61 protein-coding genes, 2 tRNA genes, 1 other RNA gene, 3 pseudogenes and 1 riboswitch are annotated in these 85,743 nt (G+C 47.9%); of the genes and pseudogenes, 44 read left to right on the plus strand and 23 right to left on the minus strand.

The window, feature by feature from the left end; all coding sequences use genetic code 11:
* Window positions 1-779 precede the first annotated feature (779 nt).
* The 5 genes from B5D40_RS03065 to leuA2 form a co-directional block, all read right to left on the minus strand.
* Window positions 780-1,457, minus strand: coding sequence for a class I SAM-dependent methyltransferase (locus B5D40_RS03065; RefSeq protein ID WP_078775725.1), 678 nt, complete (start codon window positions 1,455-1,457; stop codon window positions 780-782).
* Between the two features lie 178 nt (window positions 1,458-1,635).
* Window positions 1,636-3,747, minus strand: a complete 2,112-nt coding sequence (locus B5D40_RS03070) for a glutamine synthetase III family protein (protein ID WP_078775726.1) — start codon at window positions 3,745-3,747, stop codon at window positions 1,636-1,638.
* Between the two features lie 235 nt (window positions 3,748-3,982).
* On the minus strand, window positions 3,983-4,675 hold the full coding sequence (locus B5D40_RS03075) for an SIMPL domain-containing protein (protein ID WP_078775727.1): 693 nt from the start codon (window positions 4,673-4,675) through the stop codon (window positions 3,983-3,985).
* Window positions 4,676-5,209, minus strand: coding sequence for a hypoxanthine phosphoribosyltransferase (gene hpt / locus B5D40_RS03080; protein WP_078775728.1), 534 nt, complete (start codon window positions 5,207-5,209; stop codon window positions 4,676-4,678).
* A 10-nt stretch (window positions 5,210-5,219) separates the two neighbouring features.
* Window positions 5,220-6,779 (minus strand): 2-isopropylmalate synthase LeuA2, encoded by a 1,560-nt coding sequence (leuA2, locus tag B5D40_RS03085; protein ID WP_078775729.1) that lies wholly within the window; start codon window positions 6,777-6,779, stop codon window positions 5,220-5,222.
* A gap of 228 nt (window positions 6,780-7,007) precedes the next feature.
* Window positions 7,008-7,116, plus strand: a riboswitch (TPP riboswitch).
* On the opposite strand from leuA2, the gene B5D40_RS03090 reads away from it, so the two are divergent.
* The 13 genes from B5D40_RS03090 (at window position 7,105) to B5D40_RS03150 (ending at window position 21,203) form a co-directional block, all read left to right on the plus strand.
* Window positions 7,105-8,682, plus strand: a complete 1,578-nt coding sequence (locus tag B5D40_RS03090; protein ID WP_078775776.1) for a thiamine-phosphate synthase family protein — start codon at window positions 7,105-7,107, stop codon at window positions 8,680-8,682. Its footprint overlaps the riboswitch before it by 12 nt.
* Window positions 8,683-8,696: 14 nt before the next feature.
* Window positions 8,697-9,335, plus strand: a complete 639-nt coding sequence (thiE, locus tag B5D40_RS03095) for a thiamine phosphate synthase (protein WP_073303392.1) — start codon at window positions 8,697-8,699, stop codon at window positions 9,333-9,335.
* Between the two features lie 169 nt (window positions 9,336-9,504).
* Window positions 9,505-9,786, plus strand: a complete 282-nt coding sequence (gene groES / locus B5D40_RS03100) for a co-chaperone GroES (RefSeq protein ID WP_073303394.1) — start codon at window positions 9,505-9,507, stop codon at window positions 9,784-9,786.
* Between the two features lie 31 nt (window positions 9,787-9,817).
* Window positions 9,818-11,449 (plus strand): chaperonin GroEL, encoded by a 1,632-nt coding sequence (gene groL / locus B5D40_RS03105; RefSeq protein ID WP_073303396.1) that lies wholly within the window; start codon window positions 9,818-9,820, stop codon window positions 11,447-11,449.
* 184 nt (window positions 11,450-11,633) lie between these two features.
* Window positions 11,634-12,287 (plus strand): nucleotide exchange factor GrpE, encoded by a 654-nt coding sequence (gene grpE / locus B5D40_RS03110; RefSeq protein WP_073303398.1) that lies wholly within the window; start codon window positions 11,634-11,636, stop codon window positions 12,285-12,287.
* A 104-nt stretch (window positions 12,288-12,391) separates the two neighbouring features.
* Window positions 12,392-14,311, plus strand: a complete 1,920-nt coding sequence (gene dnaK, locus B5D40_RS03115) for a molecular chaperone DnaK (RefSeq protein WP_078775730.1) — start codon at window positions 12,392-12,394, stop codon at window positions 14,309-14,311.
* Window positions 14,312-14,459: 148 nt separating this feature from the next.
* Window positions 14,460-15,596 (plus strand): molecular chaperone DnaJ, encoded by a 1,137-nt coding sequence (gene dnaJ / locus B5D40_RS03120; protein ID WP_078775731.1) that lies wholly within the window; start codon window positions 14,460-14,462, stop codon window positions 15,594-15,596.
* A gap of 65 nt (window positions 15,597-15,661) precedes the next feature.
* A complete protein-coding gene (locus tag B5D40_RS03125; protein WP_078775732.1) occupies window positions 15,662-16,363 on the plus strand; it encodes a peptidase-C39 like family protein in 702 nt (233 codons plus the stop codon).
* Window positions 16,360-17,868 carry a RimK family protein gene (locus B5D40_RS03130; protein ID WP_078775733.1) on the plus strand — a complete coding sequence of 503 codons (1,509 nt, stop codon included), beginning with the start codon at window positions 16,360-16,362 and terminating at the stop codon, window positions 17,866-17,868. Before B5D40_RS03125 ends, B5D40_RS03130 begins: the two co-directional genes overlap by 4 nt.
* Before the next feature lie 9 nt (window positions 17,869-17,877).
* The gene (locus B5D40_RS03135; RefSeq protein ID WP_078775734.1) at window positions 17,878-19,110 is read left to right on the plus strand and encodes a glutamate-cysteine ligase family protein; all 1,233 of its coding nucleotides are present in this window, start codon (window positions 17,878-17,880) and stop codon (window positions 19,108-19,110) included.
* Window positions 19,103-19,807, plus strand: a complete 705-nt coding sequence (locus B5D40_RS03140; RefSeq protein ID WP_073303409.1) for an N-formylglutamate amidohydrolase — start codon at window positions 19,103-19,105, stop codon at window positions 19,805-19,807. Before B5D40_RS03135 ends, B5D40_RS03140 begins: the two co-directional genes overlap by 8 nt.
* Window positions 19,808-19,812: 5 nt before the next feature.
* Window positions 19,813-20,478: a hypothetical protein gene (locus B5D40_RS03145; RefSeq protein WP_073303411.1), complete on the plus strand. Its 666-nt coding sequence runs from the start codon at window positions 19,813-19,815 to the stop codon at window positions 20,476-20,478.
* Window positions 20,479-20,495: 17 nt separating this feature from the next.
* The gene (locus B5D40_RS03150; protein ID WP_143394317.1) at window positions 20,496-21,203 is read left to right on the plus strand and encodes a hypothetical protein; all 708 of its coding nucleotides are present in this window, start codon (window positions 20,496-20,498) and stop codon (window positions 21,201-21,203) included.
* A gap of 52 nt (window positions 21,204-21,255) precedes the next feature.
* Here B5D40_RS03150 and B5D40_RS03155 read toward each other — a convergent pair whose 3' ends face one another.
* The gene (locus B5D40_RS03155) at window positions 21,256-23,802 is read right to left on the minus strand and encodes an ATP-dependent Clp protease ATP-binding subunit (protein WP_078775736.1); all 2,547 of its coding nucleotides are present in this window, start codon (window positions 23,800-23,802) and stop codon (window positions 21,256-21,258) included.
* A gap of 273 nt (window positions 23,803-24,075) precedes the next feature.
* On the opposite strand from B5D40_RS03155, the gene B5D40_RS03160 reads away from it, so the two are divergent.
* Window positions 24,076-25,074: a class II fructose-bisphosphate aldolase gene (locus tag B5D40_RS03160; RefSeq protein ID WP_073303418.1), complete on the plus strand. Its 999-nt coding sequence runs from the start codon at window positions 24,076-24,078 to the stop codon at window positions 25,072-25,074.
* A gap of 665 nt (window positions 25,075-25,739) precedes the next feature.
* On the opposite strand, the gene B5D40_RS03170 is transcribed toward B5D40_RS03160, so the two are convergent.
* On the minus strand, window positions 25,740-27,689 hold the full coding sequence (locus tag B5D40_RS03170) for an EAL domain-containing protein (RefSeq protein ID WP_078775738.1): 1,950 nt from the start codon (window positions 27,687-27,689) through the stop codon (window positions 25,740-25,742).
* Between the two features lie 141 nt (window positions 27,690-27,830).
* Here B5D40_RS03170 and mqnE point away from each other — a divergent pair, with 141 nt between their 5' ends.
* Window positions 27,831-28,868 carry an aminofutalosine synthase MqnE gene (gene mqnE / locus B5D40_RS03175; RefSeq protein ID WP_073305106.1) on the plus strand — a complete coding sequence of 346 codons (1,038 nt, stop codon included), beginning with the start codon at window positions 27,831-27,833 and terminating at the stop codon, window positions 28,866-28,868.
* A gap of 119 nt (window positions 28,869-28,987) precedes the next feature.
* Here mqnE and B5D40_RS03180 read toward each other — a convergent pair.
* Window positions 28,988-29,060: transfer RNA gene (locus B5D40_RS03180), tRNA-Lys, on the minus strand.
* Between the two features lie 46 nt (window positions 29,061-29,106).
* On the opposite strand from B5D40_RS03180, the gene B5D40_RS03185 reads away from it, so the two are divergent.
* Together B5D40_RS03185 and B5D40_RS03190 are read left to right on the plus strand one after the other, a co-directional pair.
* On the plus strand, window positions 29,107-30,117 hold the full coding sequence (locus B5D40_RS03185) for a PorV/PorQ family protein (RefSeq protein WP_078775739.1): 1,011 nt from the start codon (window positions 29,107-29,109) through the stop codon (window positions 30,115-30,117).
* On the plus strand, window positions 30,117-30,848 hold the full coding sequence (locus tag B5D40_RS03190; protein ID WP_078775740.1) for a glycosyltransferase family 2 protein: 732 nt from the start codon (window positions 30,117-30,119) through the stop codon (window positions 30,846-30,848). The genes B5D40_RS03185 and B5D40_RS03190 overlap by 1 nt, the downstream gene beginning before the upstream one ends.
* A gap of 1,087 nt (window positions 30,849-31,935) precedes the next feature.
* Here the strand turns inward: B5D40_RS03190 and B5D40_RS03195 are convergent.
* The 5 genes from B5D40_RS03195 to B5D40_RS03215 form a co-directional block, all read right to left on the minus strand.
* Window positions 31,936-32,277 (minus strand): hypothetical protein, encoded by a 342-nt coding sequence (locus tag B5D40_RS03195; RefSeq protein ID WP_143394318.1) that lies wholly within the window; start codon window positions 32,275-32,277, stop codon window positions 31,936-31,938.
* A gap of 148 nt (window positions 32,278-32,425) precedes the next feature.
* Window positions 32,426-33,571 carry a glycosyltransferase gene (locus tag B5D40_RS03200; protein ID WP_078775742.1) on the minus strand — a complete coding sequence of 382 codons (1,146 nt, stop codon included), beginning with the start codon at window positions 33,569-33,571 and terminating at the stop codon, window positions 32,426-32,428.
* Between the two features lie 92 nt (window positions 33,572-33,663).
* A complete protein-coding gene (locus B5D40_RS03205) occupies window positions 33,664-34,599 on the minus strand; it encodes a glycosyltransferase family 2 protein (RefSeq protein ID WP_143394319.1) in 936 nt (311 codons plus the stop codon).
* Window positions 34,596-35,546 (minus strand): glycosyltransferase, encoded by a 951-nt coding sequence (locus B5D40_RS03210; RefSeq protein ID WP_078775744.1) that lies wholly within the window; start codon window positions 35,544-35,546, stop codon window positions 34,596-34,598. The genes B5D40_RS03205 and B5D40_RS03210 overlap by 4 nt, the downstream gene beginning before the upstream one ends.
* Window positions 35,547-35,548: 2 nt before the next feature.
* On the minus strand, window positions 35,549-36,670 hold the full coding sequence (locus B5D40_RS03215) for a glycosyltransferase (protein ID WP_078775745.1): 1,122 nt from the start codon (window positions 36,668-36,670) through the stop codon (window positions 35,549-35,551).
* Between the two features lie 174 nt (window positions 36,671-36,844).
* Here B5D40_RS03215 and B5D40_RS03220 point away from each other — a divergent pair, with 174 nt between their 5' ends.
* From B5D40_RS03220 to B5D40_RS03255, 8 genes are all read left to right on the plus strand, one after another.
* Window positions 36,845-38,254: a capsule assembly Wzi family protein gene (locus tag B5D40_RS03220; RefSeq protein ID WP_233134212.1), complete on the plus strand. Its 1,410-nt coding sequence runs from the start codon at window positions 36,845-36,847 to the stop codon at window positions 38,252-38,254.
* A 145-nt stretch (window positions 38,255-38,399) separates the two neighbouring features.
* Window positions 38,400-39,665 carry a glutamate-5-semialdehyde dehydrogenase gene (locus B5D40_RS03225; protein WP_078775747.1) on the plus strand — a complete coding sequence of 422 codons (1,266 nt, stop codon included), beginning with the start codon at window positions 38,400-38,402 and terminating at the stop codon, window positions 39,663-39,665.
* Window positions 39,666-39,672: 7 nt separating this feature from the next.
* Complete coding sequence (gene hisI / locus B5D40_RS03230; protein ID WP_073305087.1) at window positions 39,673-40,023, plus strand: phosphoribosyl-AMP cyclohydrolase; 351 nt, start codon at window positions 39,673-39,675, stop codon at window positions 40,021-40,023.
* A gap of 66 nt (window positions 40,024-40,089) precedes the next feature.
* Window positions 40,090-41,238, plus strand: coding sequence for a tRNA lysidine(34) synthetase TilS (gene tilS, locus B5D40_RS03235; protein WP_158222057.1), 1,149 nt, complete (start codon window positions 40,090-40,092; stop codon window positions 41,236-41,238).
* A gap of 102 nt (window positions 41,239-41,340) precedes the next feature.
* A complete protein-coding gene (ftsH, locus tag B5D40_RS03240; protein ID WP_233126350.1) occupies window positions 41,341-43,431 on the plus strand; it encodes an ATP-dependent zinc metalloprotease FtsH in 2,091 nt (696 codons plus the stop codon).
* A 1-nt stretch (window position 43,432) separates the two neighbouring features.
* A complete protein-coding gene (gene folP / locus B5D40_RS03245) occupies window positions 43,433-44,320 on the plus strand; it encodes a dihydropteroate synthase (protein WP_078775749.1) in 888 nt (295 codons plus the stop codon).
* Window positions 44,307-45,113, plus strand: coding sequence for a diadenylate cyclase CdaA (gene cdaA, locus B5D40_RS03250; RefSeq protein WP_073305084.1), 807 nt, complete (start codon window positions 44,307-44,309; stop codon window positions 45,111-45,113). Before folP ends, cdaA begins: the two co-directional genes overlap by 14 nt.
* A 36-nt stretch (window positions 45,114-45,149) precedes the next feature.
* Window positions 45,150-46,361, plus strand: a complete 1,212-nt coding sequence (locus B5D40_RS03255) for a formylglycine-generating enzyme family protein (RefSeq protein ID WP_078775750.1) — start codon at window positions 45,150-45,152, stop codon at window positions 46,359-46,361.
* 5 nt (window positions 46,362-46,366) lie between these two features.
* Here B5D40_RS03255 and B5D40_RS03260 read toward each other — a convergent pair whose 3' ends face one another.
* A complete protein-coding gene (locus B5D40_RS03260; RefSeq protein ID WP_143394320.1) occupies window positions 46,367-46,783 on the minus strand; it encodes a hypothetical protein in 417 nt (138 codons plus the stop codon).
* Between the two features lie 53 nt (window positions 46,784-46,836).
* On the opposite strand from B5D40_RS03260, the gene B5D40_RS03265 reads away from it, so the two are divergent.
* A complete protein-coding gene (locus B5D40_RS03265) occupies window positions 46,837-47,199 on the plus strand; it encodes a hypothetical protein (RefSeq protein WP_078775752.1) in 363 nt (120 codons plus the stop codon).
* Here the strand turns inward: B5D40_RS03265 and B5D40_RS03270 are convergent, their stop codons facing one another.
* From B5D40_RS03270 to B5D40_RS03280, 3 genes are read right to left on the minus strand one after another with little or no spacing between them, the layout of a single operon-like run.
* Window positions 47,200-47,484, minus strand: a complete 285-nt coding sequence (locus tag B5D40_RS03270) for a hypothetical protein (RefSeq protein ID WP_073305076.1) — start codon at window positions 47,482-47,484, stop codon at window positions 47,200-47,202.
* 7 nt (window positions 47,485-47,491) lie between these two features.
* Window positions 47,492-49,243 carry a BamA/TamA family outer membrane protein gene (locus B5D40_RS03275; protein WP_078775753.1) on the minus strand — a complete coding sequence of 584 codons (1,752 nt, stop codon included), beginning with the start codon at window positions 49,241-49,243 and terminating at the stop codon, window positions 47,492-47,494.
* On the minus strand, window positions 49,240-51,564 hold the full coding sequence (locus B5D40_RS03280; protein WP_078775754.1) for a DUF748 domain-containing protein: 2,325 nt from the start codon (window positions 51,562-51,564) through the stop codon (window positions 49,240-49,242). Before B5D40_RS03280 ends, B5D40_RS03275 begins: the two co-directional genes overlap by 4 nt.
* A gap of 305 nt (window positions 51,565-51,869) precedes the next feature.
* Between B5D40_RS03280 and rnpB the strand changes: the two genes are divergently transcribed.
* Window positions 51,870-52,251: RNase P RNA component class A (gene rnpB / locus B5D40_RS03285), an RNA gene on the plus strand.
* Window positions 52,252-52,505: 254 nt separating this feature from the next.
* Entirely contained in the window at window positions 52,506-53,147 is a 642-nt protein-coding gene (rdgB, locus tag B5D40_RS03290; protein WP_078775755.1) for an RdgB/HAM1 family non-canonical purine NTP pyrophosphatase, read from the plus strand.
* A gap of 1 nt (window position 53,148) precedes the next feature.
* Here rdgB and B5D40_RS03295 read toward each other — a convergent pair whose 3' ends face one another.
* A complete protein-coding gene (locus B5D40_RS03295; RefSeq protein ID WP_078775756.1) occupies window positions 53,149-54,405 on the minus strand; it encodes a DUF763 domain-containing protein in 1,257 nt (418 codons plus the stop codon).
* Between the two features lie 6 nt (window positions 54,406-54,411).
* Window positions 54,412-55,245 carry a hypothetical protein gene (locus tag B5D40_RS03300; protein ID WP_078775757.1) on the minus strand — a complete coding sequence of 278 codons (834 nt, stop codon included), beginning with the start codon at window positions 55,243-55,245 and terminating at the stop codon, window positions 54,412-54,414.
* Window positions 55,246-55,550: 305 nt separating this feature from the next.
* Here B5D40_RS03300 and ligA point away from each other — a divergent pair, with 305 nt between their 5' ends.
* Together ligA and B5D40_RS03310 are read left to right on the plus strand one after the other, a co-directional pair.
* The gene (gene ligA / locus B5D40_RS03305; protein WP_233134213.1) at window positions 55,551-57,542 is read left to right on the plus strand and encodes an NAD-dependent DNA ligase LigA; all 1,992 of its coding nucleotides are present in this window, start codon (window positions 55,551-55,553) and stop codon (window positions 57,540-57,542) included.
* Window positions 57,539-59,236 (plus strand): M3 family oligoendopeptidase, encoded by a 1,698-nt coding sequence (locus B5D40_RS03310; RefSeq protein WP_078775759.1) that lies wholly within the window; start codon window positions 57,539-57,541, stop codon window positions 59,234-59,236. The genes ligA and B5D40_RS03310 overlap by 4 nt, the downstream gene beginning before the upstream one ends.
* Before the next feature lie 7 nt (window positions 59,237-59,243).
* On the opposite strand, the gene B5D40_RS03315 is transcribed toward B5D40_RS03310, so the two are convergent.
* Window positions 59,244-60,617, minus strand: a complete 1,374-nt coding sequence (locus B5D40_RS03315) for an ATP-binding protein (protein WP_078775760.1) — start codon at window positions 60,615-60,617, stop codon at window positions 59,244-59,246.
* A gap of 223 nt (window positions 60,618-60,840) precedes the next feature.
* Between B5D40_RS03315 and B5D40_RS03320 the strand changes: the two genes are divergently transcribed.
* The 6 genes and pseudogenes from B5D40_RS03320 to tnpA all read left to right on the plus strand — a co-directional run.
* Window positions 60,841-60,925: transfer RNA gene (locus B5D40_RS03320), tRNA-Ser, on the plus strand.
* Between the two features lie 22 nt (window positions 60,926-60,947).
* Window positions 60,948-61,259 (plus strand): hypothetical protein, encoded by a 312-nt coding sequence (locus tag B5D40_RS03325; protein WP_078775761.1) that lies wholly within the window; start codon window positions 60,948-60,950, stop codon window positions 61,257-61,259.
* Between the two features lie 62 nt (window positions 61,260-61,321).
* Entirely contained in the window at window positions 61,322-62,797 is a 1,476-nt protein-coding gene (trpF, locus tag B5D40_RS03330; RefSeq protein ID WP_078775762.1) for a bifunctional indole-3-glycerol phosphate synthase/phosphoribosylanthranilate isomerase, read from the plus strand.
* A 287-nt stretch (window positions 62,798-63,084) separates the two neighbouring features.
* The gene (locus B5D40_RS03335) at window positions 63,085-63,783 is read left to right on the plus strand and encodes an FISUMP domain-containing protein (protein ID WP_078775763.1); all 699 of its coding nucleotides are present in this window, start codon (window positions 63,085-63,087) and stop codon (window positions 63,781-63,783) included.
* A 12-nt stretch (window positions 63,784-63,795) separates the two neighbouring features.
* Window positions 63,796-64,056 carry a thiamine pyrophosphate-dependent enzyme gene (locus B5D40_RS03340; RefSeq protein WP_078775764.1) on the plus strand — a complete coding sequence of 87 codons (261 nt, stop codon included), beginning with the start codon at window positions 63,796-63,798 and terminating at the stop codon, window positions 64,054-64,056.
* Window positions 64,057-64,312: 256 nt separating this feature from the next.
* Window positions 64,313-64,769, plus strand: a pseudogene (gene tnpA, locus B5D40_RS03345) (IS200/IS605 family transposase); the annotation flags it as partial.
* A gap of 168 nt (window positions 64,770-64,937) precedes the next feature.
* Here the strand turns inward: tnpA and B5D40_RS03350 are convergent.
* Both B5D40_RS03350 and B5D40_RS03355 read right to left on the minus strand, forming a co-directional pair.
* Window positions 64,938-66,584, minus strand: coding sequence for a fibrobacter succinogenes major paralogous domain-containing protein (locus tag B5D40_RS03350; protein ID WP_078775766.1), 1,647 nt, complete (start codon window positions 66,582-66,584; stop codon window positions 64,938-64,940).
* 21 nt (window positions 66,585-66,605) lie between these two features.
* Window positions 66,606-67,412 (minus strand): hypothetical protein, encoded by an 807-nt coding sequence (locus B5D40_RS03355; RefSeq protein ID WP_078775767.1) that lies wholly within the window; start codon window positions 67,410-67,412, stop codon window positions 66,606-66,608.
* 291 nt (window positions 67,413-67,703) lie between these two features.
* Here B5D40_RS03355 and B5D40_RS03360 point away from each other — a divergent pair, with 291 nt between their 5' ends.
* The 8 genes and pseudogenes from B5D40_RS03360 to B5D40_RS16430 all read left to right on the plus strand — a co-directional run.
* Window positions 67,704-69,059: an ATP-binding protein gene (locus tag B5D40_RS03360; protein WP_095849630.1), complete on the plus strand. Its 1,356-nt coding sequence runs from the start codon at window positions 67,704-67,706 to the stop codon at window positions 69,057-69,059.
* A 232-nt stretch (window positions 69,060-69,291) separates the two neighbouring features.
* Window positions 69,292-69,819 (plus strand): annotated as a pseudogene (locus tag B5D40_RS03365) (pyruvate:ferredoxin (flavodoxin) oxidoreductase); the annotation flags it as partial.
* A 243-nt stretch (window positions 69,820-70,062) separates the two neighbouring features.
* Window positions 70,063-70,428 carry a thiamine pyrophosphate-dependent enzyme gene (locus tag B5D40_RS15195; protein WP_234978150.1) on the plus strand — a complete coding sequence of 122 codons (366 nt, stop codon included), beginning with the start codon at window positions 70,063-70,065 and terminating at the stop codon, window positions 70,426-70,428.
* A 983-nt stretch (window positions 70,429-71,411) separates the two neighbouring features.
* On the plus strand, window positions 71,412-72,191 hold the full coding sequence (locus B5D40_RS03375) for a DUF6261 family protein (RefSeq protein ID WP_078775770.1): 780 nt from the start codon (window positions 71,412-71,414) through the stop codon (window positions 72,189-72,191).
* A 241-nt stretch (window positions 72,192-72,432) separates the two neighbouring features.
* The gene (locus B5D40_RS03380; RefSeq protein WP_143394321.1) at window positions 72,433-82,305 is read left to right on the plus strand and encodes a Tc toxin subunit A-related protein; all 9,873 of its coding nucleotides are present in this window, start codon (window positions 72,433-72,435) and stop codon (window positions 82,303-82,305) included.
* A 9-nt stretch (window positions 82,306-82,314) separates the two neighbouring features.
* Window positions 82,315-83,052: a hypothetical protein gene (locus B5D40_RS15200; RefSeq protein WP_143394322.1), complete on the plus strand. Its 738-nt coding sequence runs from the start codon at window positions 82,315-82,317 to the stop codon at window positions 83,050-83,052.
* 32 nt (window positions 83,053-83,084) lie between these two features.
* A complete protein-coding gene (locus tag B5D40_RS03390; RefSeq protein WP_078775773.1) occupies window positions 83,085-84,599 on the plus strand; it encodes a glycosyltransferase in 1,515 nt (504 codons plus the stop codon).
* Window positions 84,600-84,796: 197 nt separating this feature from the next.
* Window positions 84,797-85,323 (plus strand): annotated as a pseudogene (locus tag B5D40_RS16430) (hypothetical protein); the annotation flags it as partial.
* Between the two features lie 130 nt (window positions 85,324-85,453).
* On the opposite strand, the gene B5D40_RS03405 reads toward B5D40_RS16430, so the two are convergent.
* On the minus strand, window positions 85,454-85,743 hold a 290-nt coding region (locus B5D40_RS03405; RefSeq protein WP_144319673.1), incomplete at its 5' end, for an integrase core domain-containing protein.

An 85,743-nucleotide genomic window follows, 5' to 3' on the forward strand; every position in this document is an offset into this window, starting at 1 on the left:
GAGCCTTCGCAAAAGCGTGCAAGGCGAATGTTGCGCCACAAGCTTGCTTGCAGGCATCATCTTCGAGGAGACTAGTAGTATTCGTCATTGCGTACCCACCAAGGAGAAAATCAGTCATATTTGAAAGCGACCGTCACCCCGAACCCCGGAGGGGTTATACGACACTTGTCAATTTATTAACTTAATGGAGTTATCCTCTATGTGGATATACGACACTTGGTAACTTTGTTACCTTAGTGGAGTTATACTCGAAGTGTAGAAGCAATCCTTTCCCGCTGACAAGATTGCCACGTCGCTACGCTCCTCGCAATGACGAGGTGCCAGCAAGAATTGCCACGGCGGCGCATCCCTGAAACTAGGAATCTCCGATTCCGTAGTTGAAGTATCCCTGCAAGGGACAATTCGCCTAAAGGAAGCAGAGCTTCCAAGGCTCATGGGGCCTTGCACAATTCGCCTAAGGGAACAAGTTCCCAAGGCTCATGGGTAAGCGAGCACCTCGCAGTCTGCGAGAAGAAATTCCCCTTGTGAAAAGAAGTTCTTGTTTTAAAGAAGAGTTTACTTTGTGAAAAAAAGTCCCGTCTGAAAAAGAGTTCACCTTGTGAAAAAGAAATTCCCGCTAGAATAAATGACCAGCCTTCGTCACGACGAGAAGAACGCAAAGCGGCTGGAAAGCTCTTCTCCCAACTTTCCACTTCCCTCTAACCACTAATCACTAGTCGCTAACCATGGTTCGACAAGCTCATCAACCGGTCCCTGAGCCTGCCGAAGGGTGCTAATCTCTAACTTTTTTCCGCGCGGATGACGCCGAATTTCCCTTGAAAATAAATGCAGTCCACGATTTGAAATCCACTCTCTTTTATCCAGTTGATTTCCTGCGAAACGGAACATTCCCTGTCGAGTTTTTTCCGTTCCATCCAGCGGCAAAATTCTTTTTCGGACAAGCCGGAAGCCCGGATTTGCTCCGTCCAATATTTATCCGTCTTTCTGTGGATTGCATCGTTTTCCGAGGAAAACTGGTCGTAATTTACAAAGACGCCTCCCGATGGAAGGGAGTCAAAAATCATTTTGAAAAGCGACTTTTTTTGAGCGTGTTCCAAATGGTGAATGGATAAAGCGGAAATGACCAAGTCGGGCGAACCCGATGGCAATTTTTCCGAGTAATCCGCAATTTCGTATTTCACATTCGGCATTCCGGCAAAACGTTTTTTCGCCACATCCATCATCTCTTCGGCAAGATCAACTAGGACATACGACGATGTGGGAAAATGCGACATCCAAAAAGATGGTAAAATTCCCGTTCCGCTTCCCAAGTCAAAAATCAACGAAGGATTTTTATCCAAGGATTTCGCCACGAAGTCGGTGGATGCGATGTAATAATCGTCAAAACACGGGATGAATTTTCTGCGGTTTTCGTCGTATTCTTTGGCGATTAGATTAAACTGTTCCCGAATGTTCATTTAAAACCCATACAATGGCATTTTGAATTCGTGTAAAATATATTCTTTGTGCATTATGCCGTCAATTCGCAGCATGCATCGGTCGATTACAGGGGCCTTTTTTGCCGCTATACTTATCGCTTGGATACACAAAAACGCCCCGCAGATCGCGGGGCGTTCCTATGCTCTTTAGAAAAGGCTATCCAATAAAGAACATTTCTCCGTAGCCCGGAACCGGCCACTGGGATTCGGGAACAATCCGTTCCAGAGCATCCACGTGCTTGCGCACGCTCAGCATCCCTTCCAGTTCTTTCGCCGTATCCGCATTGTCAATAGCGGCTTCCAACTTTTCGATTTCCGCCGTGAGAGCTTCTACTTCATCGGCAGCATTCTTTGCCAATTTGGAAACTCCCGAGTGCGCAAATTCCGAAAGAGAGGACGCCGATTCCGCAAGTTCCACAGCGTAGGAAATGCTTTCCGGAAGGAACATCGTCTTCGCCATCTGACAAGCGCAATTCGCTTCGAGAGCGACAACGGCTTCGTATTTTTCCTTTTCTATGACGTAACGGCTTTCCAGTTCCACTTCGGAAAGAACGCCGTAGTCCTTATACAACTTGACCACCTTCGGATCGCGATACGCTTCAATCGCGTCAAGCGTCGTCTTCAGGTTCGGAAGGCCTCGGCGGGCCGCTTCGGCTTTCCATTCTTCACTGTAACCGTTTCCGTCAAAGAGAACCCGCTTGTGTTCCTTGATTTCCTTTTGCAAGACGGATTGCAGGGCAGCATTAAATTCCGTACCCTTCGCCGTCAGGGATTCAATCTGGTTCATCACATCGTCCAAGGCCCAAGCGACAATCGCGTTCAATGCCGTATTCGCCGTGGAGCAGCTCTGTTCACTGCCAACGGCGCGGAATTCAAACTTGTTGCCGGTAAAAGCAAATGGACTTGTGCGGTTGCGATCGGTCGCGTCCTGCGGCAGTTTCGGGAGAGTGGAAACGCCGATTTCGATTTCCCCGCCCTTTTTAGAAGACGAAGGCGTACCTTTTTCCAGCTGGTTGATGATGTCGGTCAGCTGATCGCCGAGGAAGATGGAAATAATCGCCGGAGGCGCTTCGTTCGCGCCGAGACGGTGATCGTTGCCGGCGCTTGCCACACTGGCCCGGAGAAGCGGAGCGAAAGTATCGACGCCCTTGATGATCGAAACGAGAACCATAAGGAACTTCGCGTTTTCGTGCGGAGTCTTGCCCGGAGAAAGCCAGTTCTTGCCGTCGGGCCCCGTAATGGACCAGTTGTTGTGCTTGCCGGAACCATTCACGCCATCGAAAGGCTTTTCGTGAGTCAGGCAGACCATGCCATAGCGTTCCGCCACATTCTGCAGCACTTCCATCGTCAGCATATTGTGGTCCGAGGACAAATTCTGCTCTTCAAAAACCGGAGCCAATTCGAACTGCGCCGGGCTGACTTCATTGTGGCGAGTCTTGGCGGGAACGCCGAGCTTCCAGAGTTCGCGATCGACTTCCGCCATAAACGAAAGGACGCGATTCTTGATTTTACCAAAATAGTGGTCTTCCAACTGCTGGTGGCGAGCTGGGCGAACGCCAAAAAGCGTGCGACCGGTCTGAATCAAATCCGGACGCTTGCTGTAAACTTCGGCATCGACCAGAAAATATTCCTGTTCCGGTCCGAGAGTGGCGAACGGGCGTTCCGAGCCTTCAATGCCAAAAAGCTTCGCCACGCGATGAATCTGCTTGACCAAAGCCGTCTGCGAGCGAAGAAGGGGCGTCTTCTTGTCAAGCGCTTCGCCATGATAGCCATAAAAGACGGTGGGAATGCAGAGAACGGCAACGCCGTCATTGTTCTTCTTGATAAAAGCGGGAGACGTCGGATCCCAAGCCGTATAGCCGCGAGCTTCAAATGTGGCGCGAAGTCCTCCCGACGGGAAGCTGGACGCATCCGGTTCGCCCTGAGTCAATTCCTTGCCCGAAAAGGAAGCGACAACGCCGCCCTCGCCATCGGGATTGAAAAAGGCATCGTGCTTTTCCGCAGTCGTGCCGGTCAGCGGCTGGAACCAATGCGTAAAATGCGTAGCACCATGATCCATCGCCCAGGTCTTCATGCCTGCCGCCACTTCATCCGCAATAGACGGATCGAGGGCGGAACCGTTCTTCATCGTGGCGAGAAGGCTTTCGTAGGTCTTGTGTGAAAGATACTTCCCCATCGTTTTCGCACTGAAGACGAGGCTGCCGAATTCATCTTGAATACTCACTGTGTACTCCTTATGGTTGTTTGCCCGTTCTTTTGCAAGAACCATGCCAATTCATCAAATAGGCAAAATTTCAAAAATTTCACAAAAACAAGCAAACAAACCACACTTTTTTGTCTTTTTTGTAGATAGAATATAGCAAATCTGTCGCGTTCTTTTTGAAATTCTCCAAAATTCCCCAAGCTGGCTCGATAAACAAAGCTCCCGGTTTCTAAAAAATTGTCCAAGAGCTTTACAAAATTGCAACAAATCGTTTTCGCTCGCAAGTCTTCCTTGTCAAACGTCAATCTAAAGCGAAGTCGATTCTCGTTACAACACGGACTTTTTTTATCGTAGGAGTGTTGTCGTCCCTATCCTCTATGGAAAAAACGCCTTGAGACGCTTCTCGGATGTTGCCGATTTTGCTCTGCGAATCCTTGGCGAAATTCTCCGCCGCTTGGCGCGCGTTCCGGGTAGCCTCCCCTATCATTTCCGGCTTGATGTCATTTAAACCGGTAAATTCATAACGGGCAAATCCCGAATTGACAAGAATCTCTTTCCCTGCAAGGACGGCAACTTCCATTTGAAGGTTCCGCACCAGTTCCACTTTTGACGATGCGACGGTAATCGTCGAGGTCATGGTGTAGCGAAATTCGGGACGTTTGCTCTGATCCCGATAGCGGTCCGCATAGGCATCTTCAATGCTTTGGGCGTCAACCGTAATATCTTCCCGGGGAAGCCCCTTTTCCATAAAGAATTGGACGATGATGGAATCCTTTTCCCGTACTTTGTGGTAAAGAGGGACAATTTCATTGCCCAGTTCCGAAAAACTGACCGACCAGAAGACCTTGTCGGCAGGAACTTCCCGCTCCGCCAAGCCGCGCACCGTCACGGAACGATCTTTATTTATCATTCGACAAAAACCGTTATAGGCAAGGATTCCCGAAAAAATCACCGCCACCGCAAGAATCAGGGTTTCTTTAATTCGACTATGCATTTACTTCTCCTTTTTTGAGTTTTCACCATCGCACAAACAGGCAATCTCCGGAAGCGCACGATATTTTCCGGCGTAATCCAGACCGTATCCGACCACAAACCGGTTTTCGATGGTAAAACCAGCGTAGTCCACGGCGAAACCGACTTCTCGACGGCTGGGCTTGTCCAGCAGGGCGCACGTCCGCACCGAAGCCGCTCCGCGGCGGGAAATTTCTTCCGCCAAATTTTTCAGGGTATGTCCCGTGTCGAAAATATCATCGACCAGCAAAACGTTTTTGCCCGCAATGTCCAAGTCTTCCAATCCGTTTACCGAAAAAGAAGAGTGTTCCGTCCCATTGCCATAACTGCTCGCCCGCACAAACTGAATCCGCAAATTCGCAAGACGCATCGCCCGAGCCAGATCCGCGACAAAAATAAAGGAACCGGTCAAAACGCCGACAAGCACTTCGACCTTTTCCTTTTCGAAAATTTCCTGCGCCAGTTCCGTGACTCGCGCCTGCAAGACTTCGCAGGAAATCAAGGTTTTCAACCGCATCGCGTTCCCATTATTTATACAGCAAATTCACGCCGCAAAAAATCGCGCGCATATTCGCCTTGAGAGTATCGCTAGAAACACCGCGGCCTTCCACTTCCCTGTCCCCGACTTTCAGCACAATACGGCTGAGCCCGCGACCCGCCCACAGCTTGTCCTGTTCAGGAACGACCAGCTGACGATATTTGACAAGTTCCACCGGCATTCCGATTTCCCGCATCAGCATCATGGCCGCCTCAATAGGACCTTCCGCCATCACGGACTTGACCAGTGCTTCGCCATCTTTTTTGAGGCGGAAAATAAAGCGGTTTTCGTCCGGAATCACTTCGATGTTGTTGAAAATCAGACGACCGTTCACATTGACCATCCGTTCGCGGAAAATGTCAAGAACGCGATCCGCCGGAAGTTCGCCTTCCTTTTCGCTGACGACCTTCAAGACTGGCTGCAAAGCCGCAGCCTCGGCGAGAGAAAGTTTATAACCGAATTTAGTGATAATCTCGTACACGGCAGTCCGACCGCTCTGACTGGTAAAGCTCAACGAATCATTCTGCGTTCTGCCGATCATGGAATAATCGATAGGACGGTAAGCACCCTTCTTCATTCCTTTCGTCTTGCTTGCGCCATCCTGATGGATACCGCTACGATGAACTATAGCTTCCGCGCCAATCAACGGAGCCCGACTGTAGATGCCGATTCCGGACCATTGCGAAATGAGAATCGCCGTTTCATAAATCCGTTCGAGATGAATGTCCACAGGCGTTCCCGAATTGGCCAGAGCGACCGCCACTTCATAAAAATTGGTATTACCACAGCGCTCGCCCAGTCCATTCAATGCGACTTCCAGCTGGGTCGCTCCCGCGTAGAAGCTTTCGACCGTCGCCGCCGTCGCCATGCCCAAATCATTATGACAATGTACGGAAATCGTCACGTCTTTCGGCAAGGCTTCGCAGACTTGCTTGACCTGATTGACATACAAAAACGGACGATAGCGTTCCACCGTATTAGGCAAATTGATTGTCGTCGCCCCGGCGTCCACGACGGCTTTCAATTCATCGATCACAAAATCCATATTTTCAAGACAATCCCCAAAATGCTCCACGCTGAATTCGACATCGCCCTTGTCGCCCACCAGAGACTTGGCGAGTTTCACGCAAGAGACCGCGCGCTCTTTCACCTGTTCCGGAGTCATGTGCAACACATATTCCATAGAAAGCGGGCTTCCCGCCAAAAAGATGTGGATTCTGGGATGCGGAGCGTATTGGATGGCTTCCCAGCACCGCTGAATATCGCTGGGGATGCAACGTGCCAAGCCGGAAACCACAATTTTCTGCGCCTCTTCATTCCCTTCTTTCGCCATTTGCGCTGTCAGCATCGCAAGTTCCTTGCACGATTCAAAGTCCATTTCGGAAGATGCCGGAAATCCGACTTCGGCACCTTGGACGCCGAGTTTCAAAAGCTGCAAATACACGTCCTTTTTCTGGGCGTTGTTCCAGGGATTCGGAAGGGCCTGGTTGCCATCGCGCAGAGTCACGTCATAAATAAAAGGTTTTCTTTGATTTTGTTTCGATTCCATTTTGTTCTCCTTGCCCTTCGCATTGACGAAAGCATGGCGTATTTTTATTCAAAAATAACAAAGCCCGCGTCAATGAGAAGCAGGCTGTCGTGTAAACAGATATGTAAAAAGCTCGCTTCAGTTAGAGCGTCCCAATAGAAGGCTAGAAAGTTGAAGTCGATTGCTTTTACAATTTTGCATGCCGCTAATATATAAAAATTCATCCATAATGGCAACACTTTTTTTATAATTGTGTTCTCGGGGAGCTGGAACCATCCGGCTGAGAGGAAGGTAGCATCCTTCGACCCAAACACCTGATCTGGATAATGCCAGCGTAGGAGACATCATGATCGGAAAAGTAAACGACGATTTTTTCACCCAATCCATTCTTTCCAAAACCGGCGCCAAAAACGCCAAAGTGCTCATCGGCCCCGCCATGGGCGTGGATTCGGCAATCCTTAAAGTGCCAAACGGCTATATGGCGATAGCGGAAGACCCTATATTCCCGTCGCTCCGGATGACGCCCAAGGATTTCGCCTACGTCACGGTCCACATCGGGGCAAGCGACGTCGCCGTCATGGGAATCAAGCCGCAACTGATGACGTATTCCCTACTTCTGCCGCCGGATACGGACCAAAAGTACATCGCCGAATTGATTTCGGAAATCAGCGCGGAAGCCACCCGACTGGGCATTTCCATTGTGGGCGGACACACGGGATATTACGGAGCGGTAACGTGCCCCACCATCGGCGGAATCACCGTCTGGGGAATCGGTAAAAAATTCGTCTCGCCGCGCGGTGCCAAAAAAGGCGACGACTTGATTATCACTAAAGGAATCGCCATCGAAGCCGCCGCCCTGCTCGGTTTTGAACTCGGCGAAGCGCTTCGGGGAAAACTTGCCGAGCGCGAAATCCGGAAAGCCGCCAAGCGCATTCGTGAAATTTCCGTTGTCAAAGACGCGGAGATTTCCTCGAAATTCAAAGGCGTCCACGCCATGCACGATGCGACGGAAGGCGGAGTCAAGCGCGGAATCTGGGAAGTCGCCGAAGCCAGCGGACTCGGAGTCGTCATCGATGCGGACAATTACAAAATCCCGGCGGACATTCAAAAAATCTGCGCCATATTCGGCCTGAATCCTTGGGAAATCATCAGCGAAGGCACCCTGGTCATCGCCGCAGATCCCAAAGATACGACAAAATTGCAAAGGGCTCTCGCCAAAGAAGGCATCCCCAGTGCCCGCATCGGCAAATTCACCGCCAAAAAATGCGGGAGAAAATTCATTTGGAACGGCAAATCCGAAGACTTCGTTCCCCCATCCAAGGATTTTTTCTGGGACGTTTTTTTCCACACCAATGAGATTCTTTCCCAAGGCGACCTTCGGAACGGACTTTCCGAAAACGACAGGCTGTGCAGAAACTTGAACGCCACCATCGAATCTTTAAAAGCGGCGAACATCTACAAAATGCTTCCCGAAATTGGAACCAATATCGGCTACACCGTCCACGGAAATACCAACGAAGACGTCTGCGCGATTCCCGGTCGCCTTTTCCGGGTGGACAACGAAACCTGTTCCGTGCGCGAAGCCAAAATGGGAATCAGCCAATACATGGCGGGCACGCTTCTTGCCATTCGGAAAAAATTTCCCCAGGCCCAGTGCGTCGCCAACTTCCGCAGCAACGAAAAAATTCTGGCCGCCGTCAAAAGCAGCAAATTCCACACCGTCGCCATGCCCACTCCAAAGGATTACTGGCAACGCGGAAACGACTACGACCGCGATCTAGAAAGCGTTCTGAACCAGACCGACAAAATGCCGGACGTCATCACCATTCCCGACCGGATCAATCTGGAAAAATTGATTCTTGTGGTCGGCTCCTCCTTGGAAGACTTTGAAAAGAAAGTTCTGCAAATCCACAATCGCATTTAAACGGAGACGCTAAAATGAAAAAATCCAACTATCTAAAATTATATCTGGTGACCGATTCCGGGCTGGCACTCGGCAGATCCGTCGAAAGCGTCGTCCATGAAGCGGTGCGCGGAGGCGTAACCGTAGTCCAACTGCGAGAAAAAGAAGCGTCCTCTCGGGATTTTTACAACACGGCGCTTCGGGTCAAGGAAATTCTGCGAGGCACGGGCATTCCCCTCATCATCAATGACAGGCTGGATATCCTCTTGGCGGTCGATGCCGACGGCCTGCATATCGGGCAAAGCGACCTCCCTTACGAAGTCGCCCGTAGAATTCTGGGCCCGGATAAAATTATCGGACTTTCCTGCGACAACGACGAACAGCTTTTGAAAGCCAATCAATACGAAGATCTTGACTATGTGGCAGTGCAGGCCTACGGAACCCAGACAAAAGCCGAAGCCGACCACCCGCTTGGTCCCGAAGGCGTTCTCCGTTCCAAACAGCTGACCCGACATCCCCTAGTTGCCATCGGAGGCATCCACTTGGAAAACGCCGCAGCCATCAGCGCAGCCTATGCCGACGGTATCGCCGTCGTTTCCGAAATCATGAGCGCGGCTGATCCACAGAAAGCGGCAGCGAATTTGCTCCAAGAATTCGAAAAAGGACGAAAATAAAAAACGCTTTCCAACTTTCTTCACCGCTCAACCGTTTCAAAATGAAACGTTCGATGAAACGAATCGCCTTTTTACTTTCATTTTGCGCCGTTTTTAATGGAAAATCAAATTGGCACGATTCTTGCATACTTCCGAGCGGTTGAAAATTCAACAACGAGGTAACAACTTTATGATTAAGCCACTTGCAGACAGAGTTCTCATTGAACCGGCCCCGGCCGAAGAAAAGACCGTCAGCGGTCTCTATATTCCGGACAACGCCAAAGAAAAGCCCATGCAGGGCAAGGTGATTGCGGTTGGCCCCGGCAAAAAGGACGAAAACGGAAAATCCATTCCGATGGAAATCAAGGTCGGCGACCAAGTTCTTTACGGCAAATACAGCGGAACGGAAGTTTCCGTCGAAGGCAAGGATTATCTGATTGTCCGTGAAAGCGATGTATTCGCGATTCTTTAACAGGTAACAAGTTTATTTAGGAGAAGACAAAATGGCAAAGCAACTGAAATTTGATGTCGCAGCCCGCGAAAGTTTGATGAAAGGCGTTGACCAGCTCGCCAATGCGGTCAAGGTCACTCTCGGTCCCAAAGGACGCAACGTGATGATTGGCAAATCCTACGGCGCACCGACCGTCACTAAGGACGGCGTTTCTGTCGCCAAGGAAGTCGAACTTTCCGACACATACGAAAATCTCGGAGCCCAGATGGCGAAAGAAGTCGCGAGCAAGACCAGCGACACCGCCGGCGACGGTACGACAACCGCAACGGTTCTCGCCCAGGCAATTACCCGCGAAGGGCTTAAGAATGTTGCCGCCGGCGCCAATCCGATGGACATCAAGCGCGGCATGGATGCGGCCGTAGCCGCCGTCATCGAAAAACTCGACAAGATGGCCGTCAAAATCAACGGCAAGGAACACATCGCTCAAGTAGCGACCATTTCGGCAAATAACGATTCCGAAATCGGAGACTTGCTCGCTGACGCCATGGAAAAAGTCGGCAAAGACGGCGTGATTACTTTGGAAGAGTCCAAGACCGCCGAAACGACCCTCGAAGTTGTCGAAGGAATGCAGTTTGACCGCGGCTACCTCTCCCCGTATTTTGCGACCAACACGGATACGATGGAAGTCAATCTGGAAAACCCGTTCATCCTTCTTTATGACAAGAAAATTTCTTCGATGAAGGACCTTCTCCCGATTCTGGAACAGGTCGCCAAGCAGGGCAAATCCCTTTTGATCGTCGCCGAAGATGTCGATGGCGAAGCTCTCGCCACTCTCGTCGTGAACAAGATTCGCGGAACGCTAAAAGTCGCCGCCGTTAAGGCTCCGGGCTTTGGCGATCGCCGCAAGTCCATGCTTCAGGATATCGCGATTCTCACCGGCGGTGCCCTCGTTTCCGAAGAAACCGGCGCCAAGCTGGAAGACGCCCCGATTTCCGTTCTCGGTCGCGCCAAGTCCGTAACGATTACCAAGGACAATACGACCATCGTCGAAGGCGCAGGCGATGCCGCCAATATCAAGGCGCGCGTAAACCAGATTAAGAAGCAGATCGAGACGACCACAAGCGATTACGACAGAGAAAAACTGCAAGAACGCTTGGCAAAACTGGCTGGCGGCGTAGCCGTCATCAAGGTCGGCGCTGCTACCGAAGTCGAAATGAAAGAAAAGAAAGACCGTGTCGATGACGCCATGCACGCGACCCGTGCCGCTGTGGAAGAAGGCATTGTTCCGGGCGGTGGCGTGGCTCTCATCCGTGCGGCCAATGCTATTGACGCACTCAAGTTCGACAATGCGGACGAACAGACCGGTGCGAAGATCATCCGTCGGGCGATTGAAGAACCGCTCCGCCAGATTGTCAAGAACGCGGGTCTCGAAGATTCCGTGATTGTGAACAAGGTGAAGGAAGGCAAGGATGGCTTTGGCTATAACGCCAAGACCGACGCTTACGAAGACCTGATTCAGGCCGGCGTCATCGATCCGACAAAGGTGACGAAGACCGCACTCAAGAATGCAGCTTCCATCGCTTCGATGCTTCTTTCTACCGACTGTGTCATCGCCGAAAAGAAAGAAGACAAACCGGCTCCGATGCCGCAGGGCATGGGTGGCGGAATGGGCGGCATGATGTAATCCTTACGGATTCTGTCCGATTCTAGACAAGGCGTCGCTCAAGCGACGCCTTGTCGTTTTTAAATGTTTCAAAATAGAACGAATTTTTCGGGAAACGACGTTTTTTCAGCACAAATAGCATTGGCATACATTTTGCTTTTACTTATACACATTCATACAAAACGCACCATTAAAAAGGCAAATCATGTCCGAAGAAAACAAAACACAAGACCCTCAAAACGACGACATTATGAAAGAGGCCGAAGAAATTCTTTCTTCCGAACCCCAAGACGAAGTTTCCCAAACGACGCCCGAACCATCTGCTGCGGAATCCACAGCAGAAACTTCTCCAGAACAACCTGCGGAAGAAAAGGCTCCCGAATCTCAAGCGGAAGCCGAAATCGAAAGCCTAAAATCCCAGCTGAACGAAAGTAAAGATCGTTATGTGCGTTTAATGGCGGAATTTGACAATTATCGCCGCAGGACGGCCAAAGAACAGCTCGACATCATTGAAACGGCAAATGCCAAGCTCCTTGAAAAGCTCTCCGAAGTCCTCGACAATTTCGAACGGGCGTCCCATCCGGATAACAACAAGCAGAAAGACTACGATTCCTTTGCCAAAGGAATCCAGATGATTCACGACCAGTTTGCAAAAATCCTTTCCGATGCAGGACTAGAACAGCTTGATCCTGTTGGAGAGCCTTTTGACCCGAACATTCATGAAGCCCTGATGAACCAGCCGTCCGATACCGTGCCCGAATCCCATGTCGTGCAGGTTTTTCAAAAAGGCTACCGGCTGAAAAACAAGCTGCTCAAAACAGCCAAAGTCATCGTTTCTTCCGGCCCCGTTTCAAAATGAAACATTTTCAAACGAGTATGGCGAAAATGAATGAATTTCAACACTTTGAAAAAATGGCACAATTTTTGCTTTAATAGGCGCAGAAAATTAAAGGAGTATCTACAATGAGTAAGATTATCGGTATTGACCTCGGAACGACCAACAGCTGCGTTTCTGTCATGGAAGGCGGCAAGCCGGTCGTCATCGCCAATGCGGAAGGATTCCGCACCACCCCGTCCATTGTCGCTTTCGGCAAAAACGGCGAGCACCTGGTTGGCCACGTGGCAAAACGCCAAGCTATCACCAATCCGGAAAACACAGTCTATTCCATCAAACGCTTTATGGGTCGCCATGCAGGCGAATGCAGCGAAGCCGAAAAACACATGCCCTACAAACTCGTCGGTTCGGGCAACGATCTGGTTCGCGTGAAAATCGGCGACAAGGAATTCGCTCCGCCAGAAATTTCCGCGATGGTTCTTCAGGCGATGAAGAAAACCGCCGAAGACTACTTGGGACAGCCGGTAACGCAGGCGGTTATCACGGTTCCCGCCTACTTTAGCGATTCGCAGCGCCAAGCGACGAAAGATGCCGGAAAAATTGCCGGCCTAGACGTTCTCCGTATTGTGAACGAACCGACAGCTGCCGCGCTCGCCTATGGACTGGATTCTAAAAAGAGCGAAAAGGTCGCCGTGTATGACTTGGGCGGCGGAACTTTCGATATTTCCATCTTGGAAATCGACGACGGGATGTTCAGCGTGAAAGCGACAAACGGCGACACGATGCTCGGCGGCGACAACTTTGACGAAGTGATTATCGACTGGATCAACGAAGAGTTCAAAAAGGAAAATCCTGGCATTGATTTAAAGAAAGACAAGATGGCTCTGCAACGTTTGAAAGACGCCGCGGAAAAAGCCAAGATCGACCTGTCCGCAACGACTTCGACCAATATCAACTTGCCGTTTATCACTGCGGACGCAACCGGCCCGAAGCACTTGGACTTGACCCTTACCCGCGCCAAATTCGACCAGATTACGGCTGACCTTGTAGAACGCACCATCGGTCCCTGCCGGAAATGCCTTGAAGATTCCGGTTTCAAGCTCTCCGACATCGACGAAGTGATTCTGGTCGGCGGATCGACGCGTATTCCGGCTGTGCAGGCCAAAGTCAAGGAATTCTTTGGCAAGGATCCGAACAAGACCGTAAACCCGGACGAAGTCGTCGCCATCGGCGCAGCCGTTCAGGGAGCCGTCCTTTCGGGCGATTCTTCGGTCAAAGACGTTTTGCTCCTTGACGTCACCCCGCTTTCCCTGGGCATTGAAACCCTCGGCGGCGTGATGACCAAACTCATCGAACGCAACACCACGATTCCGACCAAAAAGAGCCAGGTTTTTTCGACGGCAGAAGACAACCAGTCCGCTGTAACCATTCACGTGCTTCAAGGCGAACGTACCTATGCCCGCGACAACCGCACCCTCGGACACTTCGACTTGACAGGCATCAGCCCCAAGCCGCGTGGAGTGCCCCAAATCGAAGTCACATTCGATATCGATGCGAACGGCATTGTCCACGTTTCTGCAAAGGATAAGGAAACCGGAAAGGAACAATCCATCAAGATTACCTCTTCCAGCGGACTTTCCGAAGAAGATATTGAACGCATGAAGAAAGACGCCGAAGCCAATGCCGAAAAGGACAAGGCCGACCGCGAAAAAGAAGACGCCAAGAACAAGGCCGAACAGATCGTCTATCAGGCGGAAAAACAGCTCAAGGAAGTCGGCGATAAAATTCCTGCCGACACCAAGAGCCAGCTTGAAGCCGCGATTCAAGAAATCAAGGACAAAAAGGACAACGGTTCCAAGGCCGAAATCGATGCCGCAGTCGAAAAGCTGCAAAACATGCTCGGTTCCATGGCGGGAGCAGCACAAGGAGCTCCGAATGCGGGAGCCAGTGCATCTTCCGCTCCGAACAGCGGCGCTCAGGCGGGTAAAAAAGACGACGGTCCTATTGACGCCGACTACACCGTTGTCGATGACGACAAGAAGAACTAATGTTTTTCATGACGTAAAAAACTAGAGGATTTTTCCTTCTTCGGGAGGGAAAATCCTTTTTTACTCATTTCCATTTGTTTATATCACATTATTAATGTGATTTTCAAAATATTCATATTCCAAAGGCAAAAAAGAAGAGAGTTCCAATATGGCCGAGAAACGAGATTACTACGAAGTCCTAGGCGTTGCTAAGAACGCCAGTGCTGACGAAATCAAGCACGCATACAAAAAACTCGCCATCAAATACCATCCGGACAAAAATCCGGGAGATAAAGAAGCGGAAGAAAAATTCAAAGAGGCTGCCGAAGCCTACGAAGTTCTTTCCGATTCAAAAAAACGCGCCCAATACGATCAGTTCGGACACGCCATGCCAGGTGCCGGCGGCGCTGGAGGATTCGGCGGTTTCGGCGGCTTTGAAGACATCTTCAGTCAGTTCGGCGATATTTTTGGTGGCGGATTCGGCGGATTCCGTTCCTCTCGAAGCGGCGGCAGGCAAGGTCCTCCACGCGGTCAGGATTTGCAAATCAAAATTGCGCTCTCTTACAAAGAAATTCTTTCCGGAGCCACTAAAAAGGTTCGCCTAAAAAGATACGCCCCTTGTACGGAATGCGCGGGGAAAGGTGGAGAAGGGGTAAAAACCTGCCCCACCTGTCATGGTACAGGTACTATTCGCCATGTCACACGCTCCTTTTTCCAGATGGTAAGCGAAACGACCTGTTCCGATTGCGGCGGCACCGGTGAAGTCATCGCCAAACCTTGCGTGCATTGCCACGGAGAAGGGCGTATTCTCGAAGAAGAGACCATTTCGATTAAAATTCCTCTAGGCATTTCCGAAGGGCAGTATCTGAAACTTCGCGGCGAAGGACACTGCGGTCCGCGCGGTGGAGCTTCGGGGGATTTGCTCGTCATCATTGCAGAAAAAACAGACGATTTTTACACCCGCGAAGGGGACGATCTGCATTGCTCTATAGACATTCCCGTCTATAAGCTTGCGCTAGGTGGGACCCAACGGATTCCGACCCTAGACGGCAGCGAGGTTTCCATCAAAATCGCCGCCGGAACTCAGCCCGGAGCCATTTTCCGCCTGAAAGGGCAAGGACTTCCTCAATTAAATGGAGGCAGCAACAGTCGCGGCAATCTTTTTGTCGAGGCAAAAGCATTTATTCCAACAGACCTTTCGTCGAAAGAAAAAGATCTTTACAAGCAGCTTTCTGAAATCCGCAAGGACAAGGACACCGCCAAAGACGATTCCCTGCTCGAAAAGGTGAAAGGACTCTTCTCGTAATATTTTTCTTTTCTTTCAGCCGCTTCAATTGGCTTTCTTTTTGACGAAAGAACAGTGAAGGCGTTATGAAAGTTAAAATTTTACCTCAACCCGATGATGTTACGTGCGGACCGACTAGTCTGCATGCCATTTATCATCATTTTGGTTACAATATTCCCCTCCCCAAACTGATTTCCGAAATCGAAATGCTGGAAGGCGGCGGAACCCTCGGCGTATTTTTGGGCTTGGACGCCTTGCGTCGCGGTTTCAACGCGACCATCCATTCGGTGAATTTGCAGATTTTCGATCCGACCTGGGTCGATTTGTCCATGGACGAACTGCATCAGAAATTGGAATTGGAATTTACCGCCAAAAAAAAGAACAAACTGCGAATCGCCATCAAAGCCTACTTGCGCTTTATCGAGGCGGGCGGCATCGTTTCCCTTAAAGATTTGAAGCCCGGGCTTCTGGACCGCTATTTCAAAAAAGACATTCCGGTCATCGCCGGCGTTTCGACGACATTCCTCTACCAGAGCAAGCGTGAATACACGAATGCGGAAAACATGTCCGTTTTCGACGACATTCACGGAGAGCCGATGGGCCACTTCATCGTCATCTACGGGGAAAACGAAGAGAAAAAATTCCTTGTCGCCGATCCCGACCACACGAATCCCATAGCCCACAACAATTATTACGCCGTAGAACGCAATCGCCTTGTGCACAGCATTCTTTTAGGCATTCTCACTTACGACAGTTTAATCCTAGCCATCCAACCCAAGAAGATATGAAAAAAATTATCGTCGTCAATAATCCGAAAAACTGGAAGTTACACGTTCCCGAAGTGGAAATCGTTTCCGCCAAGGATTACTTGACAAATACCAACTACACGAAAATGCGCAACCTGCGCGTGTTCAACCTTTGCAAAGACTACAGCTACCAGAGCAAGGGCTACTACGTTTCTCTTTTGGCGGAAGCCCGCGGGCACAAAGTGATTCCCAATGTAAAAAGCATTCGGGATTTTCGGGCTCCGGCGGTCGTCAAAAATATCACCGATGAAATCGACGACCTGATTCAAAAAAGCTTGAAGAAACTTTCCGGCACAGAATTCTCGCTCTCCATCTATTTTGGCCAAAATGTCAGCCCGCAGTACCTGGAACTTTCGCAGGAACTGTATCGATTGTTCCAGGCTCCCCTGCTGCGCGCCCACTTCGTCTTTAAACAAAAATGGTTCATCCAGAGCATTCGCCCGATTTGCGTAAACGAAATTCCCGATTCCCACTTGGCTATGGTGGACCAGTTTGCCAAAGAATATTTTGACAAAAGCCGCTTTGGAGCCGCGCACACGGATGAATATCTGTATGACCTGGCCATTCTGGTGAACCCCGAAGAAAAGGAACCGCCGTCCAATCCCAAAGCGATTCAAAAGTTCATCAATGCGGCCGAAAAAACGGGATTCCGAGTGGAGCTCATCACCAAAAAAGACTACCACCGCGTGGGGGAATTCGATGCGCTGTTCATTCGGGAAACGACAAATGTCAATCACCACACTTACGCTTTCGCCAGACGCGCGCAATCCGAAGGCATCGCCGTGATCGACGATCCGGACAGCATTCTTCGCTGCTCCAACAAAGTCTATTTGCAAGAACTGATGACCGTCGGAAAAATCCCTGCGCCGCATACCCTTATCGCCCACTCCGAAAATCGCAAGGAACTTTCCAAGGAAATCGGCTTCCCCATGATTTTAAAAGCGCCGGACTCCAGTTTCTCCATGGGAGTCGTCAAGGTGAAAGACGAAAAAGAATTGCAGGAACAGCTGGATAAAATGTTCGAAGGCAGCGATTTGATTATCGCCCAGGAATTTACGCCCACGGATTTCGACTGGCGAATCGGCATTTTGGATGGACGTCCTTTTTACGCTTGCCGCTATTATATGGCCAAAAACCATTGGCAAATCTACAACTGGAATTCGCAGAACAAAGACGACGTGTGCGGGCTTTACGACTGCGTCCCCTTGGACGAAGTGCCTCACGGCATCATCAAAGCGGCATTGCGAGTTGCCGCGCTTATCGGGAACGGGCTTTACGGCGTGGACCTGAAAGAAGTGAACGGTAAGCCTATGGTTATCGAGGTCAATGACAACCCGAGCATCGACGACGGCGTCGAAGACCAGCTCGGCGGCGAAAAGCTTTACCTGACCGTGATGCACTCTCTTCGTCGCCGCATCGAAGAACGGCTGAATCTGGCACAGCAACGACTGCTGCAACACCACGGTATCGATTCCTACATTCTGTAAGGAGGCTTTATGAGCAATTCCCCTTGGCATATTTTCGAACGGTTCGGCTTGGAACTGGAATACATGATCGTTTCCCGAGAAACGCAAAAAGTCATGCCCCGTGCGGACGCCGTTCTAGGCAAAGATGAAAAAGGCGAAAATCTTTCCGACGTAGAACACGGAGAGGTCGGGCTTTCCAACGAACTCGTTTCCCACGTTCTGGAAATGAAATGCGCGGAACCCGCCAGCTGCTTTTCGGGCTGGAGCGAATGCTTCCATCATGAAATTCTCGAAGCGAACAAAAAGCTTGAATCCATCGGGGCCGAATTGCTTCCGACGGCAGCGCACCCTTTTATGGATCCCTTGACCGAGACCCAAATCTGGCCGTATGAATGCAACGATATTTACGAAGCATACAATCGGATTTTCGACTGCCGGGGACATGGCTGGGCGAATTTGCAATCCACGCATCTGAATATTTCATTTCATGGCGACGAGGAATTCGGCATTCTTCACGCAGGCATCCGCCTTTTACTGCCTTTGATTCCTGCCATTGCCGCATCCAGCCCCTATCTGGACTCCCACTTCACGGGTTACAAGGATGCGCGCATTGAAACCTACCGGCACAACCAGGAAAAAATTCCGAGCATCACAGGCAAAGTCATCCCGGAAGCCGTATTCACCGAAGCGGACTACAATCGGCAAATCTTTGAAAGGATAAAAAAGGACATCGCACCGTTCGACAAAGAAAAATTGCTGAATCATTTCTTTTTGAACAGTCGCGGAGCCATCGCTCGCTTTGACAGAGGTGCCATTGAAATTCGCCTGGTCGATATTCAGGAATGCCCCGCCGCGGACGTCGCCATTGCGGAATTTGAAATGGCGATTCTTAAATCGCTTGCCAAGGGCGTTTTTGCAAGTCAAATGGAACAGCGCGAAATCGGCACGGATGAATTAGCCAAAATCTTGGAAGCGACAGTTCGCGAAGCCGAGGACGCCAACATCGACAATGCACGCTATCTGCGCCTCTTTGGAGTACAAGCCGAATCCATCCGGGCATCGGCATTGCTAGCTGAACTCTTTGAAAAAGTGCAATCCGAAATTTCTGCGGACTCGCAAAAAATTTTGTGCAAAATTTTAAACCGCGGAACCCTTGCCAGCACCATCTTGCGCAAACTCGGCGATTCGCCGCGCCACGAGGATTTTGTAACGGAATACGCCAGACTCGCCCACTGCCTTTCGGCAAATACACTTTATGAATAGGCTCCTGTTCCTGAGTTGCGAGCACGCATCCCGAGCGATTCCCCGCAACTTGTCTTTTTATTTTCAAAATCCCGAAGCGCAAAGACTTTTGCCGACGCATCGCGGTTACGACATCGGAGCGGCGGAAGTTTTTCGGAGACTCGCCCAAATACTCCAACCGACATACGCCACCGAAGGAAGCTATTCCCGACTAGCCATCGATTTAAATCGCAACAGCAATAAAAATCATCGCTACTCCGCATTCACCTCTTCGATTTCGCCTGAAGCCAAAAATTTTCTGGAAAACTATTTCGACAATTATCGAAACGCTTTCTGGGAAGCCGCTTCCCGCGAATTGCAAAAACAAAACGACACCCAGATTCTCCATCTTTCCATCCACAGCTTTACGCCCGTTTTGAATGGAGTCGAACGCAATGCGGATTTCGGGCTGCTTTATGACCCGTCCAGAAAAACGGAATCCGCATTCGCCGCCAGCATGAAAAATCATCTGCGGGAAAATCGCGCCGAATGGCGCATCCGATTCAACTATCCCTATCTCGGAAAAACGGACGGCCACACGACCGCCCTGCGGAAGTGCTTGCCTCCCGAAAAATACATCGGCATCGAATTGGAAATGAACCAAGCGCTTTTTCAACGTTTTGATTCCAGAGAAATCGCCGTCTTTTTAGCAGCCGCAATCCAAAAAAGCTATTTTTAAGTTCTATGAATTTTCAGAAATTTTCCGCCACCATTTTCCCGCTGCTCCTTGCACTTTTGCTGTTTGGCTGCGCCGCTTCCCAAAAAATGCAGGCTGCCAATATTTTGCGACAGTGCAAAGTGGAAATCATCGGTGCTTCGCTGGACTCCATCAACTTGGATTTGGAAAAAATTATCGGCAAAGACGAGAAGCCCCTCGGCGGCATCCTCCCCAATCCCAAACAGATTCTTCTGATTCAAAACATCGCCAAAGGAAACATCCCCGACAGTCTGGGCACTCTCCATTTTGCATTCAGAGCCAACGTGAAAAATCCCACGAGCGACACGATATGGCTGCGTGCAGCCCAGGGTTCCGCACAATTGGACTCTCTAGTAACCCTGCCTTTGAATTATGCGGATTCCGCCATCGCCTTGTCGCCGGGAGATTCCGAAATCCAAATGCACTCCCGCTTGCCCATCGACAAGAACATTTTGAAGATTTTCACCGCCGATACTTTGAAAATCCAAGGCGAACTGACCTTTGCGCTATCTCCCGACGGCGACCCGATTTCTTTTTCCATCCATCAAAGGAAAATCATCCAGCCGGAAGAACGAACCGAAATCATCGATCGGGTTAGAACCCAAATTCTTTCCACCCTGACCGATTCTTGGGCTTCCGCATTTCGCCCGTAATTTTCTACTTTTCTTTCGTGATCAAAATATTTCGACACATTCCATGGATTCTGCTGTTCGCTGTTTCGGCGTCCGCACTGGATCGCATTTGGGATACCCGCTACACATTCGGTCCGGAATTCATGACCCAGGATCGCATTTCCTTGGGTGCTGGATTTTACACCAATTATCAAGAAGACGGCTATCTGCCGCTCAATGCGCAGCTCGCCATCAACGATTACATAGAGATTGGCGGCAAGTTGCTGTTTGACACCGAAGACGACTTTGAATCAGTCCAGACTTATTTGGACGTGGGTGCCAAATACCGCATTTTCGAATATTCAACCATCGAAATGGATTTTCTGATTGGCATCGGTAACAGCCGCGGTCCCGGACTCGCTTTTTCCTACGCCAAATTGCAACCGCTATCCCGCATTTTTTCAACGCTTTACGAAGTCCGCTTGGGCTTTTTTGACCGTATCGTCAGCGACGACGGCATCGCCGAATTCGCCTTTGGTGCAACACCCCAGTTCAAATTTACCGAAGCGGTTCTTGCCATGATGGGAATCGAAACTTCGGGAAGCCTGGGAAATATGAAAGACGATTTTATGGTGGATATCGTCCCTAGAATCCAGCTGGGAATACTTCCCAATATGCACATCATGCTGGAAATGGCCATCGGGATCTTGCAGGAAAAGAACAACGACCGAATCCGTTTGGGTACTTACAGCGTTCTCGGATTTTAAAGCACAAAAAATCCGACCCGGAAAACTCCGAATCGGAAATGCATTTTCCCCTCTATCCTATAATTTGGAATTCACCGTCGCTGAAATCCATCGTACAGGGCTTTTCCGGTTGCACGTCACCGGCGAGAATCGCGTGGGAAAGTTTCCGTTCCACTTCCCTGTCCAAAAATCTCTGGATGGGACGCGCTCCAAATTCCGGGCTATACGACTTGTCGGCAATTTCCTGCAACGCGGCATCTGTCGCCGACACGATATAGCCTTCGCGAGCGGCCCGTTCGGCAAGATTCTTGAACTTGAGAGCGACAATCCGGCGAATTTCCTCTTTGCTCAGCGCCTTGAAAAGCAGAACTTCATCCAGACGGTTCAAAAATTCCGGGCGGAAGAATCCTTTCAGGCGAGGCATTACGTCGTCCATGGAGACCTCTCCGCTCTTGCCGAACAAGTCGGAACCCAGATTGGAAGTCATCAGGATTATCGTATTTTTGAAATTCACCGTGCGACCTTTGCCGTCCGTCAAGCGACCATCATCTAGCACCTGCAACAAAGCGTTGAATACATCCGGATGCGCCTTTTCCACTTCGTCGAGAAGCACCACGGAATACGGTTTCGTGCGAACCGCTTCGGTAAGCTGCCCACCTTCTTCGTAGCCGACATATCCCGGAGGCGCGCCTATCAAGCGGGAAACGGAATGCTTCTCCATGTATTCGCTCATGTCGATGCGGATAACGGCGCTTTCGCTGTCAAAAAGTTCTTCGGCAAGAGCTTTCGCCAGTTCCGTTTTACCGACGCCCGTAGGTCCCAGAAAGAGGAAGCTGCCCACCGGTGCATTCTCCCGAGAAAGTCCGCTACGGTTCCGCAAAATCGCTTCGGACACCGCAGACACAGCAGAATCCTGCCCGATGACTCGTTCATGCAGTCGTTTTTCCAAGTGGAGGAGCTTCGCCCTTTCCGTTTCGCGCAGACGCGTCACAGGGATTCCCGTCCAACGGCTGACCACCTGCGAAACCGTTTCTTCCGTCACTTCCTGCGTCAATTCACCATTTTCGGAATCCTGACGTGCCAACTTTTCCAATTCGCCGACGCGCTTTTCCAAATTCACAATCGTATTGTATTTGAGTTCCGCAGCACGCGCCAGATCGTAGCGGGATTCCGCCTGTTCCATTTCTTCGCGCGCCTTGTGCAATGCTTCCTTGGCATCTTTCAGTTCGTTGAACTTGGAGCGGCGTTCCTGCCATCTCGCCTGCATCGCCGAAACTGCGGCTGAGGTCGTTTTCAATTCCTCCCTCAACTCGGCCAGACGCTTTTTGCTTTTTTCGTCGCTTTCCTTGGCCAGAGCCTGTTCTTCGATTTTCAGCTGCAATTCCTTGCGTTGCAGGTTGTCCAAATCTTCCGGCACCGTATCCAGCTGCGTTTTCAGCATACTCGCGGCTTCGTCTATCAAGTCGATGGCCTTGTCCGGCAAAAATCGGTCGGCAATATAGCGTCCCGAAAGTTTTACCGCAGCAACCAAAGCGTCGTCATGGATTCGCACGCCGTGATGCGATTCAAAGCTTTCCTTGACACCGCGCAAAATCGAAATCGCTTCATCCTGAGTCGGCTCGAAAACGGACACCGGCTGGAAACGCCGTTCCAGAGCTGCATCCTTTTCAATGTAACGCCGATATTCCTGCGTCGTCGTCGCTCCAATGCAATGCAGTTCCCCACGAGCCAATTTGGGCTTGAGCATATTTCCCAAATCCATGCTGCCCTCGGTTTTTCCCGCCCCCACAATCGTGTGCAATTCGTCGATAAAGAGCAGCGTATTGCCATCTTCGTCCAAGGCGTTCAACACGCTTTTCAGGCGTTCTTCAAAATCGCCACGGTATTTGGCGCCTGCCATCAACGCAGACAAGTCCAAAGAAAAGAGCTTTTTGCCCTTGAGCGCATCGGGAACGTCGCCCTTGTGGATACGCATCGCCAATCCTTCGACAATCGCCGTTTTGCCGACGCCAGGTTCTCCGACAAGCACCGGATTATTTTTCGTCTTTCGAGAAAGAATCAAAATGACCCGACGGATTTCTTCTTCACGACCAATCACCGGATCGAGCTTGCCCTCTTCGGCGAGGGCGACCAGCTCCCTGCCGTACAATTTGAGCGGCGATTCCTCTTCGGCGACGGCGGCGGCACTCATCGGATCCGAAAGCCAGGTTTCCACCACTTCCGCACTGCCCAGCGCATCTTCAAAAATTTTCACCATGCGGCGATCTTGCGCAAAACGCATCAAGGCGATCAGCATATCGCTGGGGCTTGCGGGCTGCGAGTTCTTGCGACCTTCCTGAATGGCGGCACGAAGCACCCGAGAAAGATCGGCATCCGGCGTTCCCGCATCCGGATTGACTTCCACCAATTTCGGTACGGCATCCAAAAAAGAAGCGAGCTTTCCCCGCATTTCCTTGGTGTCCGCTTTTTTCGCTCGAAAAAGATTTTTCAGCCGGGCATCGGGGGACTCCAAAAGGCCGAACGCCAAATGGACCGTTCCCAAATACGAATGCGATTTCTTGTCCATCAGTTCCTGCGCTTTCGCCAGAATCTTTTTCGCATCGCTTGTAAATTCTTCCATATAAACCTCCCGGATCCTTGCGGATCCATTCTATTTTCTGCCGCCATTATGCAAAAGCCGTGCCACTTTGAAATCCGCACGAAAATGCGAAAATCCGGAGTCCGACGATTCCAACGTTTCATTCTGAAACATTTCTTTTCTTCTCTTGCGACTTTCATCGAAACGCAAGCACTTTTTATGGCAAAAAGACATTGCAGCCAGAGGAAATTTTCTAAATTGAAGCCGTCTAACTAACGGCGGATAAAAACGCCACAACTAAAACGAGGTAAAACAATGGCTGTTTCTTACAAGGAACTTGGTCTTGTCAATACGAAGGAAATGTTTGCGAAAGCCGTCAAGGGCGGCTACGCCATTCCGGCATTCAACTTCAACACGATGGAACAGATGCAGGCTATCGTTCAGGCCGCAGTCGAAACGAAGTCTCCCGTGATTATGCAGGTTTCCAAAGGCGCACGCAACTACGCCAACGGCACCATTCTCCGCTATATGGCTCAGGGTGCTGTCGAATACGCCAAGGAACTGGGCTGCGCCAATCCGCAAATCGTTCTTCACCTCGACCACGGTGATTCTTTCGAACTCTGCAAGGACTGCATCGACAACGGTTTCTCCTCTGTCATGATCGACGGTTCCGCTCTTCCGTACGAAGAAAACATCGCCCTCACCAAGAAGGTTGTGGAATACGCTCACGCTCATGACGTAACCGTCGAAGCGGAACTCGGCGTTCTCGCCGGTGTGGAAGACGAAGTCGCTTCCGAAGTTTCCCACTACACCAAGCCCGAAGAAGTGATTGACTTTGCAACCCGTACAGGCTGCGACTCTCTCGCTATCTCTATCGGAACTTCTCACGGTGCTTACAAGTTCAAGCCGGAACAGTGCACCCGCAACGCTCAGGGTAAGCTGGTTCCGCCACCTCTGGCTTTCGACGTGCTCCACGCTATTGAAAAGAAGCTTCCGGGCTTCCCGATCGTTCTCCACGGTTCTTCTTCCGTTCCGCAGGACGAAGTGGACACCATCAACGCTCACGGCGGTAAGCTCCCCGATGCCGTCGGCATTCCCGAAGAACAGCTCCGCGAAGCTTCCAAGTCCGCTGTTTGCAAAATCAACATCGACTCGGACAGCCGCCTTGCCATGACCGCCGCCATCCGCAAGTACTTCGACGAACATCCGGAACACTTCGATCCGCGTCAGTACCTGAAGCCGGCTCGCGAAAACATGAAGAAGATGTACATGCACAAGATTGTGGATGTGCTCGGTTCGAACAACCAGCTCTAATCTTCGCTCTTTAAAGAAAAGACCTGCCTTAGACAAGGTGGGTCTTTTTTTAAGGGAATATGGAGTTGGTGAGCCTGTCGAAGGGCACTCGCCGCTAGCCGCTAATCACTAATGGATCGAAAGCACACCAACCAAGCAAATCGAGTGAAATTTTATGTATAAGCTCCAAATAATGTTCCTTTCCTTCTTATTGTCCTGTCTGATTTTTCCAACATATTTTTTTATCTCCTGTTCGGATCCCGTCAATTCGGAAGAATCCGTCCAGTTTATCCAAAAGAATCTGAAAATTTCAATCGGAGAATGCCAAGAGACCCCTGTTGCAGAAAAAAGTTTCCTCACAGAAAATACTCAATCGGCTACCCGTTGCGTGTCCGTTGAGGCCTTTTGCGGCAAATGCAATGAAAAAACGTCCTGTACGATCACTCTTCCGCAAGTCTATGATGATTGCGATGTCACCGCCGATGTGCTTTATAAAATAGACGGAGATTCTCTAACCATTTCCTATGACAAAATCTATGGAGCAACAAATTGCGTTTGCGCATCGGATCATCGTTTTCAAATCCCTAGGGAATTCTTGGCAAAATATGTACACTTTCAAAATCGCTGCTATGTGATTAGCGGGATTTCTTGTTCTTCCATCTAAAAATTTCCTCCAACGGCCAGAATTACAAAGGCAGCAACGCATCCATATTATTTTGGCTGCGAATAAATTCCAGGAACGCTTCTTCGTTCAAAGGCTTTGAAAAATAAAATCCCTGGATTTTATTTGCTCCAGCTTCCAAAGCCCGCTCCAGCTGCTCGTGAGATTCGACACGTTTTAGCACCACATCGAATTGGAATTTGCGCATCAGCTGCATCCATTCGCTTGAGAAATTTTTCATATCCTTGCGCGTTTTTTTTTTTAAGATGGCGGCATCCAGTTTGAAGGTTTTAAAATCCTGATAAAGCATCTGAACCATATTCACGCCGCCTACGCCGGAATCGTCCAGAGAAAACGAAAAACCTTGCCGACAAAGCCTTTCATAATGCCTTTGCAGTTTTTCTTTTTCACGGAAAAGAAAAGCCGATTGGACTTCCAGATTGATCCTTTCCGCCGAAACTTCATTTTTTTCCAAAATGCGTTCAAAATTTTCCGCCATATCGTCCGCATAAAACTGGGACATGCACAAATTGACGTCTATTTTATGCAGTCCGAATTTTTGGGGTTGCGCCGAACGCCATAAACGACACACTTGATCCAGAACTATACATCCCATTTCATGAATCATGCCGTTCCGCTCTGCAACGGGAATGAACTCCGTCGGAGAAATGCTGCCGTAATTCGGATTGGACAAGCGAAGAAGTGCCTCGGCGCTATCAAACATTTCTGTTTTGGCATTCCATATCGGCTGATAGTAAACTTCAAAAGCTTTTTGGCGAATCGCCCAGTGCAAGATGCGCTCGATTTCCGTTTGTCGCTTGAATTTTTCCACATCTTCCGCATGATGCAAAGCAAAACCCGATTGGAAGGAATTGCAATCATCATCGCCAAGTTCCGCCAGCAATTCCGAACTCTGCATTTCATCGGGAACGCTCACGATATCGACACTCGTGGACATGGGCACGGAACTGGTTTCTAAAAAAGCGGAAGACTGGACGATTTCTTTGAAACAATCAGCAAAAGCAGCACACGCCTCTCGGCTCTCCATGGTAATAATCCCAATTTTATCCTGCCCAATACTATAAACCGTCCCCTGGATATTTTTATTGAGCCAAAGGACAATCGACCTGGTCGCTTTTTCCATTTCTTCATGCCCGATCATGCGCAAGAGCATCTTGTAATTCCGCAGCGTAATGACCATGACCCTATATTGGCGCTGCGTCCGGATGAGGCGTTCATTGTCCACAATAAATATGTGGCTGTTATAGCCCCCCGTAATCACGTCCGTCCGTGAACCCTCCATTTCTATCAACAGCATAATACCCAACAGGGCTAGCGATTCGCCGAAAAGTTCCACCTGAAGCCATGGGAAAAGAAGCTGCACGAAGGAACCGCCAAGAATGCAGGCGATGACAAAGCTGAGCGCAACCATATTGCTCTTGACCAAAATAAAGCGATAAATCCAGATTTCCCGGATGGCAAAAATGAAATAGCCGATTTCCAGCGCATAGATGAGAAGTTCCAAGGGGCCGCGGGTGTAAAGGATGTCGTCCTGGTAGAAAAAAATGAGCCCCGTCAGCGGATTTGTTAAAATAAAAAGTTCGACGAGCAGCGCCGGAGAAAGGAAAAGGACGATTTTTTTCAACGTCCGCATTTTGCCGCTATTATTGATTAAAACAACATAGAGAGCAAAAAGAGAAGCCAAAATGGAATGGAAAGCGAAGTAACTGGTCTGAAAAAATTCCTGCACGAGATGGGGAAAATTTTTCCCAGGCAAATTGAACGGTTTCAAGACGCTCGCCGCAGTAATCGAAAAGGAAGAGAACAGCAGACAGAAAAGCAGACATTCGAATACGCAACTGTGATCCCTTTGAGGAGTCTTGTTGCTATAGTAATAGACGAGACAATAGAGAAGAACCGCTATCGAGCAGATATAAAAGCAAAAATCCGGAGTCAGCATTTCCATAGAGTTCATTTCAAGAAGCCCCAAAAAGTCCTGTTTTCTGAAAAAATAATATAGATAAAAAACATTCCTCTGCGGAAATTGTATTTTTTCAAGCGGTTTGTCGCCATTCCGCCAAATGAAAATGGGCTTATCGCCTTAAAGGTATCCGTCATGAGAATTTCTAAAGAAGATGCATTGGACTTGTTCAAAAACGCGCCGCTCCCCCTCCTTTGCCAAAAAGCGAATGAAGAAAAAGAGAAACGCCACGGGAAAAACGTATTCTGGGTGAATAACCGCCAAATCAACTACACCAACGTCTGCGTTCTCCATTGTTCGTTCTGCTCTTTTTCCAAAATCAAAAAAAGCGATGCAAACGCCTACGACTGGAATCTTCAGGAAATCACGGAAAAAGCGCGGGATGCCGTGCGGGGAGGTGCCCGAGAGCTGCATATCGTAGGCGGTCTCCATCCCGACCATCCCTTTGAATACTACATCGAAATGCTCTCGTCCCTGCGAAAGGATTTTCCCGGCGTAAACCTGAAAGCCTTTACCGCCGTTGAAATCTGCCACTTCGCCAAACTTTCCGGGCGGCATGTCCGAGAGGTTCTCGCCGACTTGAAAAATGCCGGACTGGACGCCCTTCCCGGCGGCGGTGCCGAACTTTTGAGCGAAGAAATCCGGCACCGGATTTGCGGAAAAAAGGAAAGCGGCGCAGAATGGCTAGAAGTCCATCGGGAAGCGCACAAAATGGGCATTCCGACCAATGCGACTATGCTTTTCGGGCATATTGAAAGCATTGAAGACCGACTGGAGCACTTGGAATTGCTCCGAAACCTGCAAGACGAAGCCCCCGGATTTTTTGCGTTCATCCCCCTGGTCTATCATCCCGAAAAAAATGCACTTGGCATTCGGGTAAAAGAAAAAACTTCCGAAGAAGATATTTTGCGTACGATTGCCGTTTCGAGACTCTATCTGGACAATTTTCCCCATATCAAAGCGTATTGGATTCAAACCGGCATTTCGACGGCGATGAAAGCGCTACACGCCGGCGCTTCGGATTTGGACGGCACCATTATGGAAGAAAAAATCACCCATGCGGCGGGAGCGGAAACCGCTATCGGCATGAGTCCGGAAAGAATGCGCTCGCTGATTCGAGAAGAAGGGCTTGTTCCTGTGGAACGCGACGCCCTCTACGACGTCATTCAGTGATTCCGGAATTACAGGGAATAGCGAGAGGGGGCGTTCACCTTGATACGCCAAAGGAAAGCATCAAATAGCTATAAGCCATAAAAAAAACCGATCGAAGATTGCTCAATCGACCGGTTTCGTGAACTAAGAAGGGCTCGAACCTTCGACCCACGCCTTAAAAGGGCGTTGCTCTACCAACTGAGCTATTAGTCCAACGACCCAAATGTAATAAACATTTTGAATTTTGTAAATTATAACCATGTTTTTTTTTAAAAAAAGTTGGATTTTTTTTCTTTCTCTGCTCGTTTTGGCAGCAAATAGCACCGCCTACTTCAAAAAAAATGATTCCGGCGAAGAAGTTTTCTCCTTTTTGGGTTCTTTTAGCAGCGCCAGAAGTGCCGCTTTAGAAAATGCGAACGCAGCGATGCCATCTTCCAACCCCGGCGACGTTCTGCAAAATCCCGCACTCATCCTGCTATCACCGAATCAAAAAAACGCCGTGAGCTTTGCCTGGCAGACCGGAGAATTTGCAGACAATCAAGGATATCTCGCCTACGCCCGCCAAATCGGTAAAATGGTGGCGCTCGTCAGCTACGGCTGGATCCGCTACGGAGAAATCGATGGCTACGACAATATGGGCAATCCCACAGACAAGTCCTACAAGCCCCAAAGCTCCGTCGCCAGTCTTTCCCTCTCCCTTCCTCTTCCCCACTTCCAGTTCGGTTCTACCGTAAAATTCGCCTCCGACCTTTTATCCGACGAAGGAAACGACCAAACGGCGATGGCTTTTGCGTTCGACTGGGGCGTCCTGTGGCAGTCGTCCTCGCGAAAATTCGGTTTCGGACTGGCCGCCCGCAATTTCGGCAAGATGATTCGCGCCTATGTAGATGGCGGCGATACGGATTACGGGCTTGAAGAATCTTTCGACCTTTCAGCCTTTTACATTCCAGGGCTGCTTCCCCGTCTCTCACTGCACGCCAAAACGACATTTCCCCGCTATGCGGAACCCGCACTTTCCTTGGGTGGCGAATACGCTCTAGGTTCAAGCCTTTTTGTGCGGCTCGGATTTTCCCGCACCTGGCTGGATATTTCCCGCGATGTCAAAGAAATTTTTTCTTCGTCCGACCGCCCGGACGAGACCAACGATGCCAGACTTTTCAGTGCCGGACTTGGCTATACCGGCAGCCGATTCTCCCTCGACTACGCCTTTTCCTATTTAGCCCAAGACCTCGGAACAGAACACCGAATCGGACTCGGTTTAAAATTTTAATGCAAAAGCAATTTGACATCATCGTCCTCTCTAAGGAAAATTTTCAGCCGCCCATCGAAGACGACGCCTTGGGCTGGTTCTTTGCAGAAAATTTTTCGGAATCGCTTGCAGCCATTGATGCAGAATGGATTATCCTATGTCATGCCGACACCTGTATCACACGAGAATTTTTGAATCGGACGGCGGATGTCTGCGCCGAGTTTCCCTTTGCCGACGCCATCGCCCCTAGAATCTGCACAGCCGGAAATCCGGAGCCTTTTTCGTCGGGTCTCCTCATCGACAAGAAATTCAATCTTCAAGAAGAGTTTCGTCAAAATCCGCGGGCGGAAATTCGCCAAGTGGCCAGTCTTTCCCCGTTTTGCGGCATCTACTCGGCACGCCTTCTCCAAGCTCTCGGCGGATTCGATACCGATATCCAAACAGATCTAAAATTTTTCGATCTTGGACTGCGGGCGCTGCATCTAGGAGCAAACCTATTCGCCATGCCAAAGCTTTCCGTCGAAATTTCCCATCGCATCAATCCTGAGCCGACCGACAACAAAGAACTCGCCCGCATCTACTACAAAGATGCCGACATAATGCGCTTTCTCCGGTTCACCTTTTGGCACCCATCCACATTGAACGCCATCTGGGGAAAAAGAAAGGGACTCGACGAAAAATCTTTGAAAGTGACCGAGATTTCAAAACTTTCGTCCGAAAAATGGAAAAGCGTTTCCGCAGAACCACTTTGAACGAGCCCTATTTTTAAGGGAATTATATACGACCTTCCACCAAATGCGATCAATTAAAAATTTTTCAAAGTGTGAACATCTTTTTCGCAAAGTGGAACTTTTTTTTCAATACAGGAATTTCTTTTTCACAAGGAAAATTTCTTCTCGCAGGTTGCGAGATGCTTGCTTTCCCACGAGTCTTGGGAACTGTTCCCTTAGACGAATTGTCCCTTTCAGGGATACTTCAACTACGGAATCGGAGATTCCTAGTTTCAGGGATGCAAAGCCGTGGCAATTCTTGCTGGCACCTCGTCATTGCGAGGCGCGATAACGCCGTGGCAATCCTATCTACAAAAAAAAGGATTGCTTCACCCCTGCGGGGTTCGCAATGACGTAAAATCCCCAGCGAGAGTTTGGGCAAATGAAAAAACGCCCAAAAATCTCTAGGCAGCTCGTGGGCAAACGTAAAAACGCTCAAAAATCTCTAGGCAGCTCGTGGGCGAACGTAAAAACGCCCAAAAATCTCTAGGCAGCTCGTGGGCGAACGTAAAAACGCCCGAAAATCTCCAGCGGGCTTGTGGGCGAACGTAAAAACGCCCGAAAATCTCCAGCGGGCTTGTGGGCAAGCGTAAAAACGCCCAAAAATTGTCAGCGAGGTCGTGGGAAACCGGAAAAACGCCAAAACACAATGGCGGAGCAATCCTTGCCGGCATCCCGTCATTGCGAGATGCTCGCTTTCCCATGAGTCTTGGGAACTTGTTCCCTTAGACGAATTGTCCCTTCCAGGGATACTTCAACTACGGAATCGGAGATTCCTAGTTTCAGGGATGCAAAGCCGTGGCAATTCTTGCTGGCACCTCGTCATTGCGAGGAGCGTAGCGACGTGGCAATCTTGTCTGCGTGAAAAGGATTGCTTCTACACTTCGACTATAACTCCACTAAGTCAATAAATTGACAAGTTCGTATAACCCCTGCGGGGTTAGCAATGACGAAAAAATCCCCAGCGAGTTCGTGGGCAATCGGAAAAAACGCTAGGCACAATAGCTAAGCAATCCATGCGGTCCATTCGTCATTGCGAGGAGCAGAGCGACGAAACAATTGAAAAGGATTACTTCATCCCTCCGGGGTTCGCAATGACGGAAAAACGTTCGGCATAACAACTGTAGCCGTTTTCACGTGCATACAAGCCGAAACTTTTTGCTGTGGTCAAATTTTCACATAAAAACGAGCCATTTGGGCTTGGATGCGGAGCTTTTATGGAAAATTGCCGTTTGCGTAAACTTGTTGAAAATTTTAGGGATTTATATACGATCTTCCACCAAATACTCTCAATTAAAAATTTTTTCAAAGTGTGAACATCTTTTTCGCAAAGTGGAACGTTTTTTTTCAATACAGGAATTTCTTTTTCACAAGGAAAATTTCTTCTCGCAGACTGCGAGGTGTTTTGCATTCTGACTAGCCGTTTCTCCTATATTTCCAACTCCCCACTACCTCCTGATCACTAGTCGCTAACCATGGTTCGACAACCGGTTGCTGAGCCTGTCGAAGCACACCAACCAAGCAAATCGAGGTGGAATTTTATATATAAATCCCAAATTTTAACGGTCCAGAATAGAATAGAGAAAAGCGCTTAATTTATCGGCAACCGTTTTAAGGCTGTATTTTTCCAATAATTTCGCCACTTTCTCCCGGTCGTATTCGTACTTGCCCGAAAAGACTTCGTCCAAAACCGCCAAATAGCCATCCACGTTATCCGCCGGGGAGACCAGCGGGCAAACTCCTGCAAAAATTTCCTTTAATGCGGTCGTATCGGCGCAAACGACGGGCGTTCCGCAAGCAATCGCTTCCAAAGGAGGCAAACCAAAACCTTCAAAGAAAGAAGGCATGACAAATAAATCGGCATGGCGGTAGAATTCCCGAAGCATCGGTGCTGCCAGATTGGAAAAATGGAAAACATTATGCAAATCAAGCACTTCCATTTCCCGACGGATTCGGGATGTCATCTTTCCAATTCGTACAAACGCCACATTGGGACGTTTTTCCGCCATTTTCAAAAAAGTTCCAATGTTCTTCCTCGATTCGGGAAGGCTGACATTCAGCACCAGAGCACGAAATCCCCGAATCCCCAAATCCGCGCAAAAAGATTCCCGCTTGGCGCGATATATCATTCGGTCCGGCTGCAGATTGTAAAAAAGAGAATTGAGCGGAAGCCCGACCACGGCGTTCGGGCGACCGGCGATTTTATAATATTTTTCCGCTTCGCCCTTGGAATAATTGGAGTTGTAAACAAAGCCGTCCGCCTTTGCAGAAGGTGCGGCGTAAAGCCAGGAAATCAATTTATACTTGGGATTGAAAGGATAAAGAGTTTCGGCAAAAGTATCGTGAACGAGCACCACCGTCTTGGCGTTCGGGCAAGTTCTTTTGGCGACGGGAACCAAAAAACCGATCTCGGGGCGGATGAAAAAAACAATCGTCGGATTTGACTTTTGAAGAAACTCGGCAAAGGGCGCGCGAAATTTGTAGAATCCAGAAAGAAGGGAGTCCGCCCAAATCGATTCGCTTTTGATGCCGCGCTCTTCTGGAGAAATCCCGTTGTTTTCCGGAAAATACTTGGGCGTTTTAATCCATAAAATTAAAACATCAAAGTCGGCAAAGAGGGTTCGTTCCAAATCCAAAGCCAAACGCCCAAAACTGGTTCTCGTGTTTTTATCGCATACGATGACGATTTTCTTTTTTTGCACCATATAAGCAATTATACTATTTTCAAAAGCTTTTGCCCAACGGATTCTTCACACCGGCATTCCGTTTTCCCTAAGCCGACAGGCAAAAGAGAATTTTACTTTTTGGAAAAAGGAAAAAGTCCCAAGGCAAAAAGAAATAAGGTAAAATGGAGCTTCACGCGATTTCTTGCGTCCGCTGAAAACGGCACTCGAGGAAGCGAAAATAGCACACGAAGCGAACTGCGAACCGCGCGAAATGTTCGCGAAAGAACGACGCCTTTGAAGCCATAATGCTTGCGATAAAAATACAGTTGCGAGGAATCGTGTTGCAAACTGCGCGAAAGAACGTTTTTCGCAGAGCCTCCGCCCAGATGGATGATGGAAGTTTTAAAATCAATCAAAAAGCGGATTTGAAAACGGTGCGCCCGATACGCCCAGTCCACATCTTCGTAATACATGAAAATATTTTCGTCAAAACCGCCCACCTTATTCCAGGTTTCCCTTGTCATCATCCAAGCCGCCGCATTAGTCCACTGGGCTTCATAAAAGGACGTGCCGGATATGGGTTTTATTTCTCCATTCACGTAACGCGACGCCGATTCCTCGGAACGGAAGGCATTGAAAAAAAATTGCACCGGCGGGATTTTGGAAAACCAGTTTTTTTGAAGACTGCCATCCACATTCAAAAGCCGAGGGACCACGACATCATTTGGAAAAAGGGACAAATCTTTTTGCAAAGAAGGAATTGCATTCGGCGAAAGCCGCGTATCATTATTCAAAAATAAAATGGAATCAAATGAAAAATTTTCCGGTTGAGCTAAGGCAATTCCTGCATTGTTGGCGGCACCAAATCCCCGATTTTCCTTGGCGCAAAGCAAGCGGACTTCGGGATAATCCTGAGCAATACGCTCCGGCGTGCCATCTAGACTTCCGTTGTCCACCACAAAAATCTGGAACAATTCCTTGGGATTTTTTAGCAAGTCATCCAGACAATTTTTGGTTTGTTCCCAATGTCCGTAAGTAACGATAATGATGGCTGTTTTTTGAATCATGATTTCTTCCAAAAAATTTTTGCCCAAGGAAGCCCGATTAAAGAAAATAAAATCTGTCGGATTCGCGTTTTTAAATTTCGGGGTAAAAAAAGTTCATTCTGATTTTTTAAAATCCAAGGCAGAAAAAGGGGCAGAAATCCCTTTGTTTGTCTCCCTTGGTGAAGCTTCAGGAGTTTTTGAGCAAAACGGATTTCCCCTTCGGTCAGTGGAATCCTTTCGGCATTTTTCAAAAGGCACAAGACCCAGTTTTCCTGAATTTTCAAAGTCTGGCTCATGGGCGGAACCGGTTTTCCTCCCACCGCATTGGATTCATGCAAGCGATATTTTACAACGGCTTCGGAAAGACGGTAAATGCCGCCATGACGTTCTGCAAGCATGGCAATCCAGCGATCATGCACAGAAACGCCTTCGGGAATGGGCAAAGTTTTGGCCAGCAAAGAAGCTCTAAATAAAGAAAGGCAACCGGTGACATGATTGATTCCCGCAATCTGCGCTTTGATGGAAACCCTATCCGGAATTCCGTCATAGATTCTCCAGGAAGGCGCGATTTGTTTACCGAAAGCGTCTATTACCTGTGCATCGCCAAAAGCCAAAGCACTGGAAGGATTTTCAACAAGAGCTTTTTTCAAAAGAGTTAATTTGTTTGGAATCCATTCGTCGTCCTGATCAGCGAGGGCGATAAAATCGGAATCATCCACATATTGCGAAGCAAAACTTAACGCCTGATGAAACGCGCCTCGGTGCCCCAGATTTTTTTCACCGCGAAAAATTTTAATAGGCAAAACTTCGGAAAATTTTTCCAAAACGGAAACCGAAGCATCTGTAGAAGCGTCGTCATAAGCCACAATCCATTTCGCTTTCTCCGTTTGATTGCAAAGGGATTGCAAAAAAAACGAAAGAAATTTTTCGCCATTATAAGTACAGAGAACGATACAAATCTGATTCATAATTACTCTTGAAATATCTGGAGAAAAATTTCTTGTGTCCGTTTTTCAAATTCATCTAGACGACGATTTTTAAACAAGCGTTCCCGGCAAACCATAAATTCATCTTCACGAAAACTTTCGGGCAAGTTCCTGATTTTTTGCAGGGCATCCTGAATGTCTTGGGGATTATAAATCATCCAATCCGGCAATTCAAATTCTTTGACGTATTCAGAATCGGCAACCAAAACAGGAACGCCACAAGCGAAAGATTCAAAAAGAATCATGGGCGTCCCTTCAAAATGGGATGGGATAAAAACAAGGTGGATTTGATTTTTCAGAATTTCGTGCAATTCACTTTGAGGCATCCAAGAATAAATTTGTACGGAATTTTCAACACCGTATTGATGAATCCGTTTTTCAAGGGTCTTCTTATTCGGGCCTTCGCCTATAATGCGAAAAGAACAGGGAAAACCCATTCGGGAAAGTTCCCTTGCAAGGGGCGGAATGACATCTTGCCCTTTTTGCTTAAAATAAATCCGCCCGATAGTCGCTATGGAAAGGGGCTTTATGGGTATCTTAGGCGGTAAAATGGCTTCCCAAGAAACGGGATTGGGAAGAATCCAGACTTGTTTTTTCGGACCAATAAAACGGCGCAAAAGTTTTTCTTGGGTTTTTGAAATCACAATCCACTTGAAAATTTTTGGATAAATGAAACGTGCCAGAAAATCACGAATAAGTCCCAAGGGAGCACCGGATTCCCGCTGCGTAAAAGCCATAGGGAAATAGGATATCAATCGGATTCCCATTTTTTTCGCAACCAGAACGGCTGGCAAACAACGTTCGATATTCCCCGGACAAATCACCAGAACTTTCACTTGAAATTTTTTAAAAAGTTCACGCAGAATTTTTTGTTTTTGATGGGAACGGTCTCGAAAAATCGGGAACGGCGTACTGGCAAAAAAAGGAAGCGGAACGCTGTGAATTTTTGGCGAAAGATTCTCTAAAAATTTTGCAGAAGAATGAAAAAAAATGACTTCTGGAAAAATGTCACGAACAAAATTTGCCATTTTAGCCGAAAGCATTTCCTGGCCGCCCCATTCTCTGGCGTCGCTATAAAAGCAAATTTTTGTATCCATTTTTTGCATTGCAGAAAATATAGGTTTTACAAATCCCTTCTGCGTATTCTTTCTTCATTCTTCGGGGGGCCGTCGCCTCTTCAAGCAAAAGAAACGCCCTTTTTTCAAATCGGCTCTTAAAATTACCGGATTTCATTTTTCATGACTTCTTTTCGCCCTTGAAATTCTAAAATTAAAGCCATCATGAAATTGGCGAACTTCCTTTTGCTTTTTTTCGTCGGAACAGTTTTGGCGACTCTTCCCGGCCATATCGGCTTTGGCGACTCCTCCGCTTATTTCCGCATTCGAGGAACTCTCGGCGACTCCCTTTCGGTTTCCCGCTTTGACAACACACCGAAAACCGACAAGCACACGGAAAACAGCCTATTCGTGGAGCTCTTTATCAACGGTGCGATTACAGACAAATTTACATTTCAAGCGAAGGCTCGCGTATCCAACGACAAAACCTCCCGTAGCTACCAGGATCCGGGCTACAATCCCTACAACGGCATTCCCTTTAACGTTCAGAGCGACAATTCCCGAACCTGGGACTATTTTACGGCAAGCAGCCAATTCCGTTTCAACCCATGGGTAAAGCTCATGGGCGGAGTCGATTATTTGGCATGGGGACCCGCTCGTCGTAATAAGCTGACTCTCAAAGGCGAGAACGTTCACTATCGTCCGTGGATGGATTCAACAGACCACATTATGCAGCCCGCGCCAACACCGTATTTGGGATATGAATTTACCATCGGACCTGTAACCTATACGCAATACGCCGGAAAACTTTATCACGACAAGCATAAAGACAAATTTTTCCATGCGCACCGCCTCGGCTTGAATCTGCCCGCCCGCATTGAATTTGGGATTAGCGAGACGCTTCTTTATGGTTCTACAGTCGAAAGAGCCGGCTCGAACGCAAACGAAGATGCCGACAGCACGGACCGCAGTTTTGAATGGATTTATGCGGCACCGTTTGTTCCCTATATTTTTGCACAGCACTACACGGGAGACTTAGAAAATACCGGCATCAGTTTTGACATGAGCGTCAAGACGATTCCGAACTGGGAAATCTATGCGGAAATGCTCTGGGACGACATGAAAAAACCGACCAGCATGTTCGACGATTCCTGGTGGGGAAACAAATGGGCGGCCAGCATCGGCGTCGCGACAGACAACCGTCAAATCGGGCCAGTCCTCTTTTCGTTCAACTCCGAATTCACTTGGATTGAACCTTGGGTCTATACGCATCACAAGGGAGCAGGATATTCCTATACGCATTACGGCCAAAGTTTTGGTTCCGAACTTGGTCCCAATTCCCGCGAATTTTACACCGAAATCCGAGCTGCATACAAAGCGGTGGAGCTTTCCTTTTTTGCCTCGAATGTTGCCAAGGATTCCGCCTTTGGTGGCAACCTTTACGATATCCACACGCCCTACGACAGAACCGATCGTGAATTTTTAGCGAAAGCGAGTACTCTTCACTACCGGGAATTCGGCGTCGGCGTGCAATGCAAACCGACCGAGTGGCTGTGGCTTCATCTTTCGCAGAGCTTTTACACGGGCGACTATGAAGGCTATCGTTTAAGCGGAAGTGCAGGCATCACTTGGTAACTTGGAAAATTTTTCGCAAAACTCGAATAGACAACGGCATCATCGAACTCCTTTGGAAAGCATTCCTTCGTCCATGAAGCATTCTCGTTCAGCCGTTCCATCCATTTACGTTGTAATTCATCTTTTGATTTTCTAGCTTTAGGATATGACACAAGACGAAATTCAAAAATATGCGGAAAGCCTGGCCCAAAAAGCCAGAAGCGCTTCCGCAAAAATTCGCACCATTCCAGCAACTCTCCGAAATCAGGCACTTTCCGAAGTTGCCAAAGCTCTTCGCGAAAACGAAAAAAAGATTCTTGAAGCCAACGCGCGGGATCTGGAAAATAGCCAAGACAAGCTCTCCCCCGCCAAGCTGGACAGATTGACTCTCAATCCCGAACGCATTGAAAACATGGCTCGCGGAGTCGAGGAAATCGCCGCTCTCCCCGATCCTTTGGACAAAGTTTTGGAAAAAAGAACGCTCCAGAACGGAGTGGATATTTCCCGAGTTACCGTGCCTCTGGGCTGCATTTTTTTCATTTATGAAAGCCGTCCGAATGTGACTATCGACGGTGCTGCACTTTGTTTCAAGTCGGGAAATGCAGTCGTCTTGCGCGGAGGAAAAGAGTCCCTGCATTCCTCCCAAATTCTCGCCCAGATTTTTCGAGACGCGCTGACCAAAACCGGAATAGATTCCGACGCCGTCCAACTCGTCGAAGAGCCCGACCATGCCGTCGTCTCGGCTCTTTTAAAACAATCCGAATATCTGGACTTGGTGATTCCCCGAGGCGGCGAACGGTTGATTCGCGCCGTCGTCGAACAGAGTTCCATCCCTGTCATCAAGCATTTCAACGGCATTTGCCACATCTATGTGGACAAATCTGCAAATCTGGAAATGGCCGCCAGAATTGTCGAAAACGCCAAAACGCAACGCCCCGGAACCTGCAATGCCATGGAGACGTTGCTCCTGGACTCCAGCCTTTCCGATAGCGATATGAAGGCGATTCTCGATCCGCTTCGCGCTAAAAAAGTGGAAATGTTCGGAGACGCCAAAACCCGAGAACGCATTCCCGATATCAAAGACATCGACGAAAACGCCAATTACCATCATGAATATCTTGCGCTCCAGTGCAGCGTCCGCATTGTCGATGGCGTAAAAGAAGCCTGCAAACACATCGAAGAATTTTCGAGCCGCCACACGGAAGCACTCCTTGCCGAAGATACCGAAGTACAGCGTTATTTTCTCCGCAACGTCGATTCTTCCAGCGTGATGATCAACGCCAGCACGCGACTTGCCGACGGCGGAATTTACGGACTCGGTGCAGAAGTCGGCATTTCCACGGATAAAATTCACGCCCGTGGCCCCATGGGAATCGAAAGCCTGTGCACTTACAAATGGATTTTGAACGGTAACGGTCAATTGAGAAATTAGGCAAAATATGCAAACCGAAGAAATTTTAAAAGAAGTCAAATACGAAGTTCAATTCGGCGACAAGTTTTTGATTCCCGCCATCGTTCAGGACGCCGACAAGCACGACGTGCTCATGATGGCCTGGATGGACAAAGAGGCGCTCCGCCGAACCATCGAATGCGGAGAAATGGTTTTCTGGAGCCGCAGCCGCAAAGAATACTGGCACAAGGGCGATACCAGCGGCAACGTAATGACCGTGATCGATTGGGCTCTGGACTGCGACAGCGATGCGCTTCTTTTTCGCGTCCGCATGAAAGGTCCACAAGTCGCCTGCCATACCGGCTCCCGCACTTGTTTTTTTAAAAAAGCCGAAAATTAATCCGCGGAGTCAAATCCGGCGGACGCCCCTAAACGACTCCTTCCCCAAGCGATGCAGATATCCGATTTGCCAGATTCCAAACGCTTCAAACGTTTGCTTCTTGCGGTTTCCGGCGGATTGGATTCCATGTGCCTAGCGCATTACTTTGTACACAACCAACTCGCTTTGGGAATCGAATGGTTGGGAATTGCACACGTCCATCACGGACTTCGTGGCAGCACCGCCGACCGAGACGCCGATTTTGTCGCCCGATTTGCTTTTCAATCCCGCCGGCCCTTCTACATCCGATATCTAAACGGAGCCGCTCTAAAACAAAAAGGTTCCATTGAAGAAAACGCTCGCCTTGCCCGCTACGCCGCCCTCAAAGAAATCGCAGCTCTTCCCGAAGTTCGCGCGGACTATATCCTTACGGCACACCATGCCAACGACCAGGCGGAAACCGTTTTGATGCGGATTTTACGCGGCTCTTCCTGGAAAGGACTTTGCAGCATTCAAACCGTGCGGGAAGACGGCGTTTTTCGTCCTTTGCTCCCATGCACGAAAGCCGATTTGAAAGAATACGCCGAAGAAAATCACATTGAATATGTCGAAGACGAAACCAATGCCGACGAATCCTTCGCCCGAAATGCCATCCGTCACCGGCTTTTGCCCATTTTAAATGCCGAAATTTCTTCTTTGACAAATATCGCAAAATTGTCGACAAGCCTTTGCCAAAAAATCCGTCACCAATCCGAGACGGCCATCCGGCCTTTTGTTCTCCCCCCCAAGCTGTGGCCATTCCCCAAAGAATCTTCCCCATACGAAACGGTCATTGCCATTCACCAACAAGTACTGGTGAATTTGTCTTTAAAAAGTCTCAATGGCGGTGCTGAAATTTTCCGCTTTTGGTTGCAAGAAAATGGATTTGCATTTCCTAGAAGCATCCAGTTCCTCTCTTCCTTTTCCTCCAGAGACGCCGAACTGATCTTTGAAAAATCCAAATCGATACTTTGGTTTTGCCAAAACAAAAAAAAGGAAGAGCCCGCAACGCCTGCCGGTTTTCGCAAACGAAAAAACGGAGACTTTTGCATTCCTGCCGGACGCCCACCCAAAAAATTGGGAAAATGGATGGAAGAAGAAGGCATTCCCGCATTTGTCCGGGACTTTATCCCTCTCTATGCCGAAGAAAACCGCATTTTTCAAATCGGCAAAATCCATCTCGGCGACAATCGCTGAATCCGGCTTGATTATTTGAAAATAACGCCTTTATCAAAAGGCTATCCCCAACCATTTCTTTTTGCAATTTGTATTTTTACATCGCATTTTTAAAGGATTAAAATGACTAAAAAGCCTAAGACGCCTTCTGCATTTCAAAATCGGAATTTTTTCCTGATTGCAACCATGCTTTTGATGGTTTTGTTCTTTATGCGCCTCTACGACGGCGAAGAAACCAAAGACCTGACCCGAACCGAATTCTTCGCCATGATGAACGATTCCACGTCAGAAATCAAGAGCCTGAAATTGCAGCGCACCCTCGACGGCATCACCATCGAAGGAACACGGGCGATGACCTCCGAAGAAATCGCCGGAGAAAAGAAGCAAAACGGATTTCTCTCCCGTTTTGTCCGCAGCAATTCCACTCCCAACAACACGCAGGCGTTCACAAGCCATGTACTCAATCTGACCAGCGAGCAAATCGACACGTGGGAAAAGACGAAAAATCTGAAAGTCCGCGTCCTTCATGAAACGCGAAGCTGGATAGACCGCATTTTCGCGTTCCTTCCCGCCATTCTTCTCATCGCTTTCTTCTGGTATATGATGGTTCGTCAAACCGGAGGAAAAGGCGGAGTCGGAATGTTCTCCTTTGGCAAGAGCAAAGCGAAACAGCTCAACGAAAACGGAAAGAGCAAAACGACATTTAAAGATGTCGCCGGATGCGATGAAGCCAAAGCCGATTTGGTGGAAATCGTTCATTTTTTGAAAGACCCAAAAAAATACGACGCTCTGGGCGGAAGAATTCCCAAAGGAGCCTTGCTTGTCGGCCCTCCGGGAACGGGAAAAACCTTGCTGGCCCGCGCAGTCGCTGGAGAAGCCGGAGTTCCTTTCTTCAGCATGTCCGGTTCGGATTTTGTAGAGATGTTTGTGGGCGTCGGTGCCGCACGCGTCCGCGACCTTTTTGATATGGGAAAAAAGAACGCCCCCTGTATCCTCTTTATTGACGAAATCGACGCGGTGGGACGCCAACGCGGCGCAGGTCTCGGCGGAGGGCATGATGAACGGGAACAGACTTTGAACCAGCTCCTCGTGGAAATGGACGGATTTGCCGCCAATGCCGGCGTCATTCTGATAGCTGCAACAAACCGCCCCGACGTGCTGGACAAAGCACTGCTGCGCCCCGGACGTTTTGATCGCCAGATTACCGTCGGCCTTCCCGATTTGATCGGTCGTGAAGCCATCCTGAACGTCCACTTGAAAAAACGGAAAGTTCCGCTGGCAGACGACGTGAACGTGAAGGAAATCGCCAAGGGCACCCCCGGACTTGCAGGCGCGGATTTGGAAAATCTGATTAACGAAGCGGCTCTCCTGGCTGCCCGATTCAACAACAAAAAAGTAACCCGACAGGACTTTGAAGAAGCGCGGGACAAACTCGCGATGGGAGCCGAACATCGCACGCTTTTGATGTCCGACGAAGAAAAACGGCACACGGCATTCCATGAAGCCGGACACGCCCTTATGACCCTTCTTTGCCCGCATTCCGATCCTCTGCACAAAATAACCATCATTCCGCGCGGACGCGCCCTCGGCGTCACCATGTCGCTTCCGGAAAACGACCGCGTATCCCTTTCCAAGGAAAGCGCCGAAGAGAACATCATGATTCTCATGTCTGGACGCCTCGCGGAATTGATCGTATTCAACCATCAGAGCACCGGAGCATCCAACGACATCGCGCGCGCAACGGATCTCGCCCGGAAAATGGTAACGGAATGGGGCTTTGACGACAACATCGGGCCGCTCTGCTACAGCCGCAACGATGGCGAAATTTTCCTGGGTCGGGAAATCAGCAAGCCGAAAGAAATGTCCGAAAAAATGGCGGAAACCATTGACGATGCGGTGAACGGACTTGTAAAACGCCTGACGGAAAAAGCCCAAAAACTGCTGACAGAAAATCGGGAAAAACTCGACACCCTGGGCAATGCGCTCTTTGAATACGAAGTTCTGGACAGGGACGAAGTGGAGCGGGTTCTTGCCGGTGAAAAACTGGAAGACTCCAAAAAGAGCCGCACCTATCTCTTCCAAGAAGAAATGCGAAAAAAACAGGAAGAGGAAAAGCAAAATGAAGAACCGCCGCCCGATCCGGGTCGTCCGGCTCCGCTCCCCACTGAACCGGAATCCGCACAAGACGCCGAAATCAAGGGAGAACACGCTTAACATGCCTTTTTCCAGTTATATCAAAAATTCTTCGGCAAATCCGTGGACCGTCTGCGGCAACGTCATTTCGGGAAAACCGGTTCCCGCGGTCATGGGAATCGTGAATGTCACGCCGGACAGTTTTTTTGACGGGGGAAAGCACAACACTCTCGATGCCGCATTCGAACACGCCCAAAAACTCTTAGACGAAGGCGCAAGCATCATCGACATCGGCGGAGAAAGTTCTCGCCCCGGAGCCGCACACGTTTCCGCCCAAGAAGAAATCGAGCGAGTCGTTCCCCTTATCCGCAAACTCGCGCCCCTGCTTTCGACCAGAAATTTCACCATTTCCGTCGATACCGTAAAATCCGAAGTCGCCTTGGAAAGCGTCAAAGCGGGCGCGCATATTATCAACGACATCAGCGCGCTGCAATTCGACCCGAACATGGCGCAGACCATCGCCGAAACCAAAGCGTCTTGCGTTTTGAATCACATGCGCGGAAATTTCGGCACGATGCAACAAGACTTCGCCCCCTATCAAGATGTCGTCCGCGAAGTTCGGGAAAGCCTTCTCCAGGCAGCGCAAAAACTCATCGATTTAGGGGTGGACGAAAAAACGATTTGTCTGGATCCGGGCATAGGCTTTGGCAAAGACTTGCAAAACAATCTGGATTTGATCGCCTATGCCGAAAAATTTGTCGATACCCGCTTTCCCGTTCTTTATGGAATGTCCCGCAAATCCTTTATCGGAAAAACGCCCGGACTTGAAAACAGCGACCGCCTCATTCCCACGGTCGTTTCGGGGATTTTGGCAGCATTGGGCGGAGCAACCGTCATCCGAGTGCACGATGTCCGCGAAGCCGTCGAATCCTTTCAACTACTAAAGGCTTTCCGCCATGCACCTGTTTAAATTATTTGGCGTTATCGATGTCCGCTTTGCGGATATTCTCGACATCTTTCTGATATCGATTATCGCTTATTACGTCTTTCTGCTCTTTCGCGGAACGCGCGCCGTCCAGATGTTTGTCGGAGGCGGCCTTCTGCTTATCGGGTGGATTCTGGCGCAATGGTGGGAACTGCACACCCTGGTTTGGCTATTGAGCAATCTGGCGACTCTCGGCATTATCGCCATCGTCATCCTCTTCCAACCGGAAATTCGGGGAGCGCTCACCCGCATCGGCCAATCCGCCGCCAAAATGAATTTGAAAAATCTCTTTTTCCACCAGAGCGGACTGAACAAAATTGCCGAAGAAATCGGAGCCGCCGTTCAGGACTTGGCAAAAAATCAATTCGGGGCATTGATTGTTTTGGAAAACCGCGTGGGACTCCGGAACTACGCCGACACTGGAGAAGCGCTGAACGCCCGAATCAGCTCTCGTCTGTTGCGCGCCCTCTTCTTCCCCAATTCGGCTCTCCATGATGGAGCAGTCATCTTGAACAGCCGCTGCATCGTCGCCGCGGGCTGCATTCTTCCGCTGCCAGCGATTACTTCGGAACAGGACACCAGTTACGGAATGCGCCATCGAGCCGCCAAAGCGCTCGCCGCAGAAAGCGACGCCATGGTCATCGTCGTTTCCGAAGAAACCGGTTATATTTCCATCGCCTACCGCACCACCCTTCGGCGCAAGCTCAGCGTCAAAGAAGTCGAAGAAGAAATCAAGCGCCACTGGCGCGCTCTTTTTGACGACTCCGCATCCAAATAGCCTTTATCCATTCCTCTTTGCCATTGGGAATTTCTTATGAAACCTGCACAAAAAAATTCTTCCGAACGCCAGCTTCAAAGAAAAAGAAAATACCACTTGACGATTCTCGTCCTGATGTTGCTGCTGCTCGCGGCCCTATTTGTCGTCCAATGCCAGCTTTCCCACATGAAAGCGGATATGCTTGCCGAACGGAAAACCGAAATCGACGACAAAGCCAAAGACAAGAAATTCCAGGAAGACAGCCTGCAACGCTACAAAGACAGCCTTGCAGCCGCACTTCTCGCCGACAGCATCGCCCGCGCGGATAGCCTAGCCCGCATCCAAGACAGCATTGTCAAGGCGACGCCAAAGCCGCTTTCGCCCGAAGAAAAAGCCCGACAGGACAGCATAGCCGCTCGGAAGCGTTTTGTCAGAGACAGCATCGCCCAAGCGAAAAAAGCCGAAGAAGACAGCCTGAATCGGCGGAGAAAGGAAATCGCGGACAGCATCGAAGCTTACAACAATCGGGATTCCATTCCGCCTCAAGCCTTCATCTTGCCGCCCGAAGGAAGATATTACGATCCTATTCAAATCAAAGTAAAATGCGACGAAATCCGCTGCAAAACATTTTACGCCGTCGGCGATACAAATCAAGCGCAAGAATTGACCGGAGCGGTGACTTACAACAAAACCGGCGACGTCTATTACCAGGCCGAAGACTCCGCGGGCAATAGAACGCCTTGGCAAAAAGTCCGCTACGATATGGCGAGCGACAATCTTTGCGGCAAAAACGCCTACCCTGTTCCTGTAAACGGCAAGACCGTGTGCGTAGATGCCTATGAATATCCCAACATTCCCGGAGAAATCGCCAAAGACATGGTTTCCCATGAACAAGCAGTCGCCCTTTGCGAACAGGCGGGAAAACGCCTCTGCCGCTTTGATGAATGGAGCGCCGCTTGCCGGGGAAAAGACGGATTCCGCTATTCCTATGGAAACAGTTACCGTCCCTCGGTCTGCAATACCAATTCAAAATCCGCAAAACGCGCCGGCAGAAAAGAAGGATGCCGGAGCTGGTTCGGCATGTACGACATGAACGGCAATCTGTGGGAATGGACGGCGACCCCCGCCAATGCGCCCAACCGCTTCCTTGTCGCCGGAGGAGCCTGGGACACGCAAAACGAAAGCCACTGTTCCAGCACCAAATACAGCTTTTACCCGCAGAACCAGTACAACTTTGTCGGCTTCCGCTGCTGTGCAGACGCCAAATAAAGCGGCTATTCTTTAAGCTCGATATGCAAATGCTCGTTCGCCGTGTTCTTTTCTTCCCAAAAGACGTTGAAGCGTTTGCCTAAAGCTTGGCGAATCGACGCCACCAGCAGCGACCTTTTATTCCGCGGGACGTCGGAAATCCGAAAATCCAGTGCCTTATTTTCATAATGTTTGGAACGGCGAGCGTGTTTTCCATAATCATTTGCGCTTGTAATCGTCGGGCGATAGGAATCCCCCATCACTTTGTGATATTCTGCAACGACGACCAGACCGGCGGAATCCATGGCGGCATCCAATTTTCCCGTATAGACTCCCGTTTTTAGCTGAACCCTTTTAATCAGCAGATTATGCACTTCGGCGGGTCCCCACTCCGCGCAGCAGATTGCGCAAAAGAAAAGCAACATGGCAGAACAAGAACGCATACAATTTCAAAAATAACTATTTTAAAGAGGCACTCATTCCTTCGGAGAACAAGATGAAAAAATTGTTTTGGATTGCCACTTTTGCCTCGCTCGCCATTTTGACTTCTTGCGGCAAACAGGAAAAACCCGTTTTTACCGGTTATTGGCAAGGCGATGAAAACATGATTTTTGAAGTTTTTCAGCCGGATCCTTCCCAAAACAACTACACTATCCGCAACATCAACGGCGATTTGCAAGCGCATGTCGAAGGCGATTCCCTGCTCACGGGAAAGAATTCTCTGGAAATGCCGTTCTATATGCGAGTTCGGGGCGATTCCGCATTTTACCAGTTCGGAACAATCATTTCCACATACGCCCGAATCGATTCAGCAACATACCATAAGCTATTCCAGACGCTGACCCCGGCAAATCCCTAATTAAAGGACCATTGAAAACAAAGTTCCCAGCACGACAAGCGACAACGTAAAATTCAAAAAGAGCATTGTTCGCCGAAGTATTTTCAGAAAGGATTCCTGCCATGCAGGGCCTTTTATTTTTTTCAATTCCTTGAAAGCGAGAAGCGTACTTAAAAATCCCGTGACAACCAGCATCAACGCTCCGGGAAAATAGCCGTCACGCCACACCAGAATAGAAATCCAGCACCCGAGAACAACGGCAATAACGCCGATGATAAATTCCACAACATAAAGTTTCCGGTTCATAAATCCTCTACAGGGAAAACAATCCGATCAGGCTGATTTTAGGAGATGCCGACTTGAGCGGACCGTTCAAAGGCCAACTAAAATTCAAATGGTTCACTAAATTAGAGACGGATTTGGTCATGGCGAATCGAATGCCAAAACCCGCGATGTATGTCAAATCCCGAGGTTCAAATTTGTGAATTGCCGACGATGTTTCTCCGAATTTGAAAAAGGCGGCAAAAACAGGCGAAACCGTCCCTATTTCGAAATGGGGAAAGAAGCGCTCTTCCAACTGCCCAAAGAAGCGCGCCTGCCCCGTATAAAGGTAGGTCGGAAAGCCATAGAATTCCTGATTGGAAAGCCCGCCCAAGGAAAGCTGTTTGCCGTAAGGCGCATCCTTGTAAGTATCGATATGCCCACGCAATTCCGTGGAAAACCAATCGTTGCTTCTCCAAATATATTCCATCGAAATCCGTTCATAAACATCCCGACGGCGTTCCGAATTAAAATAAAAATACGACCAGGCGGAAAGCATCAGGTGATGCTGTTTCGATCCCAAAGCCAGCGAAATTTTGTAATCCAGACGGCTGTCGTTATCCATTGCCCCCAATGCTTCGAAATTTTTGGAATAGCCGATTTTAACGGTATAGCCCTTTTCCACGTCTTCCGTCCACTTGGCGTGTTTAAAATTGATCAGGCGATCATAGCGGATGCGGGAAAAGTCCAAACTGAAGCCCAGACGGGAATCGAGCATTTCGGGAATCCAGTTTTCAACCTCCGAAGAATCCAACGCATAAGCCCGATCGTTTTCTAAAAACAACTGCCGTTTAGCATTTTTATAGGAACGTCCCAGCCTGTGATAATCATAACCCAGCGAGAAATGAATTTTAAACTCCTCATTGCCAAAAGAATGTCCCAAGCGGAATGACGCCGAATCTTCTTCCAGTTCATTCACCCGAAGAAGAACATTGCCATGCCTGTCATTGAAACTAGGCAAATCCTTTTTGACGGAATCGGCGACGGGAATTGCAACCTTCGAAGAAGGCAACTTTCCCGTCCAATAATACTTGACATCCCGCTTGTCCATATAGCCCGCTGCCGTATAAGCCCATTCATTTTTGCTGCGGGAAAGATAAGGCTTATACATGGTTGCATAATTTGTATAGCCATCGGTATTTTCCGAAATGGAAAGCTCAAATCGGTTATGGCGGAACAAGAAATTTGCGTTGTTATAAAGCGCCATATAGCGATCCCGGAATTCATCATGGGAATAGTACACGCCGATAGTCTGCCCGAATCCCAAGAAATTATTTTCCCAAAGCCCAATGCCAAAATAAACCGGTCCATCGCTCGGACGCTCCAAGGAAAGCGGAATCGTCAGCGTCCAGGTATCGCTGGTTTTGACATACAAAATATTTTTTCCATCAGAGGAAATTTTCCGTGTAATATGCGCATCGGCGATATACGCCTGGCTTCGCAAATTTTTTTCACTTTCGATGAGTTCATATAAATTCACCGAATCGCCGACATCAAAAAGAACCAGTTTTTTTACAACAGATTCACGGGTTTCAATATGAATCGTATTTCCTATCCGATAAACCAGACTATCCGCCCAGGAATACGCTTTGGAATCGTCAAAAGCGTCTCCGTTTTGAACCACAATGGAATCCACCCGGAAAAAGACGAGCGAATCCGCCGAAGGACGCACAAAAAAAGACTTCGCCGGAACCGCGGCAAAAGCAGCGACGGCAGCAAAAAGAATGAAGACTCCCCGAATCACGGCAACTGCACCGACATCCGGAATACGGATTTATTGCCGATGGAACGACGCTCTTCGGCAGTCGCCAAACGGACCTTCAAATTTTGCGCGGACACTCCATCCTGTGTCGCCAGAATTTTCTGCAATTTTTCATTTCGCTGTTGGGCGAGGCGATTCAACATCTCCAGCAACTCCTTATCCGAAGGGCGTTTCCACGTCTCTTGAAATTGTTTAAACGCATCGTCGTCTTTGGCTTCTAATGCCGCCTTGCGTTCTACCGGCGTCAAATTCGCTTTGCCCGTCTGCGCCCTGTAAAATTCGAGTTTTTCCATTTTGCGGAGAAAAGATTCCTGCTGTTTTTTGGGATTGTAAACCTGCACAACCGTCAATTTGGAACCCGGCTTCAGGGAAAGAACCTTCGTCCATTCCTGTGCAATTCCATATTGTTCGCTGGTGAAGTCGTCGGCGGCAATATCAAACGCAAAATCGCTCGGCGTCGAATTTCCGAATATCAACTTGGCCGGAGAAAGCGCAACCTTTACCAGCAAATTGACCAGCGTCTGCCAGACGATTTTCCCGTATGAAAATTCGGGATCCTGCAAATTGCCTTTCACCGGAATGTCAAAAGCAATTTTGCCATCCTTATCTTTAAGAATGTAGAGGGCGATTTTCATCGGAACCGTATATTCGGGCTTGGCATCCGAAGGCTTGTCCCCGACAGTCAAATTGTAAATATCGATATTGTTGCGGCTGTCGATTTCATAATGGCGAATCACGTTGTCCGAAGCGAATCCAAGAGAACCGGCTTCCAGCGGATAGCCCGTATAATGTTCCGAATACTTGGAAAAGTCCGCCATATTCACATTTTTCACATCGATATTCGCTTGCAGGGACGTTCTGTCCGAAGGTTGCATTTTGGCGGAAACCTTCACTGAACCGCCATGCGGAAGCGCCGCGTGCACAAGCAAGGAAACCTGCTTATCAAGCGCGATATTCGACGCATCCAGAGCTATCCCCGAAACCGTATAAGAGAAGCCGCCGGGAATCGTATTGTCGTTAAAGGTGAATTTCGTTTCGGATACGGAAAGTTTCGCGAGCGAAGCCTGCAAAGATGGCGTTTGGGAAATTTCATTTTTCAACGAATCGTTTGGGGATTTTTCCGAATTGGTGTCCAGCGTTTTGGCAGCCGTAGAATCCACGGAAGCCGCAAGCACGGAATCCCGAAATTCCTGCTCGCCAGACTCTCCAGAACTATTCTTCGGAGTCAAAAGAACCTGGATATTGTTGGAATTTTTATACAGGTCGAAATGCGCAGACGCTCCACGCAAAGTGAGCGAATCCAGAACAAAACGATTCTTGCCCAAGTTCACGTCGCCAATCCCCACGCCCAAATGTGCAACTTCCAAAGTCTTTCCCGAAGTTTCCGTCAAAACCACGTCATCCACAGAAACCGTACCTTTCACCGAAGCCGACAGAACATCTTTTACATTGCCCGTCGCCGAAATATCCACGCCTACTTTGCCCGACAAATCCTGAAACTGCAAAGCCGTTTTCAAATAAGGCTGCACGGCACCCATCGAAAAATCCGACAACTTTACCCGAACGCCAAAGTTTCCTTGCTGCATATTGTAATCGGCAAAAACCTTCAACGCGCCGCCGCTCGCAAACGAAAGCTCTAAACCCGCCGAAGTTTTTTTATCCGAAAAATAAACTTCGGGAACGCGCACCGAAAAATCCTTCAATTCCAAATGCGACTGCACTTCCCCGTCTTCAAAGATGACGTTTCCAGAAAGAACGGCGATTTGCCGAATCGAAATTCCCAAAGGCAGCGCACTTCCCGCAGCATCCGATGAAGATTGCTCTTGAGGGGATTTTTCTCCTTGAGATTTTTGAGTTTGAACGCTATCCGTTTCCGAGGCTTCCGCCAGAGTTTCCAATTTGCTGGAAGACGAATCCGAAGCGGCAAAGCGATCGAGAATATCGCTAAAATTAAAATGTTCCCCGTTTTTGAGCACGCGAGCAAAGGGCGAATCCACGCGAACTTCCGAAAGACAAATGTCCCCGACAAACAGACAGCTCGGATCCACATTGACAAAAAATTCCCGGAAAGAAACAAATTTTGTCGTATCGTCGTTTTCAAAAAGGTCAAAATTTTCAATCCGCACGGTAAAACGGAACGGGTTGAAAGAAATGCCGCCGATTTGAATTTTTCTTCCTATCCATTCTCGGGAGTGTCCTTCTATGTAGCTGCCAGCGAATTTCGGAGCGATAAGACAAGCGGCGAAAAACAGCAAGAGCAGCGCCGCCAAAACAATTCCGATGATGCGAATCCCTTTTTTCATACAGGAAACGATAGAAAAATAAAATGCCCCATAAAATCAATTCCTTTGAAATCGCAAAGATTCCCTCGACGCGAAGAAAGGCCTTCCACCATTATTCGTAAAAGGCATTTTTCGCAACCACTGATAACTCTAATGCTGCCGATTTTTTTGAAAATGAATTTTTAGAGATGCCCCGAAGGTCCTATTTCACCATATTTAATTCTTTAGAGGATTTTACAAAATATGAATTCCAAAGGGAAAATCCGTCCGCCAGTGATGAAGTTTTCTTTTTTCCGACAAAAGGTTAAAATTTTTCTAAATTGATTGCGGGACAACGGATGGCCGCTCTTGCGAAAGCAAGGGAGGAAAGTCCGGGCACCGCAAGGCAGGATGCTGGATAACGTCCAGGCGCAGAAATGCGACGGAAAGCGCAGCAGAAAACAAACCGCCTTTTTGAAGTTCGCTTCAAAGGCAAGGGTGAAAAGGCGAGGTAAGAGCTCACCGCATTTCTGGCGACAGAAATGGCACGGCAAGCCCCATCCGGTGCAAGACCAAGCAGAATTCCGCTCCGATTACGGAGCCTGGGTAGCCTTTTCCAGTCGGAATTCGGGTAGGTTGCTCGAGGCCGTCAGCAATGGCGTGCCCAGATAGATGGTCATCGCCGACTCTATGCCGGCACAGAACCCGGCTTATAGTTGTCCCTATTATGGGAGCTTCTCGAAAAGGGAAGCTCCCTCTTTTATTTTAATCGGACAATCCGCTGCGACATTTTCGTGTTTAGGCAGCCTCTAAAAACGCTTGGGTAAGGTTGAAACCAACCATGTTTCGACAGACGACAGCTGTGCTTCGACAATCGGTCCCTGAGCCTGTCGAAGGGCACTGACAACTAGCATTTTTCGCTTCCTGTTTACAGCAACACGTCCCATTCTCAGACACTTCACATTTTCTATAATTGCCGTCGTATGAAACGCTTATTCGTCATCGCTACGGGAAACGCCGGAAAAATCCGGGATTTCGCCTTTATTTTAGGAACCGAACAGAACGATTTTAAAACCCTCCGGGAAATCGGTTTTGAAGAAGATATTCTAGAAAACGGAAACTCCTTTGAAGAAAACGCCATCATCAAATCGCAAACCGTTGCCAGATGGCTCGCCGAAAAAAATACGGAAGCGACCGTCCTCGCCGACGATTCGGGTTTGCAGGTTTTTGCTCTTGACGGTGAGCCCGGGATTTACAGTGCCCGCTATGCCGGAAAACACGGAGACGACAAGGCCAACAACGCCAAACTGCTCCAGAAACTCGAAGGAGTTAAAGATCGCAGCGCAAGATATTTTTGTGCCCTTTCCTACCAGACTGTCATCCGAGAAAGCAACGGAAAATTTTCGATTTCCGAACCCCGGATTTTCGAAGGCGAATGCCGTGGGCAGATCAACTTGGCTCCCGTAGGCGACAAAGGATTCGGTTACGATCCGCTTTTTATTCCGAACGGATTTTCAAAGACTTTTGCCCAAATGGAACTCGCCGAAAAAAAGCCGATCAGCCATCGCGGAAACGCCATTCGCGCCCTTCGCGACGCTTTGGAAAATGATTTAAGGCAAAATTAAATTATCCCACCACTCTTCCGCCCCACTCCTCGGAATGCGCTTTCTCGTGAGCGAGCGTTTTTTGAAAATCCGCCGTCGGATGGCAATTTTTTTCCACAAAAAGCTGCGTCCGATGCAGGCGATTTAAGCATTCCAGCTTATCGCGTTCTCCGAGTTTTGCCCGTTCAATGGAAGCTCCCAGAATACGAATCGATTCGTCATAAATACGGCAAGGAACAGGAAAAGGATGACCGTCCTTTCCCCCGTGCGCAAAAGAATAACGCGCCGGATCGCTGAAACGAGAAGGCGTCCCGTTGATAACTTCACTGACAAGGGTCAGCGATTGCAATGTACGCGGCCCTAGTCCGGGGGTCAAAAGCAGACTTTCAAAATCGTTTGGATTGGATTCGTAAGCGGTCGCAAGAACGCCGCCTAAACGCTTGAGATTCACATCTTCCATTCGGACATCGTGATGCGTGGGCATCCGCAAATCGCGGGAATGGCAAATTTCAATCGGTTCCGGCTTCGAATCAAACAAATCGAATTGCTCCGGCACGACAATCGACGTCGAAGGATTTACCATCTGCGAAATTTCATGCAGGACTCGATCCGGATTTTCCCGAGAAAGGGAAAGAATGGAACTTCTCGTCGGAGCCGCGCCCAAGTCCGTCAGATTTAAAATTTCGCCCCGATTTTCGCCGACCACTCCCGAATGCGGATTTTCCACGAAAGAACGCAAACGGGCAGAGCTCCAATGATAGCGTCTTGCCGCTCGCGCTGCCGGATTCATCCCCTGCTGCACGACAGCCCAATCCCCCTCGTCCGTAACAATAAAATTGTGCTGGTAAAGTTGGAATCCGTCTTGCACCGCCGTATTATCCACCTTCGCACACAAGCGGCTCGCCCGTTCCAAATCCCATCCATTCAACCCCGTCTTGTCCGAGAAGGCCAAAAGTTCGGCAGGCGTTTCCCGGGAATACTTTCCCCGGCCTCCACAAATAAAAATGCCAAGCTCTTTGGCAATCGGATTCAATCCGCGCTTTAACGCATACATCACGCTGGTCGTAATTCCCGAAGAATGCCAATCCATTCCTAAAACCGCGCCCAAGGACTGAAACCAAAGAGGATCGCTCAATCGAACAAGAAATTCCCTTTTCCCGTAATTTTCAACAATGCTCTCTGCAATCAGGCGTCCCAGATCGCGCATTCTGTCCGCAAGCCAGCGAGGAACCGTCCCCGTATGCAGCGGCAAGTCAGCAATTCCGGTTCGCTTGGGCATAAAACGCTACCGACGAATCGTCAGCAGAAAGGATCCATGTGAATTTGTCTGCATTTCCACAAAGCCTCCGCTAGAAAGCTTTTGAAAGAAAATGCGTACAAATTTACTTTGGTCCGGAGAAGAAAGGATTGCCGAAATTTCACGTTCGGAAATCATCGCCGATGAAATCCAATCCTTATTGTACCAATGCCAAATTTGCCAGTTGAAAAGGCCTCGAGTACTGGCGATAAAAGCTTGCACCATCAACGCATATTCGTAAGCGTAAAAATCACGCCGTGTCTGGATTTCCAACAGTTTCTGCGTTTCCGAAAGCATCGCAAAGTGAGGAATGGGAGCAATGGGCTGCGCATCGGGTTTTAAATACGAAAACTGGATTTCGTTCTGACGGACGGCAACCTGTAAATTCGTATCGTCGAGATGCACATAAAGCCCGGGAAGTTTTTCTCGATAATCCCGAAAAACCGTTTGGGCCTGAAGCGGTTCTTTAATATCCAAGGGAATTTTTTTCGTAGAAATTTTACCGATTTCAAAAAAAGAAAGTTTTTCTCCTTTTTCTTTTTTCTCCAAAAGGGCGAATAATTTTTTTCCGTTTGGTGAATTCAAAAGCCAACCGTGCTCCACTTTGCGGCAAATCTGCCCCTTTTCATCCATCACAATCGCTGCGATCGCCGAATCCAGCACGCCATCGGCATCCCATTCCATCCAAGTGCCGCCACCGCCCTTTTCATCCAGTTTTTGAAACAGCTCCTCAGAACGGAACGGTTGTGCGGATTCAAAAATAACGGGCGGAGTTGCCAACGCGGCAACAGCAAGGAACAAAAGAGAGACAATTTTTTTCATCGGTACTAAAATAGCAAAAGGCCAGCTCTAAAAATTGGGGAATTATGGACAATCTTCCACCAAATGCTCTCAATTATTCTCAGTTCTTAGTTCTTAGTTTCAATTCCCAACTCATAACTATTAACCGGTCCCTGAATTTTGGTTAGTGTGCTTCGACAAGCTCAGCAACCGTTTGCCGAACTAATCGATAGGCTCTAATCACCAACTAGCGTCAAGGAAGCACTTCTACATTCCTTGGGCAAGCGAAACGGGACTTAATTTTTGAAAAGAAATTTCGCCTTTTCACCATTTTATATTTTTGAATTATGCAAAACACCGATGATTATTCCCGCTATGTAGAACTGCAAAAACAATTGAAACAAGCGAGCGAAGCCTATTACAAAGACGGCTACTCGCCGATGAGCGACCAGGATTTCGACTTTGGCATCAAAGAACTCGAAGCGTTTGAAATCGCCCACCCAGAATGGAAAAATCCCGAATCGCTAACCGCCGTTGTCGGGAGCGATCTTCTCAATCATTTTCAAAAAGTGGAACACCGCATTCCCATGCTTTCCATTTCCAACGCCTACAGCAAGGAAGAGGTTGCGGAATTTATTCATCAGGCGCTATCCAGCGTTCCTCAAGCAACCGAATGGATTTGCGAAAGAAAAATCGACGGCATCAGTATGTCGCTGACCTACCAGAACGGGATTCTCGTCCGGGCGGCAACTCGCGGAAACGGCTCCGTAGGCGACGATGTGACCGCCAACGTAAAAACCATTGCGGACATTCCGCACAAAATCGACGGGGCTCCGCAAGGCCTTCTCGAAGTCCGAGGCGAAGTTTATATGGAATTTAAAACATTCGAATTCCTGAACGACGAACTGGAAGCCCAAGGGCTTAAAGGATTTCAGAATCCGCGCAATACGGCATCCGGAACGCTGAAATTAAAAGACCCGCAGGAATGCGCCAAACGTCGCCTCCGTTTTTTCGCTTACCATATCCCTGATGCCATAGGCACCCAAAAGCATTCCGAAAATCTGCAAATGCTAAAGGCCTTTGGATTCCCGACAAATGAATTTTGGACGGCACACAACACCGAAGAAATCATGCAGATTTCCGACCGGATTCTGGAAGGCCGCGAAGAACTTCCCTACCCGATAGACGGCATGGTCATCAAGCAGAACGATTTGGAATTGCAACAGGAACTGGGATTTACTTCCAAAAGCCCTCGCTGGGCTCTCGCCTATAAATTCAAAGCCGAACGCGCCTACACGCAAATTCATTCCGTCGATTTTCAAGTCGGAAGAACGGGGCGCATCACCCCGGTTGCCAATTTTGAACCCGTCCGGCTGGCCGGAACAACCGTCAAACGGGCGACCTTGCACAACTTTGACGAGATAGAACGCCTCGGAGTGCGAGTTGGCGATACCGTCGGAGTCGAAAAAGGCGGAGACATCATTCCCAAAATCATAGAAGTCGATTTGACCAAGCGACCGGAGCACAGCGTTCCTATTGCCGCTCCCGAATACTGCCCCGTCTGCGGAATGCCCCTCAGCAAAAAAGAGGAGCAGGTCGATCTGCGCTGCGAAAACCTGCACTGCCCTGCCATGAGGCAATGCCTTTTTGAACACTTTGTTTCTCGCGAAGCCATGAACATCGAAAATCTGGGACCCGCCCTTATCGCCGAACTTTTGGACGCTCATAAAATTTCAGCTCTTTCGGACATTTATGACTTGACTCAGGAAGATTTGGTTTCTTTGGACCGCATGGCCGAAAAAAGCGCACAAAACGTTCTCGACTCCATTCAAAAAAGCAAGCGGCTCAGTTTAGAAAACCTGCTGTTCGCCATTGGAATCCGCTTTGTCGGTCGCACCAAAGCCCGAATTCTCGCCAAGCATTTCCGAAGCTTGCAAAAATTGCAAGAGGCGACTATCGAAGAACTTACCGCCATTCCCGACATCGGCGATCGCATTGCCAGCAGCATCTGCGAATTTTTCAAAGATCCCGTTTTCAAATCGGAATTAGACGCGCTCGTATCCAAAGGTCTGGAGACCCAATTTACCGGAGAAGTCAAAGATCATTTCGCCGGAATCACCGCCGTTATAACCGGAACCCTCCCGACTCTCGACCGAAACGCCGCCCGAAAAATGATTGAAGAAAACGGAGGAAAAGTTTCCGGCTCGGTCAGCAAAAAGACGTCGTGGGTTCTAGCGGGTGAAGCCGCTGGCAGCAAACTGCAAAAAGCGCAAGAACTGGGCATCCCCATTCACGACGAAGCATGGCTGCTAAACGAATTATCTAATTTAGGTTCATGATGAAAAGAAGTTTTATTCCCGCCGATTTTAAAGCGGACGACGCCAAGCTGGTCACCGAATACTACCAGAAGCTTTTACAACAGGAAATCCCCTTCAACGCCAAAGCCTTGAAAGAATGGATTCTCCAGTGGAATGAACTTTCCACCGTTCTTTCCGAAGAAAACGCACGGCGCTACGTCGCCATGACCTCGCATACCCAGGACGAAAAAATCGCCAAAGCCTATATGGATTTTGTACAAAACATCGACCCGATATGCGAAGACTACGGCAACAAACTGGAACGCAAAATGATGGCTCACCCGAACATTCCCGATCTGGAAAATGAATTCGGGATGTACTTTCGCGATGTCCGTTCCAGCCTGGAACTTTTCCGGCAGGAAAACATTCCCCTCTTCACCAAAGAAACCACGGACATTCAGGCATACCAGCAGATTACGAGCACCATGACGGTCGAATACAAGGGCGAAACCAGGACGCTTCAGCAGATGGCTCCCCTTTTGAAAGAGACCGACCGGAAAATCCGCGAAGACGCCTGGAGAAAAATCGCCAGCCGCAGGCTTCAAGACAAAGAACGCCTAGACGCCGCATTCGACACGCTGTTCCGCAACCGCATCCAGATTTCCAAAAATTCGGGATTCGACAATTATCTCGATTACATTTTCAAAGCGAAATCCCGATTCGACTACACTCCTGCGGACTGCCGGACCTTCCACGAAAGCATTGAAAAAATTATTCTGCCCTATCTCGCCGACCTCTACCGGGAAAAAGCGCAGATGTTAAAACTTGAACGCTTGCGCCCTTGGGACACCGACGTCGATGCCCTTTCCCGCCCGCCGCTCAAGCCTTTTCAAAAAGGCGACGAACTGATTGAAAAAGTCGGTCAGATATTCGACAGGCTTTCCCCGCAAACCTCCGACTGGTTCCGCACCATGCAAAAGGAAAAACTGATCGACCCGGACAGCCGTGTGGGAAAAGCTCCCGGCGGATACCAGATCGGATTTGAAGAAAGCGGGCGTCCCTTTATCTTTATGAACGCTGCGGGAACCGATGGCGATATTTACACCCTTCTCCATGAAAGCGGACATTCCTTCCAGCAGTTTGGAGTCGCCGACCTGCCCTTGACCGCCTTCCACGACGTGCCCTCTGAATTTGCCGAAGTTTCCAGCATGAGCATGGAACTCATCGGGTCCACGGACCTTTCTCCGTTCTACCCGAACGAAGCCGACGCCAACCGCAGCCGAATTAGCGAACTCGAAGAGATCATCTGGCTTTTCCCATGGGTCGCCTCCATCGACTCGTTCCAGCACTTGATGTATTCCCACCCGAACCACACCGCCAGCGACCGCAAGGAAATGTGGCTTTCCGTGATGGACCGCTACGACGCGGGCATCGATTATTCGGGACTCGACGACGAACACGCCTACCTGTGGCAAAAACAGCTGCACATCTTTGAAGTGCCCTTCTACTACATCGAATACGGCATCGCCCAGCTCGGTGCGCTCCAAGTCTGGGAGAACTTCCGCAAAAATCCGAAAAAAGGTCTGGAAGACCTCTTTGCCGCCGAAGCACTCGGAAGCAGCAGGCCCCTCCCGGAAATTTTCTCTCGCGCGGGCATTCGCTTCGATTTTTCCGCGGCGACCATCGAACCGCTGATTCGCGATTTAAGCGACGAAATCGCCCGTTTGAAACGTTAAGCCTCCGTTAATGTTTGCCTGTGGTTAAAAAATATCCTCCGGTCTTTTTGGCCCCACGAAATTCAATCAATCCAAGTTCGATAAAACTCTTTAAGGTGCGAGATAATGTGGGAACGCTGACTTCTACTAACGAGGCCAACTTGTTGGTTTTTAGACCGGGGCTCTCGGACAAAAGTTGGAGTACTCTTTTTTCACGGGAATTTAATCTATCATTTAATCTATCATCCCGAATGCTATTCGTCTTGCCCCGCTTCATAAATGTCACCGTAAAGAAGCCCTGGGTATCAAATTTCGGTTCTGGCAACCCTGCGTCTTGCATCAGTTTCCGCATTCGGGGAATGCCGGATCCAACTTTCTCGACAACCTGCATTCTTGTAAAGAGTCCAAATATCAGCGGGTTGCGGCTCATACTTTTATGCCCGAATTCCGCAGCTACTATTGGAAGCAATCCACCGGGATTCGATATCTCAACCCGGTCATCATATACTTCTACCATAACTGTCGCACCTTCTTCATATAGGTCACGATGGCAAATGGCGTTCATAATCGCTTCCTTGAAAACATCAAGAGGAATTTCCCATATTTCCTGGCGGGGTCCAGTCCCTTTGATGATATACTCCACTTCGAGTTTACTCTCAATCCATGAAAGCGCATCGAGATATTGCTGATACAATGGTCCTCCAAAAGTCTTGTCGTCGATAATATGGACCTTGTCCAATCCTTTGAAGCGGAGACACCTAATAACAGCATGGGGGAATTTACGTTCCGGGTCGCGACCAAAGAAGAGAACCGCAGCATTTTTGGCAACACCATCTTCTGTCAAAAGTTCAAGACTTTCAAATAAACTCCCGAGAGGTAAAGTATCGGAAAGGTTTGCCATTTCCATAAAGGTCTTGTAATTACGCGGCTCTACTTCTCTATCAATATCAAACCAACGGCAAGGAATGGCATCGTAAAAAATCTTGGCGCACTCGGCAAAGAAAGCCCTAATCTCTTCGGCAGAACGGAGTTTTTGATAATTGGCCCCTTCTCTGACATAGACGACCCCTCCCGTAATATAAGGTTTGTCCTTGCCATTTGGAACATCAATGACCCATACTTTTTTGTCTCCCACATCGACGGAATAAAGCTCGCATTTCAGAGCCGGAGAAATTTCTCCAATTGTACCTTGAATGGCAAAGCGCTTGTTGTTATCAATTTCAGCACCGACAATGTGATTATCGTTATCAACTCCAATAAGAACATAACCGCCGGCGGCATTGGCAAAGTCGGCAACTTCATCGGAGATTTCCTTGACTTTGGAAGGTACGCTGCGTTTGAAATCCACATTGTAGCCTTCTCCGCCTTTCACTAATTCTTGTATTTGCGACGCTGTTAACATAGAGCAAAGTTGCAAATTTATACCGGTTCGAAAAGACGACTGCAAGCAAAACGAATCCCGAATTCCTTCGGGATTTTTTGTCGTTCCCATAAAAAGTCTTTTCAAACGAAAAATTTCGCCGAATTTTCCCTAAAACACAAAAAAAACAAGCCTTTTTTGCATTTTTTCCGACTTTTGCCTTGACAAGACGCGCCGGTTTTTATTATCTTTGCGACGCATCCTTGGAGGGATGGCCGAGTGGTTGAAGGCGCACGCTTGGAAAGCGTGTTTACTTAACTGTAACGAGGGTTCGAATCCCTCTCCCTCTTCTAAAACTTTACAAGGTGGCTTATGTCTAACAATCGCGTTTACCTTGACGACATCTACGCAAGCGAAGCCTGCAAGGGTTCCACCTTCCGTGCCGTGGTGATGATGGCACAAGAAGCTCGTTTCATCAACGAACAAGCAAACCGAGAGGGTTATGTGAATTTGACGATGAAACCGACGACTATCGCGATGAACAAATTTAAAGCGAACAAGCTTTCCATCGCTTCCGCACAGGAAGCCGAAGAAGCTCCGCAAGCCAACGGCGCGCCTGTTTCCGCAAATCCTCAAGATGGTCAGAGCATGGCGGACTCGGCTAACGACGCTTTTGGAATCTAACTTTTGAAACATAAAATTTCAAAGGCGACTCTTCGGGGTCGCTTTTCTTTTTAGGAAAATAAATGGCCCGGGATATTCTGAACGAAATCATCGAAAAAAGAAAAGCGGATATCGCCCGCTTGGGAATCTGCTTCGGATTTGAACGCCCCTCTCGAAAACGTCCACTGCACCCCTTTATCGAAAAAGCGGGAACCATTTTGGAAGTCAAGCGTTCCTCCCCATCCAAGGGAAATATCGCCATGGGACTCGATCCTGCGGAAACCGCCCGAATTTACGCCCAAGCGGGAACCAGCGCCATTTCCGTTTTAACCGAAAGCCACTATTTTAACGGTTCCCTCGCCGACATTTTAAAAGTCGCAGAAGCCGCACCCGATTGCGCCATTTTGCGCAAAGATTTTCTGCTTTATCCCGAAGAAGTCGATGTCGCTTACGATTTTGGCGCGGACGCCGTCCTTCTCATCGCCCGGATTCTTTCGGACGAAACCCTTTTGCAAATGGCTACACGCACCGCCGCCTTGGGCATGACACCCTTTGTGGAAGTCCGCACGGAAGACGACCTGCGCAAACTGAAAAAAATCCGCGCCACAGTCGATTGCGTGGCCGGCGTCAATTCCCGAGACCTAAAAAACTTTCATATCGACTCCCTGATCCCCGCCGAATTTATCGACGAACTCGGTGAACGCGCCGTTTTTGAAAGCGGCATCCAGACAGCAAAAGATGCGGCCTTCGCCCGTCGCCTCGGATTTGCCGGAGTCCTCATCGGTGAAGCCGCCGCCAAAAACCAACCCGCCGCACAAAAGCTCGTCGAAGGCTTCCTGCACGCCAAACCCGACGGCTTTGGAAAATTCTGGAAGCGTATCGCCCAAATGCGAAAATCCCTGCGCACAAGGAATCCCGGCCAGCCAATCGTCAAAATCTGCGGAATAACGAACGCGGACGACGCCCTTCTTGCCGCAGAACTCGGCGCCAATCTGCTGGGCTTTGTATTCAGCGCACAAAGCCCCCGAAAAACAAATGCCACGGAAGCGCAAGATGTCATCGCCCAAGTGAAAAAGCAATTCGGAAAAGATGCCCCCCTTTGCGTGGGAGTCGTCACCGAACACGAAAGCCCCGAAGCAAACGAAGCGCTGGGGTTAGCGAATGGCGGCATTCTGGACGCCATCCAATTCCACGGATGCGAAATACCCGCAGAACTGGAATCCGCCGATTTCGGATATTACAAAGCGGTGCGCTTGAAATCCAGCGACGAAGCGCAAGAACTCGCGAATCATTTTCAGCACGGCATCCCCCGCGCACTGGTGGACGCTTACAGCCCCGAAGCCCTTGGCGGCACAGGCAAACGCATTGACGGAGAAACGCTGCAAACGCTTTCTTCCCAAACGGCGCTATGGATGGCCGGAGGCATTTCTGCGGACAACATCCAAGAAATCGTAAAAAGTTTTCACCCCGAACTGGTCGATCTTTCCAGTGCCCTGGAAAGTTTCCCCGGGAAAAAATCCGCCGAAAAAATGCGCGCGTTCTGCAGAGCCGTGCGTTGAAAATGCCTTTTGGAATCTTCACCAATAAAAATGGCAACACGCTGATGCGTGAATTCGAAGGAGTTCTTAGCAACAATCCTTCGATAAAGAACTTAGATGCCATGGTAGGATTCCTCCGAGCATCAGGCTATTTTTCTTTGCGTCCATATAAGCGCAGTTTCGGAATATGGAACGAGGGCGAACATTCTGTTTCAATTTCAAATTACACATTCACACCAGGAAGCTACCTTGTTCTTCGTCGCGGGAATGAGATTCTGTCCTGGAAAATCTTCAGATAGGAGTTCGTTATGAATTCGACAACAGTATCTAGGTTTCTCCTAGAAAATAAAACAATCATTGCCATGGCTATGATTTGCTCATTCGTTATTATTCTAAATGCCTGCACAACCGATGCGGATGAGGGCATTGATGCAGCCTCCGTCTGCCCTTCAGAAGGAACGAACATCTATGGCATGCCAAATCGAGGAACATTCGTGGATGAACGTGATGGTCAGGAATATCAATATACGACCATCGGTGACCAGGTTTGGATGGCGCAAAGCTTAAGTTATGAAGCCGCAGGAAGTTTTTGCTATGATAGTTTACCTGAAAATTGTGAAAAATATGGAAGATTGTATGGTGGTGAGTATATAAAGCAGTTATGCCCAACCGGATGGAGGATGCCAATGGTAAGCGACTATAAAGAACTAATGGTTGATGTTGATAATAAGAGAGATGTTCTTTACGCAGGATATTGGGAAAATATAAAAGATACAGTAAATCTCAATGAATGTGGGATGGCTTTAAGAGCAGGCGGATTTGCTTATTTGAATGAATTTCGCGAAAAAAATCAAACAGTATCCTTTTGGACAGGAGAAATTGACAGTAATTATGATAACAACGATTATTTTTTCACATTTTATGTTGAATATGGCGGATATATGCATGCGTCAAACTCACATTGGATAGAAACAATGAAGTATTATATTCGTTGTATAAAGGAATAGACTTGCCTAATCGTGGATTCCGGTTACTGGACTCTGTTGCGCTACAATCCGGCTCTCGCCGCCGAAGGCAAGGCTCCCCTTGTTCTCGACTCCAAGAAGCCGACGATCCCGGTTGCAGAATACATCTACACCGAAAACCGCTACAAGCAGCTCACCCGTAACAACCCGGAAGTTGCCAAGAAGTTGGCCGACGACCTCCAGAAGGAAGTGGACGCTCGCTACGCATTCTATGACGCCATGTCCAAGGATACGGAAGGGTTGATCAGCCTGTAATCGGTTAACGCGTCATCCTGAATCCCGACAGGGGTGAAGGATCCAGTCCTGGATTCTTCCACCTTCGGTGTCAGAATGACGAAAGTGAAAACGCCCCGTCACGATGAGTGGTGGGGTGTTTTTGTATAAAATGAAAATCCCCAGCTATGCTGGGGTGTTCAAGTAAAGCCTTCTGGCAATCATGAAAAAAGAAATCCTTTGACTAAATTGATGGTGCGGTCTGCCAACTGCATCACAATAAAACCAAAGGATTAATATGAATAATAGAAATACAACTGCACATACAACGTGGAATTGCAAATATCACATTGTGTTTGCCCCAAAATTCAGAAGGAAGGTTTTCTACGGGGAACGCAGACTTGAGATAGGAAAGATTCTGAGAAGATTGTGCGAATGGAAGGATATTGAGATTATTGAAGCCGAAGTCTGCGTTGATCATGTACACATGTTGCTTTCGATTCCCCCGAAATACTCGCCATCATCAATCGTCGGATACCTGAAGGGCAAAAGCAGTTTGATGATCAATGAGAAATATCCTGAATTACAGAAAAAATATCGAAGCCGAGTGTTTTGGTGCCGAGGGTATTACGTTGACACGACAGGGAAAAATACGCAGAAAATCAAGGCGTACATTGAAAATCAATTGAAAGAAGACGAGTACGGAGAACAGTTAGGCCTATTCGGAAAGAAATAACCCGTTTACGGGTAGCCGGGTAAGGACCATCGCAGGTGGCAGACCCCTACATGACCATTTGTCTGTAATTTCCAATATTTTTGCTACTTTGGGTAAAAATAAAAGCCAGCCCGGTGTTTGCGTACTAGGCCCGGTTCGGCTCTGCAATGCAGAAATGCGAGCATTTCTGCGCTACAGAGTCTCACTGCTAGTCCTTGAGGCAACGGACAGACGATGCAAAGTACATGTCTTGGGGCGGCAGGAAAGCGTGATCGATGCTTTGGCCCAACGTCATGACGAAGGCGTCGTCGCTATAAAAATCGTCGACATTAGATTCTATGACTCTTGTGGCACTCCAGAAGGTCGCCATGTAGCCCAACTGTTGGAAGGGGCCGCCTTGGAGGCCGATGCCCGCTGGGAGAGCGGAAAAGCCGTAGGCATCGGTACCGTTGCCATTATCGTTCCAGCCACTAGTGGATTTAAGATACTTTCCGGCGTCGATGTAATAGAAGTTTCTCTCATCCCAGGTTGCACCGGTACCCCTTGACAAAATCCTAAAATCCTCTTCAGTTGGCAAGTGCCAGCCTTCGGGACAAACACCACGAACAGGGTATGTAGGTAAGCAGAATTTTCCGTTACCACAGCCTTTCCCGTTGGTACTCCAAGTTCCAGCACTGTCCATAGCCGCAGACCACAAGTAAAGACGACCGTATTTTGAACAGTTGGTGGGGTCATCGTCGTAGCAGAAACTAGAAGAATCGAAAGTACTTGTTTTTCCCTTATAAGCATAATTCAGATTCTCTGCCATCCAGGTCTGGGTGCCGATGGTGACGGTTTTGTAAACTTGATTATCACGGGAATCTTTTAGAGTTCCTTCGCCTCCGCTCAGGATGACGCTGGAAGAAGATATAGAAACACTGCTACTGGAGATTGCTTCATTCTTACTGCTAGAAGATGACTGTACCGAAGTGCTGGATGTGTTACTGCTGCTAGATTTTGAATCAGAGCTGAGAATAACGCTGGAAGAAGATGTGACCTTGCTAGATGACGACACAGGGTTATAATCTTCCCAGTCGTTTTCCTGTTTTGGGGAACTGCTGGATTTCACCTCTTCCTTTTCGATGATGGTGTAAATGTCAAAACGGTACCATTTACTTTCACTACAAATTAACGTCATGTGTTCTTCCACCACAAATGCCTGTTCATTATTACGCTTTTCGGTGCAGTTTGGCAGTTCATCGGAGTTTGCCGCCACCGTGCCCAAATACCGCCAGGCACTTTCGATGCACAAATATACCGAATTTTCTTTGCTCACGTATGTGGAATCCCCTTCCCTTTTGGCAGTACAATTGTCCAGAGCATCCTTGGTGGAAACCGTATCCATATACGAAACAATTTTTCCCCAAACACCATCATCACATTTATAAAGAGCGTGTTCCTCTGTAATATAAGCGGTATTCCCTTCACGCTTTTCCACGCAAGCCAGCAGAGCGTCAGATGTAGCCAAAGTGTCTGTCAGGGTGTAATATTTTATCCACTCCCCATCATCGCACCTATAAACCGCACTTTCCTTTTCCACCTTCACGGTATCGCCGTCGATTTTTGCAGTGCAGTTGGAAAGGTCGTCCAAGGTGCTTACGGTAGGCAGGGGTGCCGACATAAAAATCCATCTTCCCTCTTCGCACTTGTACGTAGAACTGTCCTCGGTCACAAGGGCGGTGGTGCCTTCCCTATTTTCCGTGCAGTTGGGCAGATTCTCCATGGTCTCGACCCTCATGTCTGCTGCATCTACGCCTGTTCCGCTGGAATCGCCACCGCAGCCAACAAGACCTAGTACAGCCAGTGTACCCGCCAAAAAACACGTCAAATTTCTTCATTATTTACCCCTTGAAAACTTGAATTTCGACACCTCATCGTAAAGATGGGACTTTTCAACTCTTATACCAAGCCTTTCCTGAAGCATCTCCCTCACAAAATCATTTGAAACAAAGGCTTCCACACTGGGATTTGGGCAAACCTTCAGGGTTTTCACCAATTTGCCTTTTAAAGGAATATTCAGACGACCGCCTTCAATGGGCAATTTTTCGCCATACATAAAGATGCGGAGTTCGTATTCGTATTTGAAGGCACGCCTTTTGAGGCATGCAAGTTCAATGAAACTTTCTTCATCGATTGTTTTGTAAACCTTCTGAATTTTACTATTGTTTTTTATTTCTTCACTCGTGTAATCGTATTTACAAGGGCTTACATAGACCTTCGCATTGTTTTTTTGGGCGAAATCGCTCAACGACTTAATCAACACGTCGAAGTCAAAAGTCAACTGAACAAGGTCGTGGCGGTTTTCCATGTCAAACTGGCGCCAAAAAGCGGATTCGTTTTCTCCATGTTCTGTTGTCACGCAAAATGCGGCCACTTGGTTTTTCTTGAATCCAGACTGTTCGTAATCCCCGCAAACAAATCTTTTTTCAAAGGGGTCCTCCCAGGTGGCTGGATCCGCAAAAGAAATTTTCTTGGATTCAATCAGATTTTTGGCCCACTTGTAGCGCATATAACGATACACGGTTAAGGATGTTGAACGTTTAAAACAATCAAGTTTAAAATCGCCCAGAATCTTTACATAATCGGAATTATACTTTTCAGCCAATTCCCTTGAGCTAACGGATTCGTTTTCGTTTTTCGACATTGTGCAATCTATTTATTTAAGTATTTAAGCCCTCCAAATGTAAACAAAAAAAAAACAATGTCAAGTGTTTTGTGAAATTTCGGCCATTTTTAAAGAAAATTTTACAATTCGATTCGTAAAATCAGCAAAAAAGAAACCATTTTATCCAGTAATGGCCAAAATGGAGAACATTGCGCTTTTGGAAATATTTTCACATTTATTAGATTGCGCTTTTAGCAATATTTTGACACACAACACCTTGCGTTTTTAACAATATTTATTTATATTCTCATCAGCGGAGGCATACAAATGATTAAATTTAAACGCAAAATCTACCAGAAGCTGTTGCAATGGAAAGCCGAATCCCAGGGCAGCGAAGCCCTCCTCATCGAAGGGGCCCGACGAATTGGCAAGAGCACCATCGTAGAAACATTCGCCCAGCACGAATACAAGTCGTATATCCTTATCGACTTCAACGACTGCGAGGCTTCCGTCAAGAAAGTGTTCGAAAAGATGAGCGACCTCAACAGTTTCTTTACCACGCTCTCTTACACCTACGGTATCACGCTCCATCCCCGTGACTCCGTAATCATTTTCGACGAGGTTCAAAAATTCCCAAAGGCCCGACAAAGCATCAAGAAACTTGTCAAGGACGGGCGCTTCGACTACATCGAGACAGGTTCACTCATTTCCATCAACGAAAACGTCAAGGACATCACCATTCCATCGGAAGAAACATCTATCCAAATGTATCCGATGGATTTCGAGGAGTTCTGTGAGGCACTCGGAAAGCCCTCCATCTGCGACTACATCCGGGAATGTTTCGGCAAAGGAGAAGCCCTTGAGCGCAGTCTGCACAACGACGCCATGCAACTATTCAAGCAATACATGCTTATCGGTGGGATGCCCCAGTCCATCGTCGAATTTCTGGAACACACGTTCAGCTTTGAATACAGCGACAAGCGCAAACGCAGCATTATCGCCCTCTACAAGAAGGATATCCAAAAAATCAAGGGTGCATACAAGTCAAAGGTCCTTTCCACATTCCTGCAAATTCCCGCATTCCTCTCCAAGCACGAGAAACGCGTAAGTCTCTCCAGAATTGAATCCGGCATCAACACAGAAAACACCTACGAGAATACCTTCATGTGGCTTTCGAACTCCATGATTACCAACAATTGCCTCAAATGTTCCGACCCCAATGTGGGCTTGGGGCTGAACGGCGACGATTCTGCCATCAAATGCTACATGGGCGACACGGGGATTCTGTTCTCGCATGCCTTCAGTGAAAATGCGATTGCAAGAGATTCGCTGTACAAGCAAATCATGAACGACAAGCTTTCAATAAACAAGGGTATGCTCTATGAAAACGCCATTGCGCAAATGCTTACCGCAAACGGGCACCGGCTTTACTTTTACACCCGATACAACAAAGAACTGCACCGAAACGATATGGAAATTGACTTTTTGCTGAGCGATTCCGCAAGCGGAAAAGTCATCCCCATCGAGGTAAAATCGTCAAAGAATTATACCACATCGTCTTTAACCGATTTCAAAAAAATCTACAAGAAGCGTATCGGAAAATCGTATATCATCCATCCCAAGAACTACTCCATAAAAGAAAACGGAACTATCTGCATTCCGCCCTACATGACCATTTGTCTGTAATTTCCAATATTGATTGAAGTCGGGAAATATACAGGCAATCTGTATATTATGACCACTATTTACTGGCGCTAGGCATCTCGTTGCTAGAATTGCGTTAGGATAGTGACCCCTTGGGGCCGAGACCATGGTCTCGGATTTAGGTGGCGGGCAACGAGCGAAGCGAAGGTGGCCGCCCCTAAAATATAGCCCGACCCGGCGAGGGCAACCGAGCTGGGGAACGCCCAAATAGGGTATGGTCGTTGCCAACGCTACGGGTTGCTCCTCCATTTACGGCGGTAACCAGCCGACTACTCCGTGGGCAAAGAACAAGGAAGGCCGCAGTCCGGCTTGGGCGAACTCCCTCTTCGAAGACAACGCCGAATTCGGTCTCGGTATGCGCCTCGCTATCACGAAGCATGCCAAGCAGGCTCTCAGCCTCCTCGAAGCCGTGAACGTTCCTGCCGAACTCAAGGAAAAGCTCACGACCCAGGACCAGTCCGACGAAGCCGGCCTAAATGACCGCACAAGTCAAATGCAAAAAAAAACTCCGATAGACTTGTGCTCTCGCTTACGACGACAACTTGATAGTTGTCGCCTCCGGCTCACAAAGGCCCAGCGTGAAAACGTGAACATCTGCGTCCTCGATACCGAAGTGTACTCCAACACCGGTGGACAGGCTTCCAAGGCCACGAACCGTGGCGCAGTCGCTCTCTTCGCTGCCGCCGGTAAGCGCGCCGGCAAGAAGGACCTCGGCCTCATCGCCATGAGTTACAAGAACGTCTGTGAGCCAAAAGCGACTTGTCTTAACAAGTCGTGTTGGCGAGAGTGAGCGCCTATCGGAGTGTCTCGCCAAAGTCTAGCGCGAACGGTCGTCATCGTTGGGCCGTATCGCCCTCGGCGCAAACGACGCTCAGGCCCTGAAGGTTCTCCAGGAAGCGGAAGCACTTTACACGACCGCACAAGTCAAATGCAAAAGAGAATGTCCGACTGACTTGTGCTCTCGCCTACGACGACAACTTGACAGTTGTCGCCTCCAGCTCACGGTGGTCCGTCCCTGATCATCTGCTACTGCCCCTGCATCAACCACGGTTTCGATCTGAACAGCCAGCTTCAGCACCAGAAGATGGCCGTGGATTCCGGTTACTGGACTCTGTTGCGCTACAATCCGGCTCTCGCCGCCGAAGGAAAGGCGCCGCTTGTTCTCGACTCCAAGAAGCCGACGATTCCGGTTGCAGAATACATCTACACCGAAAACCGCTACAAGCAGCTCACCCGTAACAATCCGGAAGTGGCCAAGAAGCTCGCCGACGACCTCCAGAAGGAAGTCGACGCACGTTATGCATTCTACGATGCGATGAGCAAAGATACCGAAGGTCTGATTAGTCTGTAAACGAGTAGGCAGTAGACAGTAGGAAGTAGACAGGATACGTCATTGCGAGGAGCCGCAAGGCGACGAAGCAATCTAGTCCTGCACTACCCTACCGGATACGAAAAATCAAAGACGAGAGTCAAGAGAAATCCTGGCTCTCGTCTTTTTTATAAAGAAAGGGGGAAGTCTCCCCCACGCTCCAGCCCCGCCCCACCCATTGTCAAGCCCGCCTTGAGCGGGCTTCTCCTATTCGCGGGTCTTCCGCTTCCCCTTCTAACGGGTGCTCAAACGCCGCACCCGCAACGCCCGGACTTACCCAACATACTGCATAAACCGCTCAAATATTTGTTGGAGCGCTTTTGCATTTATGCAAAAGCGCTTCTACTTTTGTAGAGGCAGTTCTGTCCGCAAACAAAGTAGCTTCAACTTTTATAGATGCAGTTTTGTTTATGTGCGAAAGCACTTGAACATTTGTAGAAGCACTTTTGCTCGTGAGCAAAGGTGCTCAAACTTTTGCGGGAGCGCCTTTGTCACTTGTGTATAAACGCTTGGACATTTGTAGGAGCCGTTTTGTCCGTGAGCAAAAGCCCTTGAACTTTTATACAAGCGGCTTTGACCGTTTGCAAAGGTGCTTCTACTTTTGTAGAAGCTCTTTTGTCCGTGAACAATCGTGCTTGAACTTTTGTAGAAGCGGTTTTGTTCAGGAACAAAGCCGCGAAAACATTTGTAGGAGCACTTTCGCGCCTTTTGTAAAGCGGCTTTAACAAACAAAGTATGCTTTTACAAAAACAAGACAAAAGTGTGCAAGGTGAGTGAAGCAAAAATATACTCGTATATTTTTATTTCCGAGCCGTAGCCACGGACGCCAAAGGCGTCAAATGTGCTACGAACTTGTACAAAACTGACGCAACTGGCGTTGCAACCAGCACATCTAACTTTGTGAAAGGCGCATGGAAACCTTTCGCTAAACTGAAACCGGCAACCTTCAAAACGAGGATAGCATCATGATGAAAATCAACAGCATCTGCTACAACAGACTCCGCAACGACGAATTCCTTGGCCTCCACAAGAACATCGTCGAACTGACAGAAAGCATCAAGGGCGAAGAAATTCGCCCGTCCATCGAAGCCTACCGCAAGGCCGTCACCGAATACGCGAACCTCATTGAAGTAAGTGTGGACGAATCCGCCGCAAGCATCGTGAGCCGCCTTGACAAGGAACGCAACGCCGCATACGCCGCCTGCCGCAACTTTGCCAAGAGCCTCAGGTCCCTTGCAGACAAGGATGTCGTCGCCACCGGAGAAAGGCTCCGCAAGATCTTTACCGAAAATGCGGACCCCTTCTACCTCAATCAGGACCAGTCCACGGGTGTCTTCACGAACATTGTCAACAGCCTCAAGGCCATTGACGATGCGAAGCTGGACGCCTGCGGATTCAAGCCGTGGCTCGAAAACCTTGAAAAGAAAAACAACGATTACCTGGCCGCCGTGCAGACCCGCAACAGGGAACTCGCCGCCAGGGAAAACGGACTCACCAAGGTCTACCGTGAACGGTGCCTGGATGCATTCGGTATCGTGACGACGCTTGCCATCGGTAAGGCGACCCTAGAAAGCGATGAAGGCTGCACACAGTTTATCAAGGCCGTGAACAGCCACATCGAACTGAAGAAGGCCCACCTGAAACTTCGCAAGGGAAGGGGCAAGATTACCGTGACTCCGGAAACACCCGAAACGGCGGTAATCGAAATTCCCACCGAAACCAAGGACGAGGAAAATGCCGCATAGCAATCAAATACAAGACATGAACAACGAATCTCCTGCCTGATCGGATATCAGACAGGACTTTTTTTGCTTAAAATTAGGGCGTTTTGTCGAAAACGGTTAAATTTTGAAAAAAAAAGACAACCAACTCTATAAATTGCAACATTTTCATAAATTTTTTAGTAAGGATTTTTCCGTTGTTCATAAAATTGATTATATTACTATTTGTAAAATAGTGTAAAAATATCACTTCAAAGGAGTCCCTATGTCTCAAGACCCCAACCTTTGGTTTGTTCGCGGCACGATTCACAATGCAGACGGAACCGTGTTCCACAATCAAGGTCGCATTTTGGCATACCATATGTTTCCCCAAGGTGGTTGGCAATGGATTGCTGAATCGGACATAGACTCCAATACGGGGGCATTTGAACTTGTCTTTCATAAGGACCGTTTTCAAGAGGTTGGCTCCCCTGAAGCTGATTACCCTACCTTGCAAATCCGTGTGACTGATTACGAATACAATCCCTTGTGGATGTCATGCATATATACTACACCCCCGCATGAATTATACATGGGCGATATCGTTGTCAATGGCGACATAAACGAGAACTGGACCGTTTGCGGAAATGTTTATTATTCGTCCAAAGTGCCGTTTACAAACGGCTATGTCAAGGTTTTCGATGTCCGCAATGGTGCTCCGCGGGATTTAGGCTTTTGCCAACTCAATGCTGTTGGTTTTTATTCCGTAAGCTACACTAAGGCCCAATTTCAACAGGGCGATACTTCTATAACCAGTCCAAACCTTCTTGTCCGAGTTTATTCCGCTGACGGCGTGAATGTTGCGAACCAGGCCGGTCCGGCAATCGCTTCTGCCCGTGAATTCATCAACATAAAGGTCGAATCGGGCGATATCGTAATTCCGGATGGTTCTTGCAGAATTTATGGTTCTGTAGTAAACAAACTGGGCCGCCCCGTTTCAGGCGTGAAAATTACGGCATATTGTCTGCATTACGACATCACGGACATCAACAATCATTCGACCGGAACTTTCGTTCATCAAGAATTAGGAAATTTTCAACAAACTGACGAAAACGGTGAATATTCGATTTCCTATAATCCCGAAATATTGCCACAGGGGCTCCTGTTGGATGCAGAAGATGCTTTTGGCAAGGATAAGGCGTCTTTATACGCAAAACTAGAAGTATACGAAACAGGAGCGCCAACACCCAAGGCTACAATTTTCAAACCGCTTGTTTTTAACGGGAAACGGGAACAAAGGATTGATTTTGAACTCGATACATCGTCAACCAAAGACAGACAGTCTCTATTTGAAGAATTGGATAGTTTACTTGCGATATATCGTGAAACGGTAACCAGTGGTTCAACCTATTTAACGGATAGACGTAACAAGATTGACGACTTCTTGAAGAATGTAGATGAATTCCCGCTAGTGGTAGGGCGCGAACATCGCACCGACAAAGAAGTCAGGGCATATTTCCTTGCGTATAGCCTTTACTATGGCTTGCTTGGCAGGCTGGAAAAAACAGAAAATGAGTATTCTCCTGAAAAGTATGCACAAGGTATTTTCGCACTCACATATCAGGAACTTGTCGAAAATCTTGACGATCTTGTGAATATCGCAGAGCCCGCTTTGCAAACTGCATTATTTGATGCATCTACAAGCAATTATATTTCTGCATCTGATGTAAAAACTGAAGATATGCGGAATCTTTGGGAAACAGCGACAATGTCTTCTGCTGTTGTTAACGAGATGGAAGATCAATTCTCGCCATACCATATATTTTATTTATTCCTAAAAGAAGACTTGGTTCAAGAGAATGTTTACGTAGATGGAGTTTTAACATCTGCTCGCATTAATTTGCCTTCATTAACAGGAAATGATAAACAAAAAATTGACTCCTTGATGAACGCTTTCTACAATGCAGGTTGCGACTATGGTGAGATGATCTCTAATCTAAAGAAACAAAATTCTACTTCATTGACAGATGACGATATAACGAGATTGCAACTTTTAATAGACCTGTGCAATTTTGGCGACTGGTATAGCGATTTCGTAGTGGCGGCATATAAATATGCAATCGACCCTAGGCATCACTTTACCGAATTGAAGGATTTTCTTTCCCTAGAAGAGGCTGCTGATTGGGATGATATTGTCGATGAAGTTTCAACTCGATATAAAAAATATTATCCGAAAGATTCCCTTGGGTTACCCCATGAATTCCCAGGCAACACAGAAGAAGAACAAAAAATTCTCTATACAAAGAAACTAAAGGACTTGATTGCCTCGTGGTTCCCGCAATATAAACTTTATACAAAACTTTCTTCTGCACTTTCCGGCGAAGCCTGGGCCAATTTATTCCGTATACTGAAATCAAAGCAATGGGAAGGTTTTAGCCTTATTGAACAAGATTCTAAAAAATACGAAGACGAACATATCTATGCGGAAAAGATAACCGACGAAACGACTTTAAACAAACTTCATATTTTGCAACGCATTTTCCGTTTAACGGACGATGTTGATGCGGTCGCCTATCTCATTAACAATGGTTTTGAATCAGCTACATCTATAGCTCAACTTGACGAGGACTATTTTGTCGCAGAGCACGCCCTTGGAATTGGCACAAAAGAACAGGCGACGCAAATTCACAGAGTCGCCAAAAGCTTTATGGCCGAGGCTGCGTTTACAATTGGTCAGTTCCACAGAAACCTGAACGAAAACGGCAAGATGTTGCCACCCACTTCGCGCGGCGTGACTCCGAACCTGACGGTTATGGCTGCGGGTGGTTTGACGCGAGGCGAAGCAACTCGCTCAAATGTAGCCCTACCAAGAATCCCTGCCGCAATTTCTCCTACATGGAAGAACCTTTTTGGAAACATCAATAGGAACGGAGCCACCGAGGGCCAGTCCGTATTGAGTGCGTCTGCCTACTTTGTAGATTTGCTGAATTTCTTCAAGGCGAACGAAGAACCCTACAAAAGATTCCATGAACGCCGTTCGGATCTTCTAAACCTGGAATTGACCAAAGCCAACGCCGAAGTTGCTATGCCAACAATCGACTTGGTAAACGAATTGCTTGAATGTCTTGCAGGCCATGACGACCAAACAAAGGCTGATATTGTTGCTAACCAGACTCCGTCCAGCGCAACGGTTGCCAGTTTACGCGCAGAACCTTTAAAATGGGAAAAGGACGGTGAAGGCGAAACCCGACAGACTGTTGCCAATCAGAAACTGATGACTCATGCCTATCCGGCAATGCTCCCCCTGAACACTTACAGGACAAAAGCGACTAAGTTGCTGGCGAATATTCCACTTACATTCTATAGTATGTCGGAAAGCCTTGGTCGCGAGGCGACGGAGAAAAATAGTCTCTTTGCTGACGAACTTTTGCACAAAATATTGTTCAAGGAAAATTTCAGCGAGCCATGGACTTCTTGGGGCTTAACGCAAAAGAATAACAATGTCTATTTCCCGGATAAGTCGGAATACAAGATGGATAATCCGAGTCGTCCGACACCGTATCTGAAAAATATGGATTGGGATGACATCCTTAGACATGTTTCAATTCTTTTAGACCGTGCCGGAATCACGTTCAAGGAATTGCAGGAACTCCTCGCCCTCCCGCCTTTAGCCAGATACCATGTCAATTACCATTGCCCCGATGCTTTACAATATCAATTGGCGGACATCAACGGCTATGTTCTTTTTGAGGAAACCATTGAAGGAAACAACAGGAATGGCGACGAGTCTGTAGGCGGTGATCGCCTAAGGAATTTCTTCATTGAATTGGCTGCTTTCATTCGCTTCCGTCGTTTACTTGGCTGGAACTTTGCGGATATTGCCTTGCGTTATGATGAATTGAATCGCAAGGAGTCCGATGAAGGAACTCCCGAAAATGCGTCTTTCCCGTATGCGGAAGACCCTCTGTGTAATTGGGACCGCGTCCAGGAAATGGTGGTGCGTTTTGGCATAACCCCGCTCAATTCCCTTGCCTGGTATGGATTTGCGTTAACTGAAGATGAGCTGGAGACCGTATTTGATGTTCCTGTCCTTTTCAAACGTTATCGCGAACCGAAAGATTTGGAAGATGCTGCAAAAATTGAAAAATACGACGACGAATACATTGAAAACGATATTGCAAAGGCTGCTGCAAGTTGTTTATCCCTGAAAAAAGAAGATGTCCTTTATTTCTTGGAGCAAAGTGGAATATTCACTGGAGCATCGACGAACGAAGCGCATGAGCAACACGAAAAATTTCTGAACGGATTGAACTATGTTTACCGCTATGGTACATTTGCTCAAAAACATAACCTGACAGCCGATGAACTTTATCTATTGCAGGATGCGGGACTCGGTTCTCTAGATGATGTTAGGGACTTCTCTATGGCGATTCGTAAATGCCAGGGAACATCCCTGCCAATATCCGTGATTGAAGACCTAATTCGTAAGCCGGATGATTCCGTCACGAAAAAGGCCGAAGCGTTTATGGGTGTCTCTCAAAAGGATGGCTCCGATGAAATCGTACTAGGCTCTTTATACACATCTATTGCGGAGTCGTGGAACGCTGTAAAAATTGATGAAAAGGATGAACTAAACGATTATCCTGACGGAACAGTGCCCTCACAGGAACAAACAAGGAATGAAGAGCTTCAAGAGGGCGAAGAGCAGGAAGAAGAATCTGAAATCGATCACTATGCAAATTACGTTATTGCATACAAGGATGCCTGTAGCAAAATACTATTGTCATTGGGATATGAGGATGTTCCTTATATTGATTTGATTTCACAAGCGCTTTTACCAATTGATGAAGATGATTTGACGGTTCGAACGAACCTAGAAAGTTGGTTGAATGACGTTTTACAAGAGGATTCTGAACAAATTGAGGATGTCCTTGATGAGCAAAAAACGCCAATTCAGCGACTATATAAATTCTACGGATATTTAAAGCCAGTTTGGATAGAAAAACAAGTTTATACAATGCTGTCGCAGGAATTTGGGATAGCGGCTGATGAAAAGGCGCAAGACGCATTCAAGGCTTTGTTGGTCAAAGTTTTTACAGCAGCTATCGATGTGTGGACCAGCCGTGTGAAAAATACTCTTTGGCCTAGTGCTCAACCTTTAGCGACAACAAGCGAAATTGACTATATTGCATATTATGCCCTATACAAAGCAAACATTCTTTATCAATATGTTTCTGGTTATGTTCTAAATTCCTCTGATGTAGAAACAGGCCTTGTTTTAGGCTTTGGGTGGAATAGTTGGAATGAATTGTATAGTTACCAAATTATTGATAAAGATGAAAGATTGTATCTTTTGTCAAATATCACGCCTTATTCAGTATTTGAATCCTTAATCGAAGCGTATTCTGTTTCGGATGCTTTTGGCAATAAAGAATACTCGTATGCAGCCGTTCCGCCTGTAGATAAGGATTCGTTGAACACACCGATAACGAATTTTCTGCAACTCAAACGTTTACTTCTTATTCCGCAGTCGGTTTTCGCCGAATGCTACAAATATGTGTTCAATATTGAACTAGACGAAGATATAAATACTTGGGAACAAATTGAAATAAGCAACTGGTCTGAAACCGGAATGTGGTTTAGGTTCTTCAAGGTTTATCAGCTTTATTTAAAAACATTCACGACCCCAGAAACATTGGAAAATCTGTTCATCGAGTTGAGAGAATCTGATTTGGCAGAACAAACTGGCAGCAATGAAGAACAGACCAGAGAACTCGACGACGAAATCGGTAACTTTGAAAAACTTAAAAAAGCCGTTCAGGAACTAAACGACAACTTGAACGCCAATTACAGTGAATCTGAATGGTATAAGTTTATACAGGGCGTAAGTGACGAAATCCGTAAAGAACGAAGGGATGCATTGGCGGGATTTGTTTGCTGGGAATCTCAGACTACCCCCAAAAAATATCCGCAATCGTTCTTGAATACGAATGACCTTTACGCATATTACTTGATCGATGTCCTCATGGAACCTGATATGTCCATGTCGCGCATTGTTCAGGCAAATGCGTGTTTGCAGTTGTTTGTTCAACGTTGTCAGCTTGGCTTGGAAGGTCAAACTATTGATGGTGCAAACCTGTTTAGCGATTCGGCTCTTTCCCAGTGGGAATGGATGAAGAATTATCAAGTTTGGGTGGCAAACCGCAAAGTATTCCTCTATCCTGAGAACTGGCTTGATGTTAGTCTGCGTGACGACAAGAGTTCGTTCTTCACCGAACTGGAAGAACGCCTGCAAGAAGTGGGTGGCGACAGTGACGACATGGAACGCATCTATGCAGAATACTTGGAGAAAATGCGTGAAACAGCTAACCTTGAAATTGTGGGCTGTTGCAAGGAAGATGGCGACCCGAACGGGGAAACCGTCTATACGCTGCATATTATCGGCAGAACTCGTGGCGAGCCACATCGTTACTATTACCGTAAGTACTTCGCGAAAAAGAATACTAGAGGGACGTGGTCTCCATGGGAATTAATTGAGGCAGACATCACAGGTGATGTGGTATTCCCCCAGTTGATGAATGGTCGCCTTTATCTGGCGTGGCCTCAGTTTATGCAGGGACAAAGGCAATTGAATTCGGGTGTAACGGATGGGGTAAGCGTTCCTCAACTTGAATTTTATGTAGAAATCAAGATTGCTTGGACTTGTTTTAATGGAAATAAATGGCTTGGTGTTAAAACGACGAAAAGTGTATTATACGACACATCTATAGATCCATTAAATTTTCAACTGCCTCCTAATGAGTCTATTGGCGATAGATACCATTTCAAATTGGATCAAGATAATGGGAATATTCGTATACGTGTATTTAGAACATTGCTGGATCAATTTAATGCGTCCGATTATGAAATTCTTCTTCAGCAATGCGATATCGAATATGCCAGAACCCAAAACGAGTTCTATAACCATCTCAAAAACATATATCAAGCGATGCGAAACAATGGTGAAACAACAAGAAACGTTATAAAATTTGTTACTGTCACCAATGATACACAAATTCAGCAATGTATTGAAGTACGTGATTTTGGAGAATTGGGTTCTCAACGAATTAGCGCGCTAGGAATTTTTCTTCTTTCGAGTGATGGAAAAGACGAATCCAGAACGGATATAAAAGCCTTATCACTTGATAGTATGGGGCATTATGGTGATTCTCGTGGAACTGGTGTATATTTGTTTTCTCCAGCGAGTTGCTTTCTTAAACACAATTATTGGTTCTCCAATGGAAAACAGCCTCTTGTATACAAGCAAAAGGAAATCTTATCTGCTCAAAAAGATTTTCGAATTCTGCCTGTAAATATGGATTTCTATGATCCTGAAGATGAAACCGGCCATGTTAGCGACTTGCCATTCTTCTATATGGATTCAACAAATACTTACTTCGTTTGCCCGAAGGCGAATAAGGGCAACAAGCGTGTTTATGAATTCATTTTGATGTCCCACCCCATCATGGATGAATTCTTCAACCAGTATAGGAATGGCGGAAAGAAGGAACTGCACACTAGGGGAATACAGGCTTTGGAAAAAGTCCAAAGCTACTATACCATGTATTCCGGCTACAATTACTATTTCGGTTCCGCAATCGGCTACCACATCGCTGGTGACTGGGCTGCATGGGATATGGGACAATCCTTCTTCGAAAGTAATTATTGCCCGACATATCATGTGACAAAGCCTTATCCTGCGCCCTATGTAGATTTCTCGTGGAATTCTCCCAACGGCATTTATAACTGGGAATTGTTTTTCTATGTTCCCGTGCGGATTGCCGACAAATTGATTGCGGAGGAAAAATACGAGGCAGCTCTTGAATGGCTGCAGTTGGTATTCGACCCGCAAGGCAAAAAAGAAGGACCAGAAAAAATCGCCCGCTGGGCAGATGACTTGCCCTCTGGAGCTCAGTATTGGCGTTTCCTACCGTTCTATGCAAACCCTGATGCCGACAAGACTATTCTAGAATCGCTTGCCGTCCTAGAAGAATCCGATAATTCGCAGAAGAAAAAAGACTTGCAGTGTTTGATTGAACAGTGGAAGTTCGACCCCTTCGAACCGCACTTGATTGCAAAACAGCGCCTGGTGGCTTACCAGAAATTCGTGGTCATGAAATACTTGAACACACTTATTGCCCGTGGTGACGAACTATTCACTCAAGATACTACAGAATCTGTAAACTTGGCAATTCAGTTCTACATCATGGCGGCGGATATTCTTGGCCCGAAGAGTGCAGAAGCCCCAGATCCGTTGACTGGTGAAATAAGGACTGCCGACGAGTTGATTGCCGAAGCTGGAGAAGACGGGAATCTTGATTGGGCAAACTCACTCCTTGAATATGAAGATTCTATGTTGATTGGGCGTATTCGCGACAGGGACACCTATCAAAACAAGTATCCTTATAGGACATCCTTGATTGCAAATATTTCGAAGCAGACATTCTATTTCAATGTTCCACGTAACGAGAACCTGATGGCGTTCTGGGAAACGGTGGCAGACAGACTCTACAAGATTCGAAATAGCCTGAACATCGAGGGTGTCAAGAGGACGCTAGCGTTGTTTGCTCCGCCAATAGACCCGGGAATGCTTGTAAAGGCTAGGGCAGCAGGGCTTTCCATCAGTGACATTCTTGCTGATGCCGGAGCCGCATTGCCGCATTACCGCTTCAAGGTCATTGTTGCGAAGGCGTTAGAAATCGCTCGCGACTTGCGCAACATGCAAGAAACGTTGCTGCAGGCATTGAAGGACAAGGATTCCGAGGCATTGGCGCAGTTGCGCATGCAACACCGCATTGCGGCCAAGAAACTCTCGCAAAGCATTTTCGAAATTCAGATGAAGGAACTCGAAACAGAGGCTTCTTCGCTGGAAGTTGAAAAGGAAAAGAAAACCAAAAAACAGGAACATCATAAGTCTAACATTGAAAAACTTAAGACCGACTTTGAGAACGGCTACGCCAAGACCATGCAGAAGGTCGCCGACCTTCGTGAAAAAGTGGAATCTGCGAAGCGCATTGCGTCTGCAATGTACAGCATTCCAGATTTGGATGCGGGCGGCATTGTGAATGCGTTTGGTGGTATCGACTTCCACATGGCCGCATACGGAGGTCGTAAACTTGGCGAAGCGGCTATTACCATGGCCGAAAGCTATCTGTCGAAAGCGATGGAGCGTGAAGCAGCTGCTTTACAACAGAAAGCCAAGGGCGAAGAAAAGAAGGCAACGGAAGAGGAAACTTTCGAAGAATCAGTTGCAACAAACGAAATAGACCAAACGGAAAAGGCGATTATTGTCAATACGATTCGACAAGAACAGAACGAGAAGGAACAAGAGCTTTTCGAAAAGGAACTGGAGCGAGACGAAGAAGAATACGAATTTCTCTGCGACAAGTTCACGAACAAGGACCTGCATGAATGGCTTGTAAAGCAGATGACAAAACTCTCCAAGACCATGTGCAAGCTGACTACGAAAGTTGCCAGGATGGCCGAAAAATGTTATCACTTCGAGATTGGCGACACCGATATGGGCAATGCGAAGTCGTTTATTAGCAATAGCTATTGGGACGGTGCATATAGTGGTTTGCTCTCTGCCGATAGGCTGATTGCAGACTTGCATGCCATGGAAGTTGCTTATCTTGAGAATGATAAACGGGAACAAGAGATTACTTGGCCCATCAGTCTACGAAAAATAAAAAAAATTGCTGATGATGCAGATGGCACATTAATTCTGAGTACTCTGAGTAATTGTTCTTTCGATATCAATTCTAGTGATATTTGTTCTAAACTAGGTATTTCGTTCTGCCGTATCCACGATGTTCGTTTGCGTGTTGTTGCCCCTGATTTTCATGGTCTTGCTTTGAACGCGAAACTGACTCTTGAAAGTAACACGTTGAAATATAACGGCAATGAAATCCAAAACAGAATTGGGATTTGTACATTCGCTACGGGAATGGCGAATTCCGATTGTGGAAAGTTTGATTTCAATTTCAAAACAGAAAAATATACATCGTTTGAAGGTGCAGGATTAGATTCATCATGGAATTTGACTATAGGTGAATCTGACAATCTGAATTCAATTGACGATGTTATTCTTTACATAAGTTTCACCGCAAAAAATTCCTAAGGAGTTGTTATGAGAAGAAATATCTTTTCAACCATTTTCGGTATATCTTCATTTTTAATCGTGGCTTGTTCCTCTGATTCTAGTACTGGAGCAAATCCAACCAAACCAACAACATCAACATGTGCTTTAGCGAACAAATATTTACCAAGTTCAACAATTAATTATATCAACGATGGAAATGGAGGCTGCGTTGTTGTTGGGCAAAGTTTTTCAAACGAGGAATATAGCGCCTATGATGAAGCCTTGGGTTCATTCGGTTTTGTAAAGTCAAATACACTTTCAGGATCTTCAACTTACATCAAAACACTTGAAGATTCTAGCACTTTGACAGTGGAATTGGTTTATGTGTCCGAAACGCAAATTCTTTCAGCAACAGTGACAAAACAAGAAAAAAATTATCTTTATGGTGACATAGAAGAATTTGGCGAAATAATGGTCAAACCATTATTTCTTTCTCTTGGAGTGACGATTGAGTGGAATTATACTGCGTCTAACTCCCTGAGTTTTTTGTACTCAACTCAATTTATCACAAATGAAAGTTCGTACGATTTTAGGAAAAATCTATCACAGCAATTATCTTTGCAAAATTGGCAAAATGTTACAAATGATGTTTCACTTGGCGTTCAAGGGGTTATGGAGTATAAAAGTAATGTATATAAACTTTGGGTAAAAAAGGGTGATTGCAGTGTGCTTGAAAAAAAATGTTTAGACAATTTGTTTGAAATTGAAATAAAGAAACTGCAATAGTTGCTTGCGATAAACTTTTAGGAGAATCAACAATGCTCAAACGCGTCCTCTTCTGGCCCGATGTTTACAAGGAACAGGGACACTGGTTGCCCACGTTGAAATGGGCTGATGCTTTGCACAGTGCGGGGCATACCGTAAGATACATGGGAATACTTGATTGTAAAGGTATCATAAACTCCTATAAGGAAGATAATGCTTCTTCTGCAAAATATGAATTTCTCCCGATATTCCAGAATATGTATCCTAAGGGCTACACCACGGAAAGTTCCAGCGACCCTAACGAGCGTTGGAAAACATGGCATATCTGGGCCATTCTTTATAGCCAGTATTTTGAACTGAGTGACGAAAATGGCGATGTAGTTGATTCAAATATTGAATTTAACCTTCCAAGCGGTGCTAGGATGCCTAGCAGGGATTTGATAGAAGATGCCAAGTCTATTTGGATGGCATGGACCCAATCGAACCCAAATATCGTCGTATCGGGTTATTTCACTTCGTTAGAGACTCTACTCCTTTACTGGATTTATGGCCTTGAGAGAAAGAACGAAGAGGAAGAATGGACTCCACGAGCAGACCTAAACTTTGTCATTTCGACCACCTATCTGAGGCACCCGCAAGATGACCCGGCCATCCGTGCCAGGGTAAACTTGCAATCGTTCTCAAGACATGAACTGCACAAGATTATAAATATGGCCACAGAAGGCATAATCTCGACCGATGCGCCGAAAATGACCTTGCAGCAGTTTACCCAACCGTTGGAAACGTTCGATGAATTGATTCCTTGTCCGAGAGAATATGAATATGACCATTACAAACATGGTTTTCTTGTTCATTACGTTGATCCCTGTATTACAAAGGAACTTTCTTCCTCCGCGCAATCCATTGACTCCGAAGGAGAACCTATTAACTGGCCTCAGTATATCGCGAAGGAAAATATCATCTTTGTTTCTGCAGGTTCCCAAGTGTTGGATTACGAGGACAAAGCCAAGAATCTTTTCCATTCCATGTGCAAGGCGATGCAATCTCCGCAATTAAAGGATTGCTTCCTGATTGTCGCCGCCGGATCCAAATTGGTAAACAGCCCTGAATGGAAGAATTACGACAAGTCTAAAATTCTTATTGCCAGCTGGGTGCCTCAGCGAAAATTGCTTGAAGAGGGCGATGTTAAATGCGCCATAATCCACGGTGGTCTTGCTACAATCAAGGAATGCGTGTATTTCAACCGCAAATTTGTTATAAATCCATTGGGCAAAGACCAGATCGACAACGCCCTTCGTTTGAAGTATCTCGGCATAGACAACATGCTGTCTATGGCGAACGTAAACCCGAATACGCTGCTAGACGCAATAAACAGGGTGACGTCGGATTACCGTTTAGAGGCGAAACTGGATAAACTAAGTGAAGTCTTCCATGTGCTTGAAGACGAAGATGCTAAAGAACCTGCGTTCCAAAACATATCAATTAAGACTGGATATAAAATTATTCAGGAAATTTTGGATGCGCAAGATGTGGTTCCTCTGCCGTCGAGTCAAGGCGATATGCGTTAGGGATTCCTCATAGAGGATAAGAACACTAAGGGAATAAATTCCCAAGTGTTCTATAAGTGACCCCTTGGGGACAAGACCCGCGCAGCGGGGCTTGGTTCTAGGAGGCGAGCGGCAAGCGTAAGCGCAGACGATTGCCCCTAGAATATAGCCCGACCCGCACGGGCCGTGCGGGGAACGCCCAAATAGAAAATATCGGTAAGGACAAGACCGACGAAACCAAGAAGGCCATCAACATGGTGCCGCAGGAACCCATCAAGGTCCAGGAAGGCAAGTGCTTCGACTTCTTCGTCGACCTCCCGGAATTCGACCGTACCAAGGTCAACAAGAACCTGGTCAAGCAGGCCATGCTCCTGGAACCGCTGTTCGAATTCTCCGGAAGCTGCGCAGGCTGCGGCGAAACCGCTTACGTGCGTCTCGTTTCTCAGCTCCGTGAGCCGTAGGCGACTCGTCATAACGAGTCGTCGGAGGCGAGAGTGAGCGCCAACCAGAATGCCTTACTAGAGTCTAGCGCGAACGGTCTCCATTGTGTGACCGCATGGTTGTCGCTAACGCTACGGGTTGCTCCTCCATTTACGGCGGTAACCTCCCGACCACTCCGTGGGCAAAGAACAAGGAAGGCCGCGGCCCCGCTTGGGCGAACTCCCTCTTCGAAGACAACGCTGAATTCGGTCTCGGTATGCGCCTCGCTATCACGAAGCATGCCAAGCAGGCCTTGAGCCTCCTCGAAGCCGTTCACCCGCCGAACTCAAGGAAAAGCTCACGACCCAGGAGCAGAATGACGAAGCCGGCCTAAATGACCGTGTCCCGCCCAAGTTGAACTTGGAAAATTTTGGCAAAGCTAATAAGGGAGTCTGTCAGATCTGTTGGTTAGCCCAATAATCCTCACGTTCTCTTGTCGCATTATACAATTTTGTTCTTCGTTCTGCAAGTCGTTCCTCCATCTTTCCTGCGAAAACCTCGTCAGGAGTCAGGAATCCGATTGCGGAATGTAGCCGTTCCGAGTTGTAGTAATTGATCCAGTCCGACATTTTCCTCTTTGCATCGGAATAGTCCTGGTAAGCGTCACGACGGACTTCCTCCGCCTTGAGGGTCTTGTGAAAACGTTCCACTTTCCCGTTGCTTTGCGGATGGAAGGGAGATGTAG

Origin of the sequence: Fibrobacter intestinalis (assembly GCF_900167415.1) — a bacterium.
Classification (GTDB): domain Bacteria; phylum Fibrobacterota; class Fibrobacteria; order Fibrobacterales; family Fibrobacteraceae; genus Hallerella; species Hallerella intestinalis.

Coding starts and splice junctions, on each gene's coding strand:
- B5D40_RS03200 (WP_078775742.1), bottom strand. CDS start 33,571: ATGGTGCAAAAAAAGAAAATCGTCATCGTATGCGATAAAAACACGAGA.
- ligA (WP_233134213.1), top strand. CDS start 55,551: ATGCAAAACACCGATGATTATTCCCGCTATGTAGAACTGCAAAAACAA.
- B5D40_RS03215 (WP_078775745.1), bottom strand. CDS start 36,670: ATGCAAAAAATGGATACAAAAATTTGCTTTTATAGCGACGCCAGAGAA.
- trpF (WP_078775762.1), top strand. CDS start 61,322: ATGGCCCGGGATATTCTGAACGAAATCATCGAAAAAAGAAAAGCGGAT.
- B5D40_RS03190 (WP_078775740.1), top strand. CDS start 30,117: ATGCAAAAGCAATTTGACATCATCGTCCTCTCTAAGGAAAATTTTCAG.
- dnaJ (WP_078775731.1), top strand. CDS start 14,460: ATGGCCGAGAAACGAGATTACTACGAAGTCCTAGGCGTTGCTAAGAAC.
- B5D40_RS03210 (WP_078775744.1), bottom strand. CDS start 35,546: ATGAATCAGATTTGTATCGTTCTCTGTACTTATAATGGCGAAAAATTT.
- B5D40_RS03390 (WP_078775773.1), top strand. CDS start 83,085: ATGCTCAAACGCGTCCTCTTCTGGCCCGATGTTTACAAGGAACAGGGA.
- B5D40_RS03160 (WP_073303418.1), top strand. CDS start 24,076: ATGGCTGTTTCTTACAAGGAACTTGGTCTTGTCAATACGAAGGAAATG.
- B5D40_RS15200 (WP_143394322.1), top strand. CDS start 82,315: ATGAGAAGAAATATCTTTTCAACCATTTTCGGTATATCTTCATTTTTA.
- B5D40_RS03130 (WP_078775733.1), top strand. CDS start 16,360: ATGAAAAAAATTATCGTCGTCAATAATCCGAAAAACTGGAAGTTACAC.
- B5D40_RS03355 (WP_078775767.1), bottom strand. CDS start 67,412: ATGTCGAAAAACGAAAACGAATCCGTTAGCTCAAGGGAATTGGCTGAA.
- thiE (WP_073303392.1), top strand. CDS start 8,697: ATGAAAAAATCCAACTATCTAAAATTATATCTGGTGACCGATTCCGGG.
- rdgB (WP_078775755.1), top strand. CDS start 52,506: ATGAAACGCTTATTCGTCATCGCTACGGGAAACGCCGGAAAAATCCGG.
- dnaK (WP_078775730.1), top strand. CDS start 12,392: ATGAGTAAGATTATCGGTATTGACCTCGGAACGACCAACAGCTGCGTT.
- cdaA (WP_073305084.1), top strand. CDS start 44,307: ATGCACCTGTTTAAATTATTTGGCGTTATCGATGTCCGCTTTGCGGAT.
- B5D40_RS03090 (WP_078775776.1), top strand. CDS start 7,105: ATGATCGGAAAAGTAAACGACGATTTTTTCACCCAATCCATTCTTTCC.
- B5D40_RS03315 (WP_078775760.1), bottom strand. CDS start 60,617: ATGTTAACAGCGTCGCAAATACAAGAATTAGTGAAAGGCGGAGAAGGC.
- hisI (WP_073305087.1), top strand. CDS start 39,673: ATGCAAACCGAAGAAATTTTAAAAGAAGTCAAATACGAAGTTCAATTC.
- B5D40_RS03220 (WP_233134212.1), top strand. CDS start 36,845: ATGAAATTGGCGAACTTCCTTTTGCTTTTTTTCGTCGGAACAGTTTTG.
- mqnE (WP_073305106.1), top strand. CDS start 27,831: ATGAGAATTTCTAAAGAAGATGCATTGGACTTGTTCAAAAACGCGCCG.
- B5D40_RS03205 (WP_143394319.1), bottom strand. CDS start 34,599: ATGATTCAAAAAACAGCCATCATTATCGTTACTTACGGACATTGGGAA.
- B5D40_RS03195 (WP_143394318.1), bottom strand. CDS start 32,277: ATGCAAAACACCTCGCAGTCTGCGAGAAGAAATTTTCCTTGTGAAAAA.
- B5D40_RS03270 (WP_073305076.1), bottom strand. CDS start 47,484: ATGAACCGGAAACTTTATGTTGTGGAATTTATCATCGGCGTTATTGCC.
- B5D40_RS03145 (WP_073303411.1), top strand. CDS start 19,813: ATGAATTTTCAGAAATTTTCCGCCACCATTTTCCCGCTGCTCCTTGCA.
- B5D40_RS03140 (WP_073303409.1), top strand. CDS start 19,103: ATGAATAGGCTCCTGTTCCTGAGTTGCGAGCACGCATCCCGAGCGATT.
- groL (WP_073303396.1), top strand. CDS start 9,818: ATGGCAAAGCAACTGAAATTTGATGTCGCAGCCCGCGAAAGTTTGATG.
- B5D40_RS03325 (WP_078775761.1), top strand. CDS start 60,948: ATGTCTAACAATCGCGTTTACCTTGACGACATCTACGCAAGCGAAGCC.
- B5D40_RS03265 (WP_078775752.1), top strand. CDS start 46,837: ATGAAAAAATTGTTTTGGATTGCCACTTTTGCCTCGCTCGCCATTTTG.
- ftsH (WP_233126350.1), top strand. CDS start 41,341: ATGACTAAAAAGCCTAAGACGCCTTCTGCATTTCAAAATCGGAATTTT.
- groES (WP_073303394.1), top strand. CDS start 9,505: ATGATTAAGCCACTTGCAGACAGAGTTCTCATTGAACCGGCCCCGGCC.
- B5D40_RS03125 (WP_078775732.1), top strand. CDS start 15,662: ATGAAAGTTAAAATTTTACCTCAACCCGATGATGTTACGTGCGGACCG.
- B5D40_RS03300 (WP_078775757.1), bottom strand. CDS start 55,245: ATGAAAAAAATTGTCTCTCTTTTGTTCCTTGCTGTTGCCGCGTTGGCA.
- B5D40_RS03255 (WP_078775750.1), top strand. CDS start 45,150: ATGAAACCTGCACAAAAAAATTCTTCCGAACGCCAGCTTCAAAGAAAA.
- B5D40_RS03295 (WP_078775756.1), bottom strand. CDS start 54,405: ATGCCCAAGCGAACCGGAATTGCTGACTTGCCGCTGCATACGGGGACG.
- grpE (WP_073303398.1), top strand. CDS start 11,634: ATGTCCGAAGAAAACAAAACACAAGACCCTCAAAACGACGACATTATG.
- B5D40_RS03280 (WP_078775754.1), bottom strand. CDS start 51,564: ATGAAAAAAGGGATTCGCATCATCGGAATTGTTTTGGCGGCGCTGCTC.
- leuA2 (WP_078775729.1), bottom strand. CDS start 6,779: ATGGAATCGAAACAAAATCAAAGAAAACCTTTTATTTATGACGTGACT.
- B5D40_RS03170 (WP_078775738.1), bottom strand. CDS start 27,689: ATGAACTCTATGGAAATGCTGACTCCGGATTTTTGCTTTTATATCTGC.
- B5D40_RS03135 (WP_078775734.1), top strand. CDS start 17,878: ATGAGCAATTCCCCTTGGCATATTTTCGAACGGTTCGGCTTGGAACTG.
- B5D40_RS03375 (WP_078775770.1), top strand. CDS start 71,412: ATGATGAAAATCAACAGCATCTGCTACAACAGACTCCGCAACGACGAA.
- folP (WP_078775749.1), top strand. CDS start 43,433: ATGCCTTTTTCCAGTTATATCAAAAATTCTTCGGCAAATCCGTGGACC.
- B5D40_RS03380 (WP_143394321.1), top strand. CDS start 72,433: ATGTCTCAAGACCCCAACCTTTGGTTTGTTCGCGGCACGATTCACAAT.
- B5D40_RS03335 (WP_078775763.1), top strand. CDS start 63,085: ATGAATTCGACAACAGTATCTAGGTTTCTCCTAGAAAATAAAACAATC.
- hpt (WP_078775728.1), bottom strand. CDS start 5,209: ATGCGGTTGAAAACCTTGATTTCCTGCGAAGTCTTGCAGGCGCGAGTC.
- B5D40_RS03260 (WP_143394320.1), bottom strand. CDS start 46,783: ATGCGTTCTTGTTCTGCCATGTTGCTTTTCTTTTGCGCAATCTGCTGC.
- B5D40_RS03185 (WP_078775739.1), top strand. CDS start 29,107: ATGTTTTTTTTTAAAAAAAGTTGGATTTTTTTTCTTTCTCTGCTCGTT.
- B5D40_RS03065 (WP_078775725.1), bottom strand. CDS start 1,457: ATGAACATTCGGGAACAGTTTAATCTAATCGCCAAAGAATACGACGAA.
- B5D40_RS03070 (WP_078775726.1), bottom strand. CDS start 3,747: ATGGTTCTTGCAAAAGAACGGGCAAACAACCATAAGGAGTACACAGTG.
- B5D40_RS03155 (WP_078775736.1), bottom strand. CDS start 23,802: ATGGAAGAATTTACAAGCGATGCGAAAAAGATTCTGGCGAAAGCGCAG.
- B5D40_RS03075 (WP_078775727.1), bottom strand. CDS start 4,675: ATGCATAGTCGAATTAAAGAAACCCTGATTCTTGCGGTGGCGGTGATT.
- B5D40_RS03310 (WP_078775759.1), top strand. CDS start 57,539: ATGATGAAAAGAAGTTTTATTCCCGCCGATTTTAAAGCGGACGACGCC.
- B5D40_RS03225 (WP_078775747.1), top strand. CDS start 38,400: ATGACACAAGACGAAATTCAAAAATATGCGGAAAGCCTGGCCCAAAAA.